Raw genomic sequence first — 115,343 nt, forward strand, 5'->3', positions numbered from 1 at the left:
AGCGATTAATAAAATTTGAACGCCTCACTGATGTTCAGCTTATTGTGTTCATATATGAATGGATCATCACTAACTAATACTAACCTCTTTGTTTCTTTGAATTCTTTCCTTAATTTAAACCTTAGCGATTAATAGTTATCAGAGCGGTTTCAATTCGCTACAATGAAGCAAAATCCTATAGGAATAAATTAAATGTCGGTAACTTTGCATAATCCTACTTGGTCTCTTACGGGTGAACAGCCTGAACTGTTGATTTCGAAACTCTCACACTTGGGGTTGATTTCTGCAACTGATGAGCAAGCGGCAACATTTTTACAGGGGCAAGTGACCGCTGATGTGACTGGCCTTGCTGAGGAGGATTGGTGTTGGGGCGCACATTGTGATCCTAAAGGTAAGATGTTAGCGAGTTTTCGCTTATTTAAAACTCAAAATGCTATTTGGATGTTATTACCTAAAACGACAGTGGATGCTGATTTACCACAGTTACAAAAATATGCTGTCTTCAGTAAAGTTACGTTATCGGATGCCACGGCTGATAAATTGTTGTTTGGTATTGCAGGCTCAGGGGCTTCTGCATTTATATCTAAACATTTTGGAGAATTAACAGATCGGGTTTCAGAGTTTAATGGCATGATCATTCTTCAAGATAATGAGCGTTACATTCTTGTAATTGATGCTGATGCGAAGCTTGATTTTCTTGATGGTGAAGCGATTTATGAGTCAAGCAGTTGGCAAACGTTAGAAATTACTGCTGGATACCCTAATATTTCTGCTAATCACAGTGGTGACTATATTCCCCAAATGTGTAATTTGGATGCTCTAGGTGGCATTAGCTTTACTAAAGGTTGTTATATGGGGCAAGAAACCGTGGCTCGAATGAAGTATCGCGGTGGCAATAAACGTGCACTATATATATTGTCAGGTACTGTGAATAACCAACTTACGAAAGACGGTTTTGTTGAAATAGCGTTAGAGAACGGTCATCGCAAGGCGGGTAACATTGTTGAGTATGTACAACGAGGTTCTGAAGTCTTGATGACAGTCGTTTTGGCTAATGACACAGAAGATACCGCTCGTTTTAGAGTTGCAGGTGATCCTGAAAGTCAGTTAGTGATTAAACCTTTGCCTTACGAGCTTGAAGCTTAAGAAGCATAATTTAACAATGGGAGCTTATTGCTCCCATTTTTATTTAAGCATTTTGCGGAGACAGGTTTCTCTCTTTCTTTAGCTGTAAAAATGCTTTCCACTTCACCACTTCTGGCGGGAACTCTGGTTTATCATTTTCAAAACCGGCAGCTTTTACCACGTCCTCAATGGGGACTTGATGACGTTTATTAATAAACACACCACGAATATGAACGATACAGTGAAGCCCTCTTTCTGTCAGAAAGCGTTGTTCTATATAGAAGTATTTTTCATCCCACCCAACAATTTTTGATTCTATCCAGAATTTCTCTAACGGTTTGATGTCTCGAATGTATGTGAATTCTGTAGCGTTTACGATCGGCATCCATTTCAATTTTATAAATTTTTTCAGCAGTCCCATTTCTGCCAACATATAGGTGCGTGCCAAATCCATAAAAGCAGCATAGCGAGAATTCGTTAAGTGGAAGTTAATATCGCAATCACTGGGCATTACACGAAATGTAATTTTACTGGTTTCTAAAAAACCAATTCGACGACAATGTTTGATTCGCCAGAACAGCAGCAGAAATAAGCGAAAGTATAAATTCACATTGATCCTTATGTTGTCATTTTTCCATGAAATATAAGTTGCTCAGGCTAGCAAAGGTCAGACCATTCGGCAATGAATCAAAATAAAAAAGGCGCTTAAATTAAGCGCCAAAGATCGGAGATGATCTTAAATTTTATAGAGTACAAGTTAAGCGGTAATGCCTGAATGACGCAATAATGCATCAATTTTTGGCTCACGGCCTCTAAAGCGTTTAAACAATTCCATTGGTGCTTCAGAGCCACCCATTTCTAGAATATTGTTTAAAAAGCTTTTGCCAGTTTCAGGATTGAAAATACCTTCTTCTTCAAAACGTGAAAATGCATCAGCCGATAATACTTCAGCCCATTTGTAGCTGTAATATCCAGCGGCATAACCACCTGCAAAAATGTGACCAAAGCTGTGTTGAAAACGGTTAAATTCGGGCGGAATAACTACGGAAACTTGCTCTCTCACTTCATTCAAGGTTTGCTGAATTTGAGCACCTTGTTCAGGAGTAAAGTCCTTGTGAAGTTTAAAATCGAATAACGAGAATTCCAACTGACGTACCATCATCATTGCCGATTGGAAGTTTTTCGCTGCCAGCATGTTTGTCAATAACTCTTGAGGGAGTGGCTCACCGGTTTCAAAATGGCCAGAAATATGGGCCAGTGCTTCATCTTCCCAGCACCAGTTTTCTAAGAATTGGCTAGGTAACTCGACAGCATCCCAAGGTACACCATTGATTCCTGATACATCAGCAACATCAATCTGAGTTAGCATGTGATGAATGCCATGACCAAACTCATGAAATAAGGTAATGACTTCATCATGAGTAAATAGAGCCGGCTTACCATCAACGGGTGAATTAAAGTTACAGGTTAAGTAAGCAATCGGGTTTTGCAGCCCTGAACTTGTACTTCTACGAACACGACAGTCATCCATCCATGCTCCACCTCGTTTTCCGCTGCGTGCATATAAGTCTAAATAGAAACTGCCACGATGGTTATCATTTGCATCGGTGATGTTAAAGAAGCGCACATCTTTATGCCAGGTGTCTACGCCAGCTTGTTCTTTAATCGTTAAGCCAAATAATCGATTAACGGTATAAAAAAGTCCCGACAGCACTTTTTCTTCTGGAAAGTATGGTCGTAACATTTCTTGAGAAACTTGATACTTATGTTGTTGTAGCTTTTCACCATAATAAGCCATATCCCATGCTTTCAACTCTGCAGCATTAAAGTTATCTTTCGCAAAGGCTTGCAATTCAGCTAATTCTTTTTCGGCTTGAGGTTTCGATTTGCTGGCAAGTTGGTCTAAAAACGTCATCACTTGTGCAGGGTTTTCTGCCATTTTCGTTGCCAAAGACTTGTCAGCGAAGTTATCGAAATCAAGTAGATTAGCTAACTCATGGCGCAGCGCTACAATTTCATTCATCAGTTCTGAATTATCATACTCGCCTGCGTTTGGGCCTTGATCCGAAGCTCGAGTGCAGAAAGCAGTGTACACCTCTTCACGCAGCTCGCGGTTATCACAGTATGTCATTACTGGGAGATAAGATGGGAAATCCAAAGTGAACAACCAACCTTTTTGGTCTTTCTCTGTAGCCATTGCTTTTGCTGCAGCGAGGGCGGATTCAGGTAAACCTGCCAATTTCATTGTGTCGGTAATGAGTTTGCTCCAAGCATGAGTTGCATCCAGTAACTGATTGGAGAATTGACTGGTGAGTTCAGACAATCTTTTTTTGATCTCACCATAACGTTGTTTAGCTTCGTTTTTAAGACCAATACCAGACAGTTTGAAATCGCGAATAGCGTGTTCGATGCTGGCTTTTTGAGCTTGATTAAGCGTTGAGAATTCTTCGGATTCACTCAAAGAAATATAAGCATCATAGAGACCCTGGTGTTGTCCGACAAAAGTTCCGTAGTCGGAAAGCAGTGGTAAGCAAGCATCATGAGCTTCGCGCCAGTCATCATTACTGACGACGGAATTCATGTGAGAAACGGGAGACCAAACTTGACTTAGTTCATCGTCTATTTGCTCTAAAGGAGCGATTAATGAGTCCCATGTGTATGGCGCACCATTGTTTATCACTGATTCAATCGTTGTATGGCAGTTAGCAATGGCTTGCTCAACTGCTGGTTGAATGTGCTGAGGTTTAATCGATGAAAATACAGGTAGCTCTGATTTAGTCAAAAGTGGATTACTCATTTTTTGGCCTTATAAAGTTTTCGGCAATAGCTAATAGATAAGGGCGGTGAATCGTAATATCAAGTTTCTAGTTAAAATTTGCTCAATTGCACAAAAACCGTATTTTCGTCTCAATTAAGATCACGCTTTTGTTACCCCAAGCTCACATAAAAGTGAACTCTTACTTACTATGATCCCCCCTGATTGCTGAATAGTTATTTGATTTATGAAAAAGCCTTTTACAAAAAGTTTAGTGTTATTGACGATGTTGGGTAGTAGCGCCGTGATGGCTGCTGAGACCAGTGTGTATTTTGATGCATATTACAAGACTAAATATATATCTAAAGGCAGAGACTTATTAGATAAAGGTGGGATTTTCTGGAGCGAAGTTGGCGGAACTTACGATAATTTCAGTGGATTCATTGCAATCGGTGAAGCAGACAGTGTTGATTTTACAGAAGCAGATATTGATATCAGTTACGCAATACCGATACACAGTGATTGGTTAGTCGCTTTAGGCTACTCAGGGTTAGATTGCAAAGGCATTATCGACTTTACGGGGCATGAGTTTTATCTGGCTACGGCATACAAAGGTTTTTCGTGGGTTACACCACAAATCAAAACGATTTATGAAACCGAATCTCAAGGCTACTTTGTTTTTGTAACACTAAAGGGAAAGGTTGAGTTATCAGAAAAAATGACTTTACACCCTTATGTTGAACAAGGGCTAGATTATGGGTATATCGGTGAAAAACATGATGGTAGCAATCATCTTGAGCTAGGACTTAGTATGAGTTACGCACTAAGTCATGATGTTACCTTGAGTGGTTTTGTCGCACGTTCATTCTCAGAGTCTGAATTAACGGATTGGAATAATGGTAATCGCCCAAATCAAACGTTCGGTGGTGTAAAAGTGAGTTGGCACTGGTGATCGATTGCTAGAATTATTTAATAAATAGTTCAGTTGCCACTACACTGATAGAGTTACTGTTTCCAAGGATATTTGTTAGCGTTGCTTGAATTGATATCAGCCGCTAACAATAAAAGGAGAAAACTATGTCAGTGAATGGCACATTTGGGCGTCCTGCACTTTTTGCACTCACCTTTTTTGGCGCTTCCTTAGTTGCTGATGTCAATTCTGAGGGACTATTGCACGAAAGTAACCTTCAAGAAAAAACAACAATGTCTGAGAATCCCAAACGTTTTAGTGACTTATCTCGTCAAGAAATGCTGACCTCTCGTGCAAATGTAGCAAATGACCCAAGTTGTCATTGGTTAAATCAACGCATGAATAAACTTGAAGAAACCTTGATGGGCGCAATGGATGGCATGGATATGCGTTCTGGTTACCACAAGAAAGAGTTAACAGTACGAAAAAAAGAGTGGCTGTGTTTAAAGTGTGGTGTTGAAGGTCCTTCTATTCATGATTACGCTAAGTGTCAATTTAAGCGTTAGTTTTCCTCTATTTCCTCGGTCTGTTCATTCATTATCGAATAGCTAAGCGTTCGGCTTAGCTATTGTTTCTTTGCTATTTTAAGCATAAGGTGAGCAACCATTAGTTGAGCATGGGCTTAATGAGGTTTTTAGGAGATTTTTATGTCACAGCATTTTGACTATATTTGTTTAGGCGCAGGAAGTGGTGGTATTGCATCAGCAAACCGGGCAGCGATGCGAGGGGCTAAAGTGTTGCTTATTGAAGCAAAACATGTAGGTGGTACTTGCGTTAATGTAGGCTGTGTTCCTAAAAAAGTCATGTGGTATGGTGCTCAGGTTGCTGAAGCCATTCATTTATACGCTAAAGACTATGGTTTTGATGTGTCTGTTAATCAATTTAATTGGCAAACGTTAGTAGACAGTCGTGAGGCTTATATCGAACGGATTCATGGCGCCTATGATCGTGGCCTAGCCTCTAATGGCGTTACGTTAGTGAAAGGTTATGGCAAGTTTGTAGACAACCGAACGATTGAAGTGAATGGCGAGCAATACACTGCTGATCATATTCTGATTGCAACAGGTGGAGCACCGACTGTTCCAAATATCCCGGGTGCAGAGCATGGCATTGATTCTAATGGTTTCTTTGAACTAACAGAACAACCAAAGCGTGTTGCCGTAATTGGAGCAGGCTATATTGCTGTCGAACTGGCAGGTGTTTTACATGGCTTGGGAAGTGAAACGCATCTATTTGTTCGTAAACATTCGCCATTGCGTAACTTCGATCCTTTGCTATCTGAAACGTTAGTTGAAGCGATGGACACTGAAGGCCCAACGTTACACACTCATAGTACGCCATCAAAAGTCGATAAAAATGACGATGGGAGTGTCACACTTCATCTCGAAAGTGGTGAAAGCTATGAGGTCGATTGTTTAATTTGGGCGATTGGTCGTCACCCATCTACGGATCGCATCGGTCTTGAAAATACGGATGTTGAACGTAACGAACGTGGCTATATCATCACTGATGATCAGCAAAATACTTCAGCGAAAGGCATTTATTGTGTCGGTGACATCATGCAAGGTGGCATCGAACTCACTCCTGTAGCGGTTAAAGCTGGACGTTTATTGTCAGAGCGTTTATTTAATGGAATGACTGATGCCAGAATGGATTATGTCAATGTACCAACCGTAGTATTCAGTCACCCACCTATTGGCACTATGGGATTATCAGAGCCCGACGCAGTAGCTCAGTATGGTGAAGACAATGTGAAAGTGTACACTTCAGCATTTACGTCTATGTATACCGCTGTTACAGCTCACCGCCAAGCATGTAAGATGAAATTAGTTTGTGCTGGTGAAGACGAAAAAGTCGTAGGTATTCACGGTATAGGCTTTGCAATGGATGAAATATTACAAGGGTTTGGCGTAGCAATGAAAATGGGCGCGACAAAGGCCGATTTCGATTCAGTTGTAGCAATCCACCCAACGGGAGCTGAAGAGTTCGTTACCATGAGATAATGAGTTTTGAAAAGCAGTATTGACAAGTGCTGCTTTTTTATACAGACATTGATATAAGTTATAACAGATCCAATTTGTATAAATAACAAACTGCATGAATACTGGAATGCCTAAAAAATACTTTTAAAATATGGTTCTAGGAGAAGTGAGCATGCAGTATAAGGTTTTCACAAAAACACTCTTAGCCATTGGAATGGCCCCCTTCTTTGCACACGCAATAGATTCATCAAAGGATTCTTTTCAACCTGCAACAAATGGTCAATACATTGTTGTATTAAAATCCCCGGTTAAAAATTCGGTAATGACAGCAGAAGGCTTTAACAGTATGCAAGCCGACTTTGTGGATAACCAAGCATTAGATGTAGAAAATAATAATCCTGATGTCCAAGTTGGTAAAAAATTCCATAATCTGATTGACGGCTTTGTGGTTAAAACGAGTAAAAAGCAAGCTGAAAAGTTAGCAAAGAAATCAAACGTTGCGTATGTAGAACCAAACTATATTTTATCTTTACCTCCCGTCGAGCAAAGTGCACAAGCTAGCTACAGTAAAGCGGACGCTAAGAAAGTCGACTGGGGACTATCACGTCTGAATGCCCGTAACCTATCGGATGTAATTCCTGATAATTATACTTCAGAGTACGATGGACACGGCGTAACTGCTTATGTTGTTGATTCTGGTGTAAATTACAACCATCAAGAGTTTCAAGGTCGAGCTTCAGTTTATATAAAACAAACTGGGTGGTTAAGTAGAGGTGACTATGAAAAAGATCCTCAGGGAGTGCAAGGTGATTGTAATGGTCATGGCACCCATGTCGCTGGAACTATTGGTGGATATAACACTGGGGTCGCCAATAACGTTACCATAGTAGGTGTGAAGGTTCTGAGTTGTAAAGGGAGCGGTTCAATAAGCGATATTATTGCAGGCTTGGAAGAAGTCGATTATTTAAACAGTCAATCGACACAACCAGGGGTTGTGAATATGAGTTTAGGTGGTCCAGGCCATAGTCCAGCATTGAAGGATGCCGTCGACGAATTAGTTGATGATGGCATTACTGTGGTGGTTGCTGCAGGTAATTTAGGAGAGATGTCTGAAGATGCTCTTAAGAAGTCTGGCCCCGAATCTCCTGATGCATGCTTAGGTGACCCTTCAAGCTACTCAAATGCGATTACGGTTGGCGCTACTGATAAAACAGATGCTCGTGCAGATTATTCCTATTTTGGAAGTTGTACCGATATTCTTGCTCCGGGTTCAAAAATTCTCTCGTCGTGGAATACTGGAAATGACATGTATGCCGAATTGAGTGGTACTTCAATGGCTAGTCCACATGTAGCAGGGGTCGTTGCTCAGTATTTACAAGAAAAGCCTAATTCATCTCCTAGAGATATTAAGAACGAGTTAATCAGTAATTCCACCATAGGTGTCATTGATATGAACCCTCAAACCTCATTTACTTATCCGTTTGGAGAGAGGGAAGTGGATAATGAAAATCAATTAGCCAGTCAAACTCAAAACAGATTGCTGTATGTTAACCCGTAGACTCTAATTCGCTTTCAGTAATAAAAAGCTGGCCATTACTGTGCCAGCTTTTTTATTACCATTGAAAGCAAACAAAAATAAGATATAAGAATTTAAGTTTGTTTGAAAAATGACTAAAGCCAATACTGTGTTTTCGGACAAGTGTTAAACTTGGAGTATGAAACATGCGGTATTCAGCGTTTTCTAAAGTTTTCTTTACCATAGGCCTAGTCCCTTTCCTAGTGCAGGCCAATAATTCAACAAGTCATATTGTTCAACCTGCTAAGAATGGAAACTACATCGTCGTTCTAAAATCATTACCTCACAACTCAGTCATGACAGCTCAAGGTGTCAATGATATGCGGGAAGAGTTCGTGGAGGCGCAAGCTAATAAGGTATCAAATAGTCTTGGTGCTGACGTTCATCAGAAATTTCATCGGGTTTTAAATGGTTTTGTTGTTAAAGCTAATGCGCAACAAGCAAAACAACTCGGCAATGAAGCTGATGTGGCTTATGTTGAACCAGACGGCAAAATGTCGACGATGCCTTTATCTAGTGACATTACGGATCATCAACAAGACAATGCTGATTGGGGCTTGGCTCGTATTGTTCAACATGAGTTATCGAATGTGGATGGAACTTACCATTATCAATATGACGGTCAAGGGGTGACTGCGTATATTGTTGATACTGGCGTTAATATCACTCATTCAGATTTTGGTGGGCGTGCATCGGTGTACGTAAAAACCAAAGTGGGCTATCAACAAAATCCTCAAGAAACAAAAGACACCCATTGGGATTGTAATGGTCATGGTACCCATGTTGCTGGAACCATTGGCGGTAGCACGTATGGTGTCGCAAAAGATGTAAATATTGTTGGAGTAAGTGTACTCGGGTGCAGTGGACAAGGGGCTGATAGCCAAGTGATTGCAGGATTAGAAGAAGTGCTTAAGTTATCTGAGCAGTCACCTAAATCACGAAGTGTGGTGAATATGAGCTTAGGTGGAACAGCAAGTAAAGCGGTTGACCAAGCCGTTGATAAGCTCGTTAAAGCTGATATACCCGTTGTTGTAGCAGCGGGAAATAAAACTAAATTATTGTTTGATTCGTTTGACGCTTGTCAGGTATCACCTGCGCAAGACGAAAGTGCGATTACAGTTGGTGCTACTGATAACAAGGATCAGCGTGCGGAATATTCTTACTTAGGTAAATGTACTGACCTCTTTGCTCCAGGCTCGAATATTAAGTCAGACTGGATGGGAAGCAATGATGCCACGAATACCATCAGCGGCACTTCAATGGCATCACCACATGTTGCAGGTGTTGTGGCACTTTATTTGCAGGAAAACCCTAATTTAAGCCCGCAACAAGTAAAAGATGAGCTAATGCAACGCTCCACTGCTGGCGTCATTAATATGAACACGCATTGGTGGTCTCCCCATACTAAATCGTTATCTAAAGACACGCCCAATAACCTACTTTATGCTTTACCAGATAAATCATAATCAGCTTCTCATTGAACTAGAGCCGGTAGGCTCTAGTTTTCAATACTTTCTCATAATTTGAACGATATCGCTGATTAAAGCGCTAGTTTTTATCTGTGGAATTTTGCCCAGCTCAGCGGATTTTGGCTTTATCATGGCAAAACGCTCTCCTTTAGGAGAAATCAACACAATCGACGCACTGTGATCCACAAGATAGCTATCACCGTCTCCAACCATTGAATAAGCCATACCCAAGCTTCGAGTAATTGGAATTAATTGCTTGTGTTCTGCGGTCACGGCAATGAAGTCTGAATTAAAAAATTGGATATAGCTATTCAGCTTCTCAGGTGTGTCTCGTTGTGGGTCAACCGAAATTAACACGACTTGAATTGGGGCTACAGCATTAAGTTTAGGAAATGCATTGCTGAGTTTACTCATTGTGGTTGGGCAAATATCAGGGCAGGAAGTATACCCTGCAAATAACAAACTCCATTTACCTGTTAACTGTTCTTGAGTGAAAGCGTTTCCTTTGTGATCGGTCATTGAAAAGTTGATCACCGGCCTAGGCTTGGGAAAAAGTTGGGTTGTGGTTAATTCAAGCGGTTTGTCTTGAACATACCAAGCTGTAAGGCCTCCTGCTAGCAACAGGATTGCTAGCAGGCTGAATTGGGCTATTTTTTTCATTTACAACAAACCCCAAAGGTAATGATCCGCTAACAGTATGATAAACAGTAACATTAAGTGATAAATCGAAACTTTGAAAACATTCATGGCAAGTCCAGAGTAATCGGCATATTTAAGTTGCCAAGCCTTATAAATAAACCATGCACTTAAAATACTGGAACCAACAAGATAAATACCTCCACTCATACCAACGATTACAGGAAGTAAACAAGCGATAGCTAATAAGATGGTATAAAGAAAAATACAGGTCTTAGTGAAGTCAATACCATGTGTTACAGGGAGCATTGGTACGTCGACTTTTGCGTATTCTTTTTGCCTATGAATGGCTAAAGCCCAGAAATGAGGTGGCGTCCAAGTAAAGATGATGATGACAAGTAATAAAGCGTGGCCGTGAAATTCATTCGTCATGGCTGTCCAGCCGAGTAATGGTGGCATGGCACCAGCTAAGCCACCTATTACAATATTTTGCGACGTGGCGCGCTTTAAATAAGCGGTATAAATAACGGCATAGCCAACCAGGCTTGCGAGAGTTAGCCAAGCTGTTAAGGGGTTAGTAAGCGCATACAAAATAGCAAAGCCAAATACACCAATAGCAACCGCAAAGGTAACGGCCTTGGTGGTAGAAACTCTGCCTTTTGGAAGTGGACGATTGTATGTTCGAGCCATTACGCCATCAATCCGGCGATCAATGAGGTGATTGAATGCAGCCGCAGAGCCCGCCATCATTCCGATACCTATTAACCCACTGATTAATGGTGTTAATGCTAATTGTCCATCCGTCGTTAAGCACATCCCAACCAATACAGTGAGAAGCATCAACGCTACAACTTTAGGTTTGGTCATTTCCAAATAGTCACGCCAATTAAACATTAAGTTGGCATGGGTGTTTAGGGTGATATTTTTATTCATGTAACGCTCCTTGTTCATGCTCTTTTTCTGATGGCGTAATTAAGGTAAATCAGTGATAGCAGCAATAATGCCGCCCCACCGTTATGGGCAACCGCAACAGGCAATGGTAATAAAAATTCGATATTACTCACGCCTAATAATACTTGGAGAACCAAAAGCGCCAACATTACTCCTGCACCATGTTTAATGATGCTTGAATGGCTTTTAAGTAATCTCAAACCTAACCAGAGAATCAATAAACTGGTTACAATTGCCCAAATTCGATGTGCAACATGTATGGTCATTCGTGTGTAGTGATCAAGCACGCCATATTCGAAGCTGATATGATCACCTTGAAAAGGAGAAAATGCCTTGGCGATATTAAGGTTGTTCCACCAATCCCCCTGACAAATAGGCAGGGTGGTACAAGTTAACGCTGCATAATTTGATGACGTCCAACCGCCGAGCATAATCTGCCCTATAAGCGCCAGCATTGCGATTAGCGCTAAATTTTTAAACCCTTTGGCAAAGTGATCCCCACCTTCAATATTGAGTGGTTTGACTCTCAAATACATCAAAAACAACAGTGCAATTAACGTAAAACCACCGAGTAAATGGGACATAACAATAATGGGCATTAGCATCATCGTAACTGTCCACATACCCAACAAGGCTTGGAATATAATCAAAGCACTGATAAAAATGGGGAGTTTTGTTGGCGTGTTTTTTGTTCGTAAGCAATAAATTAAAATTCCGAAAACCATTAGGCCAAGCGTGCCTGCAAGGTAACGGTGAATCATCTCTAACCAGGCTTTTTTCGGTTCAACTTCAAGGCCTGGAAAGTGTTGTTCTGCCTTAGCAAGTTCATGCTCACCCGTCGGGACTTTTAATTGGCCGTAACACCCAGGCCAGTCTGGGCAGCCAAGCCCTGCATCTGCAAGCCGTGTGTAAGCGCCCATTAAAATCACGATGAACGTAAATACGATCGATATTTTGAGAATTGTTTTTAGTGTCATTAACCTACCCTCGACAGTTTCAACATTTTTCGCAAGTCGTTCATCATGGCTTTACCTTGCAATAAGCGCTGTTTTTCGTTGTCTTTCAGGTTATATCGAGTGACGAGTTTTCCGAGGGGATCAGCAATGATAATTTGCTGTTTGTTTAACTGATGTCGCAATGGGGTACTAATGGGAGCCGTGGTAAATTGATAAGCTGCTAACGCAGCTTTATCACTGTTTTCTGTTAATAACACGACAGGTTCAACTCGGCCTTGTTCGCGACCAAGAGCAGTGTGAGTTTGCTTAAGGAGGTATAACTGTTGCTGGCACGGTTTATCACAATGCTCAGGTAGCAGAAAAACAATTTGCCATTTCTTGGGGTGAGGGTTTGTCATTTCCAATGTGTTATAGGCAAGTGTTTCTGGTAACAATTCACCTTTATTGGTTTGTCCACCATCATAAAGATTCAGTGATAGTACGATTTTTGCTGCGATAACAGGTAAAACAAAAACGGCAATGAGCGCAATAAGTGCTTTTTTATTTTTTGTCTTGATAGAGTTCATCCTTGCTCCTTTTAACACTGACTTTAAATGCTGAAAAAACGGGAAAAGAAGTGAATATCGGTTTTAATAACACGATGCCGATAATGAATAATGCAATTGCCATCGAAAACCATTGCATGGCATAGCCAAAATGTTTTTTTGCAGGCATTGGAATGGGCTGCCAAGGTTTTGCGAGTGGCTTATGTTGAGCGTCGAACGCAACAGTTTCTGGTTGAAGTACAACAGGAAACAAGGCTCGCTGTAGTTGTTGCGATAACTGAGCAATATTTAAGTTTTGAATTCGAATCATGGGTCCCATTTCTGGATGGAGTTGATCACTCATAGGGTTGCTTTCTCGGTAATATAAGCGCCCTTTAAACTGTTGCTGCTGATACGTAATCACAGTTGGAAGCTCACTGCGATCCGGGTTTGCCTGAATAAATCCAAGTTCGACCAATATGGCGGGTTGTTCAGGGGTGATCTCCATCAGTTGATAAATTAAATAGCCGACCTTTCCTTGATTGACTTGGTTATCTAAAGCGATAAGTGGTGAGATTGTTGGAGAGGCTGATACGGTAAGTTGCCTACCTAATAACTCAGAAAAGTTCTTCTGTTGGCTCAACGATTGAGTTGTGAGAGAGGGTAATTGCTGTCGCAGAATAAGCTGTTGTTCAATATCTTGTTTCTCATAACCACGATTAAGTTGCCAAGCACCTAATTTTATTAATAATATGAGTAGACTAAGAAATAACACACTGGCTAATAACTTACTTTTAAATAGCCTAGAGAGAGGTGACCCTGTGGATACCCTATTGCTTTTTAAAGTTGTACTCGTTTTACTGCTACTGTTCATCATTTTTAATCTAGGCCGCGCCTTATTTATTATGGTTAGAAGCGATAACAAACAATCTATGAGTCGTTATTTAGGGCGTCGAGTTATGCTTTCAGCACTCGTTGTGATAGCGCTTATTTTAGCGATTGGGCTTGGTTGGATTCATCCAAACCCTACGCCTTACTAAGCCACCAAAACTGCTGGTGGCTGATGTATTAAAGTACGTACACAAATACAAATAGGCACAGCCAGACAACATCAACAAAGTGCCAATACCAACTACCAGCTTGGAAGGCAAAATGATTATCTGGTTTAAAGTGACCTTTCAAGATCCTAATGAATAAAGTAATTAAGAAAATGGTACCTATGGTTACGTGAAGGCCATGGAATCCGGTCAACATGAAGAAAGTATTACCATAAACGCCCGACTCTAGTGTTAAACCGAGTTCGGTATACGCATGAATATATTCGTGAACTTGTAGATACAAGAAACCAAGCCCAAGTAAAATAGTTAACGACAACCAGGCTTTTAACGCTCCACGCTTACCTTTTTCTAGTGCAACATGTGCAAAGTGCAGTGTTACAGAAGAAATTAATAGGATAATGGTGTTATACAAAGGTAAACCATGCCAAGGCATCGCTTGGGTGGTGTCACCTTTTGGTGTTGTAGTTAATGGCCAAATGGCTTCAAAATTCGGCCATAAAACCTCATGTGTTGCAGTCGAATGGTATTCTCCACCCAGCCACGGCACAGAAAACATGCGGATGAAGAACAGCGCGCCAAAAAAGGCACCGAAAAACATCACTTCAGAAAAGATAAACCAACTCATTCCCTGACGGAAAGAGCGATCCATTTGTGGCGAATATAAACCTTGATTCGATTCATTGATAACGGTTTTAAACCAGCCGTACATCAAATAAAGAATCGTTAAAAAGCCAGCACCTAAAGCGATTAAGCCTATCGGACTAGCGTGAGTTTCAAGTTCTGCAATAAAGTGTCCGGCGCCAAACGCCATTAAAAATAACCCTATTGCCCCGACAATTGGCCAGCCACTCTGGGCTGGAACATAATAATGTTGATGGGTACTCATTGTGTTGCTCCTTGCACTTTCGCTAACGCTGCTTGTGAAGACGCTGTAACATCAAACAAAGTATAGGAAAGGGTGAGAGTATTTATTGAAGATGGTAAATCTGGATCAATAAAGAAAATTAGGGGTAGTTCACTGTCCGCACCAGCAGCAAGTGGTTGCTGGTTAAAGCAAAAACATTCAGTTTTATGGAAATACAGCGCTCCCTGCCCAGGCGATACTGAGGGTACCGCTTGGCCAACTGCAGCACTAGACGATAAATTTTTCGCAATGAAATTGGTTCGTATCAGTTCACCGGGGTGAACTTTCATTGTATTCACCTGTGGTCCAAACTCCCAGTTCATACCGGGAGGGATTTGAGCCATGAATTCGATATTCACTAAACGGGTTTTATCGACAACTTGTTCAGCAGTATATGCTTTCGCCGAGGTTGCTGTCTTTCCATTAATACCAAGTGTTTGGCACATGATGTCGTACAGTGGAACTAAGGCAAACCCAAAACCGAACATGGCAATTGAACCGCCAATCAGCCACAAGACCAGCTTTTTATTGGATGTCTTTCCATGTTTTGGATTGATGTTTGGGTCTGCAGCCATATTACTTTATCTCCGGTGGTGTAGTGAACGAGTGATAAGGTGCAGGGCTTGGAATATCCCACTCTAAGCCTTCAGCACCTTCCCACGATCTCGCCTCTGCTTTTTCACCACCTCGGATACACTTGATTACCAGCACTAAGAACAGTAACTGTGATAAACCAAATGCAAAGCCACCAATAGAAACCACTTCATTGATGTTGGCAAATTGAATATTGTAATCCGGTATACGGCGTGGCATGCCAGCCAGTCCGACAAAGTGCATTGGGAAGAACAATACATTCACTGAAATCAACGAGCACCAGAAATGCCATTTAGCTAGGGTGTGGTTGTACATATGTCCTGTCCACTTTGGTAACCAGTAATAGGCCGCCGCCATAATCGAGAATACGGCTCCTGTCACGAGTACATAGTGGAAGTGGGCAACTACAAAGTAGGTGTCATGGTATTGGAAGTCAGCCGGTGTCATTGCCAGCATCAAACCTGAAAAACCACCTATCGTGAATAGAATCACGAAAGCAATGGCCCAAAGCATAGGAGGTTCATAAGAAATCGAACCTTTCCACATGGTCGCCACCCAGTTGAATACCTTCACTCCTGTTGGAACAGCAATTAACATGGTGCAGTACATGAAGAACAGTTCAGCGACTAACGGCATCCCTGTAGTAAACATGTGATGAGCCCACACTAAAAACGACAGAATTGCGATGCTGGCAACGGCGTACACCATTGATGAGTAACCAAACAGCTTTTTACGAGCAAAGGTTGGGATGATGGCAGAGACAATACCGAAAGCCGGTAAGATCATGATGTAAACTTCAGGGTGACCAAAGAACCAGAAAATATGCTGGAACATCACCGGGTCACCACCACCTGCTGCATCAAAGAAGCTGGTACCAAAGAACTTATCGGTCAGTACCATTGTGACCGCACCCGCAAGAACAGGCATCACTGCAATTAATAAAAAGGCAGTAATTAACCAAGTCCAGACGAATAACGGTAACTTCATCCATGTCATGCCTGGTGCTCTTAAATTGATAATAGTGACAATGACGTTAATGGCGCCCATTATCGAACTTATCCCCATGATGTGGATGGAAAACACAAAGAGTGCTGTGCTATCCCCACTGTAGTGGGTAGAGAGTGGTGCATAGAAAGTCCAACCAAAGTTTGGCCCTCCTCCCTCCATAAATAACGAGCTTAACAGGATCAAAAACGCAAACGGTAGAATCCAAAAGCTGAGATTGTTCATTCTGGGTAGTGCCATGTCTGGCGCACCGATCATCATGGGAATTAGCCAGTTAGCAAGTCCTGTGAAGGCAGGCATTACGGCCCCAAACACCATGATTAATCCATGAACTGTGGTCATTTGGTTAAAGAAGTTAGGCTCAACCAATTGCAAACCGGGCTCAAATAATTCAGCACGGATCACCATTGCCATTGATCCGCCGGTTAAAAACATAATAAAACTTAACCACAGATATAAAGTACCAATATCTTTATGGTTGGTGGTTAGCACCCATCGCATTAGGCCCTTTGGTGGCTGATGATGCGAATGATCGTCATGATGTTCAGAGTTTGGCTCTGTTTCAAGCTGATCATTTTGAGGGTTTAATGTTGTCATGCTATTTCCCCTACTTTTGCTTTTCTACTTTTACGACATCAGCAGCTTGCACTGCGTCGCCAGTATTGTTGCCCCACGCATTTCGCTCGTAGGTAATGACTGCCGCAATCTCTTCAGCTGTAAGCTGTTTGTCAAAAGCTGGCATCGCAGAACCTGGGAAACCGTGCGTCACGATATAGATATGATCATGTACAGGCCCGGTGGCAACAGGGCTGCCCTTTAAGTGTGGGAATACACCAGGAAGTCCCATACCATTTGGCTGGTGGCAGACGGCGCAGTGAGCCGTGTAAACCTTTTCACCTTTGGCATAGAGCTCGTCTTTAGAAAGCGTTTTAGACAGTGAAGCTTTAGCTTGCGCTTTGGCTTTTTTAGCTTCGTCTTTTTGGGTGATTATCCATCTATCAAATTCTTCACCAGAAACGGCTTTGACAACGATAGGCATAAACCCGTGGCCTTTACCGCAGAGCTCAGTACACTGGCCACGATACGTTCCTTCTTCGTCAATTTTTGCCCAGGTTTCATTGATAAAACCAGGGTTTGCATCTTTTTTAACGGCGAATGCTGGCATCCACCAAGAATGAATGACGTCGTCAGAAGTGACTAAGAAGCGGATTTTTCGGTCTGTAGGGAGAACAAGTGGTTTATCCACTTCAAGCAAGTAATGCTCATCTTTATCTTTTTTGTTGTCGATTTCATCCTGAGGTGTCGTTAATAAGCTATAAAAGCTAACACCCTTGTCGAAATAGTCGTAGTGCCATTTCCACTGCGAACCCGTAATTTTTACGGTCAAATCAGAGTCACTAGGATCTTCCATTGCAACAAGTGTTTTTGTTGCTGGAATTGCCATACTGATAAGAATAATAAATGGAATGATTGTCCACAAAATTTCCACTTTAGTACTTTCGTGAAAATTCGCAGCGACTGCACCCTTTGATTTGCGGTGCTTGATCATGGCATAAATCATAATGCCAAAGACAATTACCCCGATTACGCAACAGATGTAAAAAATCGTCATATGTAGGTGATATACCTTATGACTTATTTCTGTTACCCCTTGAGTCATGTTAAAGCGCATTTCTTCAGCCCATACTGATGGGGTCAAGAAAGCCGCTAACATACAATACAACAATTGCTTCACTAGACGTCTCCTCTGCCAATTGCAAAAGCAACTACAAAGAAAAGTCACACGTTAATACTTAGCTCCATGCTAACTTTTCAGTTCCCTAAAAAAGCTTATCGATATCAAAGTGCAATGGTGGTGTTGTTGTTTTCGTTGACTCAATCGCTAATGACTAGCAGGTCGGTCATCCAGTAAATCTGTTTACGGCTCTGGGTGTATACCACTCGTGCGCTTACTGCTGAATTTACTCAAATTAAAATTTGAGATATCAACTTTATAAAACAGGGTCGTTAATTCGAATGTTTGTTAAGCGAAAAATTTCGCATTTTTGTAACAATTTAAGATTAGTTACTCACTCTACATTACTTGCTGTTTAAAGATTGATCAAGATCATGTTTCATGTAATTAGATGAAATATTAGTTAATTTTTTATTTTTGCGAATGTAAAAGGAGATTGTTGGTGTGAGTTTAATGTCCATGAATTTGTTAATGAAATGATCTTTTTCGAGGCAAGATTGAATGAGGTTGCGAGTTTAACTCAGAACCAGACTGGAGAATCATACCTTTGGCACAAGCGGATTTACTGACGAGTTCTAATCGACGAATATCTCGTTGATCGAGTGTTGATGTCCAACAAATAACAGCACTACTTGTGCCGTTGGTGAGTGCCTTTTCTAACGCCCACAGTGCTTCAACATCATCTTTGGTATGAACCAATAAAACACGATCCATTTTTACACCCGACTGGGCTAGGATGGATTTATAATTATTATGATTAGGGTTTATGAGAACAATCCAACGACCCTGATGGCTTAATGTGGCAAGTTCAGAGCTTAATGCGATCAGCTCTTGCTCACCGCTGCTTTTAATTTGGAGCGTTTGAATGCTCTGAATTTGATCTGAGTACAGGGTGTCTGGCTGAACCCAAACACCAGGGTGAGATGTTGCAGAAGAGCGAACTATCATAGCCACTCCCCGTTTCTTATCACACCGACAGCTAAGCCTTCGATAGAGAGTTGTTGGAAGCTTAAATCAATTTCAATGGGCTGATATTCTTCATTTTCGGCATGAAGATAAACGACGTTGCCTTTCTGTTCAAAGCGCTTCACAGTGACGTCATCTTCAACACGAGCAACAACAACTTGACCATTTGATGCTTGTTGTTGTTTATGAACAGCAAGTAAATCACCTTCCAAAATGCCAATATCTTTCATACTGTCGCCTTTAACGCGCAATAAGAAGTCTGCACCGGGTTTAAACAGGTTGCCATCAACTTGATAATATTGCTCAACATGCTCTTGAGCCAGTATTGGTTCACCTGCAGCGACTTGTCCGATCAAAGGTAGACCATCTTGAACCTCAAGTTCTTGAGATAGACGGATACCACGTGATGTGCCTGGTATGATTTCTATATAACCTTTTTTGGCTAAGGCTTTTAGATGCTCTTCAGCGGCGTTAGCACTGCGAAAGCCTAAACGTTTTGCTATCTCCGCTCGGGTAGGAGGCATGCCTGTTTCAGAAATATTCAGACGAATAAGTTCTAAAATCTCGGCTTGTCTGGCAGTTAAAGGTCTCATTTCTACACACTCGCTGTTCGCTTATACAGTTACTGTTATTATATACAGTAAAGTCCTGTGTGCAACCAATAATTAAGCAATCCTGTTTAGGTTATTTGCTATAAGTTTGATATCCTAGCGTTTTGACTCTTTTATATTTCAAGCGCTAAGTAGAAGAATGACTAAGCATAATTCCTGGTTTTTTAAGGCACTTCGTACAGTGCAAAATTGGTTTGTTCATACCGTCGTTGTCCCTCAGCAACCATTTTCTGATCTCAATTTAGATGCCGATAGACCGATTGTTTACGTGATGAAAACTGAGTCGGTGAGTGATATTTCAGCGTTAAGTGAAGTAACAGAATCACTGGGCTTGCCTAGCCCGTATGATGATATTCAAATCAAAAACGAATCAGTGCCAAGGGTTGTCTGTTTGGCACCTGCAAAGCCTATGATAGGCAAGGCATCAAAAACGAATGTTTTTTTAGGCAACTTTAAGCAGTTGTTAAATTTACACCAGCAAGATTCGTCTCTGGATGTTCAGCTATTACCTGTCAGTATGTATTGGGGAAGAATACCAGGCAAAGAAGATGACACGATGAAAGCGGCGGTGCTAGAGCGTGAAAGCCCAACGTGGTTACGCAAGTGCCTAATGATTCTGTTTTTAGGCCGTCATAATTTTATTCAATTTTCTAATGCTGTTTCATTGCGCTATATGGCGGATGAGCATGGAAGTGACGAACGAATTGCTCATAAACTTGCACGTGTTGCGCGAGTTCATTTTCGCCGCCAAAGAAAAGTGATGACTGGGCCTGATTTGCCAAATCGTCAAGTAATGTTTAAAGAGCTTTTGAATTCAGAAAGCATTCAAAAAGCCATTAATGAACAAGCGGCCAGTAAAAAAATCTCAAAGCAAGAAGCGAAAGCCAATGCTGAGAATTATCTTGATGAAATCGCAGCAAACTATTCAGATAGCTTAGTTCGTATTGCTGAGCGGTTACTGACATGGTTATGGAATAAGCTGTATAAAGGCATTAATATTCGTGGAGCTGAACTCGTACGTCAGCTGCATCACGATGGTCATGAAATTGTGTATGTGCCGTGTCATCGTAGTCACATGGATTACCTGTTGCTTTCATATATCCTTTATTATGAAGGCATGGTGCCTCCGCATATTGCTGCTGGTATTAACCTTAACTTTTGGCCGGCAGGCCCAATGTTCCGCAAAGGTGGCGCCTTCTTTATTCGACGCAGCTTTAATGGCAATAAATTGTATACCGCCGTTTTTAAAGGCTACCTCGATCTACTTTTTAATAAAGGCTATTCAGTAGAGTATTTCACCGAAGGTGGTCGCTCTCGCACAGGACGTCTACTCAACCCTAAAACGGGTATGTTAGCGATGACGGTAAGCAGTGTGCTTCGAGGCATCGAACGACCTGTAACCTTGGTCCCAGTGTATCTTGGATACGATCATGTCATGGAAGTTGCAACTTACCACAAGGAACTTAGTGGTAAGAAAAAGCAAAAAGAATCCGTCTGGCAAGTTTTTGCTGCCATCAGGAAGCTTGGAAATTTTGGTCAAGGCTATGTGAACTTCGGTGAGCCAATCAATGTTCAGCAACATTTATCACAAATTGAACCTGAGTGGCGAGAGCTTATCGCTCAAGATCCAGAGCAAAAACCAACTTGGTTAACGCCAGCTGTAAACAGCTTAGCGAATAAAGTGATGACAAAAATTAACGGCGCTACTGCAGTGAGCTCTATTTCATTGATGAGCTTAATTGTGCTTGCATCGGAGCAAAAGTCTTTAGAAAAAGAAACCATTAAACAGCAATTAGATTTTTATCTAAAGCTGTTAACTAAAGTACCGTACACACAGTTTTCGACGGTACCTGAAGGTGATGTTGAGGTCTTGATTTCTCAAGCATTAGAGTTAAATAAGTTTGCTGTAGAGCCTGATCCTCTCGGTGATATCATTTCTTTAGATGATACTCAGGCCCTCAATATGACTTACTATCGTAATAATATTGTTCACTTATTTATGGTGCCATCATTAATTGCGACCTTGATCATCAGAGAGTCTCAGCCAACAAGAGAGAAAGTCGTTCAGTTTATCGAGCAAATTTTTCCGCTAATACAAGCTGAGTTATTTGTCGAAACACCAAATTTAAAAAATTATATTCATCAGCTGATTGATTCAATGCTTGATGAAAACATTATTTTGGAAGACGAACATCGATTGGTTGCGAGTGATGAGCATCAAGGGCAGCTTCATTTACTGGCCAGTACAAGCAGTGAGATGCTAAAGCGTTATGCCATTATCTTTAATTTACTGAGCTTGCAGCCAAAAATTGAAAGAAGTGATTTAGAGCGAGAAAGCCATCAGTTAGCAAAACATATGGGACCATTACACGGTATTTCTGCCCCTGAGTTTTATGATCGAAAACTTTATGCGTCATTAACGGTCAAGCTAAAAGATATGGATTTACTGGGTCAGTCAGAGAAAAAAGATACCATCATTCAGCTGAGTAACGCATTAACCTCATTACTTGATGCACAAGTACGTCAAACGGTTGTTACAGGAGTACAGCAGACTCAAAATGTAGAAGCGGAGAAAAATAGCTAAATGACAGCATCTAACATTGAGACAAAGAAACATCCATCAATTATTGGTGGCGCGATGATAGTGGCTGGGACAGCCGTTGGGGCGGGGATGTTTTCTTTACCCGTTGTTGGTGCAGGGATGTGGTTCAGTTACTCTGTGTTGATGTTGATTGGCGTTTGGTTTTGCATGGTAATGGGAGGTTTACTGCTACTGGAAGCTAACCTTCACTACGAAGCAGGTGTTAGCTTTGATAGCTTAACCAGTCGTATATTAGGCCCATTTTGGCGTGTATTGAGTGGTGTTTCCGTCACATTCTTATTGTATGTATTGACCTATGCTTATGTCAGTGGCGGTGGTTCAATTGTAAATCACAGTTTGTCGACGTTGGATATCACCGTTTCTAATCAAATGGCGGCGTTAATTTTTTCTGTGATCTTAGCAGCCATTGTGATTATTGGTACTAAGCATGTGAGCCGGATATCTACCATCATGCTTGGTGGTATGGTGATTACCTTTTTGCTTGCTACCAGTAATTTATTGATCGAAGTTGAACCGAGCAATTTGTGGATGCCAGATGGACAATCCGAATATGCACCTTATATTTTAGCTGCACTGCCTGTAGGTTTAGCCAGTTTTGGTTATCAAGGAGTTATTCCAAGCCTCGTTAAATTTTATGATAAATCGGCTAAACATGTTGTTAGAGCTGTATTGGTTGGTACCAGCCTCGCATTAACCATTTATATTGGCTGGCTCGTTGTTACCATGGGTAATATCCAGCGCAGTGGTTTTAGTGAAGTTATCACTCAAGGTGGAAATATTGGTGTTCTTGTAGGAGCACTCACATCTCAAATTTCTCATGACACACTAAACCAACTATTGACACTGTTTGCCAATTTAGCGGTCGCATCGTCATTCTTAGGTGTAACCTTAGGGCTTTTTGACTATTTAGCGGATTTATTTGGCTTTGATGACTCTGGGGTTGGACGAATCAAGACCGGTATGGTTACCTTTGTGCCACCAACGATTCTTGGAATACTCTTTCCTGATGGGTTTATTCTTGCCATTGGTTATGCCGCACTGGCTGGTGCAATTTCTGTAGCGGTAATACCTGCATTGATGGCAATGAAAGTGAGAAAATTATTCCCCGCATCTAATGGTTACAGAGTTTTCGGTGGTGCATTTATCCCTTGGTTAGTGCTGTTATTTGGCATCGCCGTAATTATTTGCCATATCTTCAATTTATTTAATTTACTTCCAGTATTTAGTTGATTGTGCTTCACCCACAATCAACTATTTGCTAATAGTTTCCGCAATACTCCATTAGGTTCTTAATGGAGTTTTGACCCTGAATGATATTAAAATCAGTGCTAATGGGGTCATTGCCATTAAAAAAGTTGAAGGTCACTTTTTGCCCGTATTTGAGTTGATTAATCAACAAGGCCCAATTTCCCCAAATGCCACGTCGATAAGCAGTTAATTGCGAACTTTCATTTAATCCAATTAATGATATTTTTTCATTATTATCAACAATTGCTGTTCCTTCCGCAGATAAATCATCAGCATCCATCAATGTTAATACGAACTCTAGCTTATGCCCTTTGCAAATCAGTTGCATTGAGTCTCCATTTACTGAAGTGCCAGTTAAGTTTATGGTTTGGTGTGATTGATTTTCTGCGATTTTATGTTCGTAGAGCCAGTGTGTTTGAGCTTGAGCTGAAATTGCCGATGCTAAAAGAATAGAGGTGAGCATTTAAATTATCCAAAACTTATTATTTTTATAATTGCATTCTAAAGATGAATATTTATGTAATTAAAATATTTCTTTAATTTCTTATGAGATGATAAAAACATTATGTTAACAATGTGTCAACATAATGTTTGGAGGTTAGACTTCTTAAATCACTTGAGAATGAACTAGTGAGTTGCACTTTTTATTAAGAATGAACTTGGACAAGAACTGTCAGACTTTTCAGTAGACTGATAAAGTAAATCTGTTAAAGTTTGAGTTTTATCAATATCTTTAGGTAAATGAATATCCATTTCGACTAATTGGTTAGATGTGCACTTTAGGGCGATGAATTGGTGGCTGTTCTCACCAAAAGCTTGATCAAAAGCTTGATTGAAGCTGGTGGTGGAAACCGTTTTCCCAATTTTGGCTTTGAAATAATGGTTAAAAAAATCACTATTATTGAACTGCTGAACGAGAGATGTTGCAAGCGTAAAGTATTCATCTGCAGATTTATCTTGGCATGTCCCGTGTTTCCACCACTCATGATCTTCTAACCATGTATTATAATTCGTACTTGGCATTAACTTATTGAGCTGCGCTTTGGTTTTTGAATCAAGAGTAATATCGGAAAAGGGTTCTTGAGTCTCTTCACCACAGAAACCATATTTCGTGCCACACTGAGCTTTATTTGGCCAGAGCCCATGTAAGGACCAAATTTTTGCTGTTGGCCCACTTTTACCTTTGTCTAAATCAGCACATTCAGGTTTTCCATTCCCATGAAAAGCACAAAATCCTGGCTGCCAAGTTAAGGCAAGGACGTATGAATCCATTGTATTGGCTTGACGGCAACTTGAATTAGAAGAGTCTGGAGTATTATCTGATGGTGGGGTAACTGACGGGGTTATATCAGCTGTACCACAGTTTGTATATACCCAACGAAGAGGTGAAGCCGTTTGGTGAATGTTCACTCTAACGCGGGTAGGTGAATCAGGAGAACCCAAATATTCTACGACTTGATATTGTTTGCCTACCTCAGTTTGTAAGTCGTCAGGATCTGTTTTTTTATTTCCTGATTGATACATAGGGCAAGTGGTATTTGCAGTAAACGTTCCTGTTGCAGGTGCTGCATTTGCGTAAAATGAAAAACAACTCAAAACAGAAATAGCTAATATAAACCGTGAGTTAATCATAGTAAGTACTAAATTGCCTGTGTTGTAGTAAAACTAGCATAACTCTGCAGTTATGCTTGTTTTACCTTTGTTTTTTCGTAAGTGTTGTCAATTTTGATTCAGCTTATTCTTATTGAAGAGCAAATACAGCGCCGGTAGAACCAAAAGCGATAAAACTGGCGCGGTTACCATGCCACCAATCATGGGAGCAGCAATGTTTTTCATCACTTCGTTGCCTGACCCAGCGCCCCACATCACAGGTAACAATCCAAAGAAAATGGTCGCAACTGTCATCGCTTTTGGTCTTATTCGCATGACGGCACCATGAGTGATGGCTTGTTTTAAATCCGATAGCGAATGTAATCGTCCTTGGCTTTTGGCATCTTCAATGGCGTTATTTAGGTATAACAGCATAATCACACTAAATTCTGCGGCCACACCAGTTAGGGCAATCATGCCTATTGCCGTAGCGGTTGAAAAATTCATACCTAAGCCATACAGCAACCAAGCACTGCCCACCAAAGCAAAAGGCAAAGACGACATTACAATTAAGGCTTGTTGTGTCTGTCCAAAGGTCATGATCAGCAGAATGAAAATGATCACTAACGTCGCAGGGATGACCATGACTAATTTATCTTTAACTCGCTGCATATACTCGTATTGACCTGCAAATTCATAGGTATAGCGAGCAGGTACGTTCATCTGTGAGTCTAATGCAGATTTCGCAGAATCAATATATTCACCAACAGAAACGTCCTCTAAATCAACGAACACCCAACTGATCAAGCGACCATTTTCGCTTTTCATCATTGGCGCTCCAAGGTTGATATTAATATCTGCAACCTGACTTAACGGTAAAAAGTGACCTTGTTGAGTGACGATAGGTAACTGTTTGAGTTTTTCGATATTGTCACGAACATTTCTCGGATAACGGACATTAATCGGGTAACGTTCTGTGCCTTGAATTGAATCTGATACTTTCATTCCTCCGATGGCATAGCGTACAACATCATGAATGTGTTGTTGGTTGATGCCGTATCGAGCAGCAATATTCAGCTTCGGTATGATATCGAGGTAACGACCACTACTGCTTCTTTCTGCATAGACAGAGCGTGTACCGTCAAGTTGAGATAAGACTTTTTCGACTTGTTGACCGAGCTTCTCCAATGTTGCCACGTCATCGCCACTGATCTTTAAACCCACAGGGGTTTTAATACCTGTAGACAACATATCAATACGAGTTTTTATTGGTTGCACCCAAGCATTCGTTAAGCCTGGAATATTTACCGTTTGCTGTAGTTCTTTAATTAACTTGTCCAACGTCATACCAGCACGCCACTCGGTCTTTGGTTTGAGCATGATGGTGGTTTCAATCATGGTCAATGGTGCTGGGTCAGTAGCGGTATCTGCACGACCTACTTTACCAAATACCCGTTTTACTTCAGGTAGGGTGCTGATCAGGCGATCGGTTTGCTGCAGAATTTGTCCCGCTTTTGCGGCGCTGATCCCTGGTAGTGTCGTGGGCATGTATAACAAATCACCTTCATCCAGTTCTGGCATAAACTCAGAGCCACTTTTGCTGAGCGGATACCAACTGCTGGCAAAAATAACTAACGCTATACCAATGGTGACTTTAGGAAATTCAAGCACCTTATTGATGATCGGTTTATACAGCAATATCAAAAAACGGCTTAATGGATTGTTGGTTTCTTTAGGAATACGACCTCGAATAATAAAGCCAATTAACACGGGTATTAGGGTAATAGAGAGCAACGCTGCTACGGCCATTGCGAAGGTTTTGGTGTATGCCAGTGGTGAGAAAAGTCGTCCTTCTTGGGCTTCCAATGCAAACACGGGGACAAAGCTTAACGTAATGATCAATAATGAAAAGAACAGAGCAGGCCCAACTTCAGTACTCGATTTTAGCACTAAATGCCAGTGCTCTTGCTTACTGGGTAAGCGCTTAAATTCGGTATCAAAATGCTCTCGGTGTTTATGGAAGTTTTCGACCATGACAATCGCACCATCTACAACCGCTCCTATGGCAATCGCAATCCCACCTAGGCTCATGATGTTGGCGTTAATTCCCAACTGACGCATGAAAATAAAGGCGCCGAGTACCGATAGCGGCAATACAATAATTGCCACAAGAGTTGAGCGAACATGAAATAAGAACAAGAGACACACGAGTGCGACAACCAGCATTTCTTCACTGATCTTAAACAGCAGATTATCAACCGATGATTGAATCAGTTGTGAGCGATCATAGGTAGGGATGACCTCAACGCCATCAGGTAAGCCAATTTGTAGTTGCGCTAATTTAGCTTTTACAGCCTGAATAGTGGCTAACGCATTCTGGTTATAGCGCATGACCACAATGCCACCAACCACTTCTCCTTCTCCGTTCAGTTCAGCAATGCCTCTACGAGCTGCGGGCCCTTTGCGAATGTCTGCAACGTCTTTGAGTAATATGGCGCGTCCTGATGGGCTGACGTTTCCCAATGGAATTTGTTCGATGTGCGCAATACTCGTCAGATAACCCGGAGAGCGCACCATGTACTCGGCTTCTCCCATTTCAATCACAGAGCCACCAACATCGCCATTACTTTGCTTAACAGCTTGAATAACTGTGCTGATATCAATTTTATGATCAACCAATTGGCTTGGGTTAAGTACAATTTGATAGCTCTGCTCCATACCACCGATGGTGGCTACTTCTGCTACACCTGCAACACTTTGCAATCCTTGTTTTAAGTACCAATTTTGCAAGCTAGTCAGGTCGGCTAAGTCTTGTGTGCCACGGTTATCAACCAGCGCATACTCAAATACCCAGCCGACACCTGATGCATCAGGACCAATTTGCGGCTGTACATTTGCAGGTAAAACATGACTTGATTGAGATAAGGTTTCTTGAACTCGGCTGCGGGCCCAATAAAGATCAGTATCATCATCAAAAATTACATAGATATAGGAGTCACCAAAGAACGAATATCCACGTACAGTTTTAGCGCCTGGAACCGCTAATAAAACATTGGAAAGTGGATACGTGATTTGTTGTTCGATCAATTGCGGTGCTTGGCCTGCAAACGACGTTTTAACGATCACCTGAACATCAGATAGATCCGGCAATGCATCTAAAGGAGTACGTTTTAATTCTACGAAACCCCAAAGACCTAACATTACGCTCAACAGCAAAACGATTAATCGTTGCGACAGCGCTAGGGAGATAATTTTTTTTATCATGTCTCCTCCTAATGCGGATGCTGACTAGACAGACGATTTAAACTGCCACGCAAACTGGCTTCGGAGTCGAGTAAGAATTGTCCTGATACCACTACGCTTTGACCTTCTTTGAGCCCAGATAAAATTTCAGCTCGGCCTTGACGACGGATACCTACCTCCACAATAGCTGCAGCAAAGGTATTATCTGAACCTTGAACGATGACTCGGTTTTGGTCATCGATTTGAATCAGTGCTTCTTGAGGAACGGTCAACACATTATGTTTAGGGCCTCCAAATAAAGATATATCAACTAAACTGCTGGCTTTAAGAGGCATTTCATCAGTGGGTAGAATGATTCTGGCTCTGATGCTGCGAGTCACAGGATCCAGTTCTGGGTAGATATAATCGAGTTTGCCATTGAATGTGCGCTTGTTTTCGGCAATGGGACTAATTTCAGCACTGATGCCTTTTGTAAGCCAAGGTAAATTGGGTTCGAAGATTTCAGCAATGACCCAAAGGTGCTGTAAATCTGCAATGGCCAAGACTTCAGTTGTCGGTTCGATGAACATGCCCTGCCGTACATTTAATGTCTGAATTACACCGTCTTTTCGTGCGTAATAGTTTACTAATAGATTGCTTTTTTTAGTCTTTTTTAGTTCTTCAATTTGCTGACGTTCAACACCTAGTAATTCCAATCGCTGCTGAGCACGAGCAACTAAATCGGTATATTGTGTTTGTGCTTTATTTCGTTGGTACGTATCCAGTGCTAAAAGATAATCATCTTGAGCGTTGATCAGTTCCGGTGAATAGAGTTGATAGAGTAATTGGCCTTTTTTAACTTGCTCACCTTCGCTGTTAACGGCGAGCTTTTCTACCCAACCTGATACTCGAGAGTGCTGGTGATAAATCTGACTTTCATCATATTGGACTTGGCCGATGGTCTTTAAATATTGCCACAGGGTTTGTTTTCTTACTGCTTCAACTTTAATTGCTAAAGCCTGTTGAAGGTCGCCAGAAACTTGAATAGCTGATGAGGGCATATCCTCATTAGATGGTGTAATTTCAACTAAATCCATACCACAAATCGGGCAAGTGCCTTGATGATCTTTGACAATATGGCTGTGCATTGGGCACACATACTGTGTTTGGCCGAGCACAAACCTTTCAGAGTGCATAGCTTGTTCATTACTTGCGCTTGCAGCAATAACATTAGCGCTTAACATTAAGCCAATAAAAATGAATGTTCGAATAAAAAACCGCATAACAACACCTTGTTATTTTTAGAAAACACCACTCAATCAAGAGTGTAAAGTAATAGAGCTTGAGGATCGGTTAGGCGATGGGAGGGCGGAGTCCATCATCTGGACTAAAGTGGTAAAAGAAGGTTGAATATGAAAAATGACTTTGCTGATCAAGATTTACATCAAATAACGGTGTGCTCATGAGCAAATTAGCGCCTGCACTGGTTGTCAGGCATTGACCACATTCACTATTACACAGATGTTGCTCACCGTCCTGTAGGCAACAAGCATGGTGTGCTTTATCTTGTTGATGACAATCAATTGATTGAGACATTTTTGCTTGAACGTTCATTGATGTCATGGACATTTTCATTGGCGCAGCCGTCACCAATATGCTTTGAGTGACAAGCACACATAAACTGATGATGATTAAAAAGCTACGTTTTAAATTGCTCATTGAAGAATGCTAAATGTCCTTTTCAATTGTTACGAGTCTAGCATATGTTTAGATCGGTAAAAGCAGGAAATTATTTCGCTGCTTGCACTAAATATAAGCGACTTGTGACTTGTCCCGCAGATTTTTCTTTTAATAGCGACCAATAGGTTGGTATCGATAAGTGCTGAAGTTCAGACTCTGACTCAACATAAACTAATGCGTTTTCAGTTAACCATTTTTTTTCAGTGAGCAGCTGAATGACAGGCTCAACTAACCCTTTTCTAAACGGAGGGTCAATGAACACAAGATCAAACGCTCGTGATGGTGATTGCTTCAATAAAGATAATGTATCACCTTGAGAAACAAGAGCATTATCGCATTTTAAGGTTGCTAGGTTAGCTGTTAACTGTTTTGCTGCTTGGGGACTCAACTCAAAAAACTGTGTAAATTGAGCAAAGCGGGATAAAGCTTCAAAACCCAAGCTGCCACTGCCTGCAAAGCAATCGAGTACACGTGCGTTTTTTACGTCTGTCATCAGCCAGTTAAAAACCGTTTCTTTAATGCGATCAGTGGTTGGTCGTAAACCTTCAAGATCGTGGACTGGGAGCTTTCGGCTACGCCATTGGCCTGAAATAATACGAATGTGATGAGAAGCCGATTTATTTTTAGCCATGAAGTTCCTACTGTGTCTTGAATCTCAAGAAGATGATACTATTGACGGAATTTGATTATTTTAAATGAATCTGACTAAAGAGATAAGGGAAACCTTCTTATTTTAGTCCGATCCATGCGCTAATTTTTATCGTGTGCTAGGAAACGCAATGGCTAAAAAAGGCTTTTTCTCTTGGTTCCGTCGGGACAAGTCCAAAAAACAGACTCAAGAAGAGTCGCAACCGCTAGAAAATCCAGAAGTAGAATCCACCACTGAAACCAGTGCTACTCCTGAAATTGAGCAACACTCACCAGTACCTCAAGAGCCTGAGTCACAAGCTCAATCTACACCAAATGAACGAACGGAAGATATATCGAATGTCACGTCGACTGACTCAAATCAAACATCGCAAGAAAATGAAGTTGAATCGCAACAAACACTTGCGCCAGAGAATGATGTCGTTGATGTTAGTGCAGAGCCAGAGCCAGAGCCAGAGCCAGAGCCAGAGCCAGAGCCAGAGCCAGAGCCAGAGCCAGAGCCAGAGCCAGAGCCAGAGCCAGAGCCAGAGCCAGAGCCAGAGCCAGAGCCAGATGTAGAAGTTGAAGCGGTTAAATCTGAATCTGAAATCATTGATGAAGTTCAAGTTGAATCTGAGACTGCAGTTGAAGACGTCGCTTCAGACGATGTTGTAACTGAGGTTGAAGAGGTTGTAACAGAAACAGAAATCGCTGAATCACAAGACATAGCGGAAGACGTTCAGCCTGAACCACAGCAAAAACCGAAAAAAGAAGGGTTGTTTGCTCGCCTGAAGCGCAGCTTAAAACGTACCAGTGAAAATATTGGTAGTGGTTTTATCGGCCTATTTAAAGGCAAAAAAATCGATGATGAGCTGTTCGAAGAACTTGAAGAGCAATTATTGATTGCTGATGTTGGCGTAGAAACCACCACTCGTTTAATCGACAGTTTGACTGATCATGCTTCACGTAAGCAGTTAAAAGACGCTGAAGCCTTATATGAGCTTATGCGTAAAGAAATGCAGGATACGTTAGAGCCTGTTTCAACGCCATTAGTACCTGAATTACCAGAAGGTCAAGAAGGACCATTTGTGATCCTTATGGTGGGCGTAAATGGTGTGGGTAAAACCACAACGATTGGTAAGCTTGCTAAGCAATACCAAAGCCAAGGTAAGTCTGTGATGTTAGCTGCAGGTGACACTTTCCGTGCTGCAGCCGTAGAGCAATTGCAAGTTTGGGGACAACGAAATGATATCCCAGTAATCGCTCAACATACGGGTGCAGATAGTGCTTCTGTATTATTTGATGCGCTGCAAGCCGCAAAAGCGCGTAATGCTGACGTACTGATTGCAGATACTGCTGGTCGATTGCAAAATAAATCGCATTTGATGGAAGAGTTGAAAAAAGTCGTGCGGGTAATGAAAAAGCAAGATGAAACAGCGCCGCATGAAGTGATGTTGACCTTGGACGCAAGTACAGGTCAAAATGCCATCAATCAAGCACAATTGTTCCAAGAAGCAGTGGGTGTGACAGGCATAACGTTAACGAAGATGGATGGTACAGCAAAAGGCGGCGTGATCTTTGCGATTGCGGACAAATTTAAATTACCAATTCGTCATATTGGTGTTGGTGAGCAAATTGACGACTTACGTCCATTTGTCGCTAAAGACTTTATTGATGCGCTGTTCAGCCCTGAAGAGCAGGAGCCAGAGCAAAACTAGCGGAAATTATGATTCTATTTGAGCAGGTAAGCAAAATATATTCAGGTGGTCAAAAAGCATTGACCGATGTGAATTTTCATCTGGAACAAGGTGAAATGGCATTTTTAACTGGCCACAGTGGTGCAGGTAAAAGTACCTTGCTCAAATTAATCACGGCAATTGAAAAGCCCAGTGCAGGGCGAGTAGCCATTGATGGCTTCGATATTTCTCGCCTTAAGCGCAAACAAACGCCGTATCTTCGTCGTAAAATTGGCATGATTTTCCAAAATCATAACTTACTGATGGAGAAAACCGTTTTTGACAATGTGGCACTGCCATTGATCATTGAAGGGTATTCCATCGCAGAGATCCGCAAGCGTGTAGCCGGAGCTTTGGATATGGTTGGACTATTCGGCAAAGAGAAGCACATGCCGATGATGTTGTCCGGCGGTGAACAGCAACGAGTGGGAATCGCTCGTGCCATCGTTAATAAGCCACCATTGCTTTTAGCCGATGAACCAACGGGTAATTTAGACCCAAAATTGTCGGTAGATATCCTAAATTTATTTGAAATGCTTAACGATGCGGGTACCAGTGTTATGATTGCTACTCATGATTTAGGCTTGATTGCTCGGATGAAATATCGAACGTTAACCCTAAAGCGAGGACGATTATTCGGTAGTGAATCCCTCGACATTGAACCCGCTCGAGGTGAATTACAATGAGTAATCGTAAATCACCCACACAACAATTGCACCAAAGTAAGTTGCCACTTTCTGGACGCATAGTGATGTTTTTTGTGCGTCACATACAACAGGCTTTTGCCAGCATGGGAGAAGTGTGGCGTAACCCAATATCATCGTTAATGACGATGGCGGTATTGGGTGTTAGCCTGAGTTTACCCGCAGCACTGCAAGTGTTAGTTAAAAATGCTGAAGTGGTTACTCATTCATGGGATAACGCTGCGCAAATTTCGTTATTTATCGAGCCGACTAAAAATGAGCGAGCAATAGAAAGTTTTATTACTCGTGTTAAGGCCTATCCTGAAGTAAGCGAAGTTGGGTACATCAGCCGTAAAAAAGCGTTAGATGAATTTCAGCGTTTATCAGGCTTTGGTGATGCTTTAGCTTATTTGGATGAGAATCCATTACCCGCTGTCGTTACTGTCACGCCTAATTTAAGTCATGCCAGCCCCAATCGTGCAAAAGACTTACTGACTAAGCTCCAGCAAGAGCCTGAAGTCAGTTTTGGCCGTTTAGATATTGAATGGCTCGAACGCTTACAAGCGTTGGTCAATGTGTTCAAAAGCGGCGTAATGGCCATTGCGTTATTGTTGGTCGGTGCGGTGATTTTAGTTATTGGCAATACTATCCGCCTTGCTATTATGAACCGACGTAGCGAAATTGAGATCATGAAGCTGGTGGGCGCTACTGAAGCCTTTATTCAACGGCCATTTCTTTATACAGGGATTTGGTATGGGGTAATAGCTGGGGTGATTGCTGGAGTTATCGTTAATTTGTTGGTGTGGTATCTAGATAGCTCAATGTTAGAACTGCTCGATTTATATGATACAACAGGTTCACTACAGTCATTATCCGGTCATGAAATGCTGTTATTAATATTTTTTGCATCTTTTTTGGGTTGGCTCGGGTCTTATATCTCAGTGAAGCAACATTTAAGACGGATTGAGCCGACATAACTTTCATAAGACCTGACCTTAGGTTAAAAAAAGTTAATCCTGAAACTGTCTTAAAATTTGACTGTCATACCCAGTAACATAAACTTATAACAGCTATCGGCAAAGTTATTGACATAAATTGTCAAATATTAGATAGTGCTAAGACAAACAAGCGTAATGCTTGTTTTTTCGTGAATAAACAGTAGGAGAGTAAATGACCTCTAAAACGCAATCAATGGCATTGATGGTTCCACAGGGAAGCAGCAGTCTTGAGGCTTATGTTCAGTCTGTTAACCACATTCCGATGCTGGATGCAGAAAAAGAATATGAACTGGCAAAGCGTTTACAAGAAACCGGTGATTTACAGGCGGCGAAAGAACTGATCATGTCGCATCTTCGCTTTGTTGCTCATGTCGCTAAAGGCTATTCTGGTTATGGTTTGCCGCAATCTGACTTAATCCAAGAAGGTAACATCGGTTTGATGAAAGCAGTAAAACGCTTTGATCCAACAGTAGGTGTGCGTTTGGTTTCATTTGCAGTGCATTGGATTAAAGCAGAAATTCATGAATACGTGTTGAAAAACTGGCGTATTGTGAAGGTAGCGACCACGAAAGCGCAGCGCAAATTATTCTTTAACCTTCGTAAAGCAAAAAAACGTCTGGGTTGGTTCAGTGACGACGAAGTCGGTATGGTGGCTGATAATCTTGGTGTAAGCAAAAAAGACGTGATGGAAATGGAATCACGTATGGCTGCTCAAGATCCCGCATTTGACTTATCCAGTGATAGTGATGATGAGCAAGATTTTGCACCGACGCAATATCTTGAAGATCAGGCATCAGATGTTGCTTCAAATGTTGAAGCAGCCAACTGGGAAGCTAACGCTCAAACACGTTTATTTTCAGCGATTAAAACATTGGATGAGCGCAGCCAACACATTCTACAAGCGCGTTGGTTGGATGAAGATAAAACCACCTTACAAGAGCTAGCGTCACAATATGATGTGTCTGCTGAACGTATTCGTCAGCTTGAGAAAAATGCGATGAATAAGATCAAAGCTTGTATGGTTGATTGATAGTTTTAATCAATCTTCGATTGAATTGATATGAAAGCCTGCTCTTTGCAGGTTTTTTTGTGGCTGGTGTCTAGCATCTTTTTGATGCGAGGCATCATGGTCTTGATGAAAACAAAACTTCTGCGAAGTTTAAAAGATCGTGATACTGCGTACCACACCGCCAAAAGGGGAAAACTACAGCATTTTCCCCTTTTGAATCCCCTTTGCCGCCCAAACGAAGCTGAGCGTTTCAGATATGACTGAATAAATGGTTTAAACATAGAGGAAAGTTATGAGCTTTAAGTCTTGGAATAGCTATATGGAATTTAGTTTTTCAGTTAAAAATAATTCAAGATACATTTTAGATGATGAAGCTCAGAGCTTTCTTCAGGGCATTAGTGATACGTGTGAAAGTCGTGTAGAAGTGATTGCTGTAAATTCAGAAATGTGGAGAGCTCAGATGGGGTATGATCGTGAGCGGTTTCTCCAAGATGATATCTATGTGCCTTATTCTCAAAAAAGGATGAGACCAATACCTGATAGTGCATCAGAGGGAAGAGCTAACCCAAAAGGAATTCCTTGCCTGTATGTTGCATCTCAAAAAGAGACTGCGATGTCAGAAGTTCGTCCCTGGCTTGGTTCTATTTTGTCTGTCGCAAGATTTATCAATACTAAAGAACTTCGAGTTATAGATTTTTCAAAACGTAATGATGATGCTTTACCCTTTTACTTCTCTGAGCCAAATGAAGCTAAAAAGATTGAGGCTGTATGGACGAATGTAGACAAGGCTTTTTCTGAACCAATAACAAACAGTGATGTGAAATCAGATTACGTACCAACTCAAATTATAGCCGAGTTAATCAAGTCGTTAGGTTACGACGGCATAGCTTTCCAAAGCTCGTTGGGAAAAGGAATCAACTTAGCCCTTTTTGATTTAAACAGTATTACTTTCAAAAGTTGCAACCTATTTCGAGTCAATAATGTTCAGTTTTCATTTGAGAATTGTGATGATGAACTTTAGAGAGGAGGATGACTTCAGTCTTTATATTCGAATATAAAACTCACCCCAAATTATTAATCCATTCACTCATTACTACATGGGTTTTGATTCTGAGAATATCTGGGTTACCGTCGAATAATTCACGTATTTCATGCAGGCGGCGCATACTTTTAGCTTTAACGTAAACCAACAGATCCATATCGCCAGTGACCCCGTGACAGGTGATGACTTCTGGAATCTCATGAAAAATATGTATGACTTCAGAGCAGCGTGCACATTCATGCTGAACTTCGAAATAGGCGGTTACGCCTTCTTTTTGAGATTCACTGAGCAATACTTGATAACCACGGATCACTTCTGATTGCTCTAACTTTTTAATACGGTCAGATACGGCACTGCGAGACAAGTTCACTTGTTTCGCTATATGTGACACGCTTTGGCGAGCGTCTTTTCTCAGTTCATTGATGATTGCATTATCAAACTTATCCACGAATCACTTTCCTTAAATTATGTGTTCCGTCATTTTGTCGGTTTAAGAGGTTATTTCCGTTAAATTGCCGGATTAATACTTGAGATTGTCGGGCGTAAAACGCAGAAAGAAAATAAGAATAACATTATAATTTGCGCAATTGGAATTGATAAGGGCTGTTAGCCCATTAATAGAGTTTGAATAACGAATGAAATCAACAATCGGGCGCTGGCAAGGCGCAGGGTTAATGGCCACCACTTTGTTGGGGACAGGTGTATTTATTTTACCGCAAATGACGGTAGATGTTGCAGGTAAAGGGGCGCTTTGGGCGTGGTTGGCGCTCACGATCGCCATTATTCCTGTGACGCTTATTTTTGGAAAACTGGCGAGTGTACACCCTCATGCTGCCGGTCCTGCTTACTTTGTCGAGAAAGCGTTTGGTCGCACCATGGGACGCACCATGGGCTTGATATTTTTGTTGGTGGTGCCAGTAGGCTCTCCAGCGGCGATTTTAATGACGTTTCAATTTGTTGATTCGTTATTTCATGTATCTGGTTTTGGTCAATTGTTATTGCAGCTGGCATTGGTATTCGGGTTGTTCATTGTTGGGCGGCAAGGATTACAAGTGTCGGCCAAAATGCAATTTGCACTGACGTTGGCCGTGGTCACGATTGTAGTAATGTTATTTGGTGCCGGCACGACGAGTTCTGAGAAGTTTATTAGCCTTGAAACTCACGCTGTACCAGAGTTTTCGTTAATGTTAGTTGCAGCTGGTATCGCTTTTTGGAGCTTTTTAGGCATTGAAGCGATGACTCATTTGGCTGATGACTTTGAGAGCCCTGAAAAAGACATGCTGCCGGCGATGATGATCGGTGTGGTGCTAGTCGGCGTGGTATATGTTGCTTGTACTTTGTTATTGCTTCTTGTCCCAACGAACGAAAGCTTGGCTATGATTGGGGTCTTTAATCAGCTACTGGGTGGTTATGGTCAGCAAATTATCGGTATCTTGGGGATAACCAGTGGTTTAGCGACGGTAAATGTGTACAGTGCGAGTGCGGCTCGTTTGACTCGTAGTTTTAGTCAAGAAGGCATATTGCCAAGTTGGTTTAATAAAGTAAACGCACGAAAAGTACCTGAGCGTGCAATGAATGTGATTTTATTGGTCATGGCTTCAGTGTTGATTTTAACCTACGTTTTTGAACAAGATTTAGAGCAGTTAATTTCTTGGAGTAATGGAGTATTTGTCATTATTTATTTAATGGCGATGCTGTCAGCAGTGAAGCTATTGAGCAAGAAGTACTTACCTTGGGTAATCGTTGGCTGCGGTTTCTGTATTGCAATGGGCGTTGCTCTGGGAGTCAATATGGCTTACGCCTTGTTGCTGACTGCGGCGGTAATGCCATTCTTATGGTGGCAAAAAAATTATTTGTATCGTAAAACGGCGCAAGCAAGCTAAAAACCTGAACGAGAGACAAGCACCAGCAGACCGCTGGTGCTTTAGGCTTAGGTAACTTATCCCGTTAACATTGAGTTGCCTCGTTGAAGTTTAATTATCCAGTTTAAAATCTAACTTCACTTGTTGGTTATTCTGAGCCACAGTGATCCCTTCTTCCACCTTGGGTTGATATCTCCATTTTTTTACTGCTCGAAGTGCTTCTTTATCAAACGTTCGCTTAGGATCAGCATCAAGTACTTTGGCATTGATGACTTGACCTTGATTGTTAATATCAAACTTCACCAACACCCAACCTTCTTTACCGTCACGTGCCGCATCGATAGGGTATTGTGGTTGTATTTGCACCATAGGTGTTGCAGATTTATCAGCGCTAGCGTAGTTAAAGTCTTCATCTGACACCTTTGGAATTTCAGGTAAGTGCAGATCTTTACCGCCATCAGGTAATGGTGTTCTAGTATCTAGCGGTGTTTCTCCCGCTAGTGCTGTTTGATCAATCGGCGGTAATGGCTCGTATGGCTCAGGCTGTGGACGCACTTTATCAATTTGAGTTGTGTCCTTTTTATCCATACTGATGCTCTTTGGTGGAACGGTGGTTGGTGCCGTTGGTGGTTCAGGCTTTTCATCTAAAAGCTGTGTCATAAAGAAAAAGAGCCCAAGCGTGATGATTGCAGCAAGGATCAAGACAGTACTATTTCGAACTAAGGTTTGCTTTCCCATAAACATTCCCCCTCCATAGTGAAGATTTATTCGAACGGTTTGATTCAGTTAATGAATCGTATTGAGAAACACCAACAATAAATTAGTGCCTCTTTAATCAATATCATTAAACTTACCAAATGCAAAACATTTTGTTACATTTAGCGTTTTTTAATAACTTATTTTATGTTTGATTAAAAATTTATCAGTTTGCTAACTGGGTCACAGATAAGTCGTTGAAAGGTGCGGTGCAAAAGTGTTGAATTTTGGGTATCCTTAGCGGTCTAATTTCTTAAATAATATAAGCGCTGGGAATTTATGTCTTTGTCAGCTGTTTTAAATGAAGCTTTTCACTTCTTTAAAAATCACCTTCGTCAATTGGCGATGCTCACTATGCCGTTAATTATTGCCGTAGTGGCTATTCAGTCATGGCTCGGTATTGAGTTGGGTAAAATGAACCCGGAAGCCCCTCAAGTGGATGGGATACATTTAGGCGTAATGTTTTTGGGAATATTACTGTTTTCATGGTTAATTTCCACTTTGACACTGTTTTTGCAAGCAGTATCGGACGGTCATAACCCAACCGTTAGACAAGTATTGTTTACCAGTCTCAATTTTGTGCCACCAATGTTACTCACTATGGTTTTCACTGGGATGGCTATTTTCGGTCCTATGTTTGTGTTGATCGCTGCATTAAAAGAATTAGGTGCTTTAATTGGTATCGTTGTATCGGTATTTATTGCCGTAAGACTATCTTATGTGAACTTTATGGTGGTTGTAGAGCACATTACGCCACTGCAAGCGATAAAAGACAGCTTCAATTTCAGTAAGCCTATATTTTTTCCAACGTTGGCTATATTGCTAATGTCTTTACCTATTTCACTTGTGTTTACGGTTATCGCAACCAGTGTCAGTTCGCTGGGTGAAGGGGCTATTTTTGTGGTGAATATTTTCGGCTTTTTCTTCAGTTTATTCGTCACGGTAGCGCTGTATCGTTTGTATATGCTGAACCGTGAAAATGTGCATAATTAACAGCACTGAAGATTACATATTGGGCTTTACTTTTAAATCAAACGATTATTGATTTCATTACGCAAAGTTCAAGTTAGCTAAGTTTTAACCTGACCGAAGAGACACAAGATGCAAAATTTCGAATTTTATAATCCAACACGGATTTGTTTTGGTAAAGGACAAATTGAGCAACTGGATGCTTTAGTGCCTCAAGATGCTAAGGTCATGATTTTACTTGGTGGAAACAGTGCACGAGCCACAGGTACTCTCGATGAAGTTAAAGCGGCATTAAAGCAACGTGATGTGGTTGAGTTTAACGGTATTGAACCGAATCCAACATTTGAAACGTTAATGGAAGCCGTTACCGCAGTCAAAGCCAGTAATGTTGATTTCCTGCTCGCCGTAGGTGGAGGGAGTGTCATTGATGGTACTAAGTTTGTCGCAGCAGCAGCACTTTATGAGGGCGATGCTTGGGAGATCATGACCAGCTTCGGAGCTAAGGTTCAAGCTGCTATGCCATTTGGTACCGTGTTGACTCTACCTGCGACAGGCTCTGAGATGAACAAAGGCAGTGTGGTAACTCGCAAATCTCTGAAGTCCAAACTGCCATTTATGAGTAATCATACTTTCCCGCAGTTTTCCGTGTTAGATCCAACCAAGACCTACACTCTGCCACAAAGACAGATTGCTAACGGCGTGGTTGATGCGTTTGTTCACACGACTGAACAATACTTAACCTATCCAGTTAATGCCGCTGTGCAGGACCGTTACGCTGAAGGGTTATTGCAAACCTTGATAGAGCTAGGCCCTAAAGCTATGGCGACACCGGAAGACTACGAAATACGTGCCAATATCATGTGGGCGGCAACGTCAGCATTAAATGGGACTATTGGTGCAGGTGTGCCACAGGATTGGGCTACACATATGATTGGACACGAGCTAACGGCACTGCATGATATTGATCACGCCAGAACCTTGGCCATCGTATTACCGTCACTTTTGCGCCATACTAAAGAGACGAAAAAAGTAAAGTTAGTGCAGTATGCTGAACGAGTGTGGAATATCAAAACAGGCTCTGATGACGAAAAAGTTGATGCGGCTATCAATCAAACTCAAGACTTTTTTGAAAGCTTAGGCATTCGCACTCGTTTAAAAGATTACGATATTGGTGAGTCTGATATCGATGCCTTAATCTCTCAGCTTGAAAAGCATGGCATGGTCGCACTGGGTGAACATCAAAGTATCGACTTAGAAAATAGCCGTAAAATTTTGCTAGGGGCGCGTTAACGATTTAGCTTAAATGAAGGATAAAGCAATGCACAAAGGAAGTGGTTGGTTAGTTTGCCTTATGATAGCGCTGATATCGAGCTTCAGCGCTGTTGCTACCATTTATAAGTGGGTCGATAAAGACGGTAAGGTTCATTACTCTGATACACCTCATGAAGGTGCAGAAGTTGTTAAACCTAATCCACGTACTGAAAATACCTTTAAGTTCGTTGCTCCACTAACGCCCAAAAAACAGCCTAAAAAAGAAAGTGTTGAAGCTGAAATCAACGTAAAAATTACTTCTCCAACCGATCAACAAACCATTCGAGATAATCGTGGTAACCTTACCGTGATATCGTCAACGTCAGCGCCAAAACGTGGTCTGAATTATCTCTTACTCATGGATGGCAAGCCGGTAGCTGGCCCGCAGCGACATGGCTCATTTAGCTTAAGCAATGTAGATCGTGGCGAGCACAAGTTGCAGGTTTTGCTGGTTGATAGAGATAATAAAACGGTATCGACGAGTGAAGTCGTGACGATTTATTTGCATCGGTTTTCGAAGTTATTTAAGCATAATTCACAAGTACCTATCACAACTCAGTAGAATTGCAGTTTTAACGTATTTCATGCACACTTGGTTTGCACCAATTTGGTGCGGTTAATCATTATGAATTAAGTGTATGGAATCAAGGCAGTTACTTTCACATTTATCTACCGCAGTATTAATCATTGACGACGCACTTATTGTGCGTTTTGCTAACCCCGCTGCAGCACAATTTTTCAATTTAGGTGCCTCAAAGCTCATCGACACCAACTTTAACGAATTGATCTTAGCTTTTGATATCAGCCTTGATCGTTTTCAACACGCCATCACTAATGGTAAAAGTTTAAATGTCAGCAATGCCTTATTGGTAACTCGAGATGGCGTTGAACGCTCCGTTGATTTGACGCTTTCACCAATGGACAACTCTGAGAGTATTTTAGAGTTGCGTATGATTGACCAGCAGAAACGGATAGAACAACAACTCAATCAAGACGCACAACAACAAGCCGCCCGATTTTTAGTACGCAACTTAGCTCACGAAATAAAAAATCCGCTTGGGGGACTTCGTGGGGCAGCGCAGCTACTGTCAAAGCAGGTTCACGGTTCAGAGTATCAAGAGTTTACCGATATGATTATCGAACAGGCTGACAGAATGAAAACCTTAGTCGATAAATTACTGGGCCCGCAAAAGCCTACACCCCATTACTTACAGAATATTCATCAGATCATTGAAAAAGTGATTCAACTTGTTGAAATTACCCTGCCGAGCAACATCGAACTCATTCGTGATTACGACCCTTCATTGCCTGAAATCACCATGGACGCGGAGCAGATTCAGCAAGTCGTGATCAATTTACTGCAAAATGCTGTACAAGCAGTCGGTAGCGCTAATGGTAAAGTGACATTAAAGACACGTACTCAACACAGTATAACGATAGGAAATAAACGTTTCCGTTCGGTGCTTGAGTTATCGGTGATTGATGATGGCCCTGGTGTACCAGCAGAATTAAAAGACACTCTATTTTACCCCATGGTTACTGGTCGTGCTGAAGGGACGGGGCTTGGGTTGTCTATTGCACATAATATTGCTCGTTTACATCAAGGCCGTATCGATTGTAACTCTTCTCCAGGCCATACTGTTTTTGTTTTAACGTTACCAATCAAGGAATAACCTGATGCAAGCACAAGAGCAAGTTTGGATTGTTGATGATGACAGTGCGATTCGTTGGGTGATTGAAAAGTCGCTCGCCTCCGAAAGTATCAGTTGTAGCAGTTTTTCGTCGGCAGATTCAGTATGGCAAGCGCTAGAAGTCGAACAACCACAAGCGATTTTATCCGATGTGAGAATGCCAGGTACGGATGGTATCAGTCTATTAGAACGCATTCAGCGACACTTCCCTGACTTACCGGTCATCATAATGACCGCACATTCAGATTTAGATAGTGCTGTTACCGCATACCAAGCAGGCGCTTTCGAGTATTTGCCGAAGCCATTTGATATTGACGAAGTGATCGCTTTAGTTAAAAGAGCATTAGCTCGGAGTCAAACTCAACCTAAATCAGAACCAGAAACAACCGATGTTGTCACACCTGAGATCATTGGTGAAGCCCCCGCGATGCAAGAGGTATTTCGAGCCATTGGTCGGTTATCGCGCTCATCAATGAGTGTGCTGATCCACGGTCAATCTGGTACAGGGAAAGAGTTGGTTGCTCGAGCGCTGCATAAGCACAGTCCTCGAGCAGGTAAACCATTTGTTGCACTCAATATGGCTGCTATTCCTAAAGAGTTGATTGAAGCAGAGTTATTTGGTCATGAAAAGGGCGCATTTACCGGAGCAACAGAACAACGCAAAGGCTGGTTCGAACAAGCCAGCGCTGGGACACTGTTTTTAGATGAAATTGGTGACATGCCACTTGAAGTGCAAACCCGACTACTGAGGGTGTTAGCCGAAGGTAGCTTTTATCGAGTAGGCGCAAGTAAAATGGTGAATGTGGATGTGAGGATCATTGCAGCGACTCACCAAAATTTATTACAAAAGGTAGAACAAGGTGATTTTCGAGAGGATTTGTTTCATCGCCTCAATGTGATTCAAATTGAGTTACCGTCGTTGGCTCAACGTCGTGAAGATATTCCTGCTTTAGTGAATCATTTTTTAAGTATTGCGGCCAATGAGCTCAGTGTCGAGACTAAGTCAATTTCAACGTCAGCGATGCAAACATTGGTTAATTTTGATTGGCCTGGCAATGTCAGACAATTAGAAAACACTTGCCGCTGGCTTACCGTGATGGCGGCCAGTCATGAGGTCTTGGTGTCTGATTTACCGATTGAAATTCAACAAGGGCAAAGGGCGACGAGCTCAATCGGTCAACAATCCTGGCAGCATGGGTTAAGAGAGCATATTCAGGCCCTATTCGAGCAAGGTAAACATGATGTAATGAATGATACCTTGGCTGAAGTGGAGCATGTTTTGATCACCGAAGCACTTAAACATACCCAAGGGCACAAACAAGAAGCCGCAAAAGCTTTGGGTTGCGGGCGTAATACGCTGACCCGCAAACTCAAAGAGATAAATTAGCTTTTTATCATCAATGCACTTGATGCCAATGACTGAGTTTTTGTTGCTGCATGATCAGCAATAAGCCTAGAGGTGCAATAAAGCACACAATGGCAATGGCATCTGGTGCTGGTAGTGGTGTCTGTTGAATCAAACCACAGATCAAGGCGGCACCGCTCATTTGGATAAAACCAAGTAATGCCGTTGCTGTTCCTGCACGATTTCCAAAAGCCGCTAACGCCATGCTGGTTGCTGGACCGAGAAGCAAAGCAAATCCCACACACAGTAAAATCATTGGTAGCATGAAGGCATATTCCGGAGCAATGAACTGTGTCGCTGTTTGAGTCTGCAGCAGTTCAATCCACAATGCGGTGCTGATGAATAAGCTAAAAGCCAGTTTTACGGTTAAGTGATTCCCCAGTCTTTTCGATACCATTGGCGCAATAAAGCAGGCAATGATATTCAACAGAGCATTAAATCCAAATAGTGCACTGAAACCAAGCTCAGAGACCCCCAAATGACCAATCAGCCATACAGGTGAATAAGAGACGTAACAGAGAATCGCTGCCATTGCACTCATACAACTGATGGCATAAAACAAGAAATGGGGTTCTTTTAACACAGGCCAGAAGCGTTGCAAGTTATAAAGTTTGCCATGGCTGATCGTATCTTCAGGTTTGGTCTCAGAAAATCGGAAAAACACAACCAATAACATTACTGTGGCAAACAGCGTCATGAAGATAAAATTAGAACGCCAGCCGAACTGCATTGCGAGCAATCCACCTAAGCTGGGTGCAAGTGCAGGGATTACACAAATAGCACCATTCAAATAACTGTAAATTTTTGAGCTTTCCTTCGGCGTAAAACAGTCACGGACCGCACTGAACGCTACGATAGAAGTAGAGCAAGCTGCTAGACCCTGAAGCACTCTTGCGAGTAACAGAACATTAAACTCATAAGCTATGGCAGCCAATAAACTGCTTAAGCCGTAAAGAATCACACCGAATATCGCAACGGGCTTGCGTCCAAATCGGTCAACGAGTGGCCCTATAAGAATTTGACCTACTCCCATTGAAAATAAGAACAAAACGAGTGTGGATTGAATTTCACTGTTAGAAATCGAAAATTCGGCTGCCATTACAGGCATAGAGGGTAAATAGATATCAATAGCTAATGGGCTGAGTAGTACCAAAAGCATTAATATCGGTAGAGAGGCTTTGCGCATATCTGTCCCTAGAAACTGCAAGGGAAAACAAAAAGGATTGTTCTCACAATTAAAAAAAGATAACTTTTAGTAGAATAAGTGAACGGAAAATAGAATCCCTACTAAAAGTGGTGGCATATTCTAGCGAATTATTTAAATGGAAGAAATGAATATTCAATTAAATGATCAATCCAGTGATTTAACTCAACTGGTTAAAAACATTTCAGCTTGTCAGATTTGCGCTGGAATATTGCCTCATCAACCTAGACCAGTACTACAGGTGAGCCAAAGTGCCAAGATATTAATTGTTGGGCAAGCCCCTGGTAGAAAAGTGCATGAAACAGGCATCCCCTTTAATGATGCTAGCGGTCAACGTTTGCGTGAGTGGCTTGGTGTAACAGAAGCGCAATTTTATGACCCAAACCTGTTTGCGATTATTCCCATGGGGTTTTGCTTTCCAGGTACAGGTAAGCAAGGGGATTTGCCGCCTAGACCAGAATGCGCAGAACATTGGCGAGCTCAGTTATTAAGGTTGTTACCTAATATTCAGCTGACCATCGTGATTGGACAGTATGCTCAAGCATATCATTTTAATGATAAGAAGATGTCGGTCACTGAACGAGTGAAAAATTGGCCACAATACTGGCCGAGTCGGATTCCACTACCACACCCCAGTCCAAGAAATCGAATTTGGTTAAAGCGTAACCCTTGGTATGAACAAAAATTAATCCCTGAACTGAGATCTAAAGTTAAAAACTGTATATATTTTAAGTAAGTAATCTTTTTAAGGTGTGTCGTTTTGTCAAACGTTAGATTTCCTGTAAATACAGTAAAGCAGTTATTAACTCTTGAGAATGGGTTAGATCTTCCAACACGAATCGATGTTGAAGCTGTGAACTCTGATGCGAATACTAGAAGTTTTGATGTGTCAGTGTCTAAAGACAAAACGGTGGAAGTTTTTGTAAAAAAGACTATGGGTTCTATGACTGATAAGTTTAGTGGACAGCACCAAGAACAAGTCATCAATGCTTTGAGAGGCTATACATGCCGGGTTATTTCAAATCAAGAAGCGAAGGAAGCAACGTTAGTTGATACAGGAGAAGCGGCAGTACCGAGTGATTCTCTTAATTCAAAAGATTGGTTATTAGGAGCTCAAAGGAAATGTATTAATCAAGATGAGCCATTGACGTTGGTTGTTGATTTCGATGAAGTCATCACTTCGACAGAGAAAACGAGTACGTTTAACGAAGCTCATTCTGTAAATCAAGCTGGTTTTTTAGGACAAAAAGCTATTCACATATCTCCCGCAAGAATGACACAGCTTCGATATCTTCAAAATAAAGGGCATGAGGTTAAAGTTTTAACTGAAAATAACTTTATTTACCAAGAGCTAAAAGAGTTATTTTCTTCATATGGCATCTATCTTAAAAGGGAAAATGTGATATCCACAATACCTGAAATATCCACGGAGGCAGAAGAATTTTATGCGCAAAAAGCGCAGCCAAAGATAAACAAAATTGATTTTGTTGAGCAACAATGTTGGGGTGGAACGCATCTATTTTTATCTAATGAAATGGCAATGAAAAGCAGCGGTTATGAAAGATCGGAGCAAAATGGTTATCAATTGAAAACAGTAAACTCCCACTTTTTAGCTGAAAGAGGCAGTTTTCCTAAATTTGGCTAGTTTAATTTTTTATTTCGTTACAATTTTTATGCTTGCTTAAGTCGTATTCTGCGCTAGTTTTTATTAATTACAGTTCAAATCTCTCAAGAAAACGGTATATTAGCTTCACTAGTTTGCTGCGTCAGTGAAGGGATATGCCATGAGTCAAGAAACAACAAAAATATTAGTCGTTGATGATGATATGCGGTTACGCTCATTGTTAGAACGCTACCTTGTTGAGCAAGGGTTTTATGTGCGCAGTGCAGCTAATTCAGAGCAAATGGATCGCTTACTTGAGCGTGAAAACTTCCATATGATAATCCTCGACTTGATGCTTCCTGGTGAAGATGGTTTGTCTATTTGTCGCCGTTTGCGTCAGCAGAAAAATAATATTCCTATTGTAATGTTAACGGCTAAAGGGGATGAAGTTGATCGTATTATCGGCCTTGAGCTCGGTGCTGACGATTACTTACCTAAACCGTTTAATCCACGCGAGCTATTAGCACGAATTAATGCGGTGATGCGTCGTCGTACTCAAGAAGTGCCTGGTGCCCCTTCTCAACAAGAGGAAACCATTGAGTTTGGTAAGTTTAAACTCGATTTGGCAACTCGTGTTATGTATGACGGTGACAACGCTATTAGCTTAACAAGCGGTGAGTTTGCGGTATTAAAAGTATTAGTGACCCACCCAAGAGAGCCACTATCTCGTGATAAGTTGATGAACCTCGCCCGTGGGCGGGATTATTCAGCACTTGAACGTTCTATTGATGTGCAGGTCTCGCGTTTACGCCGATTGATTGAACAAGACGCCGCTAATCCAAGATACATTCAAACGGTATGGGGTTTGGGTTATGTGTTCGTACCAGATGGTTCAGTACAATAATAAAAAACTGAACCATTGAAAAAAAATAGCATCTGGCGCAAGTTACTTCCTCGCAGCGCCTTTAGTCAGACCGTACTCTTGATAGGCAGCTTGCTGCTTATCAATCAACTTGTGTCTTATTGGACTGTCGCCGTTTATTTTATCAAACCCAGTTATGAGCAAATTAATGAGTTAATTGCTCGTCAAGTTAAGCTGTTGTTTGTTGATGAAGTTGAAATTGGTCGCCAGCACCTTACCTTGGTAGATGCGCTTAATGCCAAGGTTCGCGACGATGGTATGCGGGTCTACAGCCAAAAACAAGCACGTGATGCAGGCGTTGATGATGCCACTTACTATGGTTTTTGGTCATCGGAAATGTCTGAATACTTAGGTGGTAAAGCGGAAGTGCGAGTGATGCAAGCACAGCATTTGCAAGTTTGGATTCGTCCACCGCAAGCTCCATCGATTTGGATTAAAGTGACATTAAATAGTGGGATAAATGAAGATCAATTATCCCCGTTAACTTTGTATTTATTGGTGATCGGCGCTTTAAGTGTGATCGGTGGTTGGATGTTTGCTCGTAAGCAAAATAAGCCGCTGCGTCGATTACAAAAAGCGGCATTATCGGTATCCAAAGGCAGTTTCCCTCAATCTTTACCCTTAGAAGGTTCTACTGAATTAGTGGAGGTAACCAACGCTTTCAATCGCATGGCTTCCAGTATGAAACAGTTGGAGCAAGACCGAGCATTGCTAATGGCGGGGATCTCTCACGATTTACGCACGCCGTTAACGCGTATCCGCTTGGCATCAGAAATGATGGTTGAAGAAGATGAATACCTCAAAGATGGCATTGTTAACGATATCGAAGATATGGATGCCATTATCAATCAGTTTATTGCTTATATTCGGCAAGATCAGCAAGAGCTAGTGGAGTTGGTTTCGATTAACCGTTTATTGAAAGACGTTGCTAATGCTGAAACGCATCGAGAGGTAGATATAGAACTGGATCTTGGCCATTGTCCTGATATTTCAATTAAAGCGGTTTCAATAAAACGGGTGATTACAAACCTTGTAGAAAATGCATATCGTTATGGTGGCGGCTGGATCAAAATCAGTTCTTACTCAACCAACACCTCTGTATGTTTTCGAGTCGAGGATAATGGTTCTGGTATCGATGAAGACCAAATCGAAACTGTTTTTCAACCCTTTACACAGGGAGACAGTGCGAGAGGAAGCGTAGGTTCAGGCCTAGGTTTAGCCATTATTAAGCGCATTGTTGAAGGCCACTTAGGAAAAGTGTCGCTTTGCAACCGCAAAGAAGGTGGTTTGCTTGCCGAGGTTGAGTTACCGATTGAATAAAATTTAGACTTATATCCGCACAAAGTGTTAGTTTTATTGGTGGAATTAAACTGCTATCCAATGGAACTGACATGGCAAATCAATCTACACCTCATTTATTTTCTTTTTTAGGCTCTGTGGTCATTGCTGTCGGCATTGCAGCAGCAGGCTTTTTCGTTAGCGAAACACTTTTTAAATCCCGAGTTGCACTTAATACCGCTGTAGTTAAAGGGCTTGCAGAAAGAAAAGTACAGGCGGACAAAGCATTTTGGTCTATTAAATACACGGTGACGGGAGATAAACAAGACAGTATTGAAGCACTCTATAAAGCTTCAGAAACCGATCAAAAGAAGATAATCAATTTGTTACATAAAAGTGGATTTTCCACTGAAGAAATAAAGCCCGGAATCGTAAAATATCTGAAGCGAGAGTTTAGAGATGATGATCAGAAATTAGTCGATGAGAAGCACTTTTTGGTTGGCGAAATTGAAGTTGAAACATCAAAAGTTCAGTTGGTTTCAGAGGGGCGAGCTAAATTAAACTCTTTGATCGCACAAGGATTAGATTTAAAAAATAATGCGCCTACTTATCACTTTACAAAACTAAATGAAATCAAACCTGCAATGCTCAAAGAAGCGACTAAAAATGCCAGATTGGCGGCTAATGAGTTTGCCATTAATGCTGGAGTAAAAGTGGGTGGGATCAGAAGTGCCATTCAAGGAGGCTTTGTTATCCGCGATGCAGGTGAAAACTACGGTGATACTCAAAAAATTGATAAGAATGTACGTGTTGTTACTAATGTCACTTTTTTACTGGTTGATTAATCAAGCAAAGGGGGAGAGAATCGTCTCTCCCCTTCGGTTATCACTTATAAAGCTTGCAATATAACTTCCGCTTTACTGACTTCAAACTCTTTAGGTGCTTCAATGTTGAGCTGAGTCACGACGCCATTTTCAATGATCATGGCATAACGTTGAGAACGAAGACCGCCAAAGCTCCCCGTTTCCATTTCAAGGCCAAGTGCTTTGGTAAAGTGACCGTCACCGTCAGCCAGCATCATGATGTGTTCAGCATTTTGGCTGTCACCCCATGCTTTCATAACGAATGCATCGTTGACTGAGACACAAGCAATAATATCAACACCTTTTGCTTGAAACTCGTCAGCTAAAGTAATGTATCCTGGTAAGTGTGCAGCTGAACAAGTCGGCGTAAATGCGCCAGGAACAGCGAAAATAACAACTTTCTTATCTTTGAATAACTCTGAAACTTGATGTTCTTGCATGCCATCAGCAGTTAACTGAGACAGTGTCGTTTCTGGTATTTTTTGACCTTGTTCTATCATGACTTACCTCTAATTCATTAGTATAGGGTTATAAAACAGAATATAAATCGAATCTATTTTTCTTGGTCTTAATGGACGCTGATGGTGTTTGTCCATTAAGATATTCAGCGTAGTCGGGGCGTTTTACCACAACGCGTTTTTGGGCAATGTTTAATGCTGGTGGTAAAAGCTCATCGGCATCATCATCGCTACCAACTAAAGTCTGGAATAAACGCATTTCTTTTTTTACTTGCGCTGACTTTTCTCGGTGTGGATACATCGGGTCAAGATAGACTACATCAGCCTTTATTCCGAGCTCGTTTAAAGAGTTTTGGCTGGCACCGTGATGTAACGTCATCCTTTGTTGCATCCACTCCCCGATTTCAGGATCTTGATAAGCGCGTTTTAAACCGTCCTCAAGGAGGGCCGCCACTACGGGCTGGCGCTCAATTAAGGTGACGTTACAGCCAAGGCTGGCAAGCACAAAGGCATCGCGACCCAATCCTGCTGTTGCATCAATAACACTGGGGACATTACCTTTTTTTAGACCCACCGCTTTAGCAATGGCTTGGCCTTTTCCACCACCAAATTTTCTTCTATGTGCTACAGCGCCACCGATGAAATCAACAATGATACCTGAAACTTTGGGTTCATCACGCTTGTGAAGCGTTAACCATTGATTGTGGTATTGCAGTTCGAATGCGCAGTCTTCAGAAAACGTTAATTGCCATCGTTGACAAATATCAACTAGCTCAACATTACTTTGATCAAAAAAAATGGATGTAGGCAAAAGAAATCACGAAATTAACGATAGATTGAAACGATTATACGCTGCTTCAAAACTGGTAGGAAGATGCTTTTGTTGCCCATAAGTTGGTTGCTTTTGATGATTGAAGATCAAAAAACGGCAGTGAAGAAAACTGGAATAGCGTTGCAATAAATGAACTCGGGAACACTTTAACACTGTGATTGTATTTTTCGACCGCTTTATTGTAATGGCGGCATAGTGTTGAGAACTCACTGTGTATAGAGAAATAAGGTTGCACAGACTCGGTTTGTGAGTGTTTCGTTAATTGAGCTGCAATATCAGTGATTTTTTGGTTTAACTCATCACATTTCTTCAAGTGGTCTTGAATTGTATTAAAGTTATTCAATTTATGCTGTGAATAAAAATCTGACTGGAAGGCGTGTCGATAATCGTCAAGCGCCTTGAGGCTAGGCTCTTTTTGATTCATGGTCATATCAGCGTGATGTACTGCTTTCAAAATTGCATGTATTTGTTGTTTTAGGCTGGTATCAATGGCAGAAAGTGCGAACATTACACTTTGTTGTTTAGCGTGTAATTGGCGGTAATTAAAAAAAATCCAACAAATTCCTGCAAAACTGCAGATGGCCAGAACTAACATTTACATCAGAATTAATGAAATCATGAATTAAATGTAGTTGTCAGAAGCGTACTTTGCCAATTTAACTTATTTATTTAAAAGTAAAATTTAAAATTACCGATCCGTGTGTTGTTAAGCGTAGGTTAAGCAAAATTAATTATAATTGGTACATGCAAGATTAGGGCAACCAATTCGCTCGTGAATGCAGGACTCTCAGTTATATCAGAGTCCTTTTTTTTTATCTCTTTTTGGCCATGACAGCTCAAACGGGCTTTCCCAATGTTCTAATTGGACTTTCAAAGACTCCCGTTGAAATTCTTCTCCTACAGAAGGTAAGCAAACGTATTGATAGGTCAGTTCATTAAACTGAAACCTCAATGCGTAGGCATGCAGATAGCAGCGATCACTTTGCTGTTTTCCATATAAATCATCACCTAAAATGGGCGCACCCAAACTTGATAGTGCGACTCTGAGTTGGTGAGTACGCCCTGTATGGGGTTTTAATAAATAAAGTCTTAGCCCTTCAGCAATGGTATGGCTATAAAACTGAGTGATGGCAGGGTTTACTGTGGTATGAAGCAATTTTTGCATGCTGCGGCGTGATTTTGCCATATCACCAATCACCCACCCTTGTTTCTTTTTTGGTTTCCCTTTGGCAATGGCGAGATAGTACTTTTCAGTGAGTCGCTGTTTAAATTGTTCAGCCAGTTGATTGGCAGCCGATGAGGATTTTGCGAGCAGCAATAGCCCTGATGTTGGCGTATCTAAACGATGGACAGGAAACAACGACAGGTTGCAATCTGCCTCAACTTGAGCAACCACACCAGCAGAGCCATCTTGGCTGTGAAAATGTACATTTGGTGATTTATTAATAACGATGAAGTGTGGCTCATCAGCCAGAATCTGGTAATTAGAGTTTTGCATTAGTTTGAATAATTGTTAGAAATCTATGGTTACACTTAGCCCGGGGTTGTTATCACTGAGCTTAACTGATGCATTATGACGGGTTAAAATGGCTTTTACCATAGATAGACCGAGCCCTGTGCCTTTGTGATGTCGACTTGGGTCAAGTCTCACTAAACGGTCAAATACTTTTTCTTTATGTTCATCTGGAATACCAGGGCCATTATCGACAATTTCAATGCGATTGGCATTTTGACGAATTTCAATCGTGGCATTTTTTCCAGAGTATTTAATCGCATTATCCACAAGATTGAATAAGGCCTGAAACAGCAAATGCTTATCCGCTTGTACTGAAAACTCACGCCCTAGATTTAGCAATAAAGTCTGTTCGTTCACTTCTGCCAAGGCTTCAGCCATGTCTCGTAAATCATGACACAAGTGATGAAGTTCGATTGGTTGTTTTTCTAATGCTAATTGTCCTTCTTCAATTCGAGTCAGAGACAACATCGCATCAAACGTACCTAGGCAGTGGTCGAGTTCTTCAAGAAGTTCGGCGCAATGATCAGGTAAATCATCCGTAGGACTATTGATCAGCTGCTCAATACCAATTCGCAAGTGAGACAAGGGTGTTCTTAAATCGTGGGCAATATTGTCGGTAATCCCTCGAATGGCTGTGAGGTTATTTTCAAGCGTGTCGAGGACGTTATTAAATTTTTGCGCAAGGATATCGAACTCATCATTACGCCAGCTTACAGGTAAGCGCGTATTGTAATGACCTTGTTCAATTTGTTCACTGAGGCGGTTGTAATGGATTAATCGCCTCAAAATGGCTTTAGAAAACAAGAAACCCAGCGCTAATGCAAACACCACGGTAAGCATCACTGCGGTGGCTGAAGCGCTTACAAATTTATCAATTAAGGACGCAAAGTGATCAGTTCGAGAGGCAATGAGTACTGGACCATAACGTGTCTTGACTAAGCCACCCGTTAAGATATGAAGCTTATCAGGCCCTGCAGTGAGAATTGGGAAATCTTTGGTTCTGGGTAAGTAAGGCATTTCATCGGGCATGAAGCTGAGTGCACCGATGACATTATCGCCATTTTTCCAAGCGACTAGGGCTGCTTTTGAGTCCGCGGCCTCAATTTGGCGTGCAAAATTTTGGCGACTGACTGATTTTGCCAGTTGCTGATAACGTTGAACTTCTGCTTTTAAGCTTTCAGTAACCTGATATCGTTGTTCTATAACCAATTGCTGATATAGCGCAAACAGTAATGCGCCAATAATCAGAGTAACGAGTACAGAAAAAACAATGGTTATTCGCCAGGCACTACTTTGATAAGGGTTAATTCCTCTGCCGTAAGCGATAACCTGCACCTCTTACTGTTTCAATTAATTCACCATGGCCGAGTTCTTCAAATTTGCGTCTCAATTTAGCGATATGGACATCGATAACATTGGTACGAGGGTCAAAATGGTAATCCCAAACCGCTTCGAAGAGTAAGGTACGACTGATGACCTGATTAACATGTTCCATGAGATATTTAAGCAATTGAAACTCTTTTGGCTGTAACATGATTTCATGTCCATCCAGAGTGACATTACGTGTTAGGAGTTCCATCTCTAATGGACCCGCACGCAAGTGAGTTTGCATTGGTTGAGTATGACCGCGTTGCATGAGCTTTTCGCAACGAACCAGCAATTCAGAAAACGCAAAAGGTTTGGTCATGTAATCATCACCACCTGCGCGTAAGCCTTTTACTCTTTCATCTACGTGACTCAAAGCAGAAAGTAGCATGACAGGAGTTTGGTTTCCTGTTGCCCTTACCGCAGCTAATAATTTTAAGCCGCCTAAACTAGGAAGCATTCTATCGAGTACGATGAGATCATATTGATTGCTGGTGGCTAATAAAAGCCCTTGATGACCATCACTTGCCGTCTCAATATTGTGACCTTGTTCAGTAAAACCTTTGACGATATAGTCCAAAGTAGTTGCATCATCTTCAACCAGTAAGACTTTCATAACACTCCTTAGTACCATTTCAATAATGGTAACGGACGCAGTTTCTCTACATCAAAAGCTAGCCGATATCGTCCATTATTATCGATCAGCTTTAATTCAAGATAGCTAATGCCTAGATCATGATCCAGTTCTGCGTTTAATAAATGCACAGAATTTTTATGTATAGCTAATTCTACAAGCTCAGAAAATAATAGTTTATTTTTAGAAATAAAGTTGATTGCAGCTAATTCTGAATGTTTATCAGAATCATAAGTGGTTGCTTTACGCTTAATTAATACGCCATCAACAGCACAATATTCCAGTTGAGTGATCGTATGCTTTTTGGGATCTAATACTGTAAATAAGTAACGCATAGGCGAACTATCAGTATCAATCGCAAAATGGGTAATGACCCCTGATGTACTATTCTCAATATTCCTCATCGTATCAATTGGATTCTGAAATGGTGATTGAGTCAGTACTGATAACAAATTAGGAGCCGCAGTGGCAATACTACTGTAAAGCAGCAAACAGATAAGCCAACGCATTTTCTTCTCCCCGATTTTCGTGCTCTATATTTTGTTATTGAGCATGAACCAATCAATCTCTTAATGAATTTTTGTTCGCTGAAAAAAGCATTGAAAAGTGAACATCAAAAAGTGACTGATAAACATAGACGAAGTTAGTCTAACTGTAGACACTTTAATTCCCTATTTCGGGAAGATTAACAATTGATCATCTTGACTATTTTTATCGTACCTCGTAATAAGTTTAGATGATTTTAATTTGTTAAGTAATTGATATCTATATTGTTCTTATTAGGTTTGGGTCAAGTTTCCAAATCAGTGGTGTATCTAAAGATATTTCAATCTCTTGCTCAACATCAAGCTCGATCACTGAGTCGGTCCCAATCACTTGTGCTAACACGCGACTTCCATCCCTAATTTGGAAAAAAGAGATGGGTTGAAGTTGCAATGAAACACAGTGTGAAGATGTGTGTTGCTTGAATTTACTCGGTAATATACACGTCGTCAATTGTTGCGTTTGTGTAATACATTGAGCTGGTATTGTGAGCTGTTGTTTACCTAAATGAATGCAGTAAAATTCTGCGCTTGATGGTTCGATTTTGCTCATTGGCACTAAATTTTTTAAGCCAATTTGCTTAGCCACCAATGTTGAAATTGGTGACGATAATAATTGTTGAGGGGTACCCTGCTGAATAATGCGACCTTGATCAATAATCAATATTTTATCGGCCAATAACATGGCCTCATGATAATTGTGTGTGACGAGAATTACGGGACATTCAATGGCCGATTTAAGCTTTAACAGCTGCAAATGCAGTTGTTCTTTCGTTTGATTGTCAACCGCTGAAAAAGGCTCATCAAGCAATAGGAGTTGAGGTTCTCTGGCTAACGCTCGAGCCAAAGCCACACGCTGTCGTTGTCCGCCAGAAAGTTGTATTGGGCGTTTATCTTTATGCTGCCATAAACCGACATTTTCTAACCATAACTTAGCTTGAGTGAAACGATCAGCTTTAGGCAAATGCTTAAGCGCAGTAGCAATATTATTGATGACCGATTGATGTTCGAATAAACCATAATGCTGGGGCACATAACCAACGAAACGTTGTTGAGGTGAGAGTTGGGTTTTAGGGCCTAACCAAACATTGCGATTACAGCTGATTTCTCCTTTGGCTTTGGTCGCAATGCCAGCAAGGGCTTTTAAGAGTGTGCTTTTACCTGCGCCAGAAGGTCCAAGAATCGCAATAACATCAGTGGAGTTTGCGGAAAACTCTGCAACAACGGGATAGGGATCCGAAATGTGAACTTTACATGATAAGTGTGGTTGTTCAGCTGCGGTCATGTCTTATTCCCACTTTTTTGGATAAGTGTGTCGTTATGGCCAGCGTAAGTACGGCAAAGATCAACAACAGGGCAGACATTAAACCTGCGGCGTGGAAATCAAAAGACTGAACACTGTCATATATCGCAATCGATAATGTTTTCGTTTCACCAGCAATATTGCCACCAATCATGAGTACGACGCCAAATTCACCTAATACGTGTGAAAAGCACAACACGATGGCGGTGATTACGCCAGGCCACACAAGCGGGAGTTCAATATGGATTAACGATTGCCAGCGGTTCAAGCCGCAACATGCAGCAGCTTCCCGAACGTCCTCAGGGATCGACTCAAAAGCTCTTTGAATCGGCTGTAATGCGAAAGGAATATTAATGATGAGTGATGCGACAACCAAGCCTGAAAAGTGAAACACAAGCTCACTGCCTAATACGGATGAAAGTAGCTGTCCTAACCAGCTTTGTTGACCAAACCCAACCAGCAAATAATAGCCAATGACGGTAGGAGGCAGAATCAACGGCGTCATCGAAATCGCTTCAACGAATGCCTTCCCTTTAAACTGTTTAAACGCCAAGGTTCGGGCACCTAAAACCGCCATAGGGATCAATAACAACGTCGTAATGCTACTGAGTTTTAAAGATAAAAGTAGAGCTTGCCAATCCATCGATGGGAAATGCCTTTTGTAAAACGACTAATGTGACTTTGGTGTGGGTATATCAAACCCGTACTTTCTTAGTGTATCTTGTGCTATTTTAGATTGCAGAAATAAAAAAAATTTTTTGGTTACGCTATCAGCTTTGTTCGTCAACACCATCGCTTGGTGGAGTGGCCGATGCAACTCGGGCGCAAGTGCAACATAGTCTACTTTACTGCTGTAATTGGGCGCTTTAGCCAACGAAAGTGCAATAATGGCACCTTGAGTAGCATTTGAAAGAGCAAACTGTGCAGCTTGTCCAACATTCTCACCCATGATGAGTTCTCTATGCAGTTTAGACCATAAGCCTTGATGTTCGAGCGCTTGTTTTGCGGCTAGACCATAAGGCGCATGTTCTGGGTTTGCAATCGCAAAACGAGACAACTTGCCTTGAGTCAGTAACTGAGAAACGCCTTGAAGTTCTGGGTCGAGTGTGAGTGGCGAACCTTTGGCTTTGACCAGAGCTAAACGGCCAATAGCATAAGTAACGCTTTGACCTTGGGTGAATCCTTGTTGTGTTAACCAATCAACATAATGTTGATCAGCACTGATGAATAATTCAAAAGGCGCACCATGTTTTATCTGCTGAACTAATTGCCCTGAAGAGCCATAGCTCAAGCGAACTTGCAAACCGGACTGCTGCGTAAATTGCTTTGCAATATCGTTCATAGCAAAACGCACGTTGGCCGCCGCTGCAATAGGAGGGGCTTGCTGTGAAAAAGAAGCCGTACTGAAGGTTAAAGCGCAAACGGTAATGAGTAGTCGATAAAACCTAACTACCTTATTGCCATTGAAGCGTCGCATGTTCATCACTGTCTCTTGCATCAACCCACTTATCGCCTGCATCTGTCGCCTCGAGTTTCCAAAAAGGAGCTTTAGTCTTTAAAAAGTCGATCAAAAACTCACAGGCGTCAAATGCAGCTTGTCGATGTGCACTGGAAACACCAATGAAAACGATCTGCTCACCCAGTAACATGGTTCCAACGCGATGTATGATTGTAATATGGTTAACATCCCAACGCTGACGGGCTTGCTGTGCAAGTTGATGCAACACTTTTTCCGTCATGCCTGGATAATGCTCTAATGTCAGCTGACTCACCTCGCTGCCATCATTAAAATCACGTACCTTGCCAACAAAGGTAACTAATGCACCATCAGCGTGATCTTGGCTGAGTTGTTGATACTCATCCGCCACCGAAAAATCAGCGTGTTGAACCTCAACCTTAATCGTCGACATGATTAGCCTCCAGTAACAGGCGGGAAAAAGGCGATTTCATCACCGTCTTTTATGGCCTGCTCTAATGAACATAACTCTTGATTCACGGCGACTAGTAATTTATCTGATGAAAGTGTGCTGGCCCATTTAGCGCCGCGCTCGCATAGCTGTGCTCTTATTTGCTCTGCATTTTGCCAATCGGTTTGATATTCAAGCTCAAGTTTAGCCTCGCCAAGACGTTCTCTAACCTGTGCAAAAAATAAAATCGTAATCATAATGTGTGTTCTTATATTTTTAGTAACTATTCTGGGTTATGCACAAAATGGCCTGACTTACCGCCTTGCTTTTCAAGCAGGGTTACTGCTGAAATTACCATATCTTTTTGCACCGCTTTACACATATCATAAATCGTCAGTGCAGCAACTGAGGCAGCGGTTAAGGCTTCCATTTCAACACCTGTTTTGCCACTGAGTTTACAAAGGCTTGTGATGCGTACTCGGTTTTTGTCTGGCTCAGCCTCTATATCAACTTCAACTTTAGTCAACATTAATGGGTGACAAAGTGGGATGAGCTCGGGGGTTTTCTTCGCCGCCATAATGCCAGCAATACGTGCTGTAGCAAACACATCACCTTTATGATGCTTACCTGATAAAATCAACTCAAGTGTGTCTGATGACATCTCCACGAAAGCTTGCGCTCTTGCAATGCGAACAGTGGTGTCTTTTTCGCTCACATCCACCATATGTGCTTCACCAGAAGCATTAATATGAGACAAGGTTTGAGTCATTAATCTGTGTCCTTTGATACTGATTTTAAATGGCCAACAAAGTTGCAAGGGCGATGACGAGCGTCGAGTTGTTCTTTTATGATTTCTTCCCAACCTAAGCGGCAAGCCCCAGGTGAACCTGGCATGCAGAAAATGGCTGTTTTATTGGCCATGCCCGCAATGGCGCGAGATTGGACGCTGGAAGTCCCAATGTCTTTAAAGCTTAAATATCTGAACAGTTCGCCAAAACCTTCCATTGGACGGTCAAATAACACTGAAACAGCATTTGGTGTGCTGTCGTGCGCAGTAAACCCGGTACCACCGTTGATGATGATGGCTTGGATGTCAGTAGAGGCTATCCATTTAGACACAACTTCACGGATTTTATAGGTGTTATCAACGCAAATTGTCCGTTCAGATAAGTGATGACCCGTTTCTTTAATGACATCTGCTAGGTATTGCCCGGAGGTATCCGTCTCCATCGTATGTCGATCCGATACCGTCATTACCGCAATTTTTAATGGAACAAACACTTTTGTCGTGCACTTGGCCATAATCATTCTCATTATTTAGTTTGTAATTACTTACTAACCACCGATAGATGCTAAATGTTTCGTCACCCCGGTAATGCCTTGATGCAAGTCATGGGTCGCTTTCTTTTGATGTAATTGTTCATGCAAGCGAGCGATCAATTCATCTTGTTGGTCATCGTGTTGCAGCAAATCACGTAGGTCGATGCCTGATTCAGTAAACAAGCACAAGTGGAGTTTCCCTTTTGACGACACTCTTAGCCGATTACAAGTCTTACAGAAATCATTCGAATAGGGCATGATCAAACCAAAGCGTCCCTGATAATCAGGGTGGCAAAAATTCTGCGCAGGACCATCTGTGGGTTTTGGCACTTGGTGTAACCAACCTTGTGCTAACAATCTTGATTTAATCACGTCACCACTTAAATGGTGAGCTTTAAAATAATCGTGGTGCAGTCCCGTTTCCATCAACTCAATAAAGCGCACGTCAATAGGACGGTCTTTTAGCCAGTCAGTGAATTTCGGCAAATCAGAATCGTTGAGATCTTTGAGTAACACGGCGTTGACTTTGATGCGCTCGAAACCCGCATCAAGTGCCGCATCAATACCACGCATGACTTCATGGAATTTATTTTCACCGGTGATTTGGTGAAATTGGCGAGGATCTAAACTATCAACAGATACATTAATGCGTCTTAAACCTGCATCAAACCATGTCTTGGCGTGTTTCTCTAAACGATAACCGTTAGTGGTGGTGGCAATCGTTTCAATCGCATCGTTGTCAGCAACGATACGAATAATATCAGTGAAATCTTTACGTAGGCTCGGCTCACCACCGGTGATACGCACCTTTTTGGTGCCGACTTTGGCGAAGGCATTAACAATGCGGCCAATTTCATCAAGGCGCAAAAAGTGAGGCTTTCCTTCCGGTTGGTAGCCGTCGGGCAAACAATAAGTACATTTGAAATTACAAACGTCGGTTACAGATAGCCGTAAATAGCTAAATTTACGACCAAAATCATCTAACAGCTCAGACATAATCACCTTTCCAAATTCGGGAGGCCAAGACATTTCTGCGCTTAACCCTGGTGGCAACATCGCCACGGCTAGATTTCCATATCATCGCGGTTGAATAGCATCAGACCGGAGACTTAGAAAAAAAAGCTCGGAGATTGTAAGTACCTGAACATGATTATCATTAAAAAGACTCATGATCAGATACTCAAAACCAATTATAGCCGTATCTTTTAATACGCTGATAGCGCTTATTTGACAATTCTTGAGCTAAATCAAGCTTACAAACAGGTTTGGTTCAATTGTGCGAGTTTGTACCCAGATTAATTTGTGTTACATTTACGTAAACGTAAACCTTTGCTCGTTATCCTTGAATGGTGTATTTCGAAAAATACTCATTTTGCGGTAAGGTGGCGAAATGTCATAGCAACAATCAAAAATAACATCCGACGAATAACGTAAATCAAATAAAGTCGGAGGCTCAACAAATAAAGGTGAAATGATGGAACGCGAATCAATGGAGTTTGACGTAGTCATTGTTGGTGCAGGTCCTGCGGGCTTAGCCACGGCTTGTCGACTTATGCAAATCTCCCAAGACTCAGGTAAAGAATTTACCGTATGTGTCGTGGAGAAAGGCTCTGAAGTTGGAGCTCATATTCTTTCAGGCGCTGTGTTTGAACCAAAGGTGTTGGATGAGTTATTCCCAGATTGGAAGTCTCAAGATGCACCACTAAAAACCAGTGTTACTCATGATGAAATTTATTTGTTGAACTCTGAAGATGGTAGTCGTTTGATGCCAAACGCTTTTGTGCCGAAAACGATGCACAATGATGGCAACTATATTATCAGTGTAGGCAACTTGAGTCGTTGGTTGGCGGAACAAGCTGAAAGCCTAGGCGTAGAAATTTTTCCAGGGTTTGCAGCAAGTGAAGCGTTACATCACGAAGATGGCAGTGTAAAAGGCATTCTCATTGGTGATATGGGGGTTGGCGAAAACGGTGAGCCAAAAGACAGCTATATGCCGGGCATGGAATTGCATGCCAAGTACACGGTATTTTCTGAAGGTTGTCGTGGCCATATTGGTAAACAATTAATTGAAACCTTTAACCTTGATAATGGCAAAACCCCACAACATTACGGCTTAGGATTTAAAGAAATTTGGAAAGTCTCTGATGAACAACATCAGCAAGGAAAAGTCGTACATACGGGCGGCTGGCCATTAACTGAAGGCGCTTCAGGTGGCGGCTTCCTGTATCACATCGAAGACAACCAAGTCGTTGTTGGGCTAATCGTTGACTTAAACTATCAGAATCCGCATTTAAGCCCATTTGATGAATTTCAGCGTTATAAAACTCACCCTGTTATTGCAAAAGAATTACAAAATGGTGAGCGAATCAGTTATGGCGCACGTGCTATTGCAAAAGGCGGGTTAAACTCACTCCCTAAAATGAGCTTCCCTGGTGGCTTGCTAGTAGGTTGTGATGCTGGCACTCTCAACTTCGCTAAAATTAAGGGCACTCATACCGCCATGAAGAGTGGTATGTTAGCCGCAGAGACCATCGCTGAAGCATTGATGGCTGGCGTTGAAGGTGGCAAAGATTTAGATTGTTTCCAAGATAAATTTGAACAAAGTTGGTTATATCAAGAGCTATACTGCTCACGTAACTTTGGCCCTGCTCTGCATAAGTTTGGTACTTTGATAGGTGGTGCGTTTAACTATATTGATCAAAATTGGTTTGGTGGAAAGTTCCCGGTTACGCTACGTGATGAAAAGCCAGATTATGCGCAAATGGCCGAAACGTCGGCTTACGGTAAAATTGCTTATCAAAAGCCAGACGGCAAGTTGACGTTTGATAAATTATCATCAGTTTATCTATCGAATACCTTTCATGAAGAAGATCAACCTTGTCATCTTAAGTTAAAAGATGCGCAAATCCCGATTCAAGTTAATTTGGTTAAGTTTGACGAGCCTGCACAACGCTATTGTCCAGCAGGTGTTTATGAAGTCGTGGAAGAAGCAGGCGAGCAAAAGTTCGTGATCAACGGTCAAAACTGCATTCACTGTAAAACCTGTGACATTAAAGACCCAAGCCAAAATATCACTTGGGTAACGCCTGAGGGCGGTGGTGGGCCAAACTATCCGAATATGTAATCTGTCTTTTGATGCGTACTCAGTTGAGTGCGCATTTTTTTATAAATAGTTGAGTATAAGTGTTCATGAAATAATAGATTGGAAGCGTGAACCCTCAGCCTAATAAAAGCCTGATCAGATTTTCAGAAGTATTTCTTAAGTTGTTTTGGGTTTCACTAAACGCCGTATCTAGATCCATCGGTGACTGGCAAATACTAAAAATACTGTTGACTCCAGTTTGATAAAGCGGCGTTAGATCTTCTTTTGTAGATACGCTACCGGCCAGCGCCACAACTGGGACTTTATTCTCTCTCGCGAGTGTTGCCACGCCAGAGATGGCTTTACCTTGAAGAGTCTGAGAGTCAATTTTCCCCTCACCTGTAATCACTAAGTCTGCGGTTTGCAGATGTTTAGTAAACTGGGATTGCTCTAAAATATAATCAATGCCCGATGTCAGTTGTGTATTGGCGGCAGCAATCAGTACTGCAGGAATGCCCCCAGCTGCCCCGGATTGTTGAATTTGATTAAGCGGTCTGCTAAATGTCTTTTCAAGTAAAGTCGCAAAGTGCTTAATATTGCTTTCAAGTATCTCTACTTGTGCTGCAGACGCCCCTTTTTGAGGGCCAAACGTGTGGCTTGCCCCACTTTCTCCACACAAGGGATTTGTGACATCACACAATAAGGTGAATGATATTTTATTGAGATTTGGATTAAGTAGTCTTGTATCAATGGATTTAATTTGGGTTAAGTTTTCGCCTGTGGTATGAACTTTCTCTCCATTTTTTCCTAAATAGGTGGCGCCTAATGCTTGTAGTAAGCCTGCGCCAGCGTCATTGGTGGCGCTGCCCCCGAGAGCCAGAATAATTTCGTTAACGCCGAGTTCAATCGCAAGCTCTATTTGTTGTCCTACACCAAAGCTACTGGTCTGCATTGGATTTCTTTGATCTAAAGGGATGTGAGCAAGGCCACAGGATTGCGCCACTTCAATTATCGCTGTACTTCGATCGTCTGAAAGTAAAAAGTGACTGTAAACAGGACGACCGAGCGCATCTGTGACTAAGCTTGGTACCTCAGAACATGGGAGTAAGCTTGATAACGCATCTAAGGTTCCTTCACCACCATCTGCGATGGGTAGCTTTAATACTTCAATATGACTGTTGGCTGCTAGAACTCCTGCTTCTATCGCCTCCGCAACCTGTTTTGCCGTAAGACTTTCTTTAAAAGAATCTGGTGCAACAATAATTTGTTTCATTGATTGAGTTATTGACCTGTTTTCAAAAATGGTAAAGCGTTACCAAGGAAGCTTATTGCCAGCATAGTCGATAAAGTTACCACTGTCTTCTGCGGTGAGAGTGGGGAGTAAATCGAAAAAATACCGAGCGGTTTGAGCAGGTGACTGTAACTGCCCCTGTGGTAAGCGTGCTTGAAATGGCTTTGATAATGAAGTGTCAGTGGTTCCTGGATGAAACGAAAGTACGCAAATATTTGATGCCGTACGCCGCCACTCAATACTTAAGTTCTTTAGTGCCATATTAAGCGCTGCTTTAGAACAACGATAGCTCATCCAGCCACCTAAGCGGTTATCACTGATACTTCCTACTTTAGCGGAAACAGTAACGAAATGACTGAGTTCAGATTGTTGAAGTAGTTTTTGAAAATGTTTAGCCAGTAGGAGTGTCGGCAATAGATTGATATTGATATTGGCATGAAAAAAATCTGGATTAAACTGCGAGATAGACTTTTCTGGGAGCTGTTTGTCGTGGTGCAATAGCCCGACACAATTGATGAGTAAGTCTAATTTTTCAAATTTTTGCGAAAGTATCCTGACTTGGTTTTCATCGCAAATATTGACTTCATGCCATCGTGTTGACCTTAGAGATTCATCAGGCCGTTGTTTATGGTATGTAGCATGTATTTCTGCTTCTGGAAATCGAGCCTGAACTTCTCGGAGTATTCCTAAACCAATACCACCTACACCGCCGATAATGAGGATTATCATATGCATTCCAAGACTAAGAGATATTATCTTAATACGGAATTAATCTATATTTTGTTCATATCTCATGGAGTTAGATTAATGTCAGCTTGAGTTAAGGTTTAATAGAATACTCTAATTAAAATTATTTAATTAATTGGGATAAACAAAATGTCAGTTAACTCATCTGCACCTATAGGTACTTCCGCAAACCCCTATGTAATAAAAGAGCATTATCATTTAAATGAAACCGGAAACAATACTAAGTCGCAAATTAATAGTGAAGACGTTGAAGGCGTTTTAGAAGCTCTCACAAATACTTCTGATACAAAAATTTACTTTACAATGATGCTACCTAAGCATAATTGGTCTTTTCGACATGATAATTATAATGATACCAAATTGTTTTATGCTGAACTAAAAACTCCTGATGGAAAAGTAAAAGAATTTGTAAAAGGTGACAAACTCCCTTATGGCTCAAAAGTTGACATACAGGAAAATGGTTTTTTAACATCAGTAAAGACTAATCCGTTAGAGGCATCACTAGGGCATCAATTTACAGAGTTAGTTTATAAGTTCTTAGAACCTAAAAAAACAGGTATTGATTCAGTTCCGAAGAGACCAGTTCTTCAAGCGCAAGACTCGATGGTTGTTGTTGATTTAGTTGTTTGATTTTGAGCATATAGAGCATTTATCCATTTTATTCAATTTCATTTGTCGCATTTCTAGTGTCATAGCATCAAACATCAACACTCGGCCAACTAGTGGTTGGCCGATTCTACAAAGCAGTTTTATTGCTTCAACGGCTTGCAAACTACCCATAACCCCAATAACTGGGGCTAAAATTCCTGACTCAACACAAGTTAATTGCTGCTCACCAAATAATTGGCTGAAGCATTGGTAACATGGAGATTCAGCTTGGTAATCAAAGACGGTGATTAACCCTTCCATGCGAATCGCAGCACCAGAAACAAGCGGTGTTTTGGTTTTAAAGCATTGCTGATTCAATTGCTGCCGAACGGAAAGATTATCTGTGCAATCAACAACAATATCGTGTAACTCAATTTGTTCAAGCAGTGAGTCATCACTCAGTAAGCCATGAATGGTATTTACTGTGATATGTGGGTTAGTTAACAACAAACTGTCTTTTGCAGAATGGACTTTAGCTCGACCAATATCAGCATCTTGATGTAACACTTGTCGTTGCAGGTTTGATAGCTCGACAATATCAAAATCAACCAAAGTGAGCTCACCTACACCCGCTACCGCTAAGTATTGACTGGCAGCACAACCTAAACCACCCAAGCCAATAATAAGCACTTTAGCTTGCTTCAACGCTTCCTGTCCCTCAAAGTCTATAGCTTTGATGGAGATTTGACGGCTGTATCTGAGTGCCTCTTCGTCAGAGAGTATTTCTGGTTGATGTTGCATTAACTGAGTGCACCTGAAAATGGCTCCACAACGACGGTTTCACCTGCTTCAATTGTGGCTTGATTAATAGCAATATGAATAAAGCAGTTAGCAATGCTCATAGACGTCAGCATTCCTGAGCCTTGTGCACCAGTGGTTGATACTTCAAGTTCACCATGGCTATTGCGTGTTAGCACACCACGTTGAAATTCAACTCGACCGGGTTTGCGTTTGATGCTATGCATTAACTGAGCGTTGACTTTTAATGGTGCAGACTGAGGTAAATTCTTCATCTTATTGATGATCGGTTGCACCAGCTGATAGAAGGTAACCATTGAAGCAACAGGGTTGCCTGGTAAGCCACAGAAAATAGCGTTACCCAATTTGCCCATTGCGAAAGGCTTGCCTGGTTTCATGGCTAAACGCCAAAAAGTAATTTCACCTACTTCATTTAAAACTTGTTTAACGTAGTCGGCATCGCCGACTGAAACACCGCCCGAGGTCAGAACTAAATCAGCTTGCTCAGAGGCTTCTACAAATGCTTGTTTAATGCTTTCTGGTTTATCTTCAATGATACCTAAATCAATCCACTCAACGTCAGATTTGGTGAGCAAACCCTGAATCGAATAGCGGTTTGAATCATAGATTTGGCCTTCTTTCAGCTCTGTACCGACTGGTTTTAACTCATCACCCGTTGAGAAAAAGGCGACTTTTACTTTACTAAAAACGGACACCATTGCTACGCCTAACGTTGCAAGGACACCGAGCTCAGCAGCACCGATTTGAGTGCCACGTCTCAAGATAACTTGTCCAATACTGGCTTCTTCCCCTTGTTTACGAACATTCGCCCCAGCTCGTTTTGGAGAAGTGATAGTAACGGTGTCTTGGTTAGCCTCCGCTAATTCTTGCATTTGCACTGTATCTATCTGTGCCGGTACTTGTGCTCCCGTCATAATTCGAACGCAACAACCTTTAGGAATATCACCGTCAAATGGGTGTCCAGCAAAAGCACTACCGACAAGGGTTAAGTCGGTCGTATCAATATCTTGATTGAGGTCTTCAAAACGAAAGGCATACCCGTCCATCGCTGAATTATCAAATGGCGGTAGATTAATACCAGATACCACATCTTCTGCAAGAACATGATTTAGTGCATCAGAGATCGATAGTGTTTCCGTACGAGTTAACGGTATTACCTGTTCAAGTAATTTGGGGAGTGCATCGTTTGGGTGGATTAAACCTGGTTTTGCACAAGGATCAATGGCATGCGACATAAAAGACCTCAGATCAAGCGAGATAAATGACTAAAGCGGCATCTTCACATTTTGTAGCGCTTAAGATCAAGCTCTGAGTTAAGATTTGGCTATCTACTTGATCAAAAACAAGTTAATTGTGAAAATAAAAATAATTCCTATTTAACAATGAGTTATAGCAATTTTGTTGCATTTAATATAGAACTGCCGCACAATGTAGCCCATGAACGCAGTACGGTGATGAAATATCACGACATTGAGGTAAATCCATGTTAACAAAACCTATGATTGAAAAATTAAACGAGCAAATTAACTTAGAGTTTTTCTCATCGAACCTATATCTTCAAATGAGTGCTTGGTGTGAGGATCAAGGCTTTGAAGGTGCTGCAAAGTTTATGCGTGATCACGCAGAAGAAGAAATGGGGCATATGCGCCGTTTATTCACTTATGTCAGTGAAACTGGCGGGTTACCTTTAATTGGTACGATTGATTCACCCCCTTCTAGTTTTGAATCACTGCTGTCGTTGTTTGAGCATACTTATGAGCACGAGCAAATGATCACGGCAAAGATTAATGAACTCGCACATTCTGCATTCACAAATCATGATTACTCGACATTCAACTTTTTACAGTGGTATGTAGCAGAGCAACATGAAGAAGAGAAATTGTTTAAATCTATCGTTGATAAAATTCGTTTAGTCGGCGAAGACGGTAAGGCGTTATTCTTTATCGATAAAGATTTAGAGCTGCTGGCGGGCAAGGGCCATGACAGCGTAATGAATGCGCAAATTACGGTTGAGTAGTTAATCTGTTACGATTTAAGTGATTTTCACTAGTGAATTATTGAAAGCTATACTCAGTTATAGCTTTTTTTGTGCCTAAAATTAATGAGGAGCGTCACTATGGGAACGGTTGCAATTGTGGGAATAACTATTGGTGTTGTTGGTTTTCTATTTGGGATGACGACTTACGTTAGATTGAATCGTCTTGAGCAGCATTTAAAGCAAAGAGGTGTTCTCGATAAAGATTTCACCTCTCATTAGAGTGGGTCAGACTTCACTATTAACATCTGATCCACATCAAAAGTTATTGCAACTTAAATTTCTCTACAATGGCATTAAGCTGCTGATTACTTGCCGCTAAGCTTTGGGCATTATCCATTGTATGAGAACTGTTAGCCGTGAGTGTGCTAACAATATCGTTAATGGTATTAATGTTGCGGTTTACTTCTTCAGTTGCTTCACTTTGCTGCTCTGTGGCGGTTGCAATCTCCACACCAAGGTCGTTAATTTGAATTACAGAGTCAGACATGCGATCTAAGCTTGAATTCACTTGTTCGGTATTGCTTGCCGTTGCTTGGCAGCGATCTTTGGTTTCTTCCATCGCTTTTACAACCAAGCTAGTGCCTTCGTTGAGATTATTGAGCATGGTGTTAATTTCTGATGTGCTTTGCTGGGTGCGTGCTGCTAAGGCTCTCACCTCATCTGCGACTACCGCAAAACCGCGCCCTTGCTCTCCTGCGCGAGCGGCTTCGATGGCTGCGTTGAGTGCCAACAAATTGGTTTGGTCGGCGATATCGCCAATTACACTCAATACAGAACTGATCTCTTGTGAGTCTTGATTCATCACTTGAATGCGTGCTGACATGGTTTCCACTTCTTCAATTAAAGCTTCAACACTTGCTACCGCATTTTTTACGATGCCTTTTGAATTCAGCGCTTCATCGCCAGTGAGCTTGGTAAACTCCACAGTTTGAGCAGCGCTGCCAGCAACGCCAATGGCACTGGAACTCATTTCGCATACGGCGGCGACCACTTGCCTTGTTTGTTCAGCATGGGAGACCAATACTGTATCAGTATTTTCCGTTTGTGCCATTAGCTCATCAATGTTAGCTGATATGTATTGTGTTGCTTGTGAAACTTCAAGCAACATTTCTTGTAACTGGCTAATGAAAGTATTCACACCTGCAGCGATTTGACCTAAATCGTCATTGGAATTGACTTCAAGGCGCTTGGTTAAATCGCCGTTGCCTGCTGATAAATCTTCTATGGTCGATTTTAGCGCTAGAATTGGACGGTAAGCGACGGAGAGTGTCATCAGCAAAATGATGATCGAGATGGCGAGCAGTCCAACGCCTGAGTAGATTGCAGTGGTTAATGCTTGTTGTACAGGGGCATAGGCAATATCAGTATTAATACCTACCATTAAATGCCACTTTCTTGATTCGCTCAGCTTGATGGTATTAAAGAAGGCAACTTTATCAACCTCACCTAAGCGATAATTGAGGATGCCTTTATCATTCTTTAGAATGTGAGCCGCTAAAGGCCGAAGATCGGGAAAGTCGGTGAGTTTGGTTTTTCCCGGTACATCCACTTCACCATTAGAGGCAATGGTTAACGTTTGGTCGTCATATAAGCCGATAAAAGCACCAGCAAAGTCATTACTCACAAACATTTTATTTAGCTCAGAAAGCTCGATACCAGCGCTGATAACACCTACCAACTTCCCGTTTTGATAAAATGGTTCAGCAATACTAAACATTAGGTGATCAGTCACTGCATCATTGAAAATTTCTGTGATAACTGTTTTACCTTGAGCTTTGGCTTCAATGTACCAAGGGCGGTTCCTTGGATCGAATGGAAACGGCTTAATTTCTCCGCCTGTTGAATAAAAAACTCGGCCATCTTCATAGGCCAGTAACATATCAGACACTTGAAATGCTAATTGTAACTGCTTGAGCCTCACTTTTAGCTCTGCATCGCTACCGCCGCCTGCAAAGGCTGGGGCTGTCTTTATTACGGCTCTTTCAATCGACTTGAGCCAGTTACTGATAGTGTTCGAGGAATTGTCGATTTTTTGTAGAGAATATTCGTTAATACTCTGTTCTATGGTTTTTGATAGCTGCTGATAAGATAGAAAATTTGAGATTGCAAGTGATAAGGTTATTACCAAAACAAAGATAGCAATAATTCGCCCTTTAAAACTGCTTAACATGGTTTGAGATCTTGTTGGTTATTATTCAGAACATTATGTTCTAAAAGTAGAACTATTATGTAACATTATTGCGATGGAAATATTGTTTATGTGATCAAGTTAACTTTTATGTTTGAAAAAATGGGAACTAGAACATGAAATGTTAATACGTTCCCATTGGATGATGGCATATTAACTCGCTTGTTTTTCGCCTTGTAAGCGATAAGCAATAATGTCATCAATCCACAGTATTGGCATATCGTGTTGCTGGCTGTAGCGTTCGACTTGTTTCCCTTTGGCCATGGTGCCGTCAGGATTCATCAGCTCACACAACACGCCAGCTGGTTTTAATCCTGCAAGAGTCATTAAATCGATGGTACCTTCGGTATGCCCACCACGACCGAGTACACCTTGAGGGTGTGCTCTCAATGGATAAACATGACCAGGACGAGCTAAATCGCTCGGCTTAGCGAGTTCATTAATGGCCGCTTTAACGGTGGATACTCTATCGACCGCAGATACCCCCGTAGTGACACCATAAGCGGCTTCAATGCTGACGGTAAATGCAGTGCCATACTGGCTGGTGTTGTTTTCAACCATCATAGGTATGTGCAATTGATTGACTTGTGCTTCTGTTAAACACAGGCAAACAATACCGCTGCAATCTCGAATAAGCTGTGCCATTTGTGATGTTGTCAGTGTTTGTGCTGAGAAGATAATGTCGGCTTCGTTTTCACGTGCTTCATGATCCATTAACAATACACCACGCCCCTGTTTAAGCGCACTAATCGCACTATCGACACGGCTGATCGCCGCTAAAGTTGGATTGGACTGATCCATAATATTTTCCTTTTAGAAAACGTTGAAATATTGGATCAGGGCAATGAAGAATAGCGCCGTTTTGCCGACGACTTTTCATGATGAAAAGCCGCTAGTAAAAAGCGCAACAGAAATAGCGAAACCACCTAATGAGAGGCATGTTCGCTGATTGTCTATTATTCTCTCCCATCCGGACTGAGCTATTAAAAAACAGCAACACCGTCGGCTTTGGAATTATGCTTAAACGTAAAGCGTCAGCACTCACCAAATCTGCTTGTCCCTATTCATCATTTAAGTTGAATAGGCGCTCGCGGGCTTACAAATCACTTTGATCACCGCCGGTGGGGAATCACACCCCGCCCTGAGAATGTGCTAACAAACTGTATTGCTAGCAAGGTATAGTATGCGCTTATTAGGGCTAGAAGTGAAATTGAATGGATAACAACGAGTTCAAAACAAAGCCATGGTGGGTATACATCATTCAGACTCACAAAGGCTTACTTTATACCGGGTGTACGACAGATGTTGAACGACGGTTTCGGGAGCACCAACAGGGTGGGGCTAAGGCTGCCAAGTTTTTGAAGGGAAAAGGACCGCTGGAGTTGCGTTATCGTGAGCAAGTTAATGATAAAAGCGCCGCACTTAAACGAGAAATTGAAATTAAAAAAATGCCTCGAGCAAAAAAATTAACCTTAATCGCAACGGGGAGCAAAACTGAGAAATAGGGAGATAGGGTTATTAATCAGTTTTGCGTCGGGAAGTTTATTTACAACAAGCCTTGTCTTATTCGTCGACAGATACAGGCCCATCAATATGTTTGAATCGTAGGCCGCCTGAGCCTGAATCAATAATTTTTAACCCTTTGGTGTATTCGACATCAATACTGCCTGAGCCGTCATCAATGGTGACTTTACCGTTAATGTGATGTGCTGTAATCGAACCAGAACCATCGTTAATCCTTGTGTTACCACCAATATGCTCAATATCGATACTGCCAGAACCATCATCAATATCGAGTTTACCATTGGTGTTACTCACCGAAATGCTGCCAGAACCATCGTTGATATCAATATTTTGACCGCCATCGATTTCAATTCCACCTGAGCCATCGGCGATGTCAATGTCTTGCTTGGCATTGCTGATTGAGATGGAGCCAGAGCCATCCTGAATGCTCACTGCTTGGCCACCCACCAAATCAATGCTGCCAGAGCCATCGTTAATATTGATATCAGCATCGACGCCACGGATATCAATAGGTCCTGAGCCATCATGGATGTCCAGCATCATTTGTTGAGGTACTGTCACCACTAAATCAATGTAAGGCGAACGATTGAAGCTAAAATTATTGTCGAATTCAGCAACCAATTCGGCTTTATTACCTGACTTTTCAAGCGTTAATGTGTAACTTACATCTTCATAGGTGTTAATGTCCGCTTCAACTCGGACATCAGTCTGTCCGCGGACACCTTTAATGGACAATTCACCTGCACCAACAGCAGCTTTAAATGCAGATAAATTACTGGCATTAAGTTCTAAGGACTTATGTTCCTTATGAGTAGGTCCAGATGTTTTACCATTTACGTTAATAATGCAGCCTGATAGTGCAATGCTACTTGCAATGATGATCCCAAGTGTTTTCAATTTCATTGTGGTTGTCCTTAATCCTAATGCTGTAATTCTTGTTTATTTAATCAGTTGGTTAAGTATTAGCAGCTAACGTGCCAAATATTAAGTTGTTGATTTGTGGGCTTTTATTTTATTTTGAAAACGTGCTCGATTCGAAAGCGGACACTAATGCATTGAAACCGCAACTTAATGGTGAAAATAACAAATGAGTCAATATCGCCAAATTCAGACAGTGAATTTGGCGATATGAGCAACTTGAAAGAAGATAATGAATTTAGAGTTCTTTCAATACCGGATAAATTAAATATTGTTTGTCATAGTATGGACTGCGCTCATAAAACCAACGCAAACGGGCTTTGGAGTCTTCAGCAAACGTTTTATCTTTTAGTGCTTCATTAAATTCAGTTTGCAGTTTAGGGTTCGCAGCCAGCATTTTTTGCGCTAATGGCTCGACAGCATAGTCTTCAATATATTCAGTTCGAGTAAAAATAGGATTAAAGAAACCCCATTGGAACAAAGAATCACTGTGTTGAGGTTCTAGCAGTAAAATGGCCAAATTGCCCAATGGCTGCTCGGTATCAATTTTTACCGTACCAGCTGGTAGCATCACTTGTTGTTGTGAAGACGTTGGCGTCGCTGTGACTTGTAAGTGTCCTTCATAAGAAGTCTTTGCAAAAGTAAGGCGTGCAAATTTATATTGCTGTAGTGTTTTAGAGGTCGGCTGTTCAAGGCGAGTCATACGAATACCGTGAATGGCTAAGCGCTCGATAACTTGTTGCCATTGTGGCGGAACATAATAAGCACTTGGTCGGTTGATGGTAACGTCAGCTGCCGTTCGGCCAATCACGGGTAAGTTCGGGTAGAGTTTAGGGACTCCTGTCCAACGAACCACTTCTTTACCACTGATGTCACTGAGTTCTTTATGGTACTCGATGCCTTTAAAATCCCAGCCTTTTGTTTGTTGCTCTGATTTCCAGTTGAGTGTGATGCGTTGTGGATAAGCAAATTTATCTTTAGATACTGCGGCTTTCAGCTTTGTGCCGTTGCTCGCTAAAGTTTTTAGCGTTTGCTCAAGCATGACATAAGTGCCGAGCACACGTTGTTTATAAGGCTTTAGGCTATGATTCTCAATTAAAATAGTCGGCAGATGTCTCGCATCACCATAGCCGTTTGAATAACGTGGGGAAGCATGCCATAACGCCATGCCTTTGCTGATGTCCATTTTGTCCATCGCAAACACGAGTGGACCAGGGATATGACCTTGTTCGGATAAGGCGGCATCAATTTGCGGTTTGTAGATATTTTCCAGCCAATCAAAACTGGCGGGGCTTAAGCCGACTGATAAATTGTAGCCATAGGTCACGTCATATTGATAATCAATGCCATCAGTAACATGAACGTCAATATAAAGATCTGGTTGCCAAGTGTTGATCGCCTTGAGCATATGCTGCATTTCAAGGGTGTCGGCTTTGGCATAATCTCGATTTAAATTAAGGTTATTGGCATTAGTTCGCCAACCCATGGAGATAGGACCACGTTGGTTGACTCGATTATGCTTATCAGTGCGTTCATGACCATCGACATTGAAGATAGGCACAAAGAGCAAATTAGCGTTTTTTAATAGCTCTGTTTTCCCTCCGTGTACGATGTCTCTGAGTAGCATCATACCAGCATCTTTTCCGTCAATCTCACCTGCGTGAATGCCCGCTTGAACCAATACGGTTGGTTTACTATTTTTATTGAGCGTTTGAGGATCATTGATACCCGATTGAGTGGCTATCACCATCCAAATATCACGACCTTGAGGACTTTTACCTAAACTGATTTTATTGAGTTTGTCACTGCTCTCAACGAGTCGGTCAAGCCACTCAAAGGTGCGTTGATAATTCGGACTGTCGATATAACCAGATAATTCAAAGTCTGTGACCCATGGGTTATCGGTCGATTGTAATAAGGCTTCACTTTTTCCATGCCAAGTGATTTGTGGTGGCAAAAAGGGATCGTTTACATAGGTTTCATTAATGACAGGAACATTATCGTCAGCAGCATAAACAAAACCACTGAGTGAAGACAATAAGAGTGAAGCAGCGAGAGCGGTGCGCATGGTAGCAATCCGTAGCAATAAAAATAATTATTGAGTATCTTTGCCGATACGCTAACTGAGTGCAACCGCTTAACTTAAAACAGTTTGTTCATGGTGATGAGAGTCTGCCGTTTCAATACTTTTTCGAAAGCTGTATTAATGTGTTGTCACATACCTGCTGTTCTGTTGCAACTTGCTTTACGTTGTGGAAGTAGTCGTCAAAGTCAGATTTTGATTGCAAGGTAATGTTGAGCTCGTTCATTTTATTGAGTAACGCATTTCTACCAGACAACTTTCCCATTACTAACTGGTGCTCTGCTGACCCAACCGATTGTGGAGAGATAATTTCATAGGTTTGCGGATGTTTGAGCATGCCGTCTTGATGAATACCTGATTCGTGCCTAAATGCATTTTTACCCACAATAGCTTTGTTGAGTTGTGGTTGAGTGTTTGCGGCAGCTGCAACGGCTTTGGAACATGAAATGAGGTGCTGTGTTTTAATCTTCGTCGCATAAGAAAATTGTCTTGGGTGCGTTTTCATCGCCATGATGACTTCTTCTAATGCGGCGTTGCCTGCACGCTCTCCAAGTCCGTTGATGGTACACTCAACTTGTCTTGCTCCAGATTGGATCCCTGCCAATGAATTGGCCGTAGCAAGCCCAAGATCGTTGTGGCAATGAACAGAGAAAATGGCTTTGTCAGCATTGGGTATACTGTCAATCAGTCCTCTGACTAAAATACCAAATTCTAACGGTAAAGCGTAACCAACCGTGTCAGGTATATTAATGACAGAGGCACCGGCATCAATGGCTTTTTCAATAATTTTACAGAGAAATTGAAAGTCAGAACGACTGGCATCTTCGCAGCTGAATTGAACTTCATCACACAGGTTTCTGGCATGTTTAATCGCAGATACGGCTTGATCGATAACCTCTTGTGGTTCGAGCTTTAACTTGTATTGCATATGGATGTTAGAGGTAGCAATAAAAGTATGAATTCGAGTGCGCTCAGCCGATTTAATCGCTTGATCTGCGGTATCGATATCTTGATTCAATGCTCGAGCTAAGCAACAAATACCAGTACCTTTTAGATGTGTTGCCATTAACTCAATCGCCCTAAACTCTTCAGCAGAGCTGGCGGCGAACCCGGCTTCAATGACATCAACACCTAAGGTTTGTAGAGCAATCGCAAGCTCTAATTTTTGGGCGGGGGAGAAAGAGACCTCTGGCATTTGCTCACCATCTCTCAAGGTGGTATCAAAAATGGTAATTGTTTCAGCACACTTCATAGCGAATCCCTGCTATTGAGCCTGCTATAACTATAGTTGCTTTAAAAAATTCTTGATAAAATAAGTACTGGTTTCATTATTTCAATGGTTTATGGCACGTCATCTTTGTTCAAATTGTCAGTTTCCTGCTTCTCATTGCTTGTGTGAGCATGCAGAAAAGGTGAATTGTGAAACTCACCTTATTATTTTGCAGCATCCATCAGAAGTGAAACATGCAAAAAACTCGGTAAGACTGTTGCCACTGAGTTTATCCAACATACAAATCGTGGTGGGTGAATCAGAAGCGGATTTTGTTGAATTAAGAGCTTGGTTAACTTCACAGAGTAAACCCGTCTATTTGCTTTATCCATCGGATAACAGCCGAGATATCAGTGACACCCAGTCGAATGAAAATGCGATATTAATTGTGCTTGATGGCACGTGGCGAAAAGCGCATAAGATGCTGATGTTAAATCCTTGGTTATTAGCGTTTACGCACTTGAGCATTGCGCCAGACAGACCGTCTAATTACAAAATTCGTAAAGCCAGTCGCAGTGATAGTTTATCGAGTCTTGAAGCCGCTGCATTCGGGATTCAGACCTTAGAGCCAACGGTGAATATTTCTCCACTTTTAAATTTGTTTGATGCTATGATAGCCCAGCAATTGGCGGCTATGCCTGCTGATGTACGAAAACGATATCGCTAAATCAATGCGTTATAGATAGCAAATGGAACCATGTTATGCCAAAGACAACGGAACTGTCGCTCGTTATACTTTCACTGATGTTGATCAGCATGTTTGTATTCCCTGCTCAGGCTTCAGAAAAAAAACGCCTTAAATGGACGCCTAAAGTTGCAGAAAAGCCTCAACAAAAGCTGACGGAATATAGTGCAGAGCAACAGTTGCAACTAAAAAAAGCTCAGCAAGCAAATTCAGAGATTCAAAAACGTGAGTTGAAAGTACAGCAAAATCAGCTGAGACCAGACTGGGAAAGTGAGCAAATAAAGCGTTCTCAAAAACAGTTTGTTGATCAAAAAAAACGTGTGTCAAAACAGCTGCATGATGCTAAGCAAGCAGCCAAAAAAGAGAAAAAAATAGACAAGTATGACTGATCAATGCTGTGTGTTGTGCAAACAGCCTTCCCTAACGTTTTACCATCAAGATAAACAACGTGAATATTGGCAATGTCAGCATTGCCAGCTCGTTCAAGTTCCCAAGTCATTTCATCTTACTGTTGAGCAAGAAAAAGCCGAGTATGATAAACACGATAATCAAGATGATGATTCAGGTTATCGATGCTTTTTATCTCGCTGTTTAAATCCTATTTTAGAAAGAGTCGATTCTAGTCAATTGGGCTTAGATTTTGGCTGTGGCGAAGGTCGAGTGCTTAGCAAAATGGCACAAGAAGCGGGTATTGCTATGAGTAATTATGATCTCTTTTATGCTAATGATAAGTCTGTTCTTGAGCAGCAATATGACTTTATTACAGCGACTGAAGTGATCGAGCATATCTATGATGCCAAAGGTACATTTGAACTCTTTAATCGCTTGTTAACAGCAAATGGACAATTAGCATTGATGACCAAAAGAGTGATTGATAAAGAGGCTTTTAGTCGTTGGCATTATAAGAATGATCCAACTCATATCTGTTTTTATTCTGTTGCTACCTTCGAATGGTTGGCCGATTCATTCAATTGGAAGTTTAAATGTATTGAAAAGGATGTTGTGCTTTTTTGGAAATATAACCTCCAAAAATAAAGAATATTAAATAATGAGTTAATGATGACTTTATGAACAGTTTGATATAATTAACTTATGACTTTTTTGTTTAATATTTTTTATGTCGGTTTCTAATCATGGTTTGAGATCTTTAAGTCCTGAATGGATCCAAAAGCAAAAAAAAGTTGAAGTAGATCTTTCCGGAGATACTGCTTCACAGAGTGTTTTTGACAGTCCTCCTGAAGGTATAGAAGAGCTTGATGAATTGTACTCTCAATATGGACCAATCAATTCGTTGGAATATATGAAGTACATTAGAGTGATCCGCAATCAAGTTAATCACCATGACGTCTCAAAGGTAAATTCAGATAAGATGTTGATTGCTATGTCTGAGTTAATTAGAGCTATGGAAATATTAAGGGACATTTCACCAAAGGTTGCGCCTACATTAGCTCAAACTTCCTCGATGAAAGAAACACTCAAAGTTGCGAATATACTTAGGAAAAATGTTATTCCAGAACGATTTGGAGGGTGTTCAGATTTAACTGCGGCTTTAGATGTTACGTTTGAGCAGCAAGGCGAATTTGTTTTCCTATCTGGTAATAAATTTAGCCAAGAGTTTATTGCGCATGTTTGTAACTTCTTTGAGATAGGCAGCCAGCTGTATCAAGTCTTCAGTTCTACGTTTGCACAAGATTTTGCAGAATTGTTTGCACACTTCGAAAAGCCATTTATTGAAGTTGGAGCTGGAAAAGCACATTTAACCGCTGCATTAGTTGCTTCAAAACTAAATGTAAAAGCAACAGATAAAAAAGTTCCGGGCGATACGTTTGCTGGTACTCATGTACAAAAATGTAAGTTAAACAACGTAATCAAGGGGTATGAAGGGGAAAAGCCAATTTATTTATTCAGTGCAGCAACCAGTGAAATGATTACTGAAGTTTGCTCTCTCTCTAAATCAATAAATGAACCATTCTTAGTTGTATTGATTGGATGCCAACATCAAGACATCATTTCCAAATTTGCTAATGCACAGAAGTTAGATCTAAAGTTAAACGATTATTTTAAAATGAAACCAACAAACGGTGTTGGCTTAATTGCGTTTAATTATACGGAAGCCGAATATAAGAAGTGTGTTTCAGTTATTCCACAAAAATACATATTGAGCGCAAAACCTAACCCCGTTTCAACCCTTAAAGGGTAGATTAAAATATCCGTGTTACATAAGAATGAATAACCTCTATTAGATACCTTATACTTCAATCACATTTTTGCTATAAGGTAAATTCTATGAAACTAAGCGCAAAAGTCTAATGATGTTGTGATATTCAGCAAAGGTTAATAATCAAGCTGATAGATTTACTGACTTCGAGTCCAAATTATGTTGATTATATTCAGCACGTTGAGGAAAGAAGATGGTAAGTAGATCTAATTCAGCACTTGATGCCTATTGGTTACCTTATTCGGCGAATCGGCAATTTAAGTCAGATCCCAGAATGATACACGGTGCAGAAGGGGTCTATTTAATTGACAGTAATGGCAGAAAAATCATTGATGGACTCTCAGGGCTATGGACGTGTGGCCTTGGGCATCGGCAACCAGATATTACCACTGCTGTTCAGCAACAACTCAATGAACTGGATTATGCCCCGACGTTTCAGTTTTCTCACCCTAAAGCTCATGAGCTTGCGGAACAAATTACTCGTCTGACACCCGAACCATTAAATCATGTGTTTTATACTAACTCAGGATCGGAATCTGCTGATACAGCCACTAAAATTGCTCGAGGCTATTGGCGAGAAAAAGGGCTAGCATCAAAAACAAAGATCATTGGTAGAATGAAGGGCTACCATGGCGCTAGTTGGGGTGGGGTCAGCTTTGGTGGAATAGGCGGGAATCGTAAAATTTGGGGACAGGCGATAGACTCTGACCACCTACCGCATACGTTATTGGATGAAAACCGATTCACAAAGGGGATGCCAACAACGGGAGCATACTTAGCTGACGAGTTATTTGAAATCATTGCACTGCATGATGCGTCAAATATTGCTGCGGTGATTGTTGAACCGTTTTCTGGTTCAGCGGGCGTTATCATTCCTCCCGTTGGTTATTTGCAACGACTTCGAGAAATCTGCGACCAGCATAATATCCTGTTAATTTTTGATGAAGTCATTACGGGTTTTGGCCGCACAGGATCGATGTTCGGCGCCCAAGAGTTTGGTGTCACACCCGATATCATGAACCTCGCGAAACAATTGACCAATGGTGTTATTCCGATGGGTGCTGTTGTTTGCAGTAGTGAAATTTATCAAACGTTTATGCAAACCGATAAGCCACTTCATGACGTTGAATTACCTCACGGTTATACCTATTCAGGTCATCCCGTTGCGTGTGCGGCGGCAAGCGCCTGTTTGACAGTTTTAGAAACACAGAAAATTCCACAACAAGTTAAATCAATGGCTGGGTATTTTGAGCAAGCGGTTCACAGCCTACGAGACTCCAATGCGATCACCGACATCAGAAATTATGGTTTAGCCGCTGGCTTTACCATTGATCCCTATAAAGATTCTGTAACTCAAAGACCTTATGAGATTGCGATGTCTATGTGGAATAAGGGCTTCTACGTGCGATGGGGCGGCGATACGATTCAATTTGCACCGCCTTTCATTATTGAACAGACACAAATTGATGATGTGATAAATGCATTATCAGATGTGCTTGCCAAGCTTTAATTAAAATAATGAGTGAGTCATGAGCCACTCATTTTTTGATTCTTATCTCAGTAAAAATATCAACATGAACACATGATTGAGTCACGAAAGGAGTATCAATGAAGTACCTTTCTCATTTGATTAATGGCGAACCATTTTCTGAAAATCAATATACGCTACCGGTAACCAACCCTGCGACAGCAATGCAAACCGCTGAGGTCGAATGTGCGTCTAAATTGATTGTAGAAGAAGTGGTTTATGCCGCTACGATGGCCTTTAAAAGTTGGAAACAAACATCAATTAGCCAACGGGCAAAAATTTTATTTCGATTTAAAACACTACTCGAGCAGCATGCGAATGAAGTGTGTAACTTGCTAACAGAAGAGCACGGCAAAGTATTAGATGATGCCAGAGGTGAATTGAATCGAGGGATTGAGAACATCGAATTTGCTTGTGGCATCGCACAGCTATTAAAAGGTGAGCATTCGCCTAATATCAGCAGTCAACATGATTCATGGAGCGAGCTTCAGCCTTTAGGCGTTGTCTTAGGGGTAACACCATTTAATTTTCCTGCAATGGTGCCCTTGTGGATGTGGCCGATAGCCGTTATGTGCGGCAATACTTTCATCCTAAAACCTTCTGAGCAAGCACCGAGTGCGCCTTATTTTATCTGTAAACTTGCACAGATGGCGGGTTTCCCTCCTGGGGTGCTCAATGTCATCAACGGTAATGCCGAAACGGTTGAAGCCTTACTCCAAGATAAGAGAATTCAAGCGTTAAGTTTTGTAGGGTCAACGCCAGTTGCGAAAGAGCTCTATCGTCAAGCTACGATGGCTGACATGCGTTGCCAAGCGCTCGGTGGCGCAAAAAACCATGCGGTGGTTATGCCGGATGCAAATATTGATCTTGTCGCTCAATCATTGATGGGCGCAGCGTTTGGCTCTTGCGGTGAGCGTTGCATGGCCATATCTGTTGCTGTGGTTGTGGGTGATGACATCGCAGAATCACTCACAGCTAAGTTAACGCCTCTGATTGAAAATCTCAAAATTGGCTCTGGCTTTGATGAAGAAAACAATATGGGGCCATTGATCTCTGCGGGGCATAAAGCCAGGGTTCTAGATTTAATTGGAAGAGGAGTAGAGCAAGGTGCAGCTCTCGTTGTTGATGGACGACAGTTCCACTTGAGTGGCTCAAGTGCTGAGTTTGAGCAAGGTTATTTTCTCGGAGGCAGCTTATTTGATCATGTCACACCCGAAATGGACATTTATCAACAGGAAATTTTTGGACCCGTATTGTGCCTTGTTCGAGTGTCATCATTGGCTGATGCGATAAAGCTTATCAATAATCACCATTATGGCAATGGTACCTGCATTTTTACTCAAAATGGCTATGACGCCCGTGAATTTAGTCAAGCGATTGAAGTCGGCATGGTTGGCATTAATGTGCCATTGCCAGTACCTATGGCCAGTCATAGCTTTGGTGGCTGGAAGCAATCAATTTTTGGGGATTTAAGTGCTTACGGGCCAGACGCCGTTAGGTTTTACACTCAAAGGAAAACCATTACGGCTCGTTGGCTGGCAAATTTAGAGCAACAAGCCCAGTTTTCTTTTCCCAGCTAAGTTAAGAGGTATGTGATGCAAGAACTCAAAGTTAATGCTGAAAGGTTATGGGAGTCTTTGATGATCATGGCTCAGTTTGGGTTGACTGAAAAAGGGGGATGCAACCGGCTTGCCCTGACGGATAACGATAAAAAAGCCAGAGACTTATTTTGTCAATGGTGTAAAGAGGCAGGGTGCGAGATCAGTATCGATCAGTTCGGAAACATCTTCGCCAAACGTCAGGGCTTACATGCCCATTTGCCTTCGGTTGCGACCGGGAGTCATCTTGATACTCAACCAACAGGAGGCAAGTTTGATGGTGTGTTTGGCGTCTTGGCCGGGATAGAAGTCCTAAGAACGCTCAATGATAACAACATAGAAACTGAAACCCCGTTTGAGTTCAGCGTATGGACCAACGAGGAAGGTTCACGCTTTCAGCCGGCAATGCAAGGTTCTGGTGTGTATGTTGGGCGTTTCGATTTAGAAACCGAATGGAATAAAACGGATGTCGATGGGCATAAGTTAAAAGACGAATTGGAGCGCATAGGCTATTTAGGAAGTGAGCCCATTGGGAAACGTAACTTCGGGGCTTTTTTTGAAACCCATATTGAGCAAGGCCCAATACTTGAAAATCAATCCAAAGAGGTCGGCATTGTTCGATTAGGGCAAGGGATCCGTTGGTACGATGTAGTCGTTAACGGGCAAGAGTCTCATTCAGGTACAACTCCTATGGGGTTACGTAAAGATGCATTGGCCGCCAGTTGTGAAGTGGTCACTGAAGTCGAAAAAATCGCATTAAAGAATGAGCATGCAGTTGGTACAACAGGTTTTATGCAAGTAATGCCAAACTCGAGAAATACGATTCCTGGGCAAGTTCGTTTTAGTGTTGATCTACGGAACCCGCATCCAGATGTGCTTGAGTCTATGCATGATGAATTTAATCGTACGTGTCAGAGCATTGCTTCGGCTCGTCAGGTCGACATAGATGTTGATCATTTTTGGTATTTCGCACCCGTTACGTTTCAAGCATCGGATGATGTGAAAAAAGCCGCTGAAAAGGTTGGGTACAGTCATATGGATATCGTGGCAGGAGCTGGCCATGATGCCTGTTATATGGCCGACATTGTGCCATCAGGAATGGTCTTTACGCCGTGTGAGAATGGCATCAGCCATAACGAAATTGAGAACACTACGCCGCAACAGTGCGAAGCTGGGGCAAATGTACTTCTTCATAGTATGTTGGCCGCCAGTCAACGTCTTGCAGAGGAAGCTAAGTAATGCGTCTACTAATCAAAAATGGTCAGGTTGTTACTCATGAGCAAAGTTACTTTGCAGATGTGTTATGCGAAGACGGTGTGATTACACAAATTAATGACAATATTTCAGTTGAAAACGTCACTGAGGTGATTGATGCACAAGGATTGTTGATTATGCCGGGAGGGATTGATCCTCACACGCACATGCAATTGCCATTTATGGGAACGGTCGCAATAGATGATTTTGAATCAGGTACCAAAGCAGCGTTAGCTGGTGGTACTACGATGATCATCGACTTTGTCATCCCAAATCCGCAGCAGAACATATTGGAGGCTTACCACCAATGGCGTGGTTGGGCAGAAAAAGCCACATGTGACTATAGCTTTCATGTGGCGATAACGTGGTGGGATGATTCAGTATCTCGGGACATGCAGACGTTAGTAGAGAAACATGGAGTAAACAGTTTTAAGCACTTTATGGCATACAAAAACGCCATTATGGCTACCGATGATATGATGATCGCCAGCTTTAGCCGCTGCATTGAACTCGGTGCGATTCCAACCGTACATGCCGAAAATGGTGAATTGGTGTATCACTTACAGCAGTCATTATTAGAACGAGGTATCACAGGGCCTGAAGCGCACCCTTTATCAAGACCACCGATTGTAGAATCAGAAGCGGCTAATCGTGCAATTAGTATTGCTGATACACTGGGTAGTCCACTCTATTTAGTGCATGTTTCGGCCAGCCAAACACTCGATGCTATTCGTTATGCAACAGAGAATGGGCAGCGCGTCTTTGGAGAGTGTTTAGCCGCACATTTAACGATTGACGACAGTGTCTATCAAGATAAAAACTGGTTGCATGCTGCTGCACATGTCATGAGTCCACCTTTTAGACCTAAAAATCATCAGCAAGCACTTTGGAATGGACTAAAGTCGGGAGCGCTGCAAACAACGGCAACAGATCACTGTGCATTTTGCGCAGAACAAAAAGCCATGGGTAAAAATGATTTTACTAAGATCCCAAACGGTGTTTCTTCAGTGGAGGAGCGCTTGATGGTGCTATGGAATAATGGCGTTAATTCAGGGCAACTTACGATGAATGAATTTGTTGCTGTAACGTCCACTAATGCAGCGAAAATTTTTAATATCTATCCAAGAAAAGGTGCTATTCAAGTTAACTCTGATGCAGATCTAGTTATTTGGGACCCCAAAGCCAGTAAAGTGTTATCTGTCATCAATCAACATTCAAAGGTTGATTTTAATATCTATGAGGGCATGACGATGACTGGTATTCCTGCATACACCATTGCGGCGGGAGAAGTGGCTTATCGACGTGGCGAAGTTTTAGTGAAAGCGGGTAAAGGTAAATACATTAACCGCCCGCCTTATGCTTCATACTATCAAGCCATAGAAAAGAGTCATCAACAGAAAGTGGCAAAAACGGTAAAACGAGAGCTGTAAATGAAAGGTGATGCCTACCCAGAAGCGTAGGCATCATTCATAAGTTTAGAAACGACCGACTAAACCGATGTCATAAGTAAAACCATCACTGCTTGGTTCAACTGTCTTATCTGCTCTCACCGATAACGAGATGTTATCGACAATTCGAATGAAGTAAGCTGCATTGACAGTATAAGTGTCTTCAGCATTATCATAAGAACCATCAGAGTATGAACCACCAATAGAGAATGCGTTGGTGAGGTAGTAATCTACTGAAACCCCCCAGTCTCTGTAATCCAGGTTATTGGTACCTAATGCTGTTTTAACTTTGTCATCATTAAAGCTGTAATCTGCGGTGAAGTAAAACCCTTCGCCGTAAGTCGTCTCAATAAAACTTTTAATACCAATGTCATACTGGTAGCTATTAATGTTAATTGCACTACGAGGATTATCTGAGTCTACCTTATCGACTCCAACATACACTGCTGTGAAGTCATTAAGATAGTAACCAAGATTGATATTATAAATATCAGCACCACCGAATGGCCCAGTGTCAGTATTTTCGTAATTGCCCCCAATAAACCATTTGGAGTCGAATACATACTTACCACCAACACCATAAGAGTGATTACTGTCAGTGGTTGAATAATCTAAATCCAATACTGAAGTTTGAGATAGGAAGCGATTTAACTGATATGGGCTCGCCGATTGTGAGATAGGTGAGCCATAATAAGAGTATTGAACACCCCATGTTGGATCTACATCTAACTTACTTGAAGAGAAATCCATGTAACTCACAGTAAGCTCATTTTGGTAGTCTTTGTCTTGTGCTCCCATTGCTGAGAAGCCAATGACACTTAAACTTAATACTGAGATTGCTGACGTCCATTTCATCATGTTCATTCTTCCTTTATTTCACATAATTGTAAAAATCAGGCTAAAGCATAGATGCTATTTTATGGATGTCTAATTTTTGGCTGAAAAATTAATCTTTGGTATAAAAGGGTTTCAAGGTTAGTAACAATTAACTTACTAACCTTGCAAAGGGTTAAGTTAGAACCTACCTGTCAAATTAAGGCCTACTCCAAAACCACTGCCTGAATCAGGCTCTAAGATTTTACTTACGTTGGTTATTAAAGAGATGCTGTCTGACATTCGCCAAAAATAACTGGTTTGAAGACCGTAAGTGTCATCATTTTCATTATCTCGAGAATAATTCGCCCCGACAGACCAAGATTTATTGAAGTAATAATCAGAGCTAATCCCAAAAGATGTTGAGTCATCGCTAAAGCCATTATGCTCAAAGTCGGCATAGCTTAAACTTGCGCTTAAGAATAAGCCGCTGTCTTCTTCAAATGAAAAAAAGCGACTGGCATTTAATGTGTAGCTTGTTGTCTCTGGATCAGCAAAAACCTTGTTAAACTCGAATTTATCGTAAGAGAGACTGATGCTTGTCCAATCATCTAAATAGTAGCCTATTGCAGCACCATATCTATCGATAGAAGGGTTACGAGGTGCATCAAGGTCTGACATTAAATAGCTGGCACTGATGAACCAGTTAGAGTCAGTAACATATTTGCCGTTTAAGCCGTAATTTCGAGAGTCATTACCACTGCCTAATCTGACACCAAATTCACTGGTTTGGGCTAACCATGCATTCAATGCATAAGGTCCTTTCTTCTGTGAAACAGGAGAAAAGTAATATTGATAGTTTGCAGACCAAAAGGCATTAGTATTATAGTCACTGTTTACGGTATCAGTAACACCAAGACTGAGTTGATGTTGAAAGTTATTATCGTCGGCTGCAAAAGTTGAGCAGCTCAAACATCCCAAAAAGACGGCAAAAGCCGTTTGCTTTATTTTCATAGTTCATCCTTGTAATAAAAAGCTGCCGATATTTTCATATCGGCAGCTCATTAGAGTACAAGTTCTATATTGAGTTCAACTTGTTGTTTGTAAATATTTATTTATTCAAAAGCGGCCAACAAGCCTTACCCCCCAATTAGTACCGTCTTCTTTGGGTTCGTATGTTTTATCGACAGCTAAATCCAATGATAAATTATCCGTTAGGCGTAAGAAGTAGTTCGCTCGCCCGCCATAGGATTTGTCTTCATTATTTCCATCTGAGTAAAAACCACCGATTGAAAAAGATTTGGTGAAGAAGTAATCCGCTTCAGCTAAATAACCGTGAGAGTCGGATTTATACTTTGAATATTGATAGTTTTTATAAAGGTATTCCGCTTTCAGCAAAAAGCCCATATCACCGTTGGTTTCAATAAACCCTTTTGCACCTATGGCGTATTTATCATAGTCATACTTTGATGGTGAAGTATCAATTTCAAGGCGCTGTGCTGAAATATACACTTTTGCAGTGTCACTAATATAATTACCAAGCTCTAACTTATAGGTATCTTCACCTGTGCCTAGGTCATCGGTATAGTCGTATAAGCCAGCAACAAACCAGTGGTCACCAAAAAACAACTTACCTTTTATGGTGTACGCATCGAAGTCATCACGGTGTTTATACTTTACATGCACCTGTGATGAATGAGCCAAAAATGCATTTAAACGATAAGGTCCCTTATTCTGATCAACACCTTTTGCATAATACGTGTAGTCACCAATCCAATATGCATCAGAATTTGGTACAGAAGTATTGTCGTATGTGCCAATGCTGCCTTCATGGTGATACTTGCCATCTTGAGCCGCATAAGAGGATAAGCTTATACAGCCGATGAGCATTGCGAGTTGGGTACGGTTAAATTTCATCATTCATCCTTGCAAACTATTCATGAACCCAATGAGTTTATGACAGTTCTTTATAGAGTAATTAGTTAAATCAAATCTTAGTTAGACTAAAAGCGTCCAACGAATCTTGCTGACCAATTTATGCCTGAGTCTTTATCCTCTGGCTCAAAATATTTACCCGCTGTGAGATCTAAAGATAAGTTGTCTAAGATACGAATAAAGTAGGCGGCTCTAACACCATATTGAGCATCATCATTATTTCCATTTTCATAGTGGGCATCGATAGAAAATGATTGATTAAAGAAATACTCAGCATGCAGTTTGATGTTATTGGTATCTGACTTTGGAGCACCGGTTTCAACGTCCTTAAATAAATAAGCCGCTTTTAGTAATACCCCGGTATCATTAGGCAGTGAGATAAAGCTTTTAACGCCAAGGCTGTATGTATCGATTTCTAGCTTACCGTCTTTATCGCCCAAGTCATCACGTTCTGCTGATACATACACTTTGGTGTAGTCATTGATGTAGTTACCAACTTCAAAATGATATCTATCAAAGTAGTCACCGTAAAGTTCAGCTCGTTCATATTCACCAGCAATGAACCAATGATCTCTCACAAACCATTTACCCTTGATGCCGTAATCATTGTCATCTTTTTTGTGACCATACATGAGGGTCAGCTGAGAGCTATGAGCCAGAAAAGCGTTAAGGTAATAAGGTCCTTTGGTTTGCTCTATCGGCTTTGCATAGTAGGTGTATTGACCTTTCCAATAAGTATCGGTATTGGAATCGCCTGTTTGATCTTTAGCTTGTAGGCTCACTTCATGTTGATAGTCTAAATCAAGCGCTGAAAAGGCACTGAAGCTGGTTAACGCAACACTAGAGATAATAAGCTTAGATAACGAATTCATTGGGATCTTTCCTCCATGAAAGTAATATTTCAAATCCAATGAAAGTGTAGTTATAAATTTGATATTTGCTTAAATTTAATCGATCTCAATGAATAAGATAAATAAGAATTAATCAAGTTTAATCTGTCCATTTAATTAAGTCACAAGGTGAAGTGGTATGCTCGAATAGTATATTAGTCATAAGGGCAAAATCATGACTGACGCAGCTGCAAAACCATCGATATCATTATCGCCAAACTATTTACAATCTCAGGCAAATTACCAGCTAAGCGGTTTAGCAGAAGTATTAAAAAGTAAGTTGAGTGAACCCTACACGCAAGGAAAAGCGCACCGTATTTATAATCGTCCTCCGGATGGCTTAGAGTGTTTTCAATACCTCTATAAATTGGACGTAAACCAACAACAAGCCCTTGCTAATTTAGTTAATGCAAGATCATTTCATGACTTTGATGCTGCAGATGCTTTTGAGAGTCAACATTCAGGTATGCAGGCTTCAAGAAGTCCTCAAGTTTCGCTTTTTAAGTCAGTAGACAAAGACATTAAACTGGGTGGTGTCTATAAGAAAGACGAGATTTTACTTGGGCTGGTGGAGTGCGTTCGAATGCTCGAAAGTGATAGTTCCATCTCAAAAGAAGATGTCGCAGCTGCGAAGGCACTAATGCGAACCATTGCGGAACTCAATGATGATAAAGTCCCTAAATCGCTTGTTCACTTAAAAGTTATTGAAGAACATTTACGTGATGGAACTGTAGGCGGAGAAAGACGGGATCAAATCTTAGAAAAAGCCACAATGCCAGAGTTTATTAGCTTTGCTCACCTCTATATTACAACTCAGTTACAGCTGTATCAGATCCCCAGCGCTGAGCTAGCTGAGGATTTAAAAGTGGTGATAAAAGCGTTACCGAGAGGAGATCGAGGGTTTGTCGAAATTGGTGCAGGCAGAGCTATGACCACAGTCGCACTCAAAGAGAGCAATGGCGAGGAATTGGGCTTAAAAGGGTATGCCACGGATAAAACTCCACCTCAAAAAAAGTTTGGGAGTGAAAAAGTATATCCATATGAACAAAAAAAGGTCATCAAAAATTATGCTACTGATAAGCCGATGGTATTTATCGCTGCAGCCATTGAAGAAGACATGCTTAAAGATCTATGTGAATTTACAAAAGACTTCAAAGCACCATTCACCTTGATTTTACTTGGTGATAATTTCCAAAAACATTTGGATAAGCATCAGAGCAATATTTCATACGTCCAGTTACAAATCCCGAGTTACGTTTCACTCCAACATCCAAATGGTGTGCATTTGCTCATGTTTAATCAAGATCAAGATACGACGGCAACGAAATGGGTACAGAGTACACTACCTCAATACTCACAAGGAGAGGCAGTGAAAGTACAGTCATCAACAGTAAAACCTTAGCCATCAAAAAAACAGGCAATAGATGTTCACACTTAGTTACTAAAAAAATCGATCATTGGTTAACAATTTGTAAAAAAATCGGTAACGTAGCGTTCAAAATAATATGGAATGGATCGCTATGTTTAACTTAAAAAAGTCGTTATCTATGCTCTCTTTAGTGACGGCAATTCTTCCTTTTACTCAAACTTATGCTGCAGATGCAAAAGCACTTACCAGTGATGTTGAAGCCAGGGTCATTGAACTGCGCAGGCAACTTCATCAATATCCGGAGCTCTCTAATCGAGAATTTAAAACCAGCGAATTGGTTGCTAAGGAATTACGTGAGTTAGGACTTGAAGTACAAACTGGCGTTGCACACACAGGCGTTGTAGGAATTTTAAAAGGTGGTAAGCAGGGCCCTTTGATTGCGCTGCGTGCGGATATGGATGCGCTGCCAGTTACCGAGCAAGTTGATTTACCTTTTGCTTCCAAAGCTACAACCGAATATAGAGGTAACAACGTTGGAGTCATGCATGCCTGCGGTCATGATACCCATGTGGCGATGTTATTAGGTGTGGCTCACAATCTCACAAAAATTAAAGATCAATTAGCAGGCGATGTGATGTTTATTTTCCAGCCTGCAGAAGAAGGTGCACCTGACGGGGAAGAAGGTGGTGCTGAGTTAATGCTCAAGGAAGGTTTGTTTAAAGCGAGAAAGCCTGAAAAAGTGTTCGGCTTACACGTCAGCTCTAGCATGCATACCGGCACAATTGCACTTCGCAGTGGCCCTGCGATGGCCAGTGAAGATTCATTTACCATTAAGGTAAAAGGTAAACAAACCCACGGCTCTCGCCCATGGCAAGGTGTCGACCCGATCGTAGCGTCTGCGCAAGTGATCAATAGTGTCCAAACCATCATCAGCCGCCAAGTAGATGTGACAAAAGCTCCTGCAGTCGTCAGCTTTGGTGCCATCAATGGTGGTGTACGTTCAAACATTATTCCTGATGAAGTTGAGCTTATTGGTACCATTCGCACGTTTGATCAAGCAATGCGAAAAGACATTAAAAAGCGACTGGGCGAGATTGTCACGAATGCAGCGGCAACATTAGGCGCAACAGCGACAACCGAAATTGATGATGGTTATCCGGTTACCGTCAACAATCCTGAATTAGTAGCAAAAATGCGACCAGTGCTGGCCACGGTTGTTGATGAAGGCAAATTGATCGAACCCAGCTTAATTACAGGTGCAGAAGACTTTTCTTATTATGCATTGGAAACGCCAGGACTCTTCCTTTTTCTAGGCGTTACGCCACCCGATCAAGACTTAAAAACTGTTGCCAGTAACCACTCACCTCATTTTTATGCGGATGAATCTGCATTCAAAATTGGGGTAGAGGCGATGACTAAATTAGCGATGACAGAGCTAAACGTAAATAACTAAATTGAATCGAGACAATTAAGGTCAAATATCAAGGCCTTAATTACAAACATAAAAATAGGGAATGATAATGAAGCGCACCTTAACAGCTTTAAGTCTATCTCTGGGGTTGATGTTCACCGCAGGTGCGGTACAGGCTGAAACCACAGCAGCAGACGTAAAAAGCTTTACCTTAGAAAATGGCATGAAGATAATGGTATTAGAGGATCATTCGATTCCAAATGCCAATATGTATTTGTTTTGGAAAGTAGGATCGCGTAATGAGCATCCTGGCATTACGGGCATCTCTCACTTCTTTGAGCATATGATGTTTAATGGAGCAAAAAAGTACGGGCCTAAAATGTTCGACCGTACTATGGAAGCCGCTGGTGGCGCTAATAACGCTTATGCAACAGAAGATTTAACGGTTTATACCGATTGGTTTCCTGCTAATGCCCTAGAAACGATGTTTGATCTTGAAGCTGATAGAATTGGTCATTTAGACATTAACCCTAAAATGGTACAAAGTGAACGTGGCGTGGTGGCTTCTGAGCGAACAACTGGCCTAGAAAATTCAAACTGGCGAGCACTTTCAGGACCTCTAAAAGGCGTTGCGTTTATTGCTCACCCTTATTCATGGTCGGTTATTGGACATGAGTCAGATATCCAAGCTTGGACCATGGAAGATTTGCAGCAATACCATAAAACATATTATGCACCCAATAATGCAGTAGTTGTAATTGCTGGCGACGTTAAGTTCGATAACGTAAAGCGTCTAGCAAAGCAATATTTTGAGCCAATCCCGGCCCAAACACCCCCTGAAAAAGTTCGTACTGTTGAGCCTGAACAAAAAGGTGAGCGTCGTGTATTTGTTGAAAAAGCGTCGGTCAGCACACCGAATGTCATGCTGGCTTACCATATTCCAAATTCGAAATCAGATGATTACTATGCGTTGGATATTTTGTCTTCGATATTAAGCGAAGGAAAAAGTTCACGCTTGTATCAAGGGCTAGTGGATAAGCAAATAGCCCTTGCAGCAGAAACGTATATGCCAACCTCGTTCGACCCAAATTTGTTTTATGTTTACGGTATCGCAAGCCCTAAGGTTTCAGAATCGAAACTTGAAAAGGCGCTGATAAAGCAAATTAATCTGATTGCTGAGAAAGGCGTGACTCAACACGAGCTGGATAAAGTCAAAAACATTAAGTTGATGGACTTCTACCGTACTATGGAAACCATAAACGGTAAGGCCAATACCATTGGTACCTACGAAATGTTCTTTGGTGACTACAAAAAGCTATTTCAAGCGCCTGAACTGTATAGCAAAGTTACCCCGGAAGACATTCAACGTGTCGCACAAAAATATTTGAAAAAGTCTAATCGAACGGTAGGTGTATTAGCAGCTCACGAGGAGAAAGATCAATGAAGCCATCTAAAATTACAACAGCAATGAAATCAAAATGGCTGCTTGGTTTGGCGTTAGGTTGTGCTGTTTCTCTAACGGGTTGTAATTCAACCACAGCCCCACAAGCTGTCAAAGCCGAAGTGACCAATACTGGCAGTTTTAAAATGCCACAATATGAAAAGTATCAGCTAGCTAATGGCTTGACAGTCTACTTGATGCCACATAAAGAAGTGCCGCTCATTACGATTGATGCAGTCGTTAAAGCCGGCAGTGTAAACGACATCGTGGGCGGACAAGCCAGCTTAACGGCGGACAGCCTATTATTAGGTGCAGGTAGGTGGTCAAAATCTGAAATTGAGCAAACCGTCGACTTTATGGGGGCGAGCCTAGCGACATCAGGGCGTAAAGAAGGGAGTGTGATCAGCAGTGACTTTCTTGCAAAAGATTTAGGTAAAATGCTACCGATTATTAAAGCGGTATTGTTAGAGCCAAAGTTTGATGCGCAAGAGTTTGCTAAGTTAAAACAGCGAAAGATTGCTGGTCTAGGGCAAGCCAAAGAAAGCCCGCGCAATGTGATTGGGCGTTATTTTGACCGTTTAGTGTTTGGTGATAATCCATATGGAAAACCAACATCAGGTAACAGTGATAGCCTTAAACAAATTGATGTAAATGCACTTAAATCTTTTTATCAGGGGTTCTATCAGCCACAAAACACGGCAATTACTGTGGTTGGTGATTTTGAACCTAAGCAAATGAAAGCGCGACTAGAAAACGCTTTTGGTCAATGGCAGGCATCAACTCAAGTGGTTGCTGCAAACTTAGTTGCCATGCCAGCGCCTCAAGCCAGTAAAGTCTTATTAGTGGACAAAAGCGATGCCATTGAAACTACGTTTTTAATTGGTGGTAAAGGTATTCGTTATGACAATAAAGATCGTGTAGGGCTGACCGTTGTTAACACCATTTTAGGTGGGCGTTTTACGTCGTGGTTAAACGATGAACTTCGAGTGAATGCTGGGCTGACCTATGGTGCTCGTTCAGGTTTTGTCCCTTATTCTAAAGATGGTGTATTTAGAATAAGTACGTTTACCAAAACCTCAACGACCAAAGAAGCCATCGACTTAGCATTGAAAACTTATAGCCGCTTATGGGAGCAAGGTATTGACCAAGCAACCTTAAATTCAGCTAAAGCTTATGTTAAGGGGCAATTTCCACCTAAGTTTGAAACCAATGGCCAGCTAGCAGGTTTGTTATCCAACATGTATTTGTATGGCTTTGATGACAGCTACATCAATGACTTTCAGGCCAAAGTAGATGGATTAACATTGGATGAAACTAAACGTTTAGTGAACCAGTATTTCCCGAAAGAAAACTTGCAGTATGTATTGATTGGTAATGCTGAAAAAGTGGCGCCAATTGCTAAGCAATATGGTGATGTAACTCAAGTGGATATTAAAGCAGTGGGCTTTAACGCTCAGTAAGTTCTGATTGGATTTATGTTAAACGGCATGGCAATTAACCATGCCGTTTTTTTTCAAGTAATATAAGGAGTGGATTGTTTTAAAGGGCATTACGAGATTAGAGAATATAAAGAAGCAATTAACTTTAGATCATCAGAAAGGTGAAAATTAATTAATGCAAGTTTGTATGTTATTGATGTTAGCTTAGTTATTAGTTTCTCAATTACTAAGTGTTGTATATGGCAGAACGCATTGATTTAGCAACTTTGTCGCAGACTGAATTTTGTACTTCAGAAGAAGGCGATAAAACTGTTGATATAGATACGAGTGATTGGTTCGGAGTTGACAAATCTAAGAAGCTAGATGAAGTTGAACCAGACACATTATTTTCTCATCATGGTGTAGAGTTAAAACCTGAGCATATTGCAAAACAGCCTCCCGAATATCCTTGCCATCAAAATTTATATGGACAACCAACACAGCAACTCGATGACTTAAATACACTACGCCTAGATACTGAAATATCTAATAAGGATAAGGTATTGGCTGCACGTCAAATAGAAGTCGTGCGCCATAAGCCTTCAAATCTATACCGAGCAATACAAACGCTTCGATGCGCTAAAGAGGAGCAGCTTGAATGCTTACATTCAGCTCAAAAGCAATTAGTAACTGAGTTAGCAAAAGATTACCTAATTTATCGCCATGATATTTCAGAGGAGAATTTAGAGAAATATATAGAGTTACTTGTTGATTTCTGTGCCAATCACTTTGGGTTCTCATGTGACGGGAATAAGAAAGTGCTCAATGACAAAGAAACTGCTTTTGTAAAAACACCTCGATTCGGTTATGTATCACATACTGATGCACTATCTTTTATTAAATTGGCAGATGCTTATTTATCACCAGCAAAAATTATTCATCACAATTCGACTCAAACATTGCCACGTAAAGCTCTTGCGTGGGGGAATAAATTAGTTGAGGATAATCCTTCTGCTGCCTGCTTAAATGGAAAACAATATAGTGTTCAACTGATGCCGTGGACACCATATCAAGATGTTCAACAAACACAAGTTCCAGCTTTAGATTTAAACAAAACACACCCACATATTTATATTCCTCTCATAGAGAGTGCGCTATCGAAACTCCAAACAATTTCAGAAGTGACCCGATTTGGTTTACATATCTTTTCTGGGATTAAACCTAGAGAGTATGATAATGAGGTATATCAGTTAATTTGCATCACTTTAAAGCGAAAGATAATTTCACTTAGGCAAGAAGAAAAGGGAAATAATTGTTTAGCTGAAATTGTTAATGCGTCTGACTTCAATAAAAAATTCATAGTTAAACTTTGTCATTTTTTGCCTGTGAATGAGCAAATATTACTTGTAGAGCAAGCATTGTGTGATAAGAAGTTTCCGTATTCAGAACTCTGTTTATTAAGTCGCAAGACCTTGTGTCACTTAAGCCCAACCTCTTATAAATTAATTCCATTTGATGAAATAAAGCCATTGTTATCTTTAGCTATTAAAGGTGGTTGGTTAGATGTGGTTGAACGTTTATGTTTAAATGATAGAAAGCGCAGCGAAATGTTGCCGGTAGTATTTGATGTGGTAGTTGCTGATCAGCCTGAAATACTAGAATACCTAATGACAGAACTTGACCTTGATTACTCGCAAACACGCGAGTTTAGTACGGGATTTATCAATAATCAAAGAGAAGAAAGGAATCTCTTTACTCATGGATGTCATCACAAATCTTTAAAAGTAGTTGCTTTTTTGATGGAGAAATTTGATATCGATGTTAGGCAAGCTGTAATTATTGAGCGGACTACTGTTACTGGGTCGATGGTTCCTCCAATCAAACATGAATTATCAAAGATTATTTTCCATGAAGTTTTACTTTCTACCAATTCTTCTCTTGTGTGTCTGCTCCTATCTAATTTTTGCCAAGAAGACTTACTTAAAATGGATGCTCCTGATTCTAGTTCTCGATTATTGCAATGGGCTTGTAAAAAAAACAAACTTATACATATAGTAAGAGCTATTTTACCTTACGGAACGGATCTTAGCTCTAAAGACATTACTCCTTTAATTCAAAACCCCAGCTCTCAAATAAAGAAGTACTTAGAGCAATTAACAAAATCGGTTGAGGAGTTGAAGAAGCTCAAAGTTTCCCCTGAGGCCAAAGCTAAAGCTGATAGAAACAAGACTCTATTTTATAAAAAAAGACAGTTTGAAAAGGCTGTACTTGAAGGTGATGGTACTGAAATACAACGGTGGCATGATGCAGGAGTTGATAGCTTTTCTCCGGAGGAGTGGATAAGGTTGTTTTGCAATGCCCTAAAGACGCCTAACTATATATCGCTTAAAAAATTGATTGAATTAGCGGATTCAAAAGCAATCAAGGAGATTATTTTGAATCCTACTTTTATCAATGCTGTGATTTCCTTTGAAGACGAAAGACTCAAAACTGCAATTAAAATGGTTGGAAATCTTTTAGGACAAGAAAACAGTGAGTTTAAAGACTTTGCGACTGGTGTGTGGCACAAAGCAAGAGAGTTGCGTCGTAATGAAATGAAGACGTGGATTGAACATGAATACCCTAAATGTTCAGATTTATTTGTTCAAGAGTCAACATTTTAATCTACAAAAAATAGCAAAGACTCTTTTTGCAAGAATTAAAATGAAGACGAGAATCTGATTGACATGACGGATTTTTTCATAAACTGAAAATAAAAACTCACAGACAAGTTGATTATAATCCTGTATCTTACCCAGCCTTTTTATCAATTCGGGATGGATAAAAATGTTTGTCGGATTCGATTATGGCAGTGCCAATTGCTCAATTGGCATTCTTAACAATCAAAAAGTAGAACTTTTATCATTGGGTGACGATAGCCCATATATCATGTCGACCTTATATGCGCTCGATAGAGAGCTCATTGCTGAAGCAGTCTATCAAAACTTACCTAAAGCATTACAGGAAGAGTATGCCAAGCTCAGATCGGCACAATTAAGTCGTGCACGTCAGGTGCGCCATGAATTGGATCTTGAGCCTCATGAGCAGACTGTGTTTATTGGGCAGGCAGCATTCGAACAATATCTAGACATGCCTGAAGAAGGCTTCTATGTGCGCTCGCCAAAATCTTTTTTAGGTGCAGTAGGGTTACGCCCAGAGCAAATGGCGTTATTTGAAGATATCGTGACGCTGATGATGCAACACGTAAAATCTCAAGCCGAAAAAGCATTGGTTGATAAGATCACTCATGCTGTTATTGGTCGCCCAGTGAATTTTCAAGCGATTGGCGGAGAAGACAGTAATCAACAAGCGGAAGCCATTTTATCTACCGCAGCGAAACGAGCTGGCTTTGAGCATGTCGTATTTCTTTTTGAGCCGCTTGCCGCTGCAATGGATTTCGAGTCTCAGTTAGATCATGAAAAAACGGTTTTAGTCGTCGACGTAGGTGGTGGTACAACGGATTGCTCTGTGGTTAACATGTCACCTGAGCGTCGTCATCAAAGCGATCGTAAAGCCGATTGTTTAGGCCATAGTGGTCAGCGTATTGGTGGTAACGACCTCGATATTGCATTTGCGATGAAAGGCTTAATGCCAGAGTTTGGCAGTGAAAGTAAGCTAAATGATGGCAAAATGATGCCAAGTAAAGTGTTTTGGAATGCCGTAGCAGTGAATGATGTCAGTGCGCAGCGTGCCTTTATTGAGTTAAGTACAAAGACCCTAATTAAAGAGCTTTTAAGAGATGCTGAAGAACCAGCAAAGCTTGAGCGCTTGCTCAAACTTAGGGAAGATCAATTGAGCTATCAATTGGTTAAACAAGCGGAAAACAGCAAAATTCAGTTATCAGACGCAACGACTTGTCATGCCAACCTTGACTTTATCGAGCATGATTTGCAAGTTCAACTGAGCCAAAATCAGCTTGAACAAGCGATTACGGTGCCTTTGCAGCGAGTTGAAAACCTCATGCGTCAGGCTGTTGATGAATCAGGAACCACACCAGAACTCATTTATGTCACAGGTGGAACCGCAAAAAGCCCTGCAATTTATCAACAAATCAAAAAAGTTTTTCCTGATACTGAAATCATCATAGGTGATCACTTTGGTTCGGTAACATCGGGTTTAGCTCGATGGGCACAGAGAGTGTTTTGTTAATTTGAGTACAAGATTGTGGGGGAGTGCTTTCAATGCATGTTAAGCATCTTTATATGTATATGAAAAGTACATTTAAATAACCCCACTTCTAGATAAGCACTCATTCAATCATGGTCAGTGACATTTCAGCGTGAAAGGCATTGCTAGTTTGTGAAAACACAAGGTAGTTATGTTGCTTACTGTCATGATAAAAATGATTATTTTTATAAATAATTATTAATTAGTTCAAATAGGAATAGTGAAATAAAATATTAATTAATTCAGTGATCGGAATTTTTTAATGAGCATTACAAATTCACCAGTAACTTACTATTCCCCCCAGTTATTTGATGGATACGAAAGTTCAGGATCTACCACTCAAGAAGATTTTAGTGGTTCTAAATCAGTAACAGCTTCTCAAGCTCTCCCCAAACCTCTAGATTCTGAATCAGAACTAAACTGCGATCCGATATCCAAAGCTCAAGGTCGCACACGAAAGAAAACAAGTTTTTCGGATGCCGCTGTTGCCAAAGATGAGGTAAAGCATACCTTAGTGGATTGCAGTGATAGTTTTACTCCAAGCGTGTTAAGCCGGCAGGGTTCCCGTCATGGGTTTAATGAATCGGGAGAAACATTAGAAGAGTTACTCGGTGGTATGGATTTGACTGTTGCACCTGACTCTGCCGATGAATCCGATGAAGAGCTACTGGAAGTAACATTAACAACAAGTGAGATAAAGAAAAAGATCAAACAGGTACAGGCGGAAAGAAGTAAACTGTGTCTTGATAGAGATAATCTACTCCATTCGAAAGAACAAAGTGCATATGCAGATATCAAAAGATATCAACAAGATATCCAAAATAATGAATCTCAAATGCAATTACTTAGGCAACAAATGGCTATCGCTAAGCGACAAGAGGGTGCTAGTCTATAAATACTAATTTTAGGTAAGGAAACCTAACATGATCAAGCGCATACTCTTTCTGGTTATTTTTGGGATTGCGGCCTATCAAGGCTGGCAAAAGTTTCGTCCTGAAGTTCAGGAAACACCAAACGTCGTAGAAATACATCACGTTCAGCAACAGCACTCTATTACTATCTATGGCAGAGACAGCTGCAGTTACACTCAAGACCTTATCAGCCAACTAAAGCAAAAAGGGTATGACTACGAGTATCACTCAGTTGATAGCAAGATGATTAATCGTCGCCTGAAACGAAAAATGGAAAAACAGGGGCTGGCAACATCTTTTTATGCATTACCTGTAGTCGATGTAAACTCACAACTGACCATTCGACCGTCTCTCAGCCAAGTTACCCATCCGACTCATTTACGGTAAAATCGTACGAAAAACATACCTGCAGAATAAGAGTTGCTGCAGGTATATGGGGAGATTGAATTCAGTAGTGACTCTTCAAATAAACTCTCACTCAACCTCTAATATCAATGCCTGCTTAGCTGGCACTTTCAAAGTACCTTCAAGCTTCAAGCCGTTCCCCGTCATTACATCACGAGCCTTGAATGTCGACGCATTCCCCAATACTTCCACAAAGCGAGATAAATCTAGCGTCTTACTCTCAGTATTCTTATTGAGTACCACCATTACTTTTTTCGATTGACCTTCAAGATAACGGAAGTAAATGTAAAGACCATCTTGGCGGTTGTAATGCTTAAGCTTACCGTGATGGATCACATCAGAATGTTTGCGCCAATTGAGTAACTTGCGAGTGTAATTCTGCATATCTAACTCGGAGGTGCTCAGGCCTTGACCAGTGAACGCATTGATCTTGTCGCCTTGCCAACCACCGGGGAAGTCTTTGCGTAATTCACCGTGGTCACTGGTTCCGGTCATCAAAATTTCTGTACCGTAATAAATTTGTGGAATGCCGCGAGTGGTGGCAAAGAACGCCAGTGCCATTTTAACTAGAGCAGGGTCTTCATTCAGCTCGGTATAGATCCTTGCCATGTCGTGATTGTCAGGGAAGGTGACCAAGTTATACGGGTTGCCGTATAAAAAGTCATTGGCAAGCGTTTGGTTTAAGTGGATTAACCCTTTGTCCCAACTTTCTGGCTCAGTTAACGCTTTTACGATGGCAATTTGCAGTGGGAAATCCATCAAACTTGGCAATTGTGTTGGGTAATCATCATGGCGTGGTGAGCCTTTTTGCCAATAAGCCACAGTGGCTGGGCTTGCACTCCATTCTTCACCGACGATATTAAAGTTTGGATATTCAAGCATGATCTGCTGAGTCCAATTGGCAAGAAAGGCTTTATCTGAGTACGAGTAAGTGTCAACTCGAATGCCTGATAAGTTAGCGGTCTCAATCCACCAAATGGCGTTTTGGGTAAGGTAGGTAGCGACCTTTGGGTTTTGCTGATTTAAATCTGGCATGGTCGGTACAAACCAACCTTTATTGAATCCGGCTTTATCGACCTCGGCAGCGTACGGGTCGTTAAGCGCTTCACGGTAATGATTAGTTTGGGTGTAGTTGTCATGTTGGTTAAGCCAATCTTGGCTTGGCATGTCGTGCATCCACCAATGTTCGCTGCCAATGTGATTCAAAATCACATCCATGATCAGGCCAATGCCTTTGTCTGCTGCCTTGTTCGATAAGTCGGTATAAAGCTGATTACTGCCAAAGCGTGGATCAACTTGATAGTAGTCAGTGGTGGAATAACCGTGATAAGAATACTCTGGCATGGCGTTTTCTAATACTGGGTTTAACCAAATTTGAGTAAAACCCATACGCTCAATGTAGTTGAGGTGGTCAATCACACCTTGAACGTCACCACCATGGCGGCCGCCTTTAAAGTAGCGGTTTAGTCCTTCTGACATCGAGATCATTTCATCATTATTGGCATCACCATTGGCAAAACGGTCAGGGGTGATCAAATAAATACTGTCTTTGCTGCTAAAGCCTTGGCGTTGCTTTGAGTGAGGCGTGCGTTGCAATATCGGGTATGCACGGCTAAGCATAACTTCATCGTATTGAACAAAATCGATGTCAACCGTGCCGGCCTTGAGTTCTGGCTTCAGTGTAAGATTGATAAACATAAAATTTGGATTATCGGTTTTTTCAACACTGTTCACGGTAATGTGCGGATGGTTCACCACTGGAGAAAGGTGGGCAATATTGTCACCATGCACCATCAATTGCAGTTCTGGGTTGGTCATGTTGACCCACCAGTTCATAGGTTCGATGCGATCAATGGTCGCCGCAGAGAGAGAAAAGCTGAGGCTGATGAACAACCCAAAAAGTAAACGTAGCATAAAGTGGCAGAATAATTGTTTTTTTAGAGCTTACACTGTCTGGTGTCGCAGGTTGATTGTTTGCAATCGTATTCACTGAATTTGAAAGGTAAAGAGAGACGATAGCCTCTCTTTATTGTGGTTTACGACGCACCGTCGTATCCCAGCTGACGCCATGCTTCATAGGCAATCACTGCAACTGAGTTTGATAAATTCAAGCTACGGCTCGACGCAACCATGGGAATACGTAATCTTTGTTCTAAAGGTGTGGCTTCAATAATATCCATAGGTAAGCCGCGGGTTTCAGGCCCAAACAATAAAACGTCGCCTGTCTCGAACTGAAGCTCAGAGTGAGGACGACTGCCTTTCGTGGTGCAGGCCATAATCCGTCTGCCCTTTACGGCTTCAAGAAATGCCTCGTAGTTTTTATGGCGGGTAACGTTGGTCAGATCTTTATAGTCTAAACCAGCACGGCGCAGCTTCTTTTCTTCAAAATCAAAACCTAATGGTTCAATAAGATGCAGATGACAGCCGCTATTGGCGCAAAGACGAATAATGTTGCCTGTGTTCGGGGCAATTTCTGGTTCATATAAAGCAATATGAAACATATAAATGAGTCTCTAGATAATGATTTGGACTATTTTAAAGCGTGCTCACTGAAAAATGCAAAAATAGCATCTAATGCTTGAGTTCGAACATCATCGGTTTCAACCAAAATTTCATGTTTAGCTGGGTTGATGATCTGTCTTCGGCACTGGCTACTAGACAGCAAGTTTTCAAAGATATCGTCATATGCTTGGTTATCAATAATACTATCTTGATTTGCTTGAAGCGTGAGTGTTGGTGTGTTTAATGCGGGTAACAGCAGTCTGGCGTTATCGGCAGCGGTAAGGGCTTCACGCAACCAATGACTACTCGGCGAGCCAAGCTGGACATCTGGGTAGGTTCGGTAAATACGATGAAACTCTAAATAGCGATTGGTGCTATTTGTGAGATCATTATCTTTAAATGCTTTAAATTTAAAGTCTGTTCCGCCCAACACATAAATTGGCCAATTCTTAAAGTCGAGTGCTTTGGCCAGTACATCAATGACTTTTCTTGGCGCAGGTAACTTTATGCTGAGCATTGGGGCTGATAAGGCCGCCGCTTTGAATACTTTTGGGTGTTGATGCATATACAACGCACCAATTGTGCCGCCCATTGAGTGACACAGGAGAAATAAATTTTGGTGTTTTCTTGGCTTCACGACTTGATCGACAAAGAGAGTAAAGTCGAGGACATAATCATTGAACTTATCGACATGGCCTAAGTGACGCTTTGTCGTTAGCCTTGTTGATTTACCTTGCCCACGGTGATCAACCGCATAAACAGAGTAGCCTTGGTGATAAATATCGAAAATGAGTTCACGATATTTTTCATAACACTCGATTCGTCCGTTACTGATCACCACAGCTTTATCTGAGTTTGAGTTTAATATTTGGCAATAGGCTAAAGTCACATCGTGGCTGACTCTGAGTGAACGATGCTCAACTTGTTGCCAAAATTTTTGTTGCTCTGGTGTGTTTAAGGCCGTTTCCGACGAATACTTCATGTGGCTTTTTTTCTTCATCAATTAAGGATAGCAGGAGAAAAAATCTCTCCTGCCAGATAAAGACACTTAAATTTACTTTTGTGTTTCAATAAAAGTATCTATTTGTTGTTCTAAAATCGACATTGGCACTGAACCATTGGCTAATACTGCATCATGAAACGCACGAATATCAAATTTTTCACCTAACGCAGTTTCAGCTTTTTTACGCAACCGCTTAATAGTGAGTTCACCTATTTTATAAGACAAAGCTTGCCCCGGCCATGAAATATATCGGTCAACTTCTGTCGTGATATTGTGCAGTGATAAAGCAGAGTTTTCAGCCATGTAATTGATGGCTTGTTGTCGCGTCCAGTGTTGAGCGTGCATGCCTGTATCAACCACTAAACGAGTGGCGCGCCACATTTCGTAGGTTAAACGACCAAAATTAGAATATGGATCCTTGTAAAGCCCAGCTTCTAACCCTAGATATTCTGAATATAACCCCCAACCTTCTCCGAATGCTGAAATATACGAATAACGGCGGAAGTTGGGTAAGTTATCAAGCTCTTTATTTAACGATATTTGCAGGTGATGCCCTGGCACTGCTTCGTGCAATGTTAATGCAGTTAATTCATATAAAGGGCGTTTATCGAGCGCATAAGTATTTACCCAGTAGTAACCTGCTTCGTCATCACGGTTTGAACCAGAATAACGGCCCGTAGTGTATTTTGGTGCAATTTGCGCTGGCACTGGCTCAATGCCATAAGGCATACGAGGTAGCTTACCAAAGTATTTTGGCAACATGGCATCCGCTTGTTTCGCAATATAAGAGGCTTCTTTCAACAGCTCTTCTGCGGTTTTTGGATAGAACTGCGGATCAGTTCGTAGAAAGTGCAAGAACTCGGCAAAGGTGCCTTTAAATTGAGTCTGCTTAATCACTTCACGCATTTCAGCCTTAATTCGAGCAACCTCTTTCAAGCCTAGCTGATGTACTTCATCAGATGTCATTGGCAGAGTTGTGTAGTATTGAACTCGATTTTCATAAAAATCTTTACCGTCAGGCAAGCTGGTTGCAGCAATGTTGGTACGCGCATTCGGAATGTATTCCTGCGTCATAAAGTCATAGAACTTTTGGTAGCTCGTTAACACTTGATTTTTCAACAAGTTACGGCCTTTACTGGTTAACTCTTGCTTTAACTCGGCGGAAAAGTGATCTGGGTAATGAGTAAATGGCGCAAAGTAGCCGCTTTGTTCGACGGGTACGATAAATGCACTGATGCTGTCTTCAAATCCATTTAAAGTGACTTTAGGCGGAGTGATACCAGCCTTTACACCTTGTGTTAACCAATACGTCTGTTGGTTGAAGTATTTTGGAAGTGCGGCCAGCTTACTCAAATAGTTGCGGTAATCCTGCTCAGTATTAAAGCGGCCTTTATTGATGGAAGCAATATAAGCATGAAAGCCACTTTCTGCCGTGATCGGCTGATAGTGATCATGGAAGCGATACATGTCGATGCTGTTTTGCAACTGATACTGTAGGATTTGTTTATTGATACGCTCATCTTTTGTGAGTATTGAATCATCTAATGCTGAAAGCTGTTCGAGTAATCCCAGCTTCTGATGATAGACATCTTCAAGGTGCTTAGGTGATAGGTTATCAAGTTTTCCAAGTTGGCTCTTGTCACCCGTGCTTGCGGCAAGCTGTGCTGAAGCAAATTGTTTGATTTGCCAATCTTGTTCTATTAATGGGGCTAGTACAGATTGACGCTCAGCTTTAATGTTTTGATCTTCTGAATTTTTGGAGGTTTGCACGGGCGCATGAATATTGATGCTGCATCCACATAGTGTTGATGCGACCAAGAACGATAAAATGAGCTTCTTCATAAATTCCCTGTTTTTATTTTGTTTTTTATTTCTCAATCAAGATTATGCCATGAAGACATTTAATTTGGTGGAGATGATCTAACCTTATCAAGAGCAAATTGTAATAAAAAACATTTTTCTTTTTGGATTCAAATGCTTTTTCGATATTTTTAACTATCTACCTCACATAAAAAACAGAATATAGAAGTCATCGTAAAAAAAGCCTGATAGACTCCGCTGTTACTTTAGGAATTATCCCTAATTTATTTCCTGATTTGTTACTGCATAAAACTGGCAAAATCAAGGCACGAAGAGTGAAGTTTAGTGAGCTAAATGAGTGATGAGTAACGACGAGTTTGCCAGTTTTAAGCGTAACCTGAAAGGCTGTGCTCCTTTTTCGTTTCTACGGCGTTATCTAATGCTCGTGTAGAACAACCACACTCCGCATTCTCTGCCTTGTTGAAACAAAAAATTAGCTACAGCAAATCTACGAAATCAATTAGGGATAATTCCTCGCACTGTCGTAATAACAATGTCGACATTCGGTCGTGCGAGGGCTTTTTTGGGGGGTAAATAAATGATCGATAACAAGATACCGTTAGTGGATTTGCATCGCCACCTTGATGGTAATGTCCGAGTTGAAACCATTTGGGATTTAGGGCATCAACATGGCATTGAATTACCTGCAAATTCAATTGAAACCTTAGCTCCGTTTGTTCAGATCCAAGGAAAAGAAAGTGATCTTGTCGGTTTTTTAACTAAGCTCGATTGGATGGTAAAAGTATTGGCTGACCTAGACGCCGTTAAGCGAGTCGCTTATGAAAATGTGGCAGATGCCGCATTAACAGGGTTAGACTACGCAGAATTACGATTCAGTCCCTATTATATGGCAATGACACATAAATTGCCGATTGAAGGTGTCGTAGAGGCTGTTGCAGATGGTGTTCAAGCTGGCCTGAAAGATCATGATGTAAAAGTTAACTTAATCGGCATTATGTCTCGCTCTTTTGGCGTAGAAGCTTGTCATCAAGAATTGAATGCCTTGTTGGCACACAAAGACAAGTTAGTTGGTATGGATTTAGCTGGTGATGAGCTTGGCTTCCCAGGTCAACTGTTCAATGAACACTTTATGAAAGTGCGTGATGCCTTCCTAGGGGTCACTGTGCATGCTGGTGAAGCTGATGGTGCTCAAAGCATGTGGCAAGCGATTCGTGAGCTGGGTGCTACACGTATTGGACATGGCGTTAAAGCGATACACGATCCTGAATTGATGGACTATTTAGTTGAAAATCGTATTGGCATTGAGTCTTGCCCAACCAGTAACTTGCATACTTCAACGGTTGAGTCTTACCAAGCTCATCCAATTAAACACTTTTTAGATAAAGGTGTTTTGATTAACTTGAACACGGATGACCCTGGTGTGAGCAACATTAATATTGCGCATGAATATCAAGTGGCACATTCAGAGATTGGCTTATCTCAAACTGAATTAAAACAGCTGCAAGTTAATGGCGTAGAAATGGCTTTCTTATCTGAAAGCGAACGCAAAGCGCTTTATCAATCTAAGTTGTAACTCTTTCTTTATATAAGAGCATGTTTGCACATGCTCTTTTTCTGCAAACTCAATTTGTTTTTCTACACTTAACTTAACTGTTGTTCTCTATGGATTAGAGTGGAGAGATGTATGAAAGCAAATCAACTTAATATCAATGTCGCCATTATTGTCGTCTTACTGATTATCGCAACCAGTGCTGCGGCACTTTCAACACAAAGTGATGCTCACAGTCAAAAACAAAACCTTGCAAAACTGAATGCGATGCGAGTTGCCATCGATAATATTAATAATACGTTGCTACCAAACCATTTTGAAATGGGAGGAGAAAGCACTCGTTTTATTAATGGTTACCCAGTTGATTTAATGAATGGAAAACTGCGTGCAAGCGGTACGGCGTTAAGGCAAGGTTTAGATAGTGCTTATTTGGCCTCTGAGACTAACGTGTCTGCGTTAAGAGGATGGTCGTTAGTTGAAATGCAGGCCAGTCATGGACAAAGTAAAAGTCTCCAGTTAGCTCCTAGCAGTGCGAGTAAGAACTGTTTCTTAGTTTACAGCGAAGCGGGAACGGGTTCTCACCCTAAAGCCGCAACAATAACCATGATTAATCACGGTTGCTGAGCAAAATGCTCATTGTTTCCTATAGTTAAAAGGATATTTTTACTTTAGGGATGGAGAAATACTGTGGATCAAGATAATCAATCTTCAAATACACCCATTATGATGATTGCAATCATAGCGACATTAGTTGTTATTGGACTTTTGATTGCATTAAATAAACCAGCCTTGGAACAAGCAACAACAAAACACCATAAATCGGAGCTTTTAGGGTTACTGACGGCCATTAAACATGTGAATCAGCAAGTATTGCCAATGCATAACTCAGAAGGAGAAGCCGATGTACTGATTGATGGCGTGGCTATTCCATTATTAAATGGTAAGTTAAGAGCGACATCAAGTTCTCTAGAGAGTGGATTAGACGTTGCCTACCGCTCGATTCAAACACATCACACGGCGTTCGATTATTGGAACATGATTGGGCAACCTTCTAAATCAAATGAGCCGAGAAAGATTCAATTGCAGCACAAAGAAGCACCTGCAAACTGTCATATTATATATGTTGAAGCTGGTACGTTAGATCAACCCAAAGCAGAACAATATCTTATTGAAGACAAAGGGTGTTAATCACCCTTCTTATATGTCAAAAAATCTAAGCTATATGTTTTTGCAATGAAATATTTTAAACCTTGATGATAGACTCGGCTCAGTCTGTAATTAACATAAGTTGAGAAACACTATGCAAAACCAAAATGGAGCTGCACAATCTAAAGCCTTGGTTTTCGTGATTGTATTAGTGCTCGTTATTGCAGGGATTCTATTAATTGGCCAAAACAAATCTGCAGTCAATTTAGTTAAGGAAAATCATTCGTCAGCGTTAAACTCATTAAAAGTCGCAATTTCAAAGGCGAATAAAATTGTCAATGAGAAGGCACTTCAAATGGGAGCTTCTCAAGGTGCGAATAGCATTGTCATAGACAGTGTAAGTTTAGGAACTTTTAACGGTTACCTGTCAACAAAATCTGAAGATTTAAAAAATGCATTAGGCTTCGTCTTTAACGGAAAGCAAAGTATTAATCCTTCGACTGCAAACTGGCAATTTCAGCAAATTGGAGACAGCGACGATGGCGTAGCTCAAGTAAGAATTTTTGATCCGATGATTAAAAAAGAGAACTGCTACTTACTTTATCGTCAAGCAGGCAGCCAGAAACAAGCCGCTAACCCATCCAGCATTATTATAGATTCAGGTTGCTAAGAGAAATTAAGATTTCGAGTGATAAGAAAATGATGCGCCGCAAGTTTGACTTTGGTCAACTAAGTGGCGTTTTTTTGTTTCAAGAGAGTGTTTGTTATTTAGATGTTTACAGTGGGGTGGCAAAATAAAGTCTTAATTACAGTCTGGTCATAAGAGTTTCATCATGGATGTAAAAAAAAGCAGTATGGCAAATGAAGTTGTCTACCCTGATAGTTTTAAAATCCTTTCAACAACCGATTTAAACAGTAACATTACATACCTCAACCAAGACTTCTTAAATGTAAGTGGTTATGAAGCTGAAGAGCTGATTGGACAGCCACACAATACTATCCGTCACCCAGATATGCCCAAAGCAGCGTTTAAAAATTTATGGAGCACAATTAAGAGTGGTCGAAACTGGATGGGACTCGTCAAAAATCGTTGTAAAAACGGTGATTACTATTGGGTGAATGCGTTTGTCAGCCCAATAAAACATGATGGCGAAGTTGATGAATATCAATCTGTGAGAACCAAGCCTGATGCCCATCTAATAAAACGAGCTGAAAAGTGCTATCAAAAGCTAAATAAAGATAAAATCATTGTCCCTAAATATCGGCCAACTATTATTCAAAGTCTCATAATAGGTTGGCTATTCTCGGTGCTATGTATTGGTTTCGGTGTTCAACAGGACAACATTGCTTATCAATTTGTTTTATTGTTAACCGGAATCACGATAGGTTTATGGCCATTGTTAAAACTTAATCACCGATGGCAATCAACACTTAAGCTCAGTGAAGAAGTACACGATAATCCAATTAATCAATACATTTATACTGGGCATGTTGATGAGCTTTCACATATAGAGTTAAGTCTAAGGATGCGCAAGGCCGAGACATTGGCTATTGTTGGGCGTATTCAAGACAGTGGTGAAAAATTGCAAAAGTCGATTGTGGGGCAGGATCAGCAAAATAAACAAAACTTAGATAATTTGACTGAACAGAATAATCATTTCTCGCAAGTAGCAACTTCAGTTTGTCAGATGAGTGAGACGATTAATGAAGTCGCACAAAATACCGTTGAAACAGCATGCAATATTGAGCAGACCATTCAAAAGCTCGAGGATACGCAACGAGCGCTCGCCATTTCACAAGAATCCAATTTAAAAATCACCGAATTATTGGAAAAATCTCAATTTTCAATTTCTAACCTTGATGAGCTGTGTGGGCGTATCGATGATGTACTCAGCGTGATTGACAGTTTGGCTGAGCAAACGAATTTACTTGCATTGAATGCCGCAATTGAGGCAGCTAGAGCAGGGGATGCAGGGCGAGGTTTTGCGGTCGTTGCTGATGAAGTTCGAATGCTGGCAAATCGCTCACAAACATCAGGTAAAGAGATTCAAGATATCATCAGCAGATTAAAACAGACTTCCGCTAAGGCTGTTGAGCAAATGCAATTCAGTCATGGGCTCATTTCAGAGAGTTTAGAGTCGGAACAACAACTTAAAGCCACGTTGGTAAAAATGAATGAATCGCTAACAGAAGTTCAAGGAGTGGGGCAACAAACAGCTGTTGCAGCTGAAGAGCAATCTCAAGCGATGCTACAGGTTGAAGGCAATATGCGAAGTTTAGAGCAAAACACCGAAGCCTTGTTAGGTAACGTGAATAGTGCTGTAGAGTTAGGGCAAGGGTTAACATTGCAAAACGAACGTCAACAGGACTTGGTTTCTCAATTTGATAAGTGATTATGAATATGGCTCAAGTGTGAACTGCGGATTATACCAGTGATATGGAGTGCTGTTCTGTAGAAGACAAGTTTGCGAGTAAAGCTTTCAACTGAGATTGAAGAAGAACAGTATTATACATATCACTCTCTGCTTCTATTTGTGAGTTTTCAGTGGTCCATATAAACGTTACTTAAAAGTGATAAATGGTGAAATCACAATAAAACAAGAGCAACGTTCAACAAACCGACATTAATTAACTTTAATTAAACACAGCGAATTACAGTGTTTGCAGTAATAATGAGTCATTAGAATTAAATTTACTTAATATCTACTTTTCAGGAAGCTTAGGTTATTTAGACTGTAAGTTAACGAGTTGTTGACTAGAAGATGTTATATTGGAAAAAGTTAATAGTCATTTAAGACCTGAATCTAAAATTAATAGATACGAAGAGTATTTGTATCTGTACAGAGATAAACGGATAACAATTATGCAGTCTGTTAACTTCAATCAGCTGCCATATAATGTTGGAGAGCCATATACCAAAGCTCAACACGAACGAACTATTCGGTGGCTTTTATGTCATTTCCCTGTAACTCCTAGTGTCGATGATTCAAACCATCAACTTAATTTACATGAAACCATCAAATCGTCAGATAAATCGACTACGACAACATATACAAGGGCACTCCCTCCAATAGAAGGTAAAGTACAACACCCGAGCAAAGCATTTTTAAAAATGATGACAAGACGTTACATTTCAGAACAACAAGAATGTCAGAAAGTGGCTCGCTCAGGAATGGCCAAAAATCTAAGCGAATATCAACCACAATTAAGAACCGTTAGCTTGAGGCACAACCCTAAACCAGAAACCTTTAGGAAATACTTATCAGTCGAGCCTTCCCCAAAAAAGAACAGAACATAAAGAAAGGATGTGAGTAGAAAAGAGGGCACTGAATAGAAATCATCTCTTCAAATATAGTATTTTCATCGAATCTGCGTATAATCCCCTCCATATTTTGATGTACAAGCTGCGATGTGAACTATATCGCAGAATAATTGTGCTATTGGGTTGATCTTAGCGAAAAGCTGAGTATAATTGCCCGCTCACTGCAATTGTACAGTGACAAAGTAAAGCGTTAATCGATATGATTAACGATTAATAAACAGCGATTCCGATTGGGAATCGAACGGTTAAATCATCTCACTCTGCCTTTCCGAAAAGAAAGCTGCATGAGGGTGATTTTTTATGTGTTCATTTTAGGAGCTCTGGTCAATGCAGAACCAAAGAATCCGTATCCGCTTAAAAGGATTTGATCATCGTTTAATTGATCAGTCTACTGCGGAAATCGTTGAAACTGCGAAGCGTACAGGCGCTCAGGTACGTGGTCCAATTCCACTACCAACGCGCAAAGAGCGTTATACCGTTTTGATCTCTCCACACGTTAATAAAGATGCTCGTGACCAGTACGAATTACGTACACACAAGCGTCTAGTTGACATCGTTGAGCCTACTGAGAAGACTGTTGATGCACTTATGCGTCTAGATCTTGCAGCTGGTGTCGACGTTCAGATTAGCTTGGGTTAATTGAGATCCTAAGAAGAGGTTTGAGAGATGGCAATCGGTCTAATTGGTCGTAAAGTGGGTATGACGCGCATCTTCACCGAAGATGGTACTTCAATCCCAGTATCTGTAATTGAAGTTCTAGCGAATCGCGTAGCTCAAGTTAAAACACTTGACGTTGACGGTTACCGTGCACTTCAACTTACTACAGGCACCAAAAAAGCCAACCGCATCAATAAAGCAAAAGCGGGTCACTTTGCTAAGGCTGGCGTAGAAGCTGGTCGTATCATTCGTGAAATGCGTCTTGCTGATGGTGAAGGTGAAGGCATTGAAGTTGGTGCTGAACTAACAGTTGATATCTTCGCTGACGTAGCGAAAGTAGACGTTACTGGTCAATCTAAAGGTAAGGGTTTCCAAGGCGGCGTTAAGCGCTGGAACTTCCAAACTCAAGACATGACGCATGGTAACTCTTTGGCACACAGAGCAAACGGTTCTATCGGTCAGAACCAAACGCCTGGTCGTGTATTCAAAGGTAAAAAGATGTCTGGTCACATGGGTGATGAGCGTACAACTACACAAAACCTAGAAGTGGTTCGTGTAGATGCAGAACGCAGCCTACTATTGGTAAAAGGTGCTGTACCTGGTGCTACCAATGGCGACCTGATTATCAAGCCAGCAGTTAAAGCTTAAGGTCTGAGGAGATAGTAATGGAATTAGCATTGAAAGACGCGCAAGGCGCTCTTGAAGTTTCCGAAGCTACCTTTGGCCGTGAGTTTAACGAAGCACTGGTTCATCAGGTAGTTGTATCTTACGCAGCAAACGCTCGTCAAGGTACTCGTGCGCAAAAAACGCGCGCAGAAGTAAAAGGCTCTGGTAAAAAGCCATGGCGTCAAAAGGGTACAGGTCGCGCTCGTGCGGGTTCTGTGAAAAGCCCAATCTGGCGTTCTGGTGGTGTGTCGTTCGCGGCTAAGCCACAAGACCACAGCCAAAAAGTAAACAAGAAGATGTACCGCGGAGCGCTTAAGAGCATTCTGTCTGAATTAGTACGTCAAGACCGTTTACTAGTTGTTGAAAAGTTTGGTGTTGAAGCTCCGAAAACTAAAGAGCTAAAGAGCAAGCTAAACGACATGAATTTAGACGATGTATTGATTGTTACACCAGAAGTTGATGAGAACTTGTTCTTAGCAGCTCGTAACTTATACAAAGTTGACGTTCGTGACGTTGCGGGTATTGACCCAGTTAGCTTAATCGCGTTCAACACTGTGTTGGTTACTGCTGATGCAGTGAAGCAAATCGAGGAGATGCTAGCATGATCCGCGAAGAACGTTTGCTAAAAGTTATTCTAGCACCACACGTCTCTGAAAAGAGTACTGTTAATGCTGAGAAAACGAACACTGTAGTTTTCCGTGTAGCAACTGATGCCACTAAAGCTGAAATTAAAGCTGCAGTAGCTCAATTGTTTGAAGTTGAAGTTAAGACTGTTCGCACTTTGGTTAACAAAGGTAAAACTAAGCGTCACGGTGCCCGTATGGGTCGTCGTAGCGATTGGAAAAAAGCCTATGTTACTTTAGCTGACGGTGCAGACCTAGACTTCGTCGGCGGCGCTGAGTAAGCAAAGGAGATTAAACAATGGCAGTTATTAAGTGTAAGCCAACCTCTGCTGGTCGTCGCCACGTAGTTAAAGTGGTGAACAAAGATCTGCACAAGGGTAAACCTTTTGCTGGCCTGTTGGCGAAAAAGTCAAAGTCTGGTGGTCGTAACAACACTGGTCGCATCACTGTTCGCCACGTGGGCGGTGGTCACAAGCAGCACTATCGTATTATTGACTTCAAACGCAATAAAGATAGTATCCCTGCAAAAATTGAACGTCTTGAGTACGATCCAAACCGTACTGCGCATATCGCTCTAGTAGTGTATGCAGATGGTGAACGTCGTTATATTCTTGCTGCTAAAGGCATGCAAGCTGGCGACAAAATCATGTCAGGCGTTGATGCTGAAATCAAAGCGGGTAACGCATTGCCGTTACGCAACATTCCAGTAGGTTCTGTTGTTCACGCTGTTGAAATGAAGCCTGGTAAAGGCGCTCAAATCGCGCGTTCAGCTGGTGCATATGTACAAGTTGTTGCTCGTGATAGCGCATACGCGACTCTACGTCTTCGCTCAGGCGAAATGCGTAAAGTTCCTGTAGATTGCCGCGCAACCTTAGGTGAAGTTGGTAACTCTGAGCACATGCTACGCCAATTAGGTAAAGCTGGTGCGAAACGCTGGAGAGGCGTACGCCCTACAGTTCGTGGTGTTGCCATGAACCCTGTAGATCACCCACATGGTGGTGGTGAAGGTCGTACTTCTGGTGGTCGTCATCCTGTGTCTCCATGGGGTATGCCTACTAAGGGTTATAAGACTCGTAGCAATAAACGCACTGACAAGTACATCGTACGTCGTCGTAATAAATAGTAAGAGGATTCGCCATGCCACGTTCTCTCAAGAAAGGTCCTTTCATTGACCTGCACTTGCTGAAGAAGGTAGAGAAAGCGTTGGAATCGGGTGACAAAAAGCCAATTAAGACTTGGTCACGCCGTTCAATGATCATTCCAAATATGATTGGATTGACCATCGCTGTCCATAATGGTCGTCAGCACGTACCTGTGTTCGTAACTGACGAAATGATCGGTCACAAGCTTGGTGAATTTTCACCAACTCGCACTTATCGCGGCCACGCTGCTGATAAGAAAGCGAAGAAGCGTTAATACGGGAGACTCAAGATGGAAGTTTTAGCTAAACATCGTTACGCCCGTACGTCGCCTCAGAAAGCTCGCTTAGTTGCTGATCAAGTTCGTGGATTACCTGTTGCTAAAGCGCTGGAAATCCTGACCTTCAGCCCTAAGAAAGCGGCCGTACTGGTTAAGAAAGTACTTAATTCAGCAATCGCAAATGCGGAGCACAATGAAGGTGCAGATATCGACGAGCTAATCGTTGGTAAAATCTTCGTTGATGAAGCTCCAACTATGAAGCGTATCAGACCACGTGCTAAAGGCCGTGCTGACCGTATCATCAAGCGTACCAGCCACATCACTGTGGTTGTAGCAGATCGCTAGGAGAGAGTAATGGGACAGAAAGTACATCCAAATGGTATCCGTCTGGGTATCACCAAACCTTGGATCTCTACCTGGTACGCTGATAAGAGTGATTATGCAGCAAACCTAGATAGCGACTGGGAAGTTCGCCAGTTTCTTTTCAAGAAACTAAAAGCAG

113 protein-coding genes, 1 pseudogene and 2 riboswitches (1 of these 116 running past the window's edge) are annotated in these 115,343 nt (G+C 41.4%); of the genes and pseudogenes, 60 read left to right on the top strand and 54 right to left on the bottom strand.

Annotation, left to right across the window (positions count from 1 at the left end):
* Positions 1-192 precede the first annotated feature (192 nt).
* Positions 193-1,146, top strand: coding sequence for a tRNA-modifying protein YgfZ (gene ygfZ, locus AC1EU2_RS16015; protein WP_480299287.1), 954 nt, complete (start codon positions 193-195; stop codon positions 1,144-1,146).
* A 43-nt stretch (positions 1,147-1,189) separates the two neighbouring features.
* On the opposite strand, the gene AC1EU2_RS16020 is transcribed toward ygfZ, so the two are convergent.
* Positions 1,190-1,735, bottom strand: a complete 546-nt coding sequence (locus AC1EU2_RS16020) for a thioesterase family protein (protein WP_480299288.1) — start codon at positions 1,733-1,735, stop codon at positions 1,190-1,192.
* Positions 1,736-1,882: 147 nt separating this feature from the next.
* Positions 1,883-3,922 carry an oligopeptidase A gene (gene prlC / locus AC1EU2_RS16025; RefSeq protein WP_480299289.1) on the bottom strand — a complete coding sequence of 680 codons (2,040 nt, stop codon included), beginning with the start codon at positions 3,920-3,922 and terminating at the stop codon, positions 1,883-1,885.
* Between the two features lie 205 nt (positions 3,923-4,127).
* On the opposite strand from prlC, the gene AC1EU2_RS16030 reads away from it, so the two are divergent.
* From AC1EU2_RS16030 to AC1EU2_RS16050, 5 genes are all read left to right on the top strand, one after another.
* The gene (locus AC1EU2_RS16030) at positions 4,128-4,832 is read left to right on the top strand and encodes a hypothetical protein (RefSeq protein ID WP_480299290.1); all 705 of its coding nucleotides are present in this window, start codon (positions 4,128-4,130) and stop codon (positions 4,830-4,832) included.
* A gap of 125 nt (positions 4,833-4,957) precedes the next feature.
* Positions 4,958-5,356 (top strand): hypothetical protein, encoded by a 399-nt coding sequence (locus tag AC1EU2_RS16035; RefSeq protein ID WP_480299291.1) that lies wholly within the window; start codon positions 4,958-4,960, stop codon positions 5,354-5,356.
* Positions 5,357-5,497: 141 nt separating this feature from the next.
* A complete protein-coding gene (gene gorA / locus AC1EU2_RS16040; protein WP_480299292.1) occupies positions 5,498-6,853 on the top strand; it encodes a glutathione-disulfide reductase in 1,356 nt (451 codons plus the stop codon).
* A gap of 151 nt (positions 6,854-7,004) precedes the next feature.
* Positions 7,005-8,390, top strand: coding sequence for a S8 family peptidase (locus tag AC1EU2_RS16045; protein WP_480299293.1), 1,386 nt, complete (start codon positions 7,005-7,007; stop codon positions 8,388-8,390).
* A 164-nt stretch (positions 8,391-8,554) separates the two neighbouring features.
* On the top strand, positions 8,555-9,874 hold the full coding sequence (locus AC1EU2_RS16050; RefSeq protein WP_480299294.1) for a S8 family peptidase: 1,320 nt from the start codon (positions 8,555-8,557) through the stop codon (positions 9,872-9,874).
* Between the two features lie 39 nt (positions 9,875-9,913).
* Here AC1EU2_RS16050 and AC1EU2_RS16055 read toward each other — a convergent pair whose 3' ends face one another.
* From AC1EU2_RS16055 to AC1EU2_RS16075, 5 genes are read right to left on the bottom strand one after another with little or no spacing between them, the layout of a single operon-like run.
* Positions 9,914-10,537 carry an SCO family protein gene (locus AC1EU2_RS16055; RefSeq protein ID WP_480299295.1) on the bottom strand — a complete coding sequence of 208 codons (624 nt, stop codon included), beginning with the start codon at positions 10,535-10,537 and terminating at the stop codon, positions 9,914-9,916.
* A complete protein-coding gene (gene cyoE, locus AC1EU2_RS16060; protein WP_480299296.1) occupies positions 10,538-11,446 on the bottom strand; it encodes a heme o synthase in 909 nt (302 codons plus the stop codon). It abuts the gene before it with no gap.
* 14 nt (positions 11,447-11,460) lie between these two features.
* On the bottom strand, positions 11,461-12,441 hold the full coding sequence (locus AC1EU2_RS16065; protein ID WP_480299297.1) for a COX15/CtaA family protein: 981 nt from the start codon (positions 12,439-12,441) through the stop codon (positions 11,461-11,463).
* Positions 12,441-12,986: a hypothetical protein gene (locus tag AC1EU2_RS16070; protein WP_480299298.1), complete on the bottom strand. Its 546-nt coding sequence runs from the start codon at positions 12,984-12,986 to the stop codon at positions 12,441-12,443. Before AC1EU2_RS16070 ends, AC1EU2_RS16065 begins: the two co-directional genes overlap by 1 nt.
* Positions 12,961-13,719, bottom strand: coding sequence for an SURF1 family protein (locus AC1EU2_RS16075; RefSeq protein ID WP_480299299.1), 759 nt, complete (start codon positions 13,717-13,719; stop codon positions 12,961-12,963). The genes AC1EU2_RS16070 and AC1EU2_RS16075 overlap by 26 nt, the downstream gene beginning before the upstream one ends.
* 46 nt (positions 13,720-13,765) lie before the next feature.
* Here AC1EU2_RS16075 and AC1EU2_RS16080 point away from each other — a divergent pair, with 46 nt between their 5' ends.
* On the top strand, positions 13,766-13,984 hold the full coding sequence (locus AC1EU2_RS16080) for a DUF2909 domain-containing protein (RefSeq protein ID WP_129946157.1): 219 nt from the start codon (positions 13,766-13,768) through the stop codon (positions 13,982-13,984).
* A 28-nt stretch (positions 13,985-14,012) separates the two neighbouring features.
* Here AC1EU2_RS16080 and AC1EU2_RS16085 read toward each other — a convergent pair whose 3' ends face one another.
* The 6 genes and pseudogenes from AC1EU2_RS16085 to lexA form a co-directional block, all read right to left on the bottom strand.
* Positions 14,013-14,888 carry a cytochrome c oxidase subunit 3 gene (locus AC1EU2_RS16085; RefSeq protein WP_480299300.1) on the bottom strand — a complete coding sequence of 292 codons (876 nt, stop codon included), beginning with the start codon at positions 14,886-14,888 and terminating at the stop codon, positions 14,013-14,015.
* On the bottom strand, positions 14,885-15,481 hold the full coding sequence (locus tag AC1EU2_RS16090; RefSeq protein WP_480299301.1) for a cytochrome c oxidase assembly protein: 597 nt from the start codon (positions 15,479-15,481) through the stop codon (positions 14,885-14,887). Before AC1EU2_RS16090 ends, AC1EU2_RS16085 begins: the two co-directional genes overlap by 4 nt.
* Before the next feature lies 1 nt (position 15,482).
* Positions 15,483-17,102: a cytochrome c oxidase subunit I gene (ctaD, locus tag AC1EU2_RS16095; RefSeq protein ID WP_480299302.1), complete on the bottom strand. Its 1,620-nt coding sequence runs from the start codon at positions 17,100-17,102 to the stop codon at positions 15,483-15,485.
* Positions 17,103-17,136: 34 nt separating this feature from the next.
* Positions 17,137-18,240, bottom strand: a pseudogene (coxB, locus tag AC1EU2_RS16100) (cytochrome c oxidase subunit II); the annotation flags it as partial.
* 468 nt (positions 18,241-18,708) lie between these two features.
* Complete coding sequence (locus tag AC1EU2_RS16105; protein ID WP_480299303.1) at positions 18,709-19,188, bottom strand: SulA-like leucine-rich domain-containing protein; 480 nt, start codon at positions 19,186-19,188, stop codon at positions 18,709-18,711.
* Positions 19,185-19,799 carry a transcriptional repressor LexA gene (lexA, locus tag AC1EU2_RS16110; protein WP_480299304.1) on the bottom strand — a complete coding sequence of 205 codons (615 nt, stop codon included), beginning with the start codon at positions 19,797-19,799 and terminating at the stop codon, positions 19,185-19,187. The genes AC1EU2_RS16105 and lexA overlap by 4 nt, the downstream gene beginning before the upstream one ends.
* A gap of 157 nt (positions 19,800-19,956) precedes the next feature.
* On the opposite strand from lexA, the gene plsB reads away from it, so the two are divergent.
* Positions 19,957-22,401, top strand: coding sequence for a glycerol-3-phosphate 1-O-acyltransferase PlsB (gene plsB, locus AC1EU2_RS16115; RefSeq protein ID WP_480299305.1), 2,445 nt, complete (start codon positions 19,957-19,959; stop codon positions 22,399-22,401).
* Positions 22,402-23,649 (top strand): aromatic amino acid transport family protein, encoded by a 1,248-nt coding sequence (locus tag AC1EU2_RS16120; protein ID WP_480299306.1) that lies wholly within the window; start codon positions 22,402-22,404, stop codon positions 23,647-23,649. It begins immediately after the preceding gene.
* 28 nt (positions 23,650-23,677) lie between these two features.
* Here the strand turns inward: AC1EU2_RS16120 and AC1EU2_RS16125 are convergent, their stop codons facing one another.
* From AC1EU2_RS16125 to rsmD, 6 genes are all read right to left on the bottom strand, one after another.
* Entirely contained in the window at positions 23,678-24,130 is a 453-nt protein-coding gene (locus tag AC1EU2_RS16125) for a hypothetical protein (RefSeq protein WP_480299307.1), read from the bottom strand.
* A 164-nt stretch (positions 24,131-24,294) separates the two neighbouring features.
* Positions 24,295-25,299 carry a ribonuclease T2 family protein gene (locus tag AC1EU2_RS16130; RefSeq protein ID WP_480299308.1) on the bottom strand — a complete coding sequence of 335 codons (1,005 nt, stop codon included), beginning with the start codon at positions 25,297-25,299 and terminating at the stop codon, positions 24,295-24,297.
* 87 nt (positions 25,300-25,386) lie between these two features.
* A complete protein-coding gene (locus AC1EU2_RS16135) occupies positions 25,387-28,521 on the bottom strand; it encodes an efflux RND transporter permease subunit (RefSeq protein WP_480299309.1) in 3,135 nt (1,044 codons plus the stop codon).
* An 8-nt stretch (positions 28,522-28,529) separates the two neighbouring features.
* The gene (locus tag AC1EU2_RS16140) at positions 28,530-29,762 is read right to left on the bottom strand and encodes an efflux RND transporter periplasmic adaptor subunit (protein ID WP_480299310.1); all 1,233 of its coding nucleotides are present in this window, start codon (positions 29,760-29,762) and stop codon (positions 28,530-28,532) included.
* 70 nt (positions 29,763-29,832) lie between these two features.
* Positions 29,833-30,198, bottom strand: a complete 366-nt coding sequence (locus AC1EU2_RS16145) for a hypothetical protein (RefSeq protein WP_480299311.1) — start codon at positions 30,196-30,198, stop codon at positions 29,833-29,835.
* A 70-nt stretch (positions 30,199-30,268) separates the two neighbouring features.
* Positions 30,269-30,850, bottom strand: coding sequence for a 16S rRNA (guanine(966)-N(2))-methyltransferase RsmD (gene rsmD / locus AC1EU2_RS16150; RefSeq protein WP_480299312.1), 582 nt, complete (start codon positions 30,848-30,850; stop codon positions 30,269-30,271).
* 148 nt (positions 30,851-30,998) lie between these two features.
* On the opposite strand from rsmD, the gene ftsY reads away from it, so the two are divergent.
* The 5 genes from ftsY (at position 30,999) to AC1EU2_RS16175 (ending at position 36,293) form a co-directional block, all read left to right on the top strand.
* Positions 30,999-32,564 carry a signal recognition particle-docking protein FtsY gene (gene ftsY / locus AC1EU2_RS16155; RefSeq protein WP_480299313.1) on the top strand — a complete coding sequence of 522 codons (1,566 nt, stop codon included), beginning with the start codon at positions 30,999-31,001 and terminating at the stop codon, positions 32,562-32,564.
* 8 nt (positions 32,565-32,572) lie between these two features.
* Positions 32,573-33,268: a cell division ATP-binding protein FtsE gene (ftsE, locus tag AC1EU2_RS16160; RefSeq protein WP_480299314.1), complete on the top strand. Its 696-nt coding sequence runs from the start codon at positions 32,573-32,575 to the stop codon at positions 33,266-33,268.
* Entirely contained in the window at positions 33,265-34,242 is a 978-nt protein-coding gene (gene ftsX / locus AC1EU2_RS16165) for a permease-like cell division protein FtsX (RefSeq protein WP_480299315.1), read from the top strand. Before ftsE ends, ftsX begins: the two co-directional genes overlap by 4 nt.
* Positions 34,243-34,435: 193 nt before the next feature.
* Entirely contained in the window at positions 34,436-35,293 is an 858-nt protein-coding gene (gene rpoH, locus AC1EU2_RS16170) for an RNA polymerase sigma factor RpoH (protein WP_480299316.1), read from the top strand.
* Between the two features lie 271 nt (positions 35,294-35,564).
* Positions 35,565-36,293 (top strand): RES family NAD+ phosphorylase, encoded by a 729-nt coding sequence (locus AC1EU2_RS16175; RefSeq protein WP_480299317.1) that lies wholly within the window; start codon positions 35,565-35,567, stop codon positions 36,291-36,293.
* A 40-nt stretch (positions 36,294-36,333) separates the two neighbouring features.
* On the opposite strand, the gene AC1EU2_RS16180 is transcribed toward AC1EU2_RS16175, so the two are convergent.
* Positions 36,334-36,762 carry an Lrp/AsnC family transcriptional regulator gene (locus tag AC1EU2_RS16180; RefSeq protein ID WP_480299318.1) on the bottom strand — a complete coding sequence of 143 codons (429 nt, stop codon included), beginning with the start codon at positions 36,760-36,762 and terminating at the stop codon, positions 36,334-36,336.
* Between the two features lie 187 nt (positions 36,763-36,949).
* Here AC1EU2_RS16180 and yjeH point away from each other — a divergent pair, with 187 nt between their 5' ends.
* A complete protein-coding gene (gene yjeH, locus AC1EU2_RS16185) occupies positions 36,950-38,197 on the top strand; it encodes an L-methionine/branched-chain amino acid transporter (RefSeq protein WP_480299319.1) in 1,248 nt (415 codons plus the stop codon).
* Between the two features lie 90 nt (positions 38,198-38,287).
* On the opposite strand, the gene AC1EU2_RS16190 is transcribed toward yjeH, so the two are convergent.
* The gene (locus AC1EU2_RS16190; protein ID WP_480299320.1) at positions 38,288-38,914 is read right to left on the bottom strand and encodes an energy transducer TonB; all 627 of its coding nucleotides are present in this window, start codon (positions 38,912-38,914) and stop codon (positions 38,288-38,290) included.
* Between the two features lie 297 nt (positions 38,915-39,211).
* Here AC1EU2_RS16190 and AC1EU2_RS16195 point away from each other — a divergent pair, with 297 nt between their 5' ends.
* The 5 genes from AC1EU2_RS16195 to ntrC all read left to right on the top strand — a co-directional run bounded on the left by AC1EU2_RS16195 (position 39,212) and on the right by ntrC (position 44,290).
* Positions 39,212-39,925, top strand: a complete 714-nt coding sequence (locus AC1EU2_RS16195) for a YciC family protein (RefSeq protein WP_480299321.1) — start codon at positions 39,212-39,214, stop codon at positions 39,923-39,925.
* 108 nt (positions 39,926-40,033) lie between these two features.
* Positions 40,034-41,191: an iron-containing alcohol dehydrogenase gene (locus tag AC1EU2_RS16200; protein ID WP_480299322.1), complete on the top strand. Its 1,158-nt coding sequence runs from the start codon at positions 40,034-40,036 to the stop codon at positions 41,189-41,191.
* Between the two features lie 28 nt (positions 41,192-41,219).
* The gene (locus AC1EU2_RS16205; RefSeq protein ID WP_480299323.1) at positions 41,220-41,774 is read left to right on the top strand and encodes a DUF4124 domain-containing protein; all 555 of its coding nucleotides are present in this window, start codon (positions 41,220-41,222) and stop codon (positions 41,772-41,774) included.
* Positions 41,775-41,850: 76 nt separating this feature from the next.
* Positions 41,851-42,885: a nitrogen regulation protein NR(II) gene (gene glnL / locus AC1EU2_RS16210; RefSeq protein ID WP_480299324.1), complete on the top strand. Its 1,035-nt coding sequence runs from the start codon at positions 41,851-41,853 to the stop codon at positions 42,883-42,885.
* A 4-nt stretch (positions 42,886-42,889) separates the two neighbouring features.
* Positions 42,890-44,290 carry a nitrogen regulation protein NR(I) gene (gene ntrC / locus AC1EU2_RS16215; RefSeq protein WP_480299325.1) on the top strand — a complete coding sequence of 467 codons (1,401 nt, stop codon included), beginning with the start codon at positions 42,890-42,892 and terminating at the stop codon, positions 44,288-44,290.
* Between the two features lie 10 nt (positions 44,291-44,300).
* Here the strand turns inward: ntrC and AC1EU2_RS16220 are convergent, their stop codons facing one another.
* Positions 44,301-45,494 (bottom strand): multidrug effflux MFS transporter, encoded by a 1,194-nt coding sequence (locus AC1EU2_RS16220; protein WP_480299326.1) that lies wholly within the window; start codon positions 45,492-45,494, stop codon positions 44,301-44,303.
* Positions 45,495-45,639: 145 nt separating this feature from the next.
* On the opposite strand from AC1EU2_RS16220, the gene AC1EU2_RS16225 reads away from it, so the two are divergent.
* The 5 genes from AC1EU2_RS16225 to AC1EU2_RS16245 all read left to right on the top strand — a co-directional run bounded on the left by AC1EU2_RS16225 (position 45,640) and on the right by AC1EU2_RS16245 (position 50,160).
* Complete coding sequence (locus AC1EU2_RS16225) at positions 45,640-46,248, top strand: uracil-DNA glycosylase family protein (protein ID WP_480299327.1); 609 nt, start codon at positions 45,640-45,642, stop codon at positions 46,246-46,248.
* Positions 46,249-46,365: 117 nt separating this feature from the next.
* Positions 46,366-47,157, top strand: coding sequence for a hypothetical protein (locus tag AC1EU2_RS16230; RefSeq protein WP_480299328.1), 792 nt, complete (start codon positions 46,366-46,368; stop codon positions 47,155-47,157).
* A gap of 139 nt (positions 47,158-47,296) precedes the next feature.
* Positions 47,297-48,019 carry an osmolarity response regulator transcription factor OmpR gene (gene ompR, locus AC1EU2_RS16235; RefSeq protein ID WP_480299329.1) on the top strand — a complete coding sequence of 241 codons (723 nt, stop codon included), beginning with the start codon at positions 47,297-47,299 and terminating at the stop codon, positions 48,017-48,019.
* A gap of 15 nt (positions 48,020-48,034) precedes the next feature.
* On the top strand, positions 48,035-49,357 hold the full coding sequence (gene envZ / locus AC1EU2_RS16240) for a two-component system sensor histidine kinase EnvZ (protein ID WP_480299330.1): 1,323 nt from the start codon (positions 48,035-48,037) through the stop codon (positions 49,355-49,357).
* A 71-nt stretch (positions 49,358-49,428) separates the two neighbouring features.
* Complete coding sequence (locus AC1EU2_RS16245; RefSeq protein ID WP_480299331.1) at positions 49,429-50,160, top strand: SIMPL domain-containing protein; 732 nt, start codon at positions 49,429-49,431, stop codon at positions 50,158-50,160.
* 44 nt (positions 50,161-50,204) lie between these two features.
* Here AC1EU2_RS16245 and AC1EU2_RS16250 read toward each other — a convergent pair whose 3' ends face one another.
* From AC1EU2_RS16250 to moaA, 15 genes are all read right to left on the bottom strand, one after another.
* On the bottom strand, positions 50,205-50,678 hold the full coding sequence (locus tag AC1EU2_RS16250) for a redoxin family protein (RefSeq protein ID WP_480299332.1): 474 nt from the start codon (positions 50,676-50,678) through the stop codon (positions 50,205-50,207).
* Positions 50,679-50,706: 28 nt separating this feature from the next.
* Complete coding sequence (locus AC1EU2_RS16255; RefSeq protein ID WP_480299333.1) at positions 50,707-51,447, bottom strand: class I SAM-dependent methyltransferase; 741 nt, start codon at positions 51,445-51,447, stop codon at positions 50,707-50,709.
* A 46-nt stretch (positions 51,448-51,493) separates the two neighbouring features.
* Positions 51,494-52,063: a LemA family protein gene (locus tag AC1EU2_RS16260; protein ID WP_480299334.1), complete on the bottom strand. Its 570-nt coding sequence runs from the start codon at positions 52,061-52,063 to the stop codon at positions 51,494-51,496.
* Positions 52,064-52,264: 201 nt separating this feature from the next.
* Positions 52,265-52,966: a TIGR01621 family pseudouridine synthase gene (locus AC1EU2_RS16265; RefSeq protein WP_480299335.1), complete on the bottom strand. Its 702-nt coding sequence runs from the start codon at positions 52,964-52,966 to the stop codon at positions 52,265-52,267.
* A gap of 15 nt (positions 52,967-52,981) precedes the next feature.
* Complete coding sequence (locus AC1EU2_RS16270; RefSeq protein WP_480299411.1) at positions 52,982-54,262, bottom strand: sensor histidine kinase; 1,281 nt, start codon at positions 54,260-54,262, stop codon at positions 52,982-52,984.
* A gap of 25 nt (positions 54,263-54,287) precedes the next feature.
* On the bottom strand, positions 54,288-54,965 hold the full coding sequence (locus tag AC1EU2_RS16275) for a response regulator transcription factor (RefSeq protein WP_129946194.1): 678 nt from the start codon (positions 54,963-54,965) through the stop codon (positions 54,288-54,290).
* An 8-nt stretch (positions 54,966-54,973) separates the two neighbouring features.
* Positions 54,974-55,492 (bottom strand): hypothetical protein, encoded by a 519-nt coding sequence (locus tag AC1EU2_RS16280; protein ID WP_480299336.1) that lies wholly within the window; start codon positions 55,490-55,492, stop codon positions 54,974-54,976.
* 256 nt (positions 55,493-55,748) lie between these two features.
* Positions 55,749-56,810, bottom strand: coding sequence for a sulfate/molybdate ABC transporter ATP-binding protein (locus AC1EU2_RS16285; RefSeq protein WP_480299337.1), 1,062 nt, complete (start codon positions 56,808-56,810; stop codon positions 55,749-55,751).
* Positions 56,797-57,471, bottom strand: coding sequence for a molybdate ABC transporter permease subunit (gene modB, locus AC1EU2_RS16290; protein ID WP_480299338.1), 675 nt, complete (start codon positions 57,469-57,471; stop codon positions 56,797-56,799). Before modB ends, AC1EU2_RS16285 begins: the two co-directional genes overlap by 14 nt.
* 27 nt (positions 57,472-57,498) lie before the next feature.
* Complete coding sequence (modA, locus tag AC1EU2_RS16295) at positions 57,499-58,347, bottom strand: molybdate ABC transporter substrate-binding protein (RefSeq protein ID WP_480299339.1); 849 nt, start codon at positions 58,345-58,347, stop codon at positions 57,499-57,501.
* Positions 58,283-58,738: a molybdopterin synthase catalytic subunit MoaE gene (gene moaE / locus AC1EU2_RS16300; RefSeq protein WP_480299340.1), complete on the bottom strand. Its 456-nt coding sequence runs from the start codon at positions 58,736-58,738 to the stop codon at positions 58,283-58,285. The genes modA and moaE overlap by 65 nt, the downstream gene beginning before the upstream one ends.
* 2 nt (positions 58,739-58,740) lie before the next feature.
* Positions 58,741-58,992 carry a molybdopterin synthase sulfur carrier subunit gene (moaD, locus tag AC1EU2_RS16305; RefSeq protein ID WP_480299341.1) on the bottom strand — a complete coding sequence of 84 codons (252 nt, stop codon included), beginning with the start codon at positions 58,990-58,992 and terminating at the stop codon, positions 58,741-58,743.
* 26 nt (positions 58,993-59,018) lie between these two features.
* Complete coding sequence (gene moaC, locus AC1EU2_RS16310; RefSeq protein ID WP_480299342.1) at positions 59,019-59,504, bottom strand: cyclic pyranopterin monophosphate synthase MoaC; 486 nt, start codon at positions 59,502-59,504, stop codon at positions 59,019-59,021.
* Positions 59,504-60,037 carry a molybdenum cofactor biosynthesis protein B gene (gene moaB, locus AC1EU2_RS16315; protein WP_480299343.1) on the bottom strand — a complete coding sequence of 178 codons (534 nt, stop codon included), beginning with the start codon at positions 60,035-60,037 and terminating at the stop codon, positions 59,504-59,506. Before moaB ends, moaC begins: the two co-directional genes overlap by 1 nt.
* Before the next feature lie 33 nt (positions 60,038-60,070).
* Positions 60,071-61,051 carry a GTP 3',8-cyclase MoaA gene (gene moaA, locus AC1EU2_RS16320; protein ID WP_480299344.1) on the bottom strand — a complete coding sequence of 327 codons (981 nt, stop codon included), beginning with the start codon at positions 61,049-61,051 and terminating at the stop codon, positions 60,071-60,073.
* Positions 61,039-61,196, bottom strand: a riboswitch (molybdenum cofactor riboswitch). (Overlaps the previous gene by 13 nt.)
* A 333-nt stretch (positions 61,197-61,529) precedes the next feature.
* On the opposite strand from moaA, the gene AC1EU2_RS16325 reads away from it, so the two are divergent.
* Positions 61,530-63,179 carry an electron transfer flavoprotein-ubiquinone oxidoreductase gene (locus AC1EU2_RS16325; RefSeq protein WP_480299345.1) on the top strand — a complete coding sequence of 550 codons (1,650 nt, stop codon included), beginning with the start codon at positions 61,530-61,532 and terminating at the stop codon, positions 63,177-63,179.
* A gap of 94 nt (positions 63,180-63,273) precedes the next feature.
* Here the strand turns inward: AC1EU2_RS16325 and AC1EU2_RS16330 are convergent, their stop codons facing one another.
* Positions 63,274-64,410, bottom strand: coding sequence for a glycerate kinase (locus AC1EU2_RS16330; RefSeq protein ID WP_480299346.1), 1,137 nt, complete (start codon positions 64,408-64,410; stop codon positions 63,274-63,276).
* 39 nt (positions 64,411-64,449) lie between these two features.
* Positions 64,450-65,157 carry an SDR family NAD(P)-dependent oxidoreductase gene (locus tag AC1EU2_RS16335; protein WP_480299347.1) on the bottom strand — a complete coding sequence of 236 codons (708 nt, stop codon included), beginning with the start codon at positions 65,155-65,157 and terminating at the stop codon, positions 64,450-64,452.
* A 147-nt stretch (positions 65,158-65,304) separates the two neighbouring features.
* Here AC1EU2_RS16335 and AC1EU2_RS16340 point away from each other — a divergent pair, with 147 nt between their 5' ends.
* On the top strand, positions 65,305-65,805 hold the full coding sequence (locus AC1EU2_RS16340) for a hypothetical protein (protein WP_480299348.1): 501 nt from the start codon (positions 65,305-65,307) through the stop codon (positions 65,803-65,805).
* Here the strand turns inward: AC1EU2_RS16340 and moeB are convergent.
* Both moeB and moeA read right to left on the bottom strand, forming a co-directional pair.
* On the bottom strand, positions 65,794-66,564 hold the full coding sequence (gene moeB, locus AC1EU2_RS16345; RefSeq protein WP_480299349.1) for a molybdopterin-synthase adenylyltransferase MoeB: 771 nt from the start codon (positions 66,562-66,564) through the stop codon (positions 65,794-65,796). The two genes, AC1EU2_RS16340 and moeB, sit on opposite strands and share 12 nt — an antisense overlap.
* Positions 66,564-67,817 carry a molybdopterin molybdotransferase MoeA gene (moeA, locus tag AC1EU2_RS16350; protein WP_480299350.1) on the bottom strand — a complete coding sequence of 418 codons (1,254 nt, stop codon included), beginning with the start codon at positions 67,815-67,817 and terminating at the stop codon, positions 66,564-66,566. The genes moeB and moeA overlap by 1 nt, the downstream gene beginning before the upstream one ends.
* A 248-nt stretch (positions 67,818-68,065) precedes the next feature.
* On the opposite strand from moeA, the gene ftnA reads away from it, so the two are divergent.
* The gene (ftnA, locus tag AC1EU2_RS16355) at positions 68,066-68,599 is read left to right on the top strand and encodes a non-heme ferritin (protein ID WP_480299351.1); all 534 of its coding nucleotides are present in this window, start codon (positions 68,066-68,068) and stop codon (positions 68,597-68,599) included.
* Positions 68,600-68,698: 99 nt separating this feature from the next.
* Positions 68,699-68,839, top strand: coding sequence for a hypothetical protein (locus AC1EU2_RS16360; RefSeq protein ID WP_480299352.1), 141 nt, complete (start codon positions 68,699-68,701; stop codon positions 68,837-68,839).
* A 43-nt stretch (positions 68,840-68,882) separates the two neighbouring features.
* On the opposite strand, the gene AC1EU2_RS16365 is transcribed toward AC1EU2_RS16360, so the two are convergent.
* Both AC1EU2_RS16365 and ribB read right to left on the bottom strand, forming a co-directional pair.
* Positions 68,883-70,790, bottom strand: a complete 1,908-nt coding sequence (locus AC1EU2_RS16365; RefSeq protein ID WP_480299353.1) for a methyl-accepting chemotaxis protein — start codon at positions 70,788-70,790, stop codon at positions 68,883-68,885.
* Positions 70,791-70,961: 171 nt separating this feature from the next.
* Entirely contained in the window at positions 70,962-71,609 is a 648-nt protein-coding gene (ribB, locus tag AC1EU2_RS16370) for a 3,4-dihydroxy-2-butanone-4-phosphate synthase (protein ID WP_480299354.1), read from the bottom strand.
* Between the two features lie 153 nt (positions 71,610-71,762).
* Positions 71,763-71,961, bottom strand: a riboswitch (FMN riboswitch).
* Positions 71,962-72,022: 61 nt separating this feature from the next.
* Here ribB and AC1EU2_RS16375 point away from each other — a divergent pair.
* Complete coding sequence (locus tag AC1EU2_RS16375) at positions 72,023-72,313, top strand: GIY-YIG nuclease family protein (RefSeq protein ID WP_480299355.1); 291 nt, start codon at positions 72,023-72,025, stop codon at positions 72,311-72,313.
* Between the two features lie 58 nt (positions 72,314-72,371).
* Here AC1EU2_RS16375 and AC1EU2_RS16380 read toward each other — a convergent pair whose 3' ends face one another.
* From AC1EU2_RS16380 to AC1EU2_RS16390, 3 genes are all read right to left on the bottom strand, one after another.
* Entirely contained in the window at positions 72,372-73,235 is an 864-nt protein-coding gene (locus AC1EU2_RS16380; protein ID WP_480299356.1) for a DUF4097 family beta strand repeat-containing protein, read from the bottom strand.
* A 253-nt stretch (positions 73,236-73,488) separates the two neighbouring features.
* Positions 73,489-75,318 (bottom strand): M14 family metallopeptidase, encoded by a 1,830-nt coding sequence (locus tag AC1EU2_RS16385; protein ID WP_480299357.1) that lies wholly within the window; start codon positions 75,316-75,318, stop codon positions 73,489-73,491.
* A gap of 112 nt (positions 75,319-75,430) precedes the next feature.
* Positions 75,431-76,585 (bottom strand): 2-isopropylmalate synthase, encoded by a 1,155-nt coding sequence (locus AC1EU2_RS16390; protein ID WP_480299358.1) that lies wholly within the window; start codon positions 76,583-76,585, stop codon positions 75,431-75,433.
* A 91-nt stretch (positions 76,586-76,676) separates the two neighbouring features.
* Between AC1EU2_RS16390 and AC1EU2_RS16395 the strand changes: the two genes are divergently transcribed.
* The 8 genes from AC1EU2_RS16395 to hydA all read left to right on the top strand — a co-directional run bounded on the left by AC1EU2_RS16395 (position 76,677) and on the right by hydA (position 85,316).
* Positions 76,677-77,270, top strand: coding sequence for a tRNA-uridine aminocarboxypropyltransferase (locus AC1EU2_RS16395; RefSeq protein WP_480299359.1), 594 nt, complete (start codon positions 76,677-76,679; stop codon positions 77,268-77,270).
* A 35-nt stretch (positions 77,271-77,305) separates the two neighbouring features.
* Positions 77,306-77,677 carry a hypothetical protein gene (locus tag AC1EU2_RS16400; RefSeq protein ID WP_480299360.1) on the top strand — a complete coding sequence of 124 codons (372 nt, stop codon included), beginning with the start codon at positions 77,306-77,308 and terminating at the stop codon, positions 77,675-77,677.
* Entirely contained in the window at positions 77,670-78,323 is a 654-nt protein-coding gene (locus AC1EU2_RS16405; RefSeq protein WP_480299361.1) for a class I SAM-dependent methyltransferase, read from the top strand. The genes AC1EU2_RS16400 and AC1EU2_RS16405 overlap by 8 nt, the downstream gene beginning before the upstream one ends.
* Before the next feature lie 82 nt (positions 78,324-78,405).
* Positions 78,406-79,488 carry a hypothetical protein gene (locus AC1EU2_RS16410; RefSeq protein WP_480299362.1) on the top strand — a complete coding sequence of 361 codons (1,083 nt, stop codon included), beginning with the start codon at positions 78,406-78,408 and terminating at the stop codon, positions 79,486-79,488.
* 211 nt (positions 79,489-79,699) lie between these two features.
* Positions 79,700-81,016, top strand: coding sequence for an omega-aminotransferase AptA (aptA, locus tag AC1EU2_RS16415; RefSeq protein ID WP_480299363.1), 1,317 nt, complete (start codon positions 79,700-79,702; stop codon positions 81,014-81,016).
* Between the two features lie 98 nt (positions 81,017-81,114).
* Positions 81,115-82,614: a CoA-acylating methylmalonate-semialdehyde dehydrogenase gene (locus AC1EU2_RS16420; protein ID WP_480299364.1), complete on the top strand. Its 1,500-nt coding sequence runs from the start codon at positions 81,115-81,117 to the stop codon at positions 82,612-82,614.
* Positions 82,615-82,629: 15 nt separating this feature from the next.
* Positions 82,630-83,871, top strand: coding sequence for a Zn-dependent hydrolase (locus tag AC1EU2_RS16425; RefSeq protein ID WP_480299365.1), 1,242 nt, complete (start codon positions 82,630-82,632; stop codon positions 83,869-83,871).
* A complete protein-coding gene (gene hydA, locus AC1EU2_RS16430; RefSeq protein ID WP_480299366.1) occupies positions 83,871-85,316 on the top strand; it encodes a dihydropyrimidinase in 1,446 nt (481 codons plus the stop codon). The genes AC1EU2_RS16425 and hydA overlap by 1 nt, the downstream gene beginning before the upstream one ends.
* A gap of 45 nt (positions 85,317-85,361) precedes the next feature.
* Here hydA and AC1EU2_RS16435 read toward each other — a convergent pair whose 3' ends face one another.
* From AC1EU2_RS16435 to AC1EU2_RS16450, 4 genes are all read right to left on the bottom strand, one after another.
* Complete coding sequence (locus tag AC1EU2_RS16435; protein WP_480299367.1) at positions 85,362-86,192, bottom strand: putative porin; 831 nt, start codon at positions 86,190-86,192, stop codon at positions 85,362-85,364.
* Between the two features lie 156 nt (positions 86,193-86,348).
* Entirely contained in the window at positions 86,349-87,161 is an 813-nt protein-coding gene (locus AC1EU2_RS16440; protein ID WP_480299368.1) for a putative porin, read from the bottom strand.
* A 105-nt stretch (positions 87,162-87,266) separates the two neighbouring features.
* Positions 87,267-88,064, bottom strand: coding sequence for a putative porin (locus AC1EU2_RS16445; RefSeq protein ID WP_480299369.1), 798 nt, complete (start codon positions 88,062-88,064; stop codon positions 87,267-87,269).
* 86 nt (positions 88,065-88,150) lie between these two features.
* On the bottom strand, positions 88,151-88,954 hold the full coding sequence (locus tag AC1EU2_RS16450; protein ID WP_480299370.1) for a hypothetical protein: 804 nt from the start codon (positions 88,952-88,954) through the stop codon (positions 88,151-88,153).
* Between the two features lie 193 nt (positions 88,955-89,147).
* Here AC1EU2_RS16450 and AC1EU2_RS16455 point away from each other — a divergent pair, with 193 nt between their 5' ends.
* From AC1EU2_RS16455 to AC1EU2_RS16490, 8 genes are all read left to right on the top strand, one after another.
* Entirely contained in the window at positions 89,148-90,374 is a 1,227-nt protein-coding gene (locus tag AC1EU2_RS16455; protein WP_480299371.1) for a hypothetical protein, read from the top strand.
* 118 nt (positions 90,375-90,492) lie between these two features.
* Complete coding sequence (locus AC1EU2_RS16460; RefSeq protein ID WP_480299372.1) at positions 90,493-91,794, top strand: amidohydrolase; 1,302 nt, start codon at positions 90,493-90,495, stop codon at positions 91,792-91,794.
* 67 nt (positions 91,795-91,861) lie between these two features.
* Positions 91,862-93,196 carry a M16 family metallopeptidase gene (locus tag AC1EU2_RS16465; protein WP_480299373.1) on the top strand — a complete coding sequence of 445 codons (1,335 nt, stop codon included), beginning with the start codon at positions 91,862-91,864 and terminating at the stop codon, positions 93,194-93,196.
* Positions 93,193-94,653 (top strand): M16 family metallopeptidase, encoded by a 1,461-nt coding sequence (locus AC1EU2_RS16470; RefSeq protein WP_480299374.1) that lies wholly within the window; start codon positions 93,193-93,195, stop codon positions 94,651-94,653. Before AC1EU2_RS16465 ends, AC1EU2_RS16470 begins: the two co-directional genes overlap by 4 nt.
* Positions 94,654-94,865: 212 nt before the next feature.
* Positions 94,866-97,274, top strand: coding sequence for a hypothetical protein (locus AC1EU2_RS16475; protein WP_480299375.1), 2,409 nt, complete (start codon positions 94,866-94,868; stop codon positions 97,272-97,274).
* 163 nt (positions 97,275-97,437) lie between these two features.
* Positions 97,438-98,799: a molecular chaperone gene (gene yegD, locus AC1EU2_RS16480; protein WP_480299376.1), complete on the top strand. Its 1,362-nt coding sequence runs from the start codon at positions 97,438-97,440 to the stop codon at positions 98,797-98,799.
* A 280-nt stretch (positions 98,800-99,079) separates the two neighbouring features.
* Positions 99,080-99,712, top strand: coding sequence for a hypothetical protein (locus tag AC1EU2_RS16485; RefSeq protein ID WP_480299377.1), 633 nt, complete (start codon positions 99,080-99,082; stop codon positions 99,710-99,712).
* Between the two features lie 28 nt (positions 99,713-99,740).
* Positions 99,741-100,115 (top strand): glutaredoxin family protein, encoded by a 375-nt coding sequence (locus AC1EU2_RS16490; RefSeq protein WP_480299378.1) that lies wholly within the window; start codon positions 99,741-99,743, stop codon positions 100,113-100,115.
* An 87-nt stretch (positions 100,116-100,202) separates the two neighbouring features.
* Here AC1EU2_RS16490 and AC1EU2_RS16495 read toward each other — a convergent pair whose 3' ends face one another.
* The 4 genes from AC1EU2_RS16495 to AC1EU2_RS16510 all read right to left on the bottom strand — a co-directional run bounded on the left by AC1EU2_RS16495 (position 100,203) and on the right by AC1EU2_RS16510 (position 105,480).
* The gene (locus tag AC1EU2_RS16495; protein ID WP_480299379.1) at positions 100,203-102,047 is read right to left on the bottom strand and encodes a glycoside hydrolase family 13 protein; all 1,845 of its coding nucleotides are present in this window, start codon (positions 102,045-102,047) and stop codon (positions 100,203-100,205) included.
* 122 nt (positions 102,048-102,169) lie between these two features.
* Positions 102,170-102,634: a tRNA (uridine(34)/cytosine(34)/5-carboxymethylaminomethyluridine(34)-2'-O)-methyltransferase TrmL gene (trmL, locus tag AC1EU2_RS16500; RefSeq protein WP_480299380.1), complete on the bottom strand. Its 465-nt coding sequence runs from the start codon at positions 102,632-102,634 to the stop codon at positions 102,170-102,172.
* Between the two features lie 29 nt (positions 102,635-102,663).
* Complete coding sequence (locus AC1EU2_RS16505) at positions 102,664-103,617, bottom strand: alpha/beta fold hydrolase (RefSeq protein ID WP_480299381.1); 954 nt, start codon at positions 103,615-103,617, stop codon at positions 102,664-102,666.
* Positions 103,618-103,689: 72 nt separating this feature from the next.
* Complete coding sequence (locus AC1EU2_RS16510; RefSeq protein WP_480299382.1) at positions 103,690-105,480, bottom strand: DUF885 domain-containing protein; 1,791 nt, start codon at positions 105,478-105,480, stop codon at positions 103,690-103,692.
* A gap of 556 nt (positions 105,481-106,036) precedes the next feature.
* On the opposite strand from AC1EU2_RS16510, the gene add reads away from it, so the two are divergent.
* The 14 genes from add to rpsC all read left to right on the top strand — a co-directional run.
* Positions 106,037-107,032: an adenosine deaminase gene (gene add / locus AC1EU2_RS16515; protein WP_480299383.1), complete on the top strand. Its 996-nt coding sequence runs from the start codon at positions 106,037-106,039 to the stop codon at positions 107,030-107,032.
* A 111-nt stretch (positions 107,033-107,143) separates the two neighbouring features.
* On the top strand, positions 107,144-107,632 hold the full coding sequence (locus AC1EU2_RS16520; RefSeq protein ID WP_480299384.1) for a hypothetical protein: 489 nt from the start codon (positions 107,144-107,146) through the stop codon (positions 107,630-107,632).
* 63 nt (positions 107,633-107,695) lie between these two features.
* The gene (locus tag AC1EU2_RS16525) at positions 107,696-108,196 is read left to right on the top strand and encodes a hypothetical protein (RefSeq protein ID WP_480299385.1); all 501 of its coding nucleotides are present in this window, start codon (positions 107,696-107,698) and stop codon (positions 108,194-108,196) included.
* 112 nt (positions 108,197-108,308) lie between these two features.
* Positions 108,309-108,824 (top strand): hypothetical protein, encoded by a 516-nt coding sequence (locus tag AC1EU2_RS16530; RefSeq protein WP_480299386.1) that lies wholly within the window; start codon positions 108,309-108,311, stop codon positions 108,822-108,824.
* A gap of 163 nt (positions 108,825-108,987) precedes the next feature.
* Positions 108,988-110,547 carry a methyl-accepting chemotaxis protein gene (locus tag AC1EU2_RS16535; RefSeq protein ID WP_480299387.1) on the top strand — a complete coding sequence of 520 codons (1,560 nt, stop codon included), beginning with the start codon at positions 108,988-108,990 and terminating at the stop codon, positions 110,545-110,547.
* 470 nt (positions 110,548-111,017) lie between these two features.
* Complete coding sequence (locus AC1EU2_RS16540; protein WP_480299388.1) at positions 111,018-111,452, top strand: hypothetical protein; 435 nt, start codon at positions 111,018-111,020, stop codon at positions 111,450-111,452.
* Between the two features lie 351 nt (positions 111,453-111,803).
* Entirely contained in the window at positions 111,804-112,115 is a 312-nt protein-coding gene (rpsJ, locus tag AC1EU2_RS16545; RefSeq protein ID WP_011070616.1) for a 30S ribosomal protein S10, read from the top strand.
* A 27-nt stretch (positions 112,116-112,142) separates the two neighbouring features.
* Positions 112,143-112,781 carry a 50S ribosomal protein L3 gene (gene rplC / locus AC1EU2_RS16550; RefSeq protein ID WP_129946248.1) on the top strand — a complete coding sequence of 213 codons (639 nt, stop codon included), beginning with the start codon at positions 112,143-112,145 and terminating at the stop codon, positions 112,779-112,781.
* Between the two features lie 17 nt (positions 112,782-112,798).
* Positions 112,799-113,404, top strand: a complete 606-nt coding sequence (gene rplD, locus AC1EU2_RS16555; RefSeq protein ID WP_480299389.1) for a 50S ribosomal protein L4 — start codon at positions 112,799-112,801, stop codon at positions 113,402-113,404.
* Positions 113,401-113,703 carry a 50S ribosomal protein L23 gene (gene rplW / locus AC1EU2_RS16560; protein WP_129946250.1) on the top strand — a complete coding sequence of 101 codons (303 nt, stop codon included), beginning with the start codon at positions 113,401-113,403 and terminating at the stop codon, positions 113,701-113,703. Before rplD ends, rplW begins: the two co-directional genes overlap by 4 nt.
* A 17-nt stretch (positions 113,704-113,720) precedes the next feature.
* Complete coding sequence (gene rplB / locus AC1EU2_RS16565; protein ID WP_129946251.1) at positions 113,721-114,545, top strand: 50S ribosomal protein L2; 825 nt, start codon at positions 113,721-113,723, stop codon at positions 114,543-114,545.
* A 14-nt stretch (positions 114,546-114,559) separates the two neighbouring features.
* Positions 114,560-114,838: a 30S ribosomal protein S19 gene (gene rpsS, locus AC1EU2_RS16570; protein WP_129946252.1), complete on the top strand. Its 279-nt coding sequence runs from the start codon at positions 114,560-114,562 to the stop codon at positions 114,836-114,838.
* Between the two features lie 15 nt (positions 114,839-114,853).
* Positions 114,854-115,186 carry a 50S ribosomal protein L22 gene (rplV, locus tag AC1EU2_RS16575; RefSeq protein ID WP_480299390.1) on the top strand — a complete coding sequence of 111 codons (333 nt, stop codon included), beginning with the start codon at positions 114,854-114,856 and terminating at the stop codon, positions 115,184-115,186.
* A 9-nt stretch (positions 115,187-115,195) separates the two neighbouring features.
* Positions 115,196-115,343, top strand: the 5' portion of a protein-coding gene (rpsC, locus tag AC1EU2_RS16580; protein ID WP_129946254.1) for a 30S ribosomal protein S3. The gene runs 539 nt beyond the window's last position; only the first 148 of its 687 coding nucleotides appear in the window; the start codon lies at positions 115,196-115,198; its stop codon lies off the right edge, out of view.

The organism is Parashewanella sp. 2304DJ23-3 (genome assembly GCF_056591695.1).

Excerpts from the sequence above, each read along its gene's own strand:
- ygfZ (WP_480299287.1), top strand. The coding sequence starts at position 193 with ATGTCGGTAACTTTGCATAATCCTACTTGGTCTCTTACGGGTGAACAG.
- prlC (WP_480299289.1), bottom strand. The coding sequence starts at position 3,922 with ATGAGTAATCCACTTTTGACTAAATCAGAGCTACCTGTATTTTCATCG.
- AC1EU2_RS16030 (WP_480299290.1), top strand. The coding sequence starts at position 4,128 with ATGAAAAAGCCTTTTACAAAAAGTTTAGTGTTATTGACGATGTTGGGT.
- AC1EU2_RS16035 (WP_480299291.1), top strand. The coding sequence starts at position 4,958 with ATGTCAGTGAATGGCACATTTGGGCGTCCTGCACTTTTTGCACTCACC.
- gorA (WP_480299292.1), top strand. The coding sequence starts at position 5,498 with ATGTCACAGCATTTTGACTATATTTGTTTAGGCGCAGGAAGTGGTGGT.
- AC1EU2_RS16045 (WP_480299293.1), top strand. The coding sequence starts at position 7,005 with ATGCAGTATAAGGTTTTCACAAAAACACTCTTAGCCATTGGAATGGCC.
- AC1EU2_RS16050 (WP_480299294.1), top strand. The coding sequence starts at position 8,555 with ATGCGGTATTCAGCGTTTTCTAAAGTTTTCTTTACCATAGGCCTAGTC.
- AC1EU2_RS16055 (WP_480299295.1), bottom strand. The coding sequence starts at position 10,537 with ATGAAAAAAATAGCCCAATTCAGCCTGCTAGCAATCCTGTTGCTAGCA.
- cyoE (WP_480299296.1), bottom strand. The coding sequence starts at position 11,446 with ATGAATAAAAATATCACCCTAAACACCCATGCCAACTTAATGTTTAAT.
- AC1EU2_RS16065 (WP_480299297.1), bottom strand. The coding sequence starts at position 12,441 with ATGACACTAAAAACAATTCTCAAAATATCGATCGTATTTACGTTCATC.
- AC1EU2_RS16070 (WP_480299298.1), bottom strand. The coding sequence starts at position 12,986 with ATGAACTCTATCAAGACAAAAAATAAAAAAGCACTTATTGCGCTCATT.
- AC1EU2_RS16085 (WP_480299300.1), bottom strand. The coding sequence starts at position 14,888 with ATGAGTACCCATCAACATTATTATGTTCCAGCCCAGAGTGGCTGGCCA.
- AC1EU2_RS16090 (WP_480299301.1), bottom strand. The coding sequence starts at position 15,481 with ATGGCTGCAGACCCAAACATCAATCCAAAACATGGAAAGACATCCAAT.
- ctaD (WP_480299302.1), bottom strand. The coding sequence starts at position 17,102 with ATGACAACATTAAACCCTCAAAATGATCAGCTTGAAACAGAGCCAAAC.
- AC1EU2_RS16105 (WP_480299303.1), bottom strand. The coding sequence starts at position 19,188 with ATGATAGTTCGCTCTTCTGCAACATCTCACCCTGGTGTTTGGGTTCAG.
- lexA (WP_480299304.1), bottom strand. The coding sequence starts at position 19,799 with ATGAGACCTTTAACTGCCAGACAAGCCGAGATTTTAGAACTTATTCGT.
- plsB (WP_480299305.1), top strand. The coding sequence starts at position 19,957 with ATGACTAAGCATAATTCCTGGTTTTTTAAGGCACTTCGTACAGTGCAA.
- AC1EU2_RS16120 (WP_480299306.1), top strand. The coding sequence starts at position 22,402 with ATGACAGCATCTAACATTGAGACAAAGAAACATCCATCAATTATTGGT.
- AC1EU2_RS16125 (WP_480299307.1), bottom strand. The coding sequence starts at position 24,130 with ATGCTCACCTCTATTCTTTTAGCATCGGCAATTTCAGCTCAAGCTCAA.
- AC1EU2_RS16130 (WP_480299308.1), bottom strand. The coding sequence starts at position 25,299 with ATGATTAACTCACGGTTTATATTAGCTATTTCTGTTTTGAGTTGTTTT.
- AC1EU2_RS16135 (WP_480299309.1), bottom strand. The coding sequence starts at position 28,521 with ATGATAAAAAAAATTATCTCCCTAGCGCTGTCGCAACGATTAATCGTT.
- AC1EU2_RS16140 (WP_480299310.1), bottom strand. The coding sequence starts at position 29,762 with ATGCGGTTTTTTATTCGAACATTCATTTTTATTGGCTTAATGTTAAGC.
- AC1EU2_RS16145 (WP_480299311.1), bottom strand. The coding sequence starts at position 30,198 with ATGAGCAATTTAAAACGTAGCTTTTTAATCATCATCAGTTTATGTGTG.
- rsmD (WP_480299312.1), bottom strand. The coding sequence starts at position 30,850 with ATGGCTAAAAATAAATCGGCTTCTCATCACATTCGTATTATTTCAGGC.
- ftsY (WP_480299313.1), top strand. The coding sequence starts at position 30,999 with ATGGCTAAAAAAGGCTTTTTCTCTTGGTTCCGTCGGGACAAGTCCAAA.
- ftsE (WP_480299314.1), top strand. The coding sequence starts at position 32,573 with ATGATTCTATTTGAGCAGGTAAGCAAAATATATTCAGGTGGTCAAAAA.
- ftsX (WP_480299315.1), top strand. The coding sequence starts at position 33,265 with ATGAGTAATCGTAAATCACCCACACAACAATTGCACCAAAGTAAGTTG.
- rpoH (WP_480299316.1), top strand. The coding sequence starts at position 34,436 with ATGACCTCTAAAACGCAATCAATGGCATTGATGGTTCCACAGGGAAGC.
- AC1EU2_RS16175 (WP_480299317.1), top strand. The coding sequence starts at position 35,565 with ATGAGCTTTAAGTCTTGGAATAGCTATATGGAATTTAGTTTTTCAGTT.
- yjeH (WP_480299319.1), top strand. The coding sequence starts at position 36,950 with ATGAAATCAACAATCGGGCGCTGGCAAGGCGCAGGGTTAATGGCCACC.
- AC1EU2_RS16190 (WP_480299320.1), bottom strand. The coding sequence starts at position 38,914 with ATGGGAAAGCAAACCTTAGTTCGAAATAGTACTGTCTTGATCCTTGCT.
- AC1EU2_RS16195 (WP_480299321.1), top strand. The coding sequence starts at position 39,212 with ATGTCTTTGTCAGCTGTTTTAAATGAAGCTTTTCACTTCTTTAAAAAT.
- AC1EU2_RS16200 (WP_480299322.1), top strand. The coding sequence starts at position 40,034 with ATGCAAAATTTCGAATTTTATAATCCAACACGGATTTGTTTTGGTAAA.
- AC1EU2_RS16205 (WP_480299323.1), top strand. The coding sequence starts at position 41,220 with ATGCACAAAGGAAGTGGTTGGTTAGTTTGCCTTATGATAGCGCTGATA.
- glnL (WP_480299324.1), top strand. The coding sequence starts at position 41,851 with ATGGAATCAAGGCAGTTACTTTCACATTTATCTACCGCAGTATTAATC.
- ntrC (WP_480299325.1), top strand. The coding sequence starts at position 42,890 with ATGCAAGCACAAGAGCAAGTTTGGATTGTTGATGATGACAGTGCGATT.
- AC1EU2_RS16220 (WP_480299326.1), bottom strand. The coding sequence starts at position 45,494 with ATGCGCAAAGCCTCTCTACCGATATTAATGCTTTTGGTACTACTCAGC.
- AC1EU2_RS16225 (WP_480299327.1), top strand. The coding sequence starts at position 45,640 with ATGAATATTCAATTAAATGATCAATCCAGTGATTTAACTCAACTGGTT.
- ompR (WP_480299329.1), top strand. The coding sequence starts at position 47,297 with ATGAGTCAAGAAACAACAAAAATATTAGTCGTTGATGATGATATGCGG.
- AC1EU2_RS16245 (WP_480299331.1), top strand. The coding sequence starts at position 49,429 with ATGGCAAATCAATCTACACCTCATTTATTTTCTTTTTTAGGCTCTGTG.
- AC1EU2_RS16250 (WP_480299332.1), bottom strand. The coding sequence starts at position 50,678 with ATGATAGAACAAGGTCAAAAAATACCAGAAACGACACTGTCTCAGTTA.
- AC1EU2_RS16260 (WP_480299334.1), bottom strand. The coding sequence starts at position 52,063 with ATGTTAGTTCTGGCCATCTGCAGTTTTGCAGGAATTTGTTGGATTTTT.
- AC1EU2_RS16265 (WP_480299335.1), bottom strand. The coding sequence starts at position 52,966 with ATGCAAAACTCTAATTACCAGATTCTGGCTGATGAGCCACACTTCATC.
- AC1EU2_RS16275 (WP_129946194.1), bottom strand. The coding sequence starts at position 54,965 with ATGAAAGTCTTACTGGTTGAAGATGATGCAACTACTTTGGACTATATC.
- AC1EU2_RS16280 (WP_480299336.1), bottom strand. The coding sequence starts at position 55,492 with ATGCGTTGGCTTATCTGTTTGCTGCTTTACAGTAGTATTGCCACTGCG.
- AC1EU2_RS16285 (WP_480299337.1), bottom strand. The coding sequence starts at position 56,810 with ATGACCGCAGCTGAACAACCACACTTATCATGTAAAGTTCACATTTCG.
- modB (WP_480299338.1), bottom strand. The coding sequence starts at position 57,471 with ATGGATTGGCAAGCTCTACTTTTATCTTTAAAACTCAGTAGCATTACG.
- modA (WP_480299339.1), bottom strand. The coding sequence starts at position 58,347 with ATGCAGGCGATAAGTGGGTTGATGCAAGAGACAGTGATGAACATGCGA.
- moaE (WP_480299340.1), bottom strand. The coding sequence starts at position 58,738 with ATGTCGACGATTAAGGTTGAGGTTCAACACGCTGATTTTTCGGTGGCG.
- moaD (WP_480299341.1), bottom strand. The coding sequence starts at position 58,992 with ATGATTACGATTTTATTTTTTGCACAGGTTAGAGAACGTCTTGGCGAG.
- moaC (WP_480299342.1), bottom strand. The coding sequence starts at position 59,504 with ATGACTCAAACCTTGTCTCATATTAATGCTTCTGGTGAAGCACATATG.
- moaB (WP_480299343.1), bottom strand. The coding sequence starts at position 60,037 with ATGGCCAAGTGCACGACAAAAGTGTTTGTTCCATTAAAAATTGCGGTA.
- moaA (WP_480299344.1), bottom strand. The coding sequence starts at position 61,051 with ATGTCTGAGCTGTTAGATGATTTTGGTCGTAAATTTAGCTATTTACGG.
- AC1EU2_RS16325 (WP_480299345.1), top strand. The coding sequence starts at position 61,530 with ATGGAACGCGAATCAATGGAGTTTGACGTAGTCATTGTTGGTGCAGGT.
- AC1EU2_RS16330 (WP_480299346.1), bottom strand. The coding sequence starts at position 64,410 with ATGAAACAAATTATTGTTGCACCAGATTCTTTTAAAGAAAGTCTTACG.
- AC1EU2_RS16335 (WP_480299347.1), bottom strand. The coding sequence starts at position 65,157 with ATGATAATCCTCATTATCGGCGGTGTAGGTGGTATTGGTTTAGGAATA.
- AC1EU2_RS16340 (WP_480299348.1), top strand. The coding sequence starts at position 65,305 with ATGTCAGTTAACTCATCTGCACCTATAGGTACTTCCGCAAACCCCTAT.
- moeB (WP_480299349.1), bottom strand. The coding sequence starts at position 66,564 with ATGCAACATCAACCAGAAATACTCTCTGACGAAGAGGCACTCAGATAC.
- moeA (WP_480299350.1), bottom strand. The coding sequence starts at position 67,817 with ATGTCGCATGCCATTGATCCTTGTGCAAAACCAGGTTTAATCCACCCA.
- ftnA (WP_480299351.1), top strand. The coding sequence starts at position 68,066 with ATGTTAACAAAACCTATGATTGAAAAATTAAACGAGCAAATTAACTTA.
- AC1EU2_RS16360 (WP_480299352.1), top strand. The coding sequence starts at position 68,699 with ATGGGAACGGTTGCAATTGTGGGAATAACTATTGGTGTTGTTGGTTTT.
- AC1EU2_RS16365 (WP_480299353.1), bottom strand. The coding sequence starts at position 70,790 with ATGTTAAGCAGTTTTAAAGGGCGAATTATTGCTATCTTTGTTTTGGTA.
- ribB (WP_480299354.1), bottom strand. The coding sequence starts at position 71,609 with ATGGATCAGTCCAATCCAACTTTAGCGGCGATCAGCCGTGTCGATAGT.
- AC1EU2_RS16375 (WP_480299355.1), top strand. The coding sequence starts at position 72,023 with ATGGATAACAACGAGTTCAAAACAAAGCCATGGTGGGTATACATCATT.
- AC1EU2_RS16380 (WP_480299356.1), bottom strand. The coding sequence starts at position 73,235 with ATGAAATTGAAAACACTTGGGATCATCATTGCAAGTAGCATTGCACTA.
- AC1EU2_RS16385 (WP_480299357.1), bottom strand. The coding sequence starts at position 75,318 with ATGCGCACCGCTCTCGCTGCTTCACTCTTATTGTCTTCACTCAGTGGT.
- AC1EU2_RS16390 (WP_480299358.1), bottom strand. The coding sequence starts at position 76,585 with ATGAAGTGTGCTGAAACAATTACCATTTTTGATACCACCTTGAGAGAT.
- AC1EU2_RS16395 (WP_480299359.1), top strand. The coding sequence starts at position 76,677 with ATGGCACGTCATCTTTGTTCAAATTGTCAGTTTCCTGCTTCTCATTGC.
- AC1EU2_RS16400 (WP_480299360.1), top strand. The coding sequence starts at position 77,306 with ATGCCAAAGACAACGGAACTGTCGCTCGTTATACTTTCACTGATGTTG.
- AC1EU2_RS16405 (WP_480299361.1), top strand. The coding sequence starts at position 77,670 with ATGACTGATCAATGCTGTGTGTTGTGCAAACAGCCTTCCCTAACGTTT.
- AC1EU2_RS16410 (WP_480299362.1), top strand. The coding sequence starts at position 78,406 with ATGTCGGTTTCTAATCATGGTTTGAGATCTTTAAGTCCTGAATGGATC.
- aptA (WP_480299363.1), top strand. The coding sequence starts at position 79,700 with ATGGTAAGTAGATCTAATTCAGCACTTGATGCCTATTGGTTACCTTAT.
- AC1EU2_RS16420 (WP_480299364.1), top strand. The coding sequence starts at position 81,115 with ATGAAGTACCTTTCTCATTTGATTAATGGCGAACCATTTTCTGAAAAT.
- AC1EU2_RS16425 (WP_480299365.1), top strand. The coding sequence starts at position 82,630 with ATGCAAGAACTCAAAGTTAATGCTGAAAGGTTATGGGAGTCTTTGATG.
- hydA (WP_480299366.1), top strand. The coding sequence starts at position 83,871 with ATGCGTCTACTAATCAAAAATGGTCAGGTTGTTACTCATGAGCAAAGT.
- AC1EU2_RS16435 (WP_480299367.1), bottom strand. The coding sequence starts at position 86,192 with ATGATGAAATGGACGTCAGCAATCTCAGTATTAAGTTTAAGTGTCATT.
- AC1EU2_RS16440 (WP_480299368.1), bottom strand. The coding sequence starts at position 87,161 with ATGAAAATAAAGCAAACGGCTTTTGCCGTCTTTTTGGGATGTTTGAGC.
- AC1EU2_RS16445 (WP_480299369.1), bottom strand. The coding sequence starts at position 88,064 with ATGAAATTTAACCGTACCCAACTCGCAATGCTCATCGGCTGTATAAGC.
- AC1EU2_RS16450 (WP_480299370.1), bottom strand. The coding sequence starts at position 88,954 with ATGAATTCGTTATCTAAGCTTATTATCTCTAGTGTTGCGTTAACCAGC.
- AC1EU2_RS16455 (WP_480299371.1), top strand. The coding sequence starts at position 89,148 with ATGACTGACGCAGCTGCAAAACCATCGATATCATTATCGCCAAACTAT.
- AC1EU2_RS16460 (WP_480299372.1), top strand. The coding sequence starts at position 90,493 with ATGTTTAACTTAAAAAAGTCGTTATCTATGCTCTCTTTAGTGACGGCA.
- AC1EU2_RS16465 (WP_480299373.1), top strand. The coding sequence starts at position 91,862 with ATGAAGCGCACCTTAACAGCTTTAAGTCTATCTCTGGGGTTGATGTTC.
- AC1EU2_RS16470 (WP_480299374.1), top strand. The coding sequence starts at position 93,193 with ATGAAGCCATCTAAAATTACAACAGCAATGAAATCAAAATGGCTGCTT.
- yegD (WP_480299376.1), top strand. The coding sequence starts at position 97,438 with ATGTTTGTCGGATTCGATTATGGCAGTGCCAATTGCTCAATTGGCATT.
- AC1EU2_RS16485 (WP_480299377.1), top strand. The coding sequence starts at position 99,080 with ATGAGCATTACAAATTCACCAGTAACTTACTATTCCCCCCAGTTATTT.
- AC1EU2_RS16490 (WP_480299378.1), top strand. The coding sequence starts at position 99,741 with ATGATCAAGCGCATACTCTTTCTGGTTATTTTTGGGATTGCGGCCTAT.
- AC1EU2_RS16495 (WP_480299379.1), bottom strand. The coding sequence starts at position 102,047 with ATGCTACGTTTACTTTTTGGGTTGTTCATCAGCCTCAGCTTTTCTCTC.
- trmL (WP_480299380.1), bottom strand. The coding sequence starts at position 102,634 with ATGTTTCATATTGCTTTATATGAACCAGAAATTGCCCCGAACACAGGC.
- AC1EU2_RS16505 (WP_480299381.1), bottom strand. The coding sequence starts at position 103,617 with ATGAAGTATTCGTCGGAAACGGCCTTAAACACACCAGAGCAACAAAAA.
- AC1EU2_RS16510 (WP_480299382.1), bottom strand. The coding sequence starts at position 105,480 with ATGAAGAAGCTCATTTTATCGTTCTTGGTCGCATCAACACTATGTGGA.
- add (WP_480299383.1), top strand. The coding sequence starts at position 106,037 with ATGATCGATAACAAGATACCGTTAGTGGATTTGCATCGCCACCTTGAT.
- AC1EU2_RS16520 (WP_480299384.1), top strand. The coding sequence starts at position 107,144 with ATGAAAGCAAATCAACTTAATATCAATGTCGCCATTATTGTCGTCTTA.
- AC1EU2_RS16530 (WP_480299386.1), top strand. The coding sequence starts at position 108,309 with ATGCAAAACCAAAATGGAGCTGCACAATCTAAAGCCTTGGTTTTCGTG.
- AC1EU2_RS16535 (WP_480299387.1), top strand. The coding sequence starts at position 108,988 with ATGGATGTAAAAAAAAGCAGTATGGCAAATGAAGTTGTCTACCCTGAT.
- AC1EU2_RS16540 (WP_480299388.1), top strand. The coding sequence starts at position 111,018 with ATGCAGTCTGTTAACTTCAATCAGCTGCCATATAATGTTGGAGAGCCA.
- rpsJ (WP_011070616.1), top strand. The coding sequence starts at position 111,804 with ATGCAGAACCAAAGAATCCGTATCCGCTTAAAAGGATTTGATCATCGT.
- rplC (WP_129946248.1), top strand. The coding sequence starts at position 112,143 with ATGGCAATCGGTCTAATTGGTCGTAAAGTGGGTATGACGCGCATCTTC.
- rplD (WP_480299389.1), top strand. The coding sequence starts at position 112,799 with ATGGAATTAGCATTGAAAGACGCGCAAGGCGCTCTTGAAGTTTCCGAA.
- rplW (WP_129946250.1), top strand. The coding sequence starts at position 113,401 with ATGATCCGCGAAGAACGTTTGCTAAAAGTTATTCTAGCACCACACGTC.
- rplB (WP_129946251.1), top strand. The coding sequence starts at position 113,721 with ATGGCAGTTATTAAGTGTAAGCCAACCTCTGCTGGTCGTCGCCACGTA.
- rpsS (WP_129946252.1), top strand. The coding sequence starts at position 114,560 with ATGCCACGTTCTCTCAAGAAAGGTCCTTTCATTGACCTGCACTTGCTG.
- rplV (WP_480299390.1), top strand. The coding sequence starts at position 114,854 with ATGGAAGTTTTAGCTAAACATCGTTACGCCCGTACGTCGCCTCAGAAA.